Below are 113,989 nucleotides of genomic sequence, written 5' to 3'. Positions count from 1 at the left end.
CGCCGCTGATCAGTGACGTTCCAGGTGCCAGCGATGTGCTCGACATCCTGGTCGCACTTGGCAACCTTGACCAGTGGCTGCGTCAACAGCAGATCTTGCCCAGTGTTCTGCTAACGACGTTGGCGCCAGTACCTACAACGGAGCTAGCGGTAGGCAGCTCGCTGCAGAGTGCCCTCCAGCAGCATGGCGAACCTATCAGGAAAGCGCTGCTTCCCGAGGCGACTGAAAGCGATCAACGAGAGGCGGCGGCAAACTTGTTGATGTTCATTTTTGGCAACCAGCGGCCTCAGCCCGAGCTTAGCCTGCAGCATATGACAGCACTGCTGGACTGGCCCGGTGCGACAGCGGGGCAACTGCTGAATGCAGCGGTGACGATCCTCGATCAGGACAGCAAGACCAAGGCCGCCGACCGGTGGGAATCAAACCTGGTGTGGTCCAAAGCCGAGCGCCGCTGCGCTCTTGTCAGCCTGCTGCGTGTAAGCCCCGGTGTGTTGAGAGCACTCTGCGACCATCCGGAATGGTTCGACTTGGAAAAAACCCCGGACGAGGTCATTAACCTCGACCTGTGCTATCAGCTCAGTCGTTTCCGGGTTTGGATCGAGGTGAGCAGGGCCAATGGCGCCGATGAACGTGACGTCATCGACTATCTGACCAAACACCGTTTCTCCACCGATTCGGAAAAAATTGCCCAAGCGGCCAAGGCATTAGGCACCTTGATAGGATGGGACGAGCGTGAAGTGGAAGCGGCCTGTCCGAGCACTATGAAGCTGGGGGTGGTAGAAGACGCAAGGTCGACCTTTGACGATTTCCTGGAAAGACTTTCTGATATAGAACGGGCCTACTTCGATGAACAAGGACTCGGGGTACGATTTGAGGAATTTGTTGTGCGCCACACGGGGTACACCACCTACTCTGATAAATTTCAAGGTTTTGTGGACAAATTGGTCGAATTCCTCAAGCAAAACCCGGGGCCGTTGTTACTTACGCAGGACCAGTACAACAAAGCGTATAAACCTGATAAATGGATGACGCGGTGGGAAGCTAAAAAAACAACCTCCACATTTGGCTATTTCCCGATTGCCATGGAAGCACTCGCCGACCGCCCTGGAACGGTCAATCGTCTGGTCGGCACGCCCTGTGTGCCCAGCACCATCAGCGACATCGACCATATCCTGCGGCTGAAACGGCTCTGCGAGAAAACCGACCTGGCCTGCAACTCGCTGCTGAGCCTCAGCGAGCTCAGCGAGACTTCGCCATACCGGGCGTTCGAGGGTGCCAGCCAGCTGCTGATGGCCAGCGCCGATGACGCGCTGCGCGAGGTAGTAGAAAAACAGATGCGTGAACGCTGGCGCGACGCACTGGCCGGCTACCTGCTCTCGCACTGGGCACCGCCTGAGCCTGATGCGAAGCCAAGCGTGGCCTCCTTCGATGACCTGTCGAGTTATTGTCTGACCGATATCCGGGTCGCCAGCGAGGTCACCACTACGCCGCTCAACCAGGCCATCGGCACCTTGCAGCACTACCTTTCACGGCTGTTTGCGCGGCTCGAACCCGGTTACGGCGATACCAGCCCAGCCGGCGGGGCGCAGGCCGAATGGCAGAATGGGCTGGGGCAGTACCGTACCTGGAAACGCCTGATCGACCGCTCCAACCACCCTGCCAACCTCATCTATTACGCCAACCGGACCAACAAGAGCGTGGCGTTTCAGGAACTGGAGGTGGCTCTCAACCAAGGCAAGATGGACACCTCGCTCCTGCACACCGCCATCTGCACCTACCTGGCCAAGTTCGAACGGGTCAGCAACCTGCAAGTCATCAGCGGTTACATGGATGGGCATGACCCCAAGCAGGACACCTATCACTTCATCGCCAAGACCAATACCACACCGAATGAATATTACTGGCGCACACTGGATATCAGCTTGCGTGACAACCAGAACCGGCTAAGCCCGCTTGCCTGGAGCGAGTGGGAGAAAATTGATCTGGCACCGATGGGCGAAATCGCACAAAGCCAATCCGATGGGAAACTCCATGACACCGTCCGGCCGGTGGTCATCGCCGGGCGCCGTTATGTATTCTGGGTGGAGCGAGGCAGCACCGATTTGCCGGACCGCAAAAACCAAAACCAGACTTTGCATAACAAACGCAAGCTGTCAGTGAACTTTGTATTCCAACAGAGCGACAGTAGCTGGAGCACCAGCAATGAACTGTTCTGCTTGGATGGCTATAAAGATGGACGCTGGGACGAAAACCGCGCAAAAAACCGGGATTTCATGCCTGGTCTGATCGTGGTCGTGCAAGAGCCCAGTGATCAGGACCTGTGGTTGACTGCCGTCCTGTATGACAGCGCTCGAACCTTTACGAAAACCGATGAATTCACCCGGGACAAGGACTACTACCTCGAAGCGCGAGACCTTCTGCTGTTGGAAAACAAGGCAATCAATGATGAAGACGCTAACAAGCTCTTTACCTCACTGCAGTCCTCTTACAGTAATGCGCACGCGATCCAGCACCCTTACGACGGCAGCCCGACACACTTGGTACTCACTACGTCAAAGACAAATAGAAAGCAGTTTGGCATTACTGCAAAATATACTGCACCCCGAAAGCATGAGATCGAGATAACTTTACAAGGACCCATTGACCTTGAGAAAACCCCTCATATTTCAGAACCCTTCTCTACAGACTTTCCTGAAATAGACTATTCCGTAAATATCTTCGCAGACGGCGAATTACTCCGTGGTACTTTTGACCTCATACGTGGAGAGAATTGCTTCATACACAAAGACACTTATTCCATAATATTAAAAATAGACGCAAAAACCTATAAAAAAATAGAAGTAATACTCGACCACAGCCCCCAAAGCGCACACACAAAAGATATAACGACCGCAACGTTTGAAGTACAGAACATCACCGACAATGACGAACTCTGGACTATTTCGATTGCCTCGAATGCCAAGCAGGCACAGTACCTCGACCTTAGCCAGGTAGCGAAACTCGAACCGACCTGGCCAACGCATAAGATTCGCCTCAATACGCTGTTCGGTAAGAACCTTGTCTCACGCGCCAGCCAGGGGGTCGAGCAGGTGCTAGCGTGGGACACGCAGAAACTGCAAGAGCCGGGCTTGGAGTCCGACAAGCCGGTAGACATGGATTTCCACGGCGCCAACGCTCTGTATTTCCGTGAGCTGTTCCTGCATGTGCCCGCCCTGGTGGCCATGCGCCTGACCGAGCAACAACAGTTCGAAGAAGCAGAAGACTGGTACCTGCGTTACCTGTTCAACCCTTACCGGACCAAAGCCGATGCGCATGGCCGCCCCGCGCCTTGGGTTACCCGCCCCCTAGCCCAGGTCGGGACCTTGGGTTCGGCCCTGCGCAAGGGCGCCGACCCCATTAGCCGGGTGTTCACCCTATCGCGTTACTACCAACAGGCGATCTACCTGTCGCTGCTGGAAAACTGGCAGTTGCAGGGCGACCACTTTTACCGCCAGCTCACCCTCAGCTCACTGAACCAGGCCTGGCTGTGCTACCAGCAGGCGCAGCAGCTGCTTGGCCCGCTACCCTCAGGTAGCAGTATTCCGCGCTGGAACGTGGTGGCCTTGGCGTCGGTCGACGGCGACAACTTCCGCCGGCCAATCAATGGCCGGGTGCTCGACCTGCACCAAACGTTGCAAAGCCGCCTGTACAACTTGCGCCACGGCCTTACCCTGGATGGCAAAAAACTTCCAGCGCTGGAGTGGAGCAGCGAAAGTGTGGACGTTTTCGACAATGGGCAAGGCGGCGTGAGCAATCTGCCCATCCCCTACCACAGTGGCCAGGTCGATATCCCGCATTACCGCTTCCGCCAACTGCTGCCCCTCGCCAAAGTAGCGGCGCAACAATTGTCGGATTTTGGCCGACATTACATGAGTTTGATGGAGGAGGAGTTCAACACCAGCCTGTCGGTGCAATTGAAAGCGCAGGATATCGGGATGGCCGAGTTCGCCATTCGCTTGCAAAAAGAAGCGGTCGCCAACATTGAGGCGAAGAAAAAAGGCCTGCTGATCAGCCGCGATAAATTATCGGCGCAGGAAACGTATTTCAGCGACCTCATCGACGTCGGTCGGTCCCTGGAGGAAGAGGCCGCCACCGCGCTCACCTGGATCGCCCATGCGACCACATTTCTCAGTGTTCCCTTTAAAACCGTCGCTGGCGCTGTGGAAGCGGCGGTGCCTACCATTTACGGCATGGCGGTTGGCGGCATCGACCCGGCAGCCCCCATGGCCAGAACCGCCGAGGTCTTAACTGCCACAGCCGAAGCTTCAAAAATTATCGCCGACGAGCTGACCGTGCAGGCAGGCTACAACCGCCGCGCAGCGGAGTGGGTATTTGCCAAAAGCCAGGTCGAATGGGATCTGAAGATCCTCAACCAACAACTGGCCGAAACCAATATCGAACTCAATGCCAGTACCATTGCCCTTGACCAGTGCCGACAGGACCTCGTCAACCTGAAGGAAGCCTACGTGTCCATGACTACCGGGTTTACCATCATTCCCATCTATAACTGGCTGGTGGCACGCCAGGAGTCCATCTACGGGGCGGCCTACGATGCCGTACGCTCACTGTGCATGGGGGTAGAGGCCGCCTGGCGCTATGAAATCGGCGACTACCGGCGCGACAGCTTCATCGATACGAGTGCCTGGCGCGACCAATACAAGGGCATGCTGGTGGGCGAATCGCTGCTGGTGAACCTGCAACAGATGGAGAATGAATACCTGGCCAGAAACGAGCGGCGCTTGACGATCAAGAAGTCCTTTAGCCTTAAGAACCAGCTGGACAGTGTTGCGACCAAGCCCGAAGAAAAGTGGGCCGGCATCTTCAAAAAGAGCGCTACTCGCACCGCCCCGCTAACCTACACATTCGAATTCAAGGCAGAGGATTTCGACAAAGGTTACCCGGGTCAGTACCTTCGCCAACTGAAATACGTGTCCGTCACGCTCGTACTCAAGGCAGACAAGAAGGTGGAAGAGTTGTATGCAGTCCTCACGCAGACCGGTAGCGCTACGCTGCTTGAGGCCGACAAGCATGCGGCCCGCTCGCTTTACCCAGGCAAAGAAAGTGATGAAACAATAACGGCCGCGCGCGAGAACCCCAAGCTGGTCCTGCGCAACCCCCGCGAAAACCAGCAGATCGCGTTGTCGTCGACCATGGCCGAAGATGGACTTGGGTACGATGCAGGTACCTGGGTGTATGAGTTGATGTTCCACGATGGCCGTTATTTGCCGTTCGAAGGCACAGGCGCCATCTCACAATGGACGCTGGAGCTACTGGGCAATGAGGAGCTGCTCAAGGACCTTTCGATCATCGACGACATACGGTTCAATATGGTGTACACGGCCAAAGCGGGTGACGACCAGTTCGTCAAGGAGATAGGCAAAATTCGAAAAGAAGCAAGCGCATCCGCAGCGCAAGGCAAAAGCTGACGCGGTGATGGGATCGGGGCCCATGTGCGGCCCCGAGCCTGCGCATACAGATATTTCAGTCGCCAAGCTACCCCATCCCAGCGAGCGACGCAGTGCCCGCACTTCGCGCCGTGTCGCTTGCTGGCGATAGGCCGCCCCCGCTTAGCGATGTATCGAGAAGCTGATCAGAATGGGCCGCGACCACTCGGGAAACTTCGCGTCCACTGCCTTGAGTTCCAGCACACTGTTGAACCAACTTGGCGGAAGGTGCGCGTTGTCTTCGACGTCATAGCTGACGAACAGTGAAAACCCACCCCTGTCGTAAAGTGGGTTGCAGCCTCTGTTGGAATTCATGCCCGTGCGGCTGCACTCTCCGACCTGCTTCTGTGCGCGCAGATTGGCGATATAGGGCCGGCCGTTTTCATCCCTGGCTATCGTGCGCAACATCGTGTACGAGCCTGCATTCGCGGTGAGTTCAACCGGACCCTCCCGAGATGACAACGCCACTACCCCGGCCGAACTGGAGGTCGGCATCGTAACGACATTCAGTCTCGCCTCGCCCTGACTCGAGAGCATGATCATCCGATCACCCCCGAACGCTGGGCCAGCGTCCACCAGCCGGCTTGCCTGCTCGCGCCACAAACGTGCCATGTCCGCCGTCGCCCCATTGCCCACCGGCACGCCCTCCAGGCTCACACGGGGATTCGAATAGAAGGGAAGATTATTGCCGCACAGGTGGGTGCCCATGCCAGATGCGAGCTGATGCCCGTGCCTGTAGTCGTCTCCCCCATCGGGATAACAATGGTGGCCGCCGACGTTGTGCCCTAACTCGTGACGGAAGGCCAGGGGATAGTCGATCGAGTTGATGCTGCTCAGGCCGGGAGCGTAAGCCAGGCCGGCATAGGGGCCCTGCTTGCCATAGGCGACGTTGATGTCGTGCCGATAGGCACGCCGCCGCCCCCCTAGGTCCTGGTCGGTCTGGCGCAAACCTTCCGAGTCGACGCCACGGTCGGTATCGGTCACGACGATTCCCGCCAAATCGACGCGGGTGCTCCATATCTGTGAGTTGCGTAAGCCCACGTTGACCGTTTCCAGCTGCGCCAGTGCGAATGCGATGGGATCGCTGCCCAGGGAATCCAATGCCTTAACGGAAAAAGCCACGAGGGCGTCGATGACGAAGGCATCGGCGGCAGGCCGCTGAACGGCTGGCGGATCGCCGGGCGGGGCTCCCGCCACCTCATCGGCCTTCAGGTAATCGTAAGCGGGCTCTTCGAGAAAGCGTCGCGTACCTTGGACATCGACCAATAGCAACCCTCGCCTGCCTGGCCTGTCGATGACAGCAGTCACTGCGCCTGTGGGCGAGCGCACGGCGATCAGGCTGCCGGTGGCCGCGCCCTTATGATCCGTCAACGCACCGCTTTCCACGGTGTACCCGTCGTTTCGTCGAGTGCGCTGCAACGGCCCCATCTGCATATTGCCCAGCTCGCGCTGGTAGACGCGGCTATCGATAGCTGCCGGCAGCGCTTGAACAGAGGACAGCGGAGCGCTGCCGGAGGGCGGTCCTACCCGATCCAGGCTGGCGCAGCCTGAGGCCAGCACGGCGAGCAAACCTGTACAAAGGTAGGTCGAGTGGAATTTTTCCATGGTAATCATCCTGTGGTCAGTTGCGCGAACTGTCTGTAGGGTGGGCTTTTCGTTACGCGGGCATAACTGACGAAACTACCAGGCCGGGCATCCCTTCACTTTTCGCGAGACACCCCCATGAACCCCTGCATCCGTAACGCCACGTCGGACGACCTGCCCGGCATCCTCGCCATCTACAACGATGCCGTGCACAACACCCTGGCGATATGGAACGAGGTACCTGTGGACCTCGCCAACCGCCAGGCGTGGTTCGACGCCCGCCAGCAGCAGGGCTACCCGATCTTGGTAGCGGTCGACGACAACGGTGTGCTCGGCTATGCCTCGTTCGGCGACTGGCGCCCGTTCGAAGGCTTTCGCCTGACGGTCGAACATTCGGTGTACATCCGCCATGACCAACGCGGCAAAGGCCTGGCGCCACGCCTGATGGCCGAACTGATCGAGCGGGCTCGCGCCTGCGGCAAGCATGTGATGGTGGCGGCCATCGAGAGCGGCAATGCCGCTTCGATTCGCCTGCATGAGCGTCTGGGGTTTGCCGTGACGGGGCAAATGGCCCAGGTCGGTGTGAAGTTCGGCCGCTGGCTCGACCTGACGCTCATGCAATTGCAACTGGATGAGGATGCCAACCCCGCACACTGACGCGTCCTCAATCGCGCAGTACGTCGGCCAGCTTTTTCTCGTACCAGCCCTGGGCAGGGTCCGTGCGCAGCGTGTAGTTGCTGTTGACGTAATTGCCCAGCACCTGCAGTACGCACTTGCCGCCTTTGAAGTAGCACACGGCTGGGGCACTGGCGAGGCCATCGAACGTGTCGGGGTCGGCCATGGCCAGCTCCAGTGGCACCCTCAGGAAGGTGATCGCAGAGTTGGCATGCGCTGACCATTGCTTCATGTAGGCACTGACCGCCGGGCTGGCTCTGCCTGACACTTTATAGACTTCGACGACGACCACGCCTTGCTTGGAAATGGGCCCGGCGTAGTCCTGTTTATCTTCGGCAATCTCGATGCTCATGGCGAAGCCCTCTTCGTCTAGTAAGACAGATCAGGCTCGCACTATGGAAAACCGCCAACCATGCCGTCTACTGACAAAAATGTCGGCGTCAGCTTATTCATCGTTGCGTGAAGCGCCCCAACTGCTGGCGCAGCCGGGTGTTCTCGGTACGCAGTTGCCGCACCTCGTCGAGCAGTTCCAGCGCCAACGCCACCCCCTCCCATTCCAGCTGCAACTGCTGACGCAGCTTGACCGCCTGCCGGGTGCGCAGCGGCGCCTGATCGTCGAACAACCAGTCTTGCGGCGTTCGCCCCCAAGGTTCGACGATGCCGTGCTCGACGATCGCGATCACGTAGTCGGCCGACACGTCGGCCTCGCGACACAGGGTGTGCAGGTCCAGTTGCACGATCAGGCTGCTGCTCATGGTCACTTGCTCCAGTTGGCCCTCGGGTCGAAGGCGGCCTGTTCGGAAAGTTTGCTCCACAGCTCGCGCGCTTTCGCGTCGGATTGGCTGGGCATGACCACCTTGAGCTGCGCGTAAAGGTCGCCGCGTTCGCCCTGCTTGTTGGTCAAACCCATGCCCTTGACCCGTAGGCGCTGGCCGCTCTGGCTGTCGGGGCGGACGGTCAGGTTGATGCGCCCGGTCAGGGTCGGCACCGCGACCTTGGCACCCAGCGCGGCTTCCCAGGGCGCCAGGGGCACGGTGATGATCAGGTCGTGGCCTTCGACGTCGAACAGCGGGTGCGGTGCCAGGCGCAGGGTCAGGAACAGGTCGCCGTTGGCACCGCCGCCCAAGCCTGGAGCGCCCTGGCCCTTGAGGCGGATACGCTCGCCGTCGGTCACGCCGGCGGGAATCTTCACGTTCAGGGTCTTGGTGGTGAAGCCGGTGCGCTGGCCGGCCGCGTTGCTTTGCGGCACCTGGAAGCTGATCTGCTTGGCGTCCTTGCTCAGGGTTTCTTCCAGGAAGATCGCCAGCTCCAGCTCCACGTCCTGCCCCCGGCGCCCGGCGCTGCGCTGCTGCTGTTGGCCACGGCCGAACGGGCTGCCGCCACGGGCGCCGAACATCGAGCTGAAGAAATCGGAGAAGTCGCCGTTGTCGAAGCCGCCGCCGCCACCGCGATTCTCCCAGCCAGGGGGCGCCTGGAACGGCCGGCCATGCTGGCCACCGTATTTGCGGATCTCGTCGAATTCGGCCCGTTTCTGCGCGTCGCCCAGCACTTCATAGGCCTCGTTGGCCTCTTTGAATTTGTCTTCGGCGCCGGGCTCCTTGCTGACATCGGGGTGGTACTTGCGCGCCAGCTTGCGGTAGGCGGCCTTGATGGCCTTGTCATCCGCGTTCGGCTCGACGCCCAATATCTTGTAGTAGTCTTTGAAGTCCATCCAAGGGTCACCAGTGTGAAGTTACATGTTGCAACTGAAGATAAGGCCCAAGGATAGCCGTTCAAGGCCCGCTTGGGCGCTTCTTGCAATGGATGGCCGGTCTTGATTTAGCTGCCGACTCGCATACACTGCGCGGCCGTTTTGCCTCCGGAAGCTTTTCTTCATGTCTGACCTCTCCCCGGCCCGCGCCTGCGGCATCGACTTCGGCACCTCCAATTCCACGGTCGGCTGGCACCGTCCGGGCGTCGATTCGCTGATCGCGCTGGAAGACGGCAAGATCACCCTGCCCTCGGTGGTGTTCTTCAACCTCGAAGAGCGCCGCCCGGTGTATGGCCGCCTGGCCCTGCACGAATACCTCGAAGGCTACGAAGGCCGGCTGATGCGCTCGCTCAAGAGCCTGCTCGGCTCCAAGCTGATCAAGCACGACACCAGCGTGCTGGGCACGGCGCTGCCGTTCAAGGACCTGCTGGGCATGTTCATCGGCGAGCTCAAGCAGCGCGCCGAGGCCGAGGCCGGGCGCAGCTTCGAGCAGGTGGTGCTGGGCCGGCCGGTGTTCTTCGTCGACGAAGACCCGGCCGCCGACCAGGAGGCCGAGGACACGCTGGCCGACGTGGCGCGCAAGATCGGCTTCAAGGACGTGTCGTTCCAGTACGAGCCGATCGCCGCCGCCTTCGACTACGAGGCCAACATCGCGGGTGAGGAGCTGGTGCTGATCGTCGACATCGGCGGCGGTACGTCCGACTTCAGCCTGATCCGCCTGTCGCCCGAGCGCCATCTGCTCGACGACCGCCACAGCGACATCCTCGCCACGGGCGGCGTGCACATCGGCGGCACCGACTTCGACAAGCAGTTGAGCCTGCAAGGCGTGATGCCGCTGTTCGGTTATGGCAGCCGCATGAAGAGCCAGGCACTGATGCCGACCAGCTACCACCTCAACCTCGCCACCTGGCACACCATCAACGCGCTGTACTCGAAGAAGTCGCAACTGGCCCTGGGCAGCATGCGCTACGACATCGAAGACACGCTGGGCATCGACCGGCTGTTCAACCTGATCGAGCAGCGCGCCGGGCACTGGCTGGCGATGGAAGTGGAAGCCAGCAAGATCGACCTGACCGAGCAGACTTCGCGGCGCATCGACTTGAGCCGCGTCGAGCCGGAGCTGAGCGCCGAACTGACCCGCGCGCTGTTCGAAAGCGCCATCGACGGGTTGCTCGAACGAGTGCGCGGCAGCGTACGCGAACTGCTGGCCAAGGCCGGGGTGAGCGAGCGGCAGGTGGACACGGTGTTTTTCACCGGTGGCTCCAGCGGCATCCCGGCGCTGCGCAACAGCGTGGCGGCCATGCTGCCCAACGCGCGGCATGTGGAAGGGAACATCTTCGGCAGCATCGGCAGCGGCCTGGCGATCGAGGCGCGCAAGCGCTATGGCACGGTTTGACCGCAGGGTGTGAGAGCGATCGACCAGGGGTCGGGCTCATCACATGCAGGCGTGCAGCGCGATGGGCGTGCAACGCGGCAGGCGACCTGGAAACCAAGCAATCATTGTCGTAACGCATTGTGGCCATTGGGCCGGCGTCGCCGGCCATCGCGGCTGATCGGAACGCCGAACCGGCCGCTCCTACAGGGAAACGTGTGTTGCTCAGGTACGCACAGACGTGTGGGAGCGGCTTCAGCCGCGATGGGCCGCGCAGCGGCCCCAATAGGCCGCCTTTTCATCGACGGGCATGACGCTTGCTGTGGCGCGGCGAACGGCCATACCCAGGCTTATCGCGGTTGCAGGCGATAGCCGCGTTCTTGCAGACAGGCGCCCAGGGCCTGCTGATAGACCTGCCAGACCGACTGGGCGGGGGCATAGGGCGCATTGGCGGGGTCGAAGCCGGATTGGCCGACGGCCCATCGATAACACTGGGCGCCGTCCTGCTGTTGCTGCTGTGGGCCTTGCCCGTACAGCGGCTCAACGTCGATGGCCGGAGCGGCACCCGCTGACGGCTGCGACGGAAGGCTTGGCATGGGCTGGGGCGCCTGGCCTGGCATAGGCCGCGGCGCCGGCGCGGTCTGCGGCTGCATCGCCGCCGGGTCGACCACCTGGTATTGGCCGATGTCCGGCAGGTACTGGTAATAGGTGCCGGCCACAATGAACAGCGGCTGCCCGTTCAGCCACACTTCCTGGGCATAGTCCGGCAGCGCGTCGACCTGCAAGCCGTAGGGCGGGGTGATGACCCTATAGGCATCGCCGTACGGCCGGTACCAGTACCCTCCCGAATAGAAGTAGTCCTGCCCGTGGTAGGGAATTTTCCAGTGTCGTTCGGCGAAACCGTCGATGCGCTGCCCGGGCCGCAACTGCGGGCCGCCGCCCCAGCCGTCGCCCTGCCCATGGGGCCGCCCCGGCCAATCGCCGCCGGGGCGCTGGCCGGGGCCGCCGGCTTGCCAGGGGTGGTAGTCGCCTTCGCGACGAGGAATGTCGCGGTAGAAACCGGGACGCGCCGGCTGGGTCTGCCAGACTTCGTCCCGGGAGTTGAGCGGCGAATGGCCCGGCGCGTTCTGCGCAGCGGCGCCTCCGTTCGGCCCGGCTGCCGGTGAAGGTGCTTCGGTCGATACGGGCGGGGTCGATCCAGGCGCGGCCACTACAGGCGCGGTTAGCCCCATGCAAACAACACCCACACACGCCCATCGAGCGAAACCTGACTTCATCGCACCACCCTCGACCGACATTGGCCTCAATGCCGTCGAGTCTACCCGCACCCTGCCCCCGGGCGGTGAATCGCGCGCATTAAAAAAGGGAGGCCGCTGGGGCCTCCCTCTCGAATGGTCGTCCGTGCTCGACGTGGGTAACGTCGGCTCACCTCACCTGGTCTTCTGGACTGGGTGTAGCCCGGGGGCCTGGCGGATCCGGTGGGATGGCCTGGCCGCGAGCGCCTGTCTGAGGCGCCTCGCCGTGGACTGTTGTCCGGGCAGTGATTCTGTTGATAACGATAGAGCAAGCGGCCCGACACAAGATTGCGAATATTGCTGATTCAAATACTGCTTGCGCAATTTTTTACTCTGATTCGATAATTCGCCGCAATCTGCACAGACAAGGCCCTAAACATGAGCAAACTCGACCGCTATGACCTGAACATCCTCGAAGAACTGCAGCGCGACGCGCGCATTTCCAACCAGGAACTGGCCGAACGCATCGGCCTGTCGCCCTCGCCTTGCTCGCGACGGGTCAAGCAGCTCGAAGACGACGGCTACATTTCCCGCCAAGTGGCCCTGCTCGATCGCAAGAAACTGGGTTTGAGCCTCACCGCCTACGTGCTGATCGGCATGGACCGGCATACCCCCGAGCGCTTCGAAAGCTTCGAAGCGGTGATCCGCAGCCTGCCGCAGGTGCTCGAATGCAGCCTGGTGACGGGCATGGACGCCGACTACCAGCTCAAGGTCGTGGTGCCCGACATGGACCACTACCAGAAACTGCTGCTCGGCAGCCTGACCCGTATCGAAGGCGTCACCAGCGTGCGTTCGAGCTTCGTGCTCAACCAGGTGCTGGCCAGCACCGAAATGCCGCTGACCCACCTGCGCTGAGCGCGCAGCGAGCGGTGAGGTATGCTCGCCGTCCGCACCCACCTTGAAGGAGCGCAGCGATGGACCCGGCGGTGTTCGAAGAATGGATGATGATCGGCCTGATCAGCGCGCTGGTCGGCTTCATGGGTTTCATCGTCTGGGACCTGGCGAAAAAGTCCAAGGCCGGGCGCCTGGGCACGCTGATCCTGTTTTTCGTGCTGGGCCTGGGCGTGATGGCGTTCGTCGTCAAGACGGTTGCGGTGGCGTTGATCGAAGGCGTGTGACGCAGCCGCAGACCGGCCTCTAGCGTGGCACCGGCACCTCGCGCCATGCGCCCGGTTCGAGCCCCTCCAGAGTCCAGTCGCCGATTTTCACGCGCACCAGACGCAGCGTCGGCAAGCCGACCGCCGCCGTCATGCGACGTACCTGGCGATTGCGCCCCTCACGGATGACCAACTCCAACCAACAGGTCGGCACGCTCTTGCGAAAGCGCACGGGCGGTGTGCGCGGCCACAGCGCCGGCTCGTCGAGCGCACGCGCCTCGGCCGGCAAGGTCGGGCCGTCGTTGAGCGCGACGCCTTCGCGCAACTGCTGCAACTGCGCTTCGCTGACCTCCCCCTCGACCTGCACCCAATAGGTTTTCGCCAGCTTGTGCTTGGGGTCGGCGATGCGCGCCTGCAAGCGCCCGTCGTTGGTCAGCAGCAACAGGCCTTCGCTGTCGCGGTCCAGCCGCCCGGCCGGGTAGATGCCGGGGATGTCGACGAAATCCTTGAGCGTGGCGCGCCCTTCGCCGTCGCTGAACTGGGTCAGCACGTCGAAGGGTTTGTTCAGCAGGACCAGCCGCGGCTCGGCCGGTGGCGCCTTGGGCGGGCGCCGTGTCGCGGCGGGCCGCGCCGAGGGACGGCGCGGGGTGGAACGGGATGGCGGGGGCATGCGACCTCAGCGGAACGGCGGCTCGTCGAAGCTGCGCAGTTTACGCGAGTGCAGCGCGTTCAGCTCGGTGCGCAGCAGGTCTAGGGCGGCGATGCCGATCTTCAGGTGCTGGCTCACGGCGCGGTTGTAGAAGGCATTGGCCGAGCCCGGCAGCTTGATCTCGCTGTGCAAGGGTTTGTCGGACACGCACAGCAAGGTGCCGTAAGGCACCCGCAGGCGGTAGCCCTGGGCGGCGATGGTGCCGCTTTCCATGTCCACCGCTACGGCCCGCGACAGGTTGATCAACGGCCGCTCCTGGGCCCAACGCAGCTCCCAGTTGCGGTCGTCGTAGGTCAGCACGGTGCCGGTGCGCAGGCGCTTCTTGAGCTCGTCGCCGCGCTCGCCGGTGACGTGCGCCGCGGCCTCCTGCAAGGCCAGCTGCACCTCGGCCAGGGCCGGGATGGGGATGTTCGGCGGCACCACGCGGTCGAGAATGCCGTCGCGGCGCATGTAGGCATGGGCCAGCACGTAGTCGCCGATGGTCTGCGACTGGCGCAGGCCGCCGCAGTGGCCGATCATCAGCCAGCAGTGCGGACGCAGCACGGCCAGGTGGTCGGTGATGTTCTTGGCGTTGGACGGGCCGACGCCGATGTTGACCAGGGTGATGCCGTCGCCGTCGGCGGCGATCAGGTGGTAGGCCGGCATCTGGTAGCGGTGCCAGACCACGCTGGCGACCAGGGCCTGGGTCTGCACTTCGTCCATGGCCTTGTCGACGATCACGTTGCCGGGCAGCACCAGGCGCACGAAGCGCGGGTCATCGCGCAGCTTTTCCAGGCCGTGGGCGATGAACTGGTCGACATAACGGTGGTAGTTGGTCAGCAGGATCCACGGCTGCACGTGGCGCCAGTCGCTGCCGGTGTAGTGCACCAGGCGGCGCAGGGAAAAGTCCACGCGGGTGGCGTCGAACAACGCCAGCGGCAGGGCCTGGGCGTTGCCCCAGTCCCACTGGCCGTCGGCGATGTCGTCGGTGGCGGCGGACAGGTCGGTGCTGGGGAACACCCGCGCCAAAGCGGCGGCGGTGATGCCGCTACCGGCCAGCTCGTCGCCCTGGTCGACCACGTAGGGGTAGGGAATGCTCTGCTCGCTCATGCCCACTTCGACGGTGACGGTGTAGTCGTCCATCAGCGGCCGCAACTGGTCGAGCAGGTAGCCACGGAAGGCCTCGGGCTGGGTCACGGTGACGCTGTAGACGCCATCGACCTGGACCTTGGCGTAGGCCCGCGTGGTGGCCGCCACCTCGCCCTGGCTGGCGTAGGTCAGACGGATGGCCGGATAACGGTACAGCGCCCGCTCGGCGGCGGTCGGTTCGGTACGGTCCTTGAGGTAGCGCTTGAGGGCCTGGCTGAGGGCCCCGGTGGCCTGTTGGTGCAAGGCCGCCAGACGGTCGACGGCCTGTTCGGGGGTATCTACGACTTCAAACGCGTGGCTCACACTGTGCTTCCTGTCTGGGACATGCAGGCAGCCATCTTGCCTCGGTTGCGCGGGAAATACATCCCCGGGCGCGCGCCATCGATGCGCTTGCCGGGTGTAGCGTCCGCCCTGCTCGCGCGACGCCGTCGGCAGCCTGGAGGACGCGCCGTAGACGCGTGCGCAGCCGACCTGGCAACGGCCGAGAGCCCCTTCGCCAAGCGACTCGCCCTCCGTGTCGAGCACCTGCCGACCGTACAGGTCAGAACGATTGCTTCATCCGACCAGCGCGCGCGACGCGCTCGTCATACAATCCCGCGCCGGCCGCTTCGCGCCAGGCGGTTTGGTGTTAAGCTCGCCGACCATGAATATCTACAGCTCCCGCCCTGTTGTCCTCTGTCTCTCCGGCCACGACCCCAGTGGCGGCGCCGGCTTGCAGGCAGACATCGAAGCCCTGCTGGCGCAAGGTTGCCATGCGGCCCCGGCCGTGACCGCGCTGACCGTGCAGGACACCGTCAACGTCACCGACTTCCGCGTGCTCGACCGCGAGTGGGTGCTGGCCCAGGCCAACGCCGTGCTGGCCGATTCCGAAGTGGCTGCGGTCAAGCTCGGCATGCTCGGTTCCATCGAGATGGTCGACACGGTCGCCGAACTGCTGGCGGCCCATCCGCACCTGCCCATGGTCTGCGACCCGGTGCTGCGCGCTGGCGGCGGCGGGCGGCTGGGCAAGGATGAAGTCGGCTATGCCCTGCGCGAGCGCCTGCTGCCGCTGGCCCTGATCGCCACGCCGAACCTGCCCGAGGCGCGCATCCTCGCCGAACTGCCTGAGGGCAGCGCCGACGATTGCGCCAAGGTGCTGCTGCCGTTCTGCCGCAACCTGCTGATCACCGGCGGGCACGGCGACGAAGCGCAGATCCACAACCGCCTGTACCGCCGCGACGGCGCGCCGCTGACCTGGATCTGCGAGCGCCTGCCGGGCAGCTACCACGGCTCGGGCTGCACCCTGGCCAGCGCCCTCGCCGGCCGCCTGGCCCAGGGCGAGCGACTGCACAGCGCGGTGCCCAGCGCCCTCGACTACACCTGGCGCACCCTGCGCGACGCCGAACGGCTCGGTCGCGGCCAGTTCGTGCCGCGCCGTCTGCCCCTGGATTTCTGTTCCTGAACAGCACGAGGTCTGCCATGGCCCTACGCGGTCTCTACGCCATCACCGATAGCCAACTGCTGGCCGGGCGCCTGCTGCCGTATGTCGAGGCGGCGCTCGACGGTGGCGTGTGCCTGTTGCAGTACCGCGACAAGAGCGACGACGCCGGCCGCCGTATTAAGGAAGCCGAGTCCTTGCTGCGCCTGTGCGAGCGCTACGGCACGCAGTTGATCATCAACGACGACGCCGAACTGGCCGCGCGTCTGGGCGTCGGCGTGCACCTGGGGCAGACCGACGGCCCGCTGAATCCCGCGCGGGCGCTGCTCGGGCCCAAAGCGGTGGTCGGCGCCACCTGCCATGCCAGCCTGGCGCTGGCCGCCCAGGCCGCCGCCGAAGGCGCCAGCTACGTGGCCTTCGGCCGCTTCTTCAATTCCGTCACCAAGCCCGGCGCGCCGGCGGCCAGCCTCGACCTGCTGGCCCAGGCCCGCGCCGCGGTCAAGCTGCCCATCGCCGCGATCGGTGGCATCACCCTCGACAACGCCGCCCCGCTGGTCGCCCATGGCGCCGACCTGCTGGCGGTGATCCACGGCCTGTTCGGTGCCGACAGCGCGCAGGATGTCACCCGCCGCGCCCGCGCCTTCAACGCCCTGTTCGTTTCCTGATTCAAGAGAGTTCATCCATGTCCCGTTCCGAAGACCTGTTCGCCCAAGCCCAGAAACACATCCCCGGTGGCGTCAACTCGCCGGTGCGCGCCTTCCGCAGCGTGGGCGGCACGCCGCTGTTCTTCAAGCATGCCGAAGGCGCCTATGTGATCGACGAGGACGACAAACGCTACGTCGACTACGTCGGCTCCTGGGGCCCGATGATCCTCGGCCACGGCCACCCGGACGTGCTGGAATCGGTGCGCAAGCAGTTGCAGCACGGGTTGTCGTACGGCGCGCCGACGGCGATGGAAACCGAGATGGCCGACCTGGTCTGCTCGATCGTGCCGTCGATGGAGATGGTGCGCATGGTCAGCTCCGGCACCGAGGCCACCATGAGCGCCATCCGCCTGGCCCGTGGCTACACCGGGCGCGATGCGATCATCAAGTTCGAAGGCTGCTACCACGGCCACTCCGACAGCCTGCTGGTGAAGGCCGGTTCCGGCCTGCTGACCTCGGGCGTGCCGAGCTCGGCGGGCGTGCCGGCCGATTTCGCCAAGCACACCCTGACCCTGCCCTTCAACGATTTGGCCGAAGTCGAGAAGACCCTGGCCGAAGTGGGCCAGACCGTGGCCTGCATCATCGTCGAACCGGTGGCCGGCAACATGAACTGCGTACCGCCCGCACCGGGCTTCCTCGAAGGCTTGCGCGCGCAGTGCGACAAGCACGGCGTGGTGCTGATCTTCGACGAAGTGATGACCGGTTTCCGCGTCTCGCTCGGCGGTGCCCAGGGCCACTACGGCGTCACCCCGGACCTTTCGACCTTCGGCAAGATCGTCGGCGGCGGCATGCCGGTCGGCTGCTTTGGCGGCAAGCGCGCGATCATGGAGTGCATCGCCCCGCTGGGCCCGGTCTACCAAGCCGGTACCCTGTCGGGCAACCCGCTGGCCATGGCGGCGGGCCTGACCACCTTGCGCCTGATCAGCCGCGAAGGCTTCCACGCCGAACTCACCGCTTACACCAGCCGTATGCTCGACGGCCTGCAGGAACGCGCCGACGCGGCGGGCATTCCGTTCGTGACGACCCAGGCGGGCGGCATGTTCGGCCTGTACTTCAGCGGCGCCGACGACATCGTCACCTTCGACGACGTCATGGCCAGCGACGCGCAGCGCTTCAAACAGTTCTTCCACCTGATGCTCGAAGGCGGCGTGTACCTGGCGCCGAGCGCATTCGAGGCCGGTTTCACCTCCATCGCCCATGGCGATGCCGAGCTGCAGATCACCCTGGACGCCGCCGAACGCGCGTTCGCCAAGCTCAAATAAGTAGACGCCAACACGGTGGGGACGCAACTTCGCGTCCCCGCTATAGAATTTCGCGTAAATCTTTGTAAGGTTTGCCTCGCTTATCCCATAATGTGCCACCAGAGACATTGGCCGCAGCTTTGCAGAGGTAAGTCTATCCCCATGAACCGCACCGGCCGCGCCCTGACCCTGGGGTGCCTGTTGCTCACCACGCCCCTGCTGTCGCTGGCAGAGGAAGGCAACTCGTTGCTGATCCCAGCCACGGGCCGCTGCACGCTCAACACTCAGCCCCAAGACCTCAAGCAGGCGCTACACACCTGTGAGCGTCTGGCCGAAGCCGGCGAGGCCGAAGCGCAGTACGAACTGGGCGAGTACTTCTACACCCAGTCCCCGCAACAACTGCAGAAGGCCCTCGACTGGTTCCAGAAAGCCTCGCTGCAAGGCCATGCCCAGGCCCAGTACCGGCTTGGCGGCATGTTCTTCCACGGTGAAGGGGTCAAGGCCAACCACGTGCAGGCCTACATTCTGCTGAAGATGGCGGCGGTCAACGGGGCCGAGGATGCACTGGACATGGCCGACGAGGTCACCGAGCAGATGCCGCGCGAAGAGCTGGAGCATGCCACCCAGGTGCTGGGGCAGATCTTCCGCAAGTACCTACTGGAGTTGCAGACCGCCGAAGGGCGCTCGCCGTTCGCGCCCCTGCCTTGAACCGGCCTCAGCGCTCCGGCGTTGGCATCGGGAACGGCATGACGTTGCCCGAGCCCTTGGCTTCGCTGATCTTCGCCGTCCCCAAACGCTCCACCTCGTCGATGCGCACGATCGACTGCATGGGAACGAAACTGCGGATCACCCCCTCGAACTGAGCCTTGAGCTTTTCTTCGCCCGGATCGACTACAAGTTGGCTGCGCTCGCCGAAGACGATTTCCTCGATCTCCAAGAAACCCCACAGATCGCTCTGGAAGATCTGCTTGGCATACAGTTCGAAGACCTGGCCCTGGTTGAGGAAGATCACTTTGTAGATGGCAGGTTCGGGCTTGCTCATGGTCGATAGGAAAGTACAGGCGGAAAAAGGGCCGGCATCATAGCAGAGCCATGCCCCCGCGGATCGGCCGCCGAGCAGGATTGCCAATGCCAGCAAGGCTTTACCGCCGTCGCCCGAATCGCCAGCCGGGACGATGACCGCCTTTCGCCGACCCTTGATCGTTTCAGTGCTTTCGTCGCTGTCATTCAAGGGTTATTCTTCAGCCACATTCATTGCCGTCGAGCGGCCAAAAACCACCTTGAACGCACCCACGCCTCCCCATCGTTTCCTCCTCGAGCCTTTCGAGGCCCATCGGTTCGCCAACTTGAGCGGCCAGTTCGACGAGCACCTGCGGCTGATCGAACAACGCCTGGGCATCGAAATCCGCAACCGCGGCAATCAGTTCGAACTGATTGGCGAAGCCAAAGCCACCTCCAACGCCGAACAGCTGCTGCGCCGTCTCTATCGCGAGACCAAGGCCACTGAACTGTCCCCTGAAATCGTCCACTTGTACCTGCAGGAGTCTTCGGTGGAACACATCGACAACCCGGCCGTGAACGAGGTCAGCGTTTCCCTGCGCACGCGCAAAGGCCCTATCCGTCCACGCGGGGTCAACCAACAGCGCTACGTGCAGAAGGTCCTGGCCAACGACATCAACTTCGGTGTCGGCCCGGCCGGTACCGGCAAGACTTACTTGGCCGTGGCCTGCGCGGTCGACGCGCTGGAGCGCGAACAGGTGCGGCGCATCCTGCTGGTGCGCCCGGCGGTCGAAGCGGGCGAAAAGCTCGGTTTCCTGCCCGGCGACCTGGCGCAGAAGATCGACCCGTACTTGCGCCCGCTGTACGACGCCCTGTACGAGATGCTCGGCTTCGAGCACGTGGCCAAGCTGATCGAGCGCCAGGTGATCGAGATCGCCCCACTGGCGTACATGCGCGGTCGCACCCTGAACAACAGCTTCATCATCCTCGACGAAAGCCAGAACACCACGCTCGAGCAGATGAAGATGTTCCTCACCCGCATCGGCTTCGGCTCCACGGCGGTGATCACCGGCGACATCACCCAGGTCGACCTGCCGCGCGGCACCAAGTCGGGCCTGGCGCACGTGATCAACGTGCTCAAGGACGTCGAAGGCATCAGCTTCACCCACTTCGAGCCCAAGGACGTGGTGCGCCACCCGCTGGTGCAACGCATCGTCGAAGCCTACGACCGCTTCGAAGCCCTGCAAGCCGCCGAGGCGCCCGGCAAAGATGCTTGAACTCGATCTGCAACGGGCCTCCAGCGCGGCGGCCCCGGACGACGCCGACTTCCGCCGGTGGTGCGAACTGGCGCTGCGCCAGCGCAGCGCCGACTCCGAGCTGACCGTCCGTCTGGTCGACGAAGCCGAAGGCCGCGAGTTGAACCACACCTGGCGGCACAAGGACTACGCCACCAACGTGCTGTCCTTCCCTGCCGACGTGCCCGATGAGCTGCTCGACATTCCGCTGCTCGGCGACTTGGTGATCTGCATCCCGGTGGTCGAGCGCGAAGCCCGCGAGCAAGGCAAGGCGCTCGACGCACACTGGGCGCACCTAGTGATCCACGGCTGCCTGCACCTGCTCGGCTACGACCACATCGACGATGAGGAAGCCGAGGAGATGGAAGCCCTGGAACGCACGCTACTGGCGGAGCTGGGCCACCCCGACCCCTACGCCGACGATGACCATTCACACACCGACCACTGCAAGGAACACGAGTAACCGCCATGAGCGAAGACCGATCGAGCAACGGGCAGAAGTCCTGGCTGGGTAAACTGACCCAGGCTTTTGCCCATGAGCCGAAAAACCGCCAGGAGCTCCTCGAGCTGCTGCGCGAAGCCCATCAGAACAAGCTGCTCGACAGCGAAGCGCTGGCCATCGTCGAAGGCGCCATCCAGGTCGCCGACCTGCAGGTGCGCGACATCATGGTGCCGCGCTCGCAGATGATCAGCATCAAGGCCAGCCAGACGCCCCGCGAGTTCCTGCCGGCGGTGATCGACGCCGCGCATTCGCGCTATCCGGTGATCGGCGAGAGCCACGACGATGTGCTCGGGATTCTCCTGGCCAAGGACCTGCTGCCGTTGATCCTCAAGGAAAACGGCGACAGCTTCGACATCAAGCAGCTGCTGCGCCAGGCCACCTTCGTGCCTGAATCCAAGCGCCTCAACGTGCTGCTGCGCGAGTTCCGCGCCAACCACAACCACATGGCCATCGTGGTCGACGAATACGGCGGCGTGGCGGGCCTGGTGACCATCGAAGACGTGCTCGAGCAGATCGTCGGCGACATCGAGGACGAGCACGACGTCGAGGAAGACAGCTACATCAAGCCGCTGCCCAACGGCGACTTTCTGGTCAAGGCGCTGACGCCCATCGACAACTTCAACGAGTTCTTCGACGGCGCGTTTTCCACCGAAGACTTCAACACCGTCGGCGGCCTGGTCATGACGGCCTTCGGCCACCTGCCCAAGCGCAACGAGACCACGGAAATCGGCACCTGGCGCTTCCGTATCCTCAATGCCGACAGCCGACGCATCCATCTGCTGCGCCTGACCCCGATCAACCGTTAAGGACTCCCATGCGCTGGATCACCCGTCCCGGCTGGCCCGGTAATCTGCTGGCCGTGGCGGCCGGCGCCTCGACCCTGCTGGCCCTGGCGCCCTTCGACTTCTGGCCGCTCGCCCTGTTGTCTATTGCGCTGTTCTACGCCGGCCTGCGCGAGCTGAGCCCGCGCCAGGCCATAGGCCGTGGCTGGTGCTTCGGCTTCGGCCTGTACGGCGCCGGCACCAGCTGGATCTACGTCAGCATGACCACCTACGGCGGCGCCTCGCCGCTGCTGGCGGTATTGCTGCTGGTGGCGTTCTTCGCGGGCGTCGCCTGGTTCTTCGCCCTGCCCGCCTGGGTCTGGGCGCGCTGGCTGCGCCGCCGCGACGCGCCACTGGCCGACGCCTTGGGCTTCGCCGCGCTGTGGCTGCTGCAAGAGGCGTTCCGCGGCTGGTTCCTCACCGGGTTCCCTTGGCTCTATGCCGGTTACAGCCAACTGGCCGGGCCCTTGGCGGGCTTGGCGCCGCTGGGCGGTGTGTGGCTGGTGTCGTTCGTCCTGGCCTTGAGCGCGGCGCTGCTGTGCAACCTGTATCGCCTGCGCGCGCAACCCAAGGCGCTGGCACTGGGCGCGGTGCTCTTGGTCACGCCTTGGATCGTGGGCCTCGCCCTCAAGGGCCATGCCTGGACCCGTCCTGCCGGCGAGCCGCTGAGCGTGGCGGCGATCCAGGGCAACGTCGAGCAAGAGCTGAAATGGGACCCGGCGCACATCAATGCGCAATTGGCCCTGTACCGCGACCTGAGCCTGAACGCCAAGCCCGTGGACCTGCTGGTCTGGCCGGAAACGGCCGTGCCCATCCTCAAGGATCAGGCCCAGGGCTACATCGACATGATGGGGGGCTTCGCCAGCGGGCGGCATTCGGCGCTGATCACCGGCGTGCCGGTGCGCGAGGAAGTCGACGGGCAGCGCCGCTTCTACAACGGCGTGACCGCCACCGGCGAAGGCAGCGGCACCTACCTCAAGCAGAAACTGGTGCCCTTTGGCGAGTACGTGCCGCTGCAAGACCTGCTGCGCGGCGCCATCGAGTTCTTCAACCTGCCGATGTCCGACTTCGCTCGCGGGCCGGCGGACCAGCAGTTGTTACAGGCCAAGGGCTACCGGATCGCGCCGTACATTTGCTACGAGGTGGTGTACCCGGAATTCGCCGCAGGCCTGGCGGCGCGCAGCGACCTGCTGCTGACCATCAGCAACGACACCTGGTTCGGCACCTCCATCGGCCCGCTGCAACACCTGCAGATGGCGCAGATGCGCGCGCTGGAAGCCGGCCGCTGGATGATCCGCGCCACCAACAACGGCGTGACGGCGCTGATCGACCCGCAGGGCCGCATCACCGCGCAGGTGCCGCAGTTCGAGCAGGCGATTCTCTACGGGGAAGTGGTGCCGATGCAGCAACTGACGCCTTACCTGCAATGGCGTTCGTGGCCGCTCGGCACAGTGTGTGTGCTGCTGCTTGGATGGGCCCTGCTGGCACGACGCAAAACGCGGGCGCTGTAAGCCTCGCACTGCGGCCTTGTAGGCGCGGTCGATCGGCCGTACTTACAAGGTGCCTCAATAGAGCAACCGATACGCCAGCAACCCCAACGCCTCGTTCAACAACTGCGCGTTCTGCCCGATGGCTCGGCTCTCCGGCAACAGGCCGAAGAAGGGTCGGCCCTCGGCGCTGCCGAGCGCGCCCATCGGCGCCGGGATCACCGTGAAGCCTGCACGCTCGAAACTCCAGCGTGCGCGGGGCATATGCCAGGCCTGGGTCACCAGCACGATCCGGCGCTTACCCAGGGGCTGCAGCACCTCGGCGCTGTACACGGCGTTTTCCCAGGTGGTGCGGCTGCGTCCTTCCTGCCAGGTCACGGCGATACCGAAGTCCGCTTGCAGACGTTCGGCCATCAACTGCGCCTCGCTAGGCGGCTCGCCGAAGTGCAGGCCGCCGCTGGTCAGGAGCGGCAGACCGCAGGCTTTGGCCAGGTTCGCCGCGAAGCGCATGCGCTCCAGCGCCAGCAAGCTCGGCTGGTCGCTCGCCCCCCAGGCCAGGTCGCCACGCTCGCGCCCGGCGCCCAGCACCACGATGGCATCGGCCTGCTGCGCCAACTGCGGCCAGGCCTGCACCGCCAGCGGCGCTTCGCGCTCCAGCAGGCGCGCGCTCTGCTGCACCACCAGCGGCAGGCTCATCAGCCACAGACCGGCCAGGCCCATGCCGAAGCACAGGGTCGACAGCCGCGGGAAGCGCCCGCGCAGGCACCAGCCCAGCAGCAGCAAGAGAATCAGCACACCGGGCGGCAACAGCCATTGTTTGATGAAAAAGCGAAGGGGCATGGCGCATACCTCGTGACAAGGCATGCAGACTAGGAGGATCGGCGCCGGCCCTCAAGGGCAACGGACGCCGATCAAGTCGAGAGCGTGTAATGAGGCCCGGAAGCGGGCTGGAAAAGCCGTGGAAGGCCGTGCCTACCTGAAGGTCGGCGCGCGCGGCCTGGCGGCGACGTCAGGGCGTTTCCTGTCTTTGAGCCAGACGATCCTGGCCGTGCCGGCGGGCGCTTGCGGATCGCTGCCGGCCTGCCCCAAACGGCCCTGCGCGTGGACCTTCAACCAGGCCTTGATCACCTCGAACTCGGCCTGGCTCAAGCCGCGCAACTCAAGCTCGGCGGGTGCCTGGTCGCGCAGCTTGGCTGCGGTTCTGGCCGTTTCCAGCGCCAGTCCCAGGCGGTCGATCAAACGTTCGTAGACCTCAGGTTTGGTCTTGCTTAGCTGCGAATCTCCCATCTACTCACCTCTTCGAAGATAACGGCATCTCCCCCAGCCCTGAGCTTAGCGCCACTCACCAAAGCAGCAGGCCGCCGCGACCAACGGCCCACGGCATAGATTGGTTAGCCACCGGCGGCGGCGCTCATGTATGCTACGGCGCTCACTCTATCGACGCCGGAGTACCGGACGCAGCGAGCTCGCGCTGCCTGGAACAGGGTCTTTCCTCTCTCAGCAAAAAGTAGCCATGCACGAACAATACACGCCCCGTGATATCGAAGCCGCCGCCCAGTCTTTCTGGGACGCGCAACAGTCGTTCGCCGTCAACGAACAGCCAGGCAAAGACACCTATTACTGCCTATCGATGTTCCCGTACCCGAGCGGCAAGCTGCACATGGGGCACGTGCGCAACTACACCATCGGCGACGTGATCGCCCGCTACCAGCGCATGCTCGGCAAGAACGTGCTGCAGCCCATGGGCTGGGACGCCTTCGGCATGCCGGCGGAAAACGCCGCGATGAAGAACAACGTCGCACCGGCCAAGTGGACGTACGAAAACATCGATTACATGAAGACCCAGCTCAAGAGCCTGGGCCTGGCCATCGACTGGTCGCGCGAAGTCACCACCTGCAAGCCGGACTACTACCGCTGGGAACAATGGCTGTTCACCCGCCTGTTCGAGAAAGGCGTGATCTACCGCAAGAACGGCACCGTCAACTGGGACCCTGCCGACCAGACCGTACTGGCCAACGAGCAGGTCATCGATGGCCGCGGCTGGCGTTCGGGCGCGCTGATCGAGAAGCGCGAAATCCCCATGTACTACTTCCGCATCACCGACTACGCCGACGAGCTGCTGGAAAGCCTCGACGAGCTGCCGGGCTGGCCCGAGCAGGTCAAGACCATGCAGCGCAACTGGATCGGTAAATCGCGCGGCATGGAAGTGCAGTTCCCGTACGACCAGGCCAGCATTGGCCACAGCGGCACGCTGAAAGTCTTCACCACCCGTCCAGACACCCTGATGGGCGCCACTTATGTGGCCGTCGCCGCCGAGCACCCGCTGGCCACCCAGGCGGCGCAGAACGACCCCGAGCTGCAAGCGTTCATCGATGCCTGCAAGGCCGGCAGCGTGGCCGAGGCCGACATGGCCACCCAGGAAAAGAAAGGCATGCCGACCGCGCTGCGCGTCGAGCACCCCCTGACCGGTGAGAAGCTGCCGGTGTGGGTCGCCAACTACGTGCTGATGCACTACGGCGACGGCGCGGTGATGGCCGTGCCGGCCCATGACGAGCGCGACTTCGAATTCGCCCGCAAGTACCAGTTGCCGATCAAGGCCGTGGTGCGCACCAGCGCCGGCGACGACGTCGGCAGCGAGTGGCAGGACGCCTACGGCGAGCACGGCCAACTGATCAACTCCGGCGCGTTCGACGGCCTGGACTTCGCCGGCGCCTTCGACGCCATGGAAGCCGCGCTGATCGGCAAGAACCTCGGCAAGTCGCGCACCCAGTTCCGCCTGCGCGACTGGGGCATCAGCCGCCAGCGCTACTGGGGCTGCCCGATCCCGATCATCCACTGCGCCACCTGCGGCGATGTGCCGGTGCCCGAAGACCAGCTGCCCGTGACCCTGCCGGAAAACGTCGTGCCCGACGGCGCCGGCTCGCCCCTGGCGCGCATGCCCGAGTTCTACGAATGCGTCTGCCCCAAGTGCGGCAGCGCGGCCAAGCGCGAAACCGACACCATGGACACCTTCGTCGAGTCGTCCTGGTACTTCGCCCGCTATGCCTCGCCCAACTACGAAGGCGGCATGGTCGATCCGAAAGCGGCCAACCACTGGCTGCCGGTGGACCAGTACATCGGCGGCATCGAACACGCCATCCTGCACCTGCTGTACGCGCGCTTCTTCCACAAGCTGATGCGCGACGAAGGCCTGGTCACCTCCAACGAGCCGTTCAAGAACCTGCTGACCCAGGGCATGGTGGTCGCCGAGACCTACTACCGCGTGGCCAGCAACGGCGGCAAGGACTGGTTCAACCCGGCCGATGTCGAACTCGAACGCGATGCCAAGGCCAAGATCGTCGGCGCACGCCTGAAAAGCGACGGCCAGCCGGTGGAAATCGGCGGCACCGAGAAGATGTCCAAGTCCAAGAACAACGGCGTCGACCCGCAGTCGATGATCGACGCCTACGGCGCCGACACCTGCCGCCTGTTCATGATGTTCGCCTCGCCGCCCGATGCCAGCCTGGAATGGTCCGATTCCGGTGTCGAAGGTGCCAGCCGCTTCCTGCGCCGCGTCTGGCGCCTGGCCCAGGCCCACGTCGCCCAGGGTCTGCCTGGCGCGCTCGACATCGCCGCCCTGGACGATGCGCAGAAGACCATTCGCCGCGCCATCCACTCGGCGATCCGCCAGGCCGGCACCGACGTGGGCCAGTTCCACAAGTTCAACACCGCCATCGCCCAGGTGATGACCCTGATGAACGTGCTGGAGAAAGCCCCGCAAGCCAGCGAACAGGACCGCGCCTTGCTGCACGAAGGCCTGGAGGCGGTCACCCTGCTGCTGGCGCCGATCACCCCGCACATCTCCCACGTGCTGTGGAACCACCTCGGCCATGACGGCGCGGTGATCGATGCCGCCTGGCCCGTCGTGGACGAATCCGCGCTGGTGCAGGACAGCATCGTGCTGGTGGTGCAGGTCAACGGCAAGCTGCGTGGCCAGGTGGAAATGCCTGCCGCCGCCAGCCGCGAGGAAGTCGAAGCCGCGGCCCGCAGCAATGAAAACGTCCTGCGCTTCATCGATGGCCTGACGATTCGCAAGGTCATCGTGGTACCGGGCAAGCTGGTCAACATCGTCGCCAACTGATGGCAACGCCTGCGCGCCGAGGGCGGGCAGGCGGAATCGGCCCACAAGGGAGCTACAACATGATCAAACGCAATCTGCTGGTGATGGGCCTGGCCGTCATGCTCAGCGCCTGCGGTTTCCAGTTGCGCGGCACTGGCACCAACGACCTGAGCATCAAGGAACTGGACGTCACGGCGCGCAACGCTTATGGCGAGACGGTCAAGCAACTGCGCAACACCCTGGAAAACAGCGGCGTGAAGCTTTACAGCGGCGCGCCTTACCACTTGGTACTGCTCAACGAGCAGGAAGACCAGCGTGCGGCCAGCTACACCGGCGGCTCGCGCACGGCCGAATACGAGCTGACCACCACAGTGGACTACGCGGTGAAAGGCTTGAACGACGCCACGCTGCTGCAAGACAAGATCGAAGTGAACAAGGTCTACGTACGCGACGGCAACAACGTCATCGGTTCCAGTCAGGAAGCCACCAAGGTGCGCAAGGAAATGCGCAACGAACTGGTGCAACGCCTGGTGGTACGTTTGCAGCAACTGACGTCTTCGCGCCTCGATGAGCTGCAGCGCAAAGCCGACCTGCGCGCCAAGGCCGAAGCCGAAGCCCTGGATGCCGCGCGTCGTGCGCAAGACGCCACGCCCCAGCAATCGCCGATGCAAATCCCGGCCAACTGAGCCTGAACGGGGCACGCCTGTGCCCCGCCCTACCCCATGAAGCTCGCTCCCGCCCAGCTCAACAAACACCTGCAAGGCGACCTGGCACCGGTCTATATCGTCAGTGGCGATGACCCGCTGCTGTGCCAGGAAGCCGCCGATGCCATCCGCGCCGCCGCGCGCCGGCAGGGCTTCGACGAACGCCAGGTATTCAGCGCCGATGCCAACTTCGACTGGGGCACTCTGCTCCAGGCCGGGGCCAGCCTGTCGCTGTTCGCCCAGCGGCGCCTGCTGGAACTGCGCCTGCCATCGGGCAAGCCCGGCGACAAGGGCGCTGCCGCGCTGATCGAATACTGTGCCCGACCTGCCGAAGATACCGTGCTGCTGATCAGCCTGCCCAAGCTCGATGCCAGCGCCCAGCGTGGCAAGTGGGGCAAAGCCCTGCTCGAAGGGCCGCACTGCCAGTTCGTGCAGATCTGGCCGGTCGATGCCCACCAACTGCCTAACTGGATCAACCAACGTCTGGCCCAAGCTGGGCTGTCTGCACAGCGCGAGGCGGTCGAGCTGATCGCCGCACGGGTCGAAGGCAACCTGCTGGCCGCGGCCCAGGAAATCGAGAAGCTCAAGCTGCTGGCCGAGGGCAATCAGATTACCCTGGAGACCGTTCAGGCTGCCGTGGCAGACAGCGCCCGCTTCGACGTGTTCGGCCTGGTCGATGCCATCCTCAACGGCGACGCTGGGCATGCTTTGCGTGTCCTCGAAGGCTTGCGCGGTGAGGGCGTCGAGCCACCGGTGATTCTCTGGGCGCTGGCCCGTGAACTGCGCTCGCTGGCCGGGCTGGCGCAGCTGTTCAGCCAGGGCGTGCCGCTGGACAAGGCCTTCAGTCAGGCCAAGCCGCCGATCTGGGACAAACGCCGGCCTCTGGTCAGCAAAGCCTTGCAACGCCTCAGTGCGCAACGTTGGGCGCAGCTGTTGCAGGATGCCCAACGCATCGACGCGCAGATCAAGGGCCAGGCCGAAGGCTGCCCTTGGGTAAGCTTGAGCCGCCTGACCCTGTTGATGGCCGGACAGCGTCTGGCATTGCCGGCGCAGTGAACCGCGTGCCGATTGACACATTCAATTGGCCCCCGCTCCGCCCTGGTCCTAAAGTGCGCGCTTTCCCAACCGCTTCAGGACATCGCCATGAGCAAAAGGCCTCAGAAACACGGCCCGAACAAAGCCAAATCCATCGTCGCCCAGCCGCTGTTCCGCTGCCGCCAGGAGCGGCCCGGCAAAGGCAAAGGCAGCTACCAACGCGAAGCCTTCCAATCGAAAGATTGGGAGGCTTCTTCCTTTCTGGCGGCATGAAAGCAATCGCGGCACAGGCATGATATGGTCGTCGTCTGTCCTGTAATCCCTGGATCTGTGCATGCTCCCCAGTCTTTTCCCTCGCTGGCATTCCCGCCAATTGATCGCAGCATCCAGCCTCGTCCTGCTGGTCGCCTGTGCGGAAAAACCCACCGCCGCCGACGCCGTGCCCCTGGCACCCGCGCAACCTGCGCCCGTCGTCGGGCTAGCCACGGCCGACGTGGATGCCGGCAGCGAACTCCAACCCGTACAGACCTTCGCGCAATGGCAGGCGGGCTTCCGTGAACAAGCCTTGCAGGCCGGCATCAGCGCCAGCCTGTTCGACCGCGCCTTCTCCGGCGTCACGCCCGACATGGACGTGATCAAGGCCGACCGCAGCCAACCCGAATTCAGCCGCCCGGTCTGGGAATACCTCGACGGCGCGCTGTCGCCGCTGCGGGTACGCAATGGCAAGCGCCTGCTGCAACAGCACGCCGACCTGCTGGCCCAGCTCGAACAGCGCTACGGCGTCGATCGGCAGATACTGGTGTCGGTATGGGGCATGGAAAGCAACTTCGGCCAGTTCCAGGGCAGCAAATCGGTGATCCGTTCGCTGGCCACCCTGGCCTACGAAGGCCGGCGTCCGCAGTTCGCCCAGGACCAGCTGATCGCCGCCTTGCAGATTCTGCAGAACGGCGACATCCAGCCCGAGGCCATGCGCGGCTCCTGGGCCGGCGCCATGGGCCAGACCCAGTTCATTCCCACCACCTACAACACCCACGCCGTCGACTTCGACGGCGACGGGCGCCGCGACATCTGGAACAGCACGCCCGATGCCCTGGCCTCCACCGCCCACTACCTGCAAAGCTCGGGTTGGAAGCGCAGCCAGCCCTGGGGCTTCGAGGTTCAGGTGCCCGCAGGTTTCGACTTCTGGCAGGCCGACGGCAGCCAGCGCAAGCCGGTCAGCGAATGGTTACAGATGGGCGTCACCCTGCCCGCCGGCACCCAGCTACCGGCCGGCAGCAACGAGCTGTCCGCGGCGCTGCTGTTGCCCGCGGGCGCCCGTGGCCCGGCGTTCCTGGTGCTGGACAACTTCCGCGCCATCCTCAAGTACAACAACTCCTCGTCCTACGCCTTGGCGGTGAGCCTGCTGGGCGACCGCTTCTCCGGCTGGGGCTTCATCGCCGGCAGTTGGCCGAAAGACGATACGCCCTTGAGCCGCAGCGAGCGCATGGAGTTGCAGAACCTGCTCAATGCCAGCGGCCACCCGGCCGGCAACGCCGACGGCATCATCGGTGCCAACACCCGCAAGGCCATTCGCACCGCGCAACAGGCGCTGGGCTGGCCGGCGGATGGGTATCCGACGCACAAGCTGCTCGATAGCCTGCGCAGCCGCTGAGCCTGGCGACGCGCCGGGCAAACCTTCCGGCGCGCCAGTCAGACGCTTCGAGCGATGCCAGCCGGCCAAGCGCCGGCTTGCTCGGGCAATGCATGCGCCATCCCGAGCGCCCCGTTTCGCCTGACGCTCCAAGCACACGACCCTGCCGACGCCACAAGACGCCGGCTGTGTGCGCATCTCAAACGTCTGGCGCTACCACGAGCGACGGGCGCTGAGCAGTACCTCTGCCCGGTCACCGTACTGGCAACGGGTGGCACTGCCGCAACGGGACACGAACTGCTTGTCCAACAGATTGTTGCCCGACAACACGAAGCGCCAGTCCTCCACGTCGTAATGCACCGCCGCGTCGAGCACCGCGAACGAATCCACTCGCAGGGTATTGGCGGCGTTGGCGTAGGTCGAGCCGACGTATTGCGCGCCGGCACCGAAGCCCAGACCGCTGAACGGGCCTTCGTGCAGGGTGTAGTCCAGCCACAGCGAGCCCAGGTGACGCGGCGTCGCGGTCGGCGCATTGCCCACCGCGACATCGGTTGGCCCGCCCTTGGTGACTTCGACGTTCTGCAAGGTATAGGCACCGAGCAACTTGAGGTTGCGGGTCAGTTCGGCCGTGGCTTCGAACTCCAGGCCGCGGCTGCGAATCTGGCCCTGCTGCACGCTGGTGAACACGCTCGGGTCGGGTGAATCGGTCAAGGTGTTGTCCTGCCGCAGATCGAAAGCGGCAGCCGAGAACGTGGCGTCCATGCCAGGCGGCTGGTATTTCAGGCCTGCTTCCCACTGCTTGGACTTGAGCGGCGAATACGGCGTGCCGCCAGCGCCGCTGCCCAGCACCGGCTGGAACGAGGTGGAGTAGCTCAGGTACGGCGCCAACCCCGATTCGAACTCATACATCAGGCCGACACGACCGCTGAAAGCATCGTCATGGCTGTCCTGCCGGGTGTCCGCTAGGTTGTCTTCGCTCGTGGTGGAAACCCAATCCTGCCGACCGCTGACCACCAGGACCCAGTTGTCCAGTTTCATCTGGTCTTGCAGGTACAGGCCCGTCTGGGTCTGCACCTGATGGGTGCGGGTGTCGTTGAAGTCCGGCTTGGCGATGCTGCCGCGCAGCGCCGTGGGGTCGTACAGGTTCAGCGCATACCCGTAGTCGTAGCCTTCGCTGTCGTAGAAGTTCTGCGTGGTGAGGTTCAGGCCCATCAACAGCGTGTGGTCGACTTCGCCGGTGCTCAGGTGGCCCTGGACCTGGTTGTCGAAGTCGAAGTTGTTGAAGCTCGACGCCAGGTTCATGGCCGCGCGTTGGATGGTCTGCTGATCGCTGCTCAGGGCGTAGCCGAACAGCGCCTGGTTATCCAGATCGACATGGGAATAGCGGAAGTTCTGACGGAACGACCAGTCTTCGTCGAAGGCATGTTCGAGCAGGTACGCCAGGGAATATTGGGTCTTGTCGTAGTTCTCGTAGCTCGGATTGCTGGTCGCCAGGCGGGTGGGGATACGCTGGCCCAGATGGGTTCGGTGCACCGTGCCGTAGTACGGCAGGAAATTGTTCGAATCCATGGTGTCGTCGCGCAGGTAGCCGGCCATCACCGAGAGCGAGGTCGCCTCTCCCAGGCGAAAGGTCAGGGAGGGGGCCAGCAGCGTGCGGGTGCCATGCACCGAATCGACTTCGTTGCGGCTGGTGGTTTCCTGGGCGATCACCCGGTACAGAATGTTGTCGTTGCCCTCCACCGGGCCGGACACATCGACCCCCAGCTGATAGCGGTCATGGCTGCCGACCTGGGCGTCCACCTGCCCGCGCGCGTAGTCGGTGGGCCTCTTGGACACCATGTTGACCACCCCGCCCGGCTCGCCCTGGCCATAGAGCACCGCTGCTGGCCCTTTGAGCACCTCGATGCGCTCGAGCTGGTAGGGATCGACGCGGAACTGGTCCAGTGCGCGACCGGGCACCGCAGGCAGGCGCGTGCCGTCGAGGTAGAAGAAATCGGCGCTGAAACCGCGCAGGGTGAAGGCGTCGTTACGGGTGTCGTTGCTGTACGAAGTGTTGACCCCAGCCGTGTAGCGCAGCGCCTGGTTGAGGTCGGTGACGTTGCGGTCGTCGAGCTGTTCGCGACCGATCACGGAGATCGACTGCGGCGTTTCCTGGATCGGCGTGTCGGTCTTGGTCGCCGCACCCGCCTGGCGTGCAACGAAGCCGGGTACAGGGCCGTCGGCCCGTTCAAGTATCTGCTCGGCCGTCACGCTGGACGCCGGTAGCGCGATGCTCGTGCCAGTGCCCGCTGCCGAACTGAATGCCTCGACGGCGAATACGGGCAGGACCTGCATGCCCATGCCCAGCACCGCCAAGGTGCGCAACTGAAAACCCGCTCTCATTTCATCTCCTGATGTCCCACTGCGCTCGAACGGCGCTTCTAGGGTGCTGCCACCTATGTCCGCCGCAGGGCACGCCTGTGGCGGCGAGATTTAAATACTAATTATTATCACTTGCAACAATTTGTTACGAGGAGATGAGATCGAGCGGTTTCACAGCGCTGGGTCGGCCGCGTCGTGGACCTGACAACCAGCGCGTTTGTGCGGGCTGGGACACGCCCTGCCTTCCTTGGCAGGGCGAGCGCGCGGCCGATGCCCGCACTGACGGGTCTGTTTCGTACTGTCCACGGCAGAGCGTCAAACCGCGAACAGGGCCTGTTCCACGTGCAACGTGCGCGCCGTACTGTCGAGCCTGACCTGCGCCCCGAGCGGCAGACACACATTGGGATCGCAATGCCCGCTGCGCCACCCCGCCAATACCGGAATCCGCAAGGGCTCGAATATGTCGCGCAACAGCGGCGTCAGCGCCGACACGGTGATGCCGGCAAAATCGCCCACCAGCACGCCCTTCACACCTTGCAACAGGCCGGCCAGGCGCAGCTGGGTCAGCAGCCGGTCGACCCGGTAAAGCGGCTCATTGACGTCCTCGATGAACAGAATGCTGCCCGTCGGGCGCACCTCTGCCAGCGTGCCCAGGGTGGCGCCGAGCATCGAAAGGTTGCCGCCCAGCAAAACGCCGCTTGCCGCACCCGGAACGATCTCGGTCAACGGCCATTCGCTGGGATGGACGACCGCCGCGCCGCTCGCGAGCTGCCCAGTCAATTGCTCGAACAGCGAAGCTTCGGTGGGCTCGGCCTTGGCGCCCAGCAGGTCGGCGTTGAGCATTGCGCCATGGAAGGTGACCAGCCCGGTATGGCGCTGCAGCGCAGTGTGCAGCGCGGTGATGTCGCTGTAGCCGATCAATGGTTTGGGGTGGCGGCGGATCAGCTCGAAGTCCAGGCCGTCGAGCAGGCGCATGCTGCCGTAACCGCCGCGCATGCACAGGATGGCGTCGATGCTCGGGTCGGCAAAGGCGTCGTGCAGGTCTTGCAGGCGCTGTGCGTCACTGCCGGCGAGATACCCTTCGGCCGACGTCACGCTGGGGTACAAACGGCATCGGTAGCCGCGCTCGGCGAACCAGCGCTGGGCTTTGTCCGCGTCGAGTCGCGCAGGGCCGGCCGGGGCCACCACGGCGAAGCAGGCACCCGCGCGTAGCGCTCGGGGCAATGGGGTAACGGGTTGCAGACCGCGCATCTTCACTCCTCAAAGGCCATGGCCCTGAACGAAAAATGCCGATGGTACCTTGCGGTACACATCGGCACTGTCGGCACCTGTCGCGATCAGAGCTTGATCTTTGCTTCGTGCGCTTGCTGGTCGGCATGGTAGGACGAACGCACCAGCGGCCCGGAGGCCACGTTCTTGAAGCCCATCTTGTAGCCTTCCTCGGCGAACCAGGCGAAGGTGTCGGGGTGCACGAAACGCTGCACCGGCAAGTGGTTGCGCGACGGTTGCAGGTACTGGCCGAGGGTGAGCATGTCGATGTCATGCTCGCGCATGCGGTGCATGACCTCGATGACTTCCTCGTCGGTTTCGCCCAGGCCCAGCATCAGGCCGGACTTGGTCGGCACATGGGGCACCAGTTGCTTGAATTTCTGCAGCAGGTCGAGCGACCAATCGTAGTCCGACCCTGGACGTGCGGCCTTGTACAGGCGCGGCACGGTTTCCAGGTTGTGGTTGAACACATCCGGCGGCTCGTTGGCGGTGATTTCCAGCGCCACGTCCATGCGCCCGCGGTAGTCCGGCACCAGGGTTTCGAGCTGCACGCCCGGCGACAGCGCGCGGATCTCGCGGATGCAGTCGGCGAAGTGCTGGGCGCCGCCGTCGCGCAGGTCGTCGCGGTCGACCGACGTGATCACCACGTACTTCAGGCGCAGGTCGGCGATGGCCACGGCGAGGTTCTTCGGCTCGTCGACGTCCAGCGGGCGCGGACGACCGTGGCCGACGTCGCAGAACGGGCAGCGACGGGTGCAGATGTCGCCCATGATCATGAAGGTCGCGGTGCCGCCCGAGAAGCACTCGCCCAGGTTCGGGCAGGAGGCCTCTTCGCAGACGCTGTGCAGCTTGTGCTTGCGCAGCAGTTGCTTGATGCGGTCGACCTCGGGCGAGACCGGGATGCGCACGCGGATCCAGTCGGGCTTCTTCGGCAGCTCTTCGGTGGGGATGATCTTCACCGGAATGCGCGCGACCTTCTCGGCGCCGCGCAGCTTGACGCCGGCTTCGACTTTCTTCGGCGCCTGGCGGCGCGGTGCGTCGCTGGCGATGAGGTTCGGCACGGCTTCTTGCACAGTAGTCATATTCAGTCGATTCCGCCCGTGAGGGTCGTCTGCTCTGCGTAGTCGAGGTGCCTGACCAGCTGTTCGCGCAGCCTCGTCCTGACCTCGTCGAGTTCGATCGGGCCTGTGTGGTCGCGCAGCTGGGTCATGGCCAGCCCGGCGTACCCACAGGGGTTGATGCGGCGAAACGGCGCCAGGTCCATGTCGACGTTCAGCGCCAGACCATGGAAGGCGCAGCCGTTACGGATGCGCAGGCCCAGCGAGGCGATCTTCGCGCCATCGACGTAGACGCCCGGCGCATCGGGCTTGGCGGCGGCCTGCACCTGGTAGCTGGCCAGCAACGCCACCAGGCTGGCTTCGATACGGCTGACCAGCTCGCGCACGCCGATGCCCAGGCGGCGTACGTCCAAGAGCAGGTAGGCCACCAGCTGGCCCGGCCCATGGTAGGTCACCTGGCCGCCGCGCTCGGTCTGCACCACCGGAATGTCGCCGGTGAACATCAGGTGTTCGGGCTTGCCGGCCTGGCCTTGGGTGAACACTGGCAGGTGCTCGACCAGCCAGACTTCGTCCGGCGTGGCGTCGGTGCGCTGCCCGGTGAAACGCCGCATGGCCTCGAGCACCGGTTCGTACGGTTGCAGGCCGAGCACGCGAAACCCCAGGCAGGCGGGCATCACAGCACCATTTTCACGATGCCGGTGGCACGCAGGGCGCTGTTGATGTCGTGCAACTGGTCTTCGCTGGTCGCCACGATGTGCAGCTGCACGGTGGTGTACTTGCCTTCCTTGCTCTGGCGCTCGGCCAGGGTCGAGAGGTCGACTTCAGCGTGCTTCTTGAGGATTTCGATGACCGTGTCGCGGAAATTGACCACGGTGTCGCCGATGACCTTGATCGGGTAGTCGGCGCAGGGAAATTCGATTTTGTGCGACTTGACGTCTGCTTCGCTCATGGCGGTAACGGCCTCGTTAGCCGTGGCAACAACGAAGCCCCCACCGTGGGCGGGGGCTTGCCGGGGTCACGTGTCAGTTGAACAAGCCATAGAAGAATAGACGAATGCTATCCCACATACGGCGGATGAAGCCACCTTCCTCGACGGCTTCCAGGGCGATCAGGTCGGCGCTGTGCACCACTTTGTCGTCCAGCTTGACCTCGACCTTGCCGATCACATCGCCCTGGGCGATGGGGGCGGTCAGTTGCGGATTGAGGGTCATCGACGCTTGCAGGCGCTTGAGCTGGCCCTTGGGCATGGTCATGGTCAGGTCGTTGGCCAGGCCCGCCTTGACTTGCGAGGTGGCGCCCTTCCACACCGGCGCCTGCGCCAGTTCCGTGCCCTTCTGGTAGAAGGTCTGGGTTTCGAAGAAGCGGAAGCCGTAGGTCAGCAGTTTCTGCGTCTCGGCCGCACGGGCCTGCTCGCTGTTGGTGCCGAAGACCACGGCGATCAGGCGCTGGCCGTCACGCACGGCGGAAGACACCATGCAGTAGCCGGCCTCCTCGGTGTGGCCGGTTTTCAGACCGTCGACGGTCTTGTCGCGCCACAGCAGCAGGTTGCGGTTGGGCTGCTTGATGTTGTTCCAGAAGAACTCTTTCTGCGAGTAGATGGCGTAGTGGGCCGGATCTTCGTTGATGATCGCGCGCGCCAGCAGGGCCATGTCGTAGGCCGAGGAGTAATGCTCGGGGTTCGGCAGGCCGGTGGGGTTCATGAAGTGGCTGTTGCTCATGCCCAAGTCCGCAGCGGTCTTGTTCATCATGTCGGCGAAAGCGTCTTCGCTGCCGGCGATGTGCTCGGACAGCGCCACCGAAGCGTCGTTGCCCGACTGGATGATGATGCCGTGCAGCAGGTCGCTGACGGTGACCTGGCTGCCGACCTTGATGAACATGCGCGAGCCGCCGGTGCGCCAGGCGTTTTCGCTGACGGTGACCGGGTCGTTCTCGCCGATCTGCCCGCGGCGGATGTCGAGGGTGGCGATGTAGGCGGTCATCAGCTTGGTCAGGCTGGCAGGCGGCAGGCGCTCGTCACCGTTGTTCTCGACCAGCACATTGCCGCTTGCGGCATCCATCAGCACGTAGGATTTGGCTGCCAGTTGCGGGGCCGCTGGCACCATCTGCTCCGCCGCGAAGGCGGCAGGCATGATCAGCAGCAGCACGGGCAGGCATAGACGTTGGGCTAGTTTGGTGATGTTCATCCGTCTCTCGTAAATCGTTTGAAGGTCTGATGTTCGTGGCCGCAAGCGGCACAGGTGCCGCCTATGCGGGCCACGCCCCCACATCAATGTTCAGCGCCCTGGGAGGGGCTGGCGGGCAAAAGCGGCCATTGTACATGGCCATGCCCGCCGGTTCATGACAAAACCGACCGATCGGCTCAGTCCGCCGTGACCAGCTTGGCCTGGCCGAGGTTGGCCAGACGCACGCTGTCCTGCATCTGCTGCACTTCGCCCTGGCTGCCGATCGGCCCCAGGCGCACACGGTGCAGGGTCTGCTGGTTGCGCACGATGGAACTGATGAACACCGGCGCGCTGACCATGGTGCTCAGCTTGGAGCGCAGCAGCTCGGCCGCGTCCGGGTTGGCGAAGGCGCCGACCTGCAGGAACATCGCGCCGTTGCCGGCAGGCGCGGGGTTGCTCGCCACCTGTACGGGCACCACGGCGGCCGCGTGCTGCTGCGGCGGTGGCGTCCATTGCTCGACGCCGCCGGTGCTGGCCGGCAGGGGCTGGGTCTGCGCCACCTGTGGCTCTTTGAGCACCAGTGGTGCCGGACGTCCGCGCTGGGCCCACCACTGCTGCGGATCGATGCCTTCGACGCGCACCCGCGCGGTGCCGATCTCGGCGTAGCCGAGCTTCTTGGCGGCGGCATAGGACAGGTCGATGATGCGGTCGGAGTAGAACGGCCCACGGTCGTTGACCCGCAGGATCACGCTGCGCTGGTTGTCGAGGTTGGTCACCCGCACGTACGCCGGCAGCGGCAAGGTCTTGTGCGCCGCGCTCATGCCGTACAGGTCGTAGACCTCGCCGTTGGCGGTGTTCTGGCCATGGAACTTGGTGCCGTACCACGACGCCGTACCTTCGGCGCGGTAGTTGCTGAACTGCTGGATCGGGTAATAGGTCTTGCCCAACACCGTATAGGGGTTGGCCTTGTAGGCGCCGGTGTGCAGGGTCGGCGTGGCGTCGGGGATCTTGTTGACGTCCACGTCCCACCAGGGCGCGCCGTCCTTGTGCGCACGGTTGATGTCCAGGCCCGGCTGGGCGCGTACGATCGCGCCGCCTTTGGGCGCTTTCGCGGCGGTGGTGGTGGGACGGCTGGAAGAGCAGCTCGCCAGGACCAGCGCGGCGGTCAGGCAGCCCAGGACTTTCAAGGTGTTCGCTGTGAAGAATTCGCGCATTTAGTTGACGCCTCGTGCCTTGACCAGCTGCTCGGACAACTGATGCACCGCCATGGCATACATCACGCTGCGGTTGTAGCGGGTGATCGCGTAGAAATTTTTCAGGCCCATCCAGTATTCGGGGCCGTTTTCGCCTTCCAGACGGAACGCCGTGACCGGCAGATCGTCGGGCAGCGCATCTTGACTCGACCAGCCGAGGGCACGCAACTGAGCGACCGTGCTGGCCGGCTCGATGCCCTGGGTCAGGCCCTGGTCGGCTTGCGCGCCGCTGACCTGCGCCCGGCTGACCACCGCCTCGCCCTCGACCCAGCCGTGGCGCTGGAAGTAGCTGGCGACGCTGCCGATGGCATCGTCGGCGTTGTTCCAGATGTTGATGTGGCCGTCGCCGTCGAAGTCCACGGCATAGGCGCGGAAGCTGCTGGGCATGAACTGCGGCAGGCCCATGGCGCCGGCGTAGGAGCCTTTGAGGCTGAGCGGATCGACCTGCTGGTCGCGGGCCAGCAGCAGGTACTCGCGCAGCTCTTTGCGGAAGAAGTCGGCGCGTGGCGGGTAGTCGAAGCCCAGGGTCGACAGCGCGTCGATCACCCGGTAGTTGCCGGTGTTGCGGCCGAAGAAGGTTTCCACGCCGATGATCGCCACGATCACCTGCGCCGGCACGCCGAAGGTCTGCTCGGCACGGGCCAGGGCGGCCTCGTGCTGGCGCCAGAAGTCCACGCCGCGGGCGATGCGCGCGTCGGTGAGGAACATCGGGCGGTAGTCCTTCCACGGCTTGACGCGCTCGGCCGGCCGCGAAATGGCGTCGAGGATCGACTGCTTGCGCTCGACTTCGGCGAACACCGCCTGCAACTGCTCGGGGGCGAAGCCGTGGTCGCGGGTCATCTCGGCGACGAACGCCTGCACTTGCGGCGAGCCGTCGTAATCCCCGGCGGTGGCCTGCGCGGCCGCGCCAAGCAGGCCCAGGGCGCCGATCCACGGCATTTGACGAGCCACCCAGCCACGCACGACTTGCATGTAATTGTTCACCTTATTCAAACCTGCGCGATCCACTTGCGATGCGTGTGGATCGACATCAAAACGCCAAACGCTGACAGCAGCGTCACCAATGAAGTTCCGCCGTAGCTGATGAAGGGCAACGGCACGCCCACCACGGGCAGAAGGCCGCTCACCATACCGATATTGACGAACACGTACACGAAGAACGTCATGGTCAGGCTGCCGGCCAGCAGCTTGCCGTACAGGGTCTGCGCCTGGGCGGTGATGACCAGGCCGCGGCCGATCAGCAGCAGGTAGATGATCAGCAGCATGCAGATGCCCACCAGCCCGAACTCTTCGCCCAGTACGGCGATGATGAAGTCGGTGTGGCTTTCGGGCAGGAAGTCCAGGTGCGACTGGGTGCCCAGCAGCCAGCCCTTGCCGAACACCCCGCCCGAGCCGATGGCGGCCTTGGACTGGATGATGTTCCAGCCGGTGCCCAACGGGTCGCTTTCCGGGTCGAGGAAAGTCAGCACGCGCTGCTTCTGGTAGTCGTGCATGACGAAGAACCACATCGCCACCGCCACCGGTACTGCGGCGGCCAGCACGCTGACGATCCAGCGCCAGCGCAGCCCGCCCATGAACAGCACGAAGGCGCCGGACGCGAGGATCAGCAACGCTGTGCCGAGGTCGGGCTGGCGCACGATGAGGATGAACGGTACGCCGATCAGCACCAGGCTGATCAACACGTGCTTGAGCTGCGGCGGCAAGGTGCGCTTGGCCAGGTACCAGGCGATGGTCGCCGGCATGATGATCTTCATGAATTCCGAGGGCTGGAAGCGAATGACCCCGGGGATGTTGATCCAGCGCGTGGCGCCCATGGCGTTGTGGCCCATGACGTCGACCACCACCAGCAGCATCACCCCCATCAGGTAGGCCAGCGGCACCCAGCGCGCCATGAAACGCGGTTCGAGCTGGGCGATGACGAACATCGACACCAGGCCCAGGCCGAAGGAAGAGGCCTGCTTGAGCAGCAGGTCCCAGTTCTTGCCGCTGGCCGAATACAGCACGAACAGGCTGCCGGCGGCCAGGGTCAGGAGAATCAGCAGCAGCGGCCCATCGATATGGATGCGCTGCAGGAAGCTCGCGCGACGACGCATCACGTCTTCGCTGGAGAGCATGCGGTCGAAATTGTTCATCACGGGGCCGGTTCCTCGGCGACGGTGGCAGGCACGGCGGCGGACTTGAGCCGGCCATGTTCATCGAGCAGCCAGGCGTCCATGATCTGGCGCACCACGGGCGCGGCCACACCGGACCCCGACTCGCCGTTCTCGACCATCACCGAAATCACGATCTCGGGCTTTTCGGCCGGGGCGAAGGCGACGAACAGGGCATGGTCGCGATGGCGCTCCTGGAGCTTGTTGCGGTCGTATTTCTCGCCTTGGCGAATCGCCACCACCTGCGCGGTGCCGCTCTTGCCAGCGATGCGGTACTGCGCGCCGAGCGCAGCCTTGCGCGCGGTGCCGCGCGCGCCCTGCATCACCTGCTCCATACCGTGGGTGACCTTGTTCCAGTCGGACGGGTCGCGCAGCACGATATTGGGCATCGGTTCTTCGTCCACCGGCGGCTCGCCTTCGATGGTCTTGGCCAGGCGCGGGCGGTTCCACACGCCCTTGTTGGCGATCAGCGCGGTGGCCTGGGCCAGTTGCAGGGGGGTGGCCTGCATGTAGCCCTGGCCGATGCCGAGGATCAGCGTTTCGCCGGGGAACCAGGCCTGGCGGCGGGTGGCGCGCTTCCATTCGCGCGACGGCATGAGCCCGGCCGATTCCTCGAACATGTCCAGCGACACGCGCTGGCCGATGCCGAACTTGTTCATGTAGGTCGACAGGCGATCGATGCCCATCTTGTGCGCCAGGTCGTAGAAGTAGGTGTCGTTGGAACGCATGATCGCCGTGTCGAGATCGACCCAGCCGTCACCGCTGCGATTCCAGTTGCGGTACTTGTGGTCGTAGTTGGGCAGTTGGTAGTAGCCGGGGTCGAACACCCGGCTGCCGGCGTTGATCACGCCGCTGTCGAGGCCGGCGATGGCCACGGCGGGCTTGATCGTCGAGCCTGGCGGGTACAGCCCGCGCAGCACGCGGTTGAACAGCGGCCGGTCGATCGAGTCGCGCAGCTCGGCGTAGGCCTTGAAGCTGATGCCGGTGACGAACAGGTTGGGATCGAAGCTCGGCTGGCTGACCATCGCCAGCACCTCGCCGGTACGCGGATCGAGCGCCACCACGGCGCCGCGCCGTCCGCCCAGCGCCGCTTCGGCGGCCTCCTGCAGCTTGATGTCCAGGCTCAGCACGATGTCCTTGCCGGGCTTGGGGTCGGTGCGCTTGAGCACGCGCAGCACGCGGCCGCGGGCGTTGGTCTCGACCTCTTCGTAGCCGACCTGGCCATGCAGGGCGCTCTCGTAGAAGCGCTCGATGCCGGTCTTGCCGATGTGGTGGGTGCCGCTGTAGTTGATCGGGTCGAGGGTCTTGAGCTCTTTCTCGTTGATCCGCCCCACATAGCCCACCGAATGGGCGAAATGCGCGCCCTGGGGGTAGTGCCGCACCAGTTGCGCCACCACTTCCACGCCGGGCAGGCGGAACTGGTTGACCGCCACGCGGGCGATCTGCTCTTCGGTCAGTTCGAACAGGATCGGCACCGGTTCGAACGGCCGACGCCCCTGGCGCATGCGCTTTTCGAACAGCACGCGGTCGTCTTCGCTCAGTTGCAGCACTTCGACGATGGCGTCGAGCACCTGGGGCCAGTCGCTGCCGGCGCGCTCGCGGGTCATGCTCAGGCTGAAGCTGGGCCGGTTGTCGGCGATGATCACGCCGTTGCGGTCGTAGATCAGCCCACGGGTGGGCGGAATCGGCTGCACGTGCACCCGATTGTTCTCCGACAGCGTGGAGTGGTAGTCGTACTGCACGACCTGCAGGAAGTACAGGCGCGCGACCAGCACGCAGATGAGCAACGTGACCGCCACGGCGCCGACCACGACGCGCTTGCGCACCAGACGGGCGTCTTTCTCGTGGTCCTTGAGGCGGATCGGCTGCGACATCGGTCAGGCTTACAGGCTATTTGTGGTAGGGATGCCCGGACAGCACGGTCCAGGCGCGGTAGATCTGTTCGCCGATCAGTATCCTTACCAACGGGTGCGGCAGTGTCAGCGGCGACAGCGACCAGCGCTGTTCGGCCCGCGCGCACACCTGCGGGGCCAGCCCCTCGGGGCCGCCGACCATCAGGTTGACGGTGCGCGCATCGAGGCGCCAGCGGTCGAGCTCGCCCGCCAACTGCTCGGTGCTCCAGGGCTTGCCGTGCACTTCGAGGGTGACGATGCGCTCGCCCGGCTGCACCTTGCTCAGCATGGCGTCGCCCTCCTGACGGATCAGGCGGGTCACGTCGGCGTTCTTGCCGCGGGTGTTCAGCGGGATTTCCACAAGCTCCAGCGCCATCTCCGTAGGCAGGCGCTTGGCGTATTCGTGCCAGCCTTCCTCGACCCACTTGGGCATGCGCGAACCGACCGCGATCAGGCGCAGACGCATGGCGCCGACCTATTCCCGGTCCTTGAGCTTTTCGAAGTAGTCGTGGGTGCTGTTCTCGGGGCTGTGGTGCTTGCCGTCGGCGGCGCGGCTCTGCTCGGCGCCGACCCACAGACGCTCCAGGTCGTAGAACTGGCGGGCAGCGGCGGTCATCATGTGCACGATGACGTCGTTGAGGTCGAGCAGCACCCAGTCGCTGTCGCCCTTGCCTTCTTCGCCCAGAGGCTGCGCGCCCTTGGCCTTGACCGCTTCCCGGACCTTTTCCAGCATCGCGTTGATCTGCCGGTTGGAGGTACCGGTGGCGATGATCATGTAGTCGGTGAGGCTGTGCTTGTCGCGGACGTCGATCACCTGGATGTCTTGGGCCTTGACGTCTTCGAGCGCCGATTTGGTCAGCTCGACCAGTGCTTCGCCATGGATTTTCTGCTTGGTCATATCAAACTCGTTCAACGTGTTGAGTGAGGTGCCCGAGGCACCTTCAGGTAGACGCACGATACAGGTCGTGCGCCTCTATGTAGGCCAGTACTGCGTCCGGCACCAGGAACCGCACCGACTTGCCGCTGGCCAGCAGCTGTCGGATCTGCGTAGCGGACACCGCGAGCGGGGTCTGCCAGACGAACGAAATGTGCCCCGCCGGGCCGGGCATGGCGGTAGGATCGCTCGCGGAGCGCGCAGCCAGCAGGTTGCGCAGCTCGAAAGGGGGTTCGACGTCGGCATCCGGGCGTTGCAGCACCAGGATGTGACAGTGTTGCAGCAGCTCTTCCCAACGGTGCCAGCCCGGCAGGCCGCAGAAGGCGTCCCAACCCAGCAGCAGGAACAACTGGTCGTCGGCGGCGAGTTCGGCGCGCAACGATTCGAGCGTGTCGATGGTGTACGACGGTTTGTCGCGCGCCAGCTCGCGGGCGTCGACGCTCAGTTGCGTCGTGCCGGCCACCGCATGGCGCACCATGGCCAAGCGGTCTTGCGGCGTCACCTGCGGTGTGTCGCGGTGCGGCGGGCGGGCGTTGGGCAGCAGGCGCAGTTCGTCCAGCCGCATCAGCTCGGCCACTTCCAGCGCGCTGCGCAGGTGGCCGATGTGCACGGGGTCGAAGGTTCCGCCCAGGATGCCGATGCGCCGGGCTGGCAGGGGTGCGGTCAATTCAGCTCGGCTCCTGGCCGCGCAGTTGGCCGTCGCCGATCACCACGTATTTTTCGCAGGTCAGGCCTTCCAGGCCGACCGGGCCGCGGGCGTGCAGCTTGTCGGTGGAGATGCCGATTTCCGCGCCCAGGCCGTACTCGAAACCGTCTGCGAAACAGGTCGGCGCGTTGATCATGACCGAAGCCGAATCGACTTCGGTGAGGAAACGTCGGGCCTGGCCCTGGTGCTCGGTGACGATGGCGTCGGTGTGGTGCGAACCGTAATGGTTGATGTGCTCGACGGCCTGTTCGAAGCCGTCGACGACGCGGATCGACAGGATCGGCGCCAGGTATTCGGTGTGCCAGTCCGCTTCGCTGGCCGGCTGGGCGTCGACGATGGCGCGGGTCCGCTCGCAGCCGCGCAGCTCCACGCCCTTCTCGATCAAGGCCTCGGCCATGCCGGGCAGGAAAGCCTGGGCCACGCGCTGGTCGACCAGCAGGGTTTCCATGGCGCCGCAGATGCCGTAGCGATAGGTCTTGGCGTTGAAGGCGATGCGCTGGGCCTTGGCCAGCTCGGCGTGCTCGGCCACGTACACGTGGCAGATGCCGTCGAGGTGCTTGATGACCGGCACGCGGGCCTCGCGGCTGACGCGTTCGATCAGGCTGCGCCCGCCACGGGGCACGATGACGTCGACGTAGTCGGGCATGCTGATCAACGCCCCGACCGCCGCACGGTCGGTGGTCTCGACCACCTGCACCACCGCGGCCGGCAGACCGGCGTCGGCCAGGCCGCGCTGGATGCAGCGGGCGATGGCGCGGTTGGAATGGATGGCTTCGGAGCCGCCACGCAGGATGGTCGCGTTACCCGATTTAAGGCACAGGCTGGCGGCATCGATGGTCACGTTCGGACGCGACTCGTAGATGATTCCCACAACGCCCAAAGGCACACGCATCTTGCCGACCTGAATGCCCGAAGGCCGGTAGCTCATGTCGCGGATCGCCCCGACCGGATCGGGCAGCGCGGCGACCTGGCGCAGGCCGGTGATCATGCCGTCGATGCGCGCCGGGGTTAGCGCCAGACGGTCGAGCAGCGCTGGCTCCAGGCCATTGGCGCGGCCAGCGGCCAGGTCTTGCTCATTGGCGGCGGTCAGCTCATCGCGGGCAGCGTCCAGCGCCGCGGCGGCAGCCTGCAGGGCGCGGTTCTTCTGCGCGGTGCTGGCACGGCCGATGACCCGCGAGGCTTCGCGGGCGGCGCGACCCAGGCGGGTCATGTAGTCAAGAACGGACTCAGTCATGGGTTCGGTGTCTTGGCGAAGGGGAAAGCGGCTGATTATAGCGGGCGCGCCGGTATACGCCCAGCGGTGGGAGGCGGATGGTAGTAAATGTCACAGCCGCAGGGTCAGAAAGATGTAACGGTAGGTATCGGAATTGTCCGATTTTGGCTTGGTAAGTGTCTCGGTGTGTCACCGCAGCCCGTGTTTACGGGCGCATGGCCGGTGCGCGGTCAATGGCCATGGATTAGGTACAGGCACAAGGCCAGCGCTGCGGTCCGTCATTCGTTGCTATGATCCCGGTCTTTTCGCCTGGAAGCCGCCCCCCATGACGACGCCGGATCCCCACCCGCCCTCGGCCTTGCCCGACAGCTTCTTCGACCGCGACGCCCAGACCCTGGCCAAGGACCTGCTCGGCAAAGTCATCCGCCATCGCCAAGGCGACCTGTGGCTGGCCGCGCGGATCATCGAGACCGAGGCCTATTACCTCAGCGACAAGGGCAGCCACGCCTCCCTGGGCTTCACCGAAAAGCGCAAGGCGCTGTTTCTCGACGGCGGGCACATCTACATGTACTACGCGCGCGGCGGCGACTCGCTGAACTTCAGCGCCCACGGGCCGGGCAACGCCGTGCTGATCAAGTCGGCCTACCCCTGGACCGACGCCCTGAGCGACGCCAACAGCCTGGCGCGCATGCAGTTGAACAACCCCGACGCCAGCGGCAACCCGCGCCCCGACGGGCGCCTGTGCGCCGGCCAGACCCTGCTCTGCCGCGCCCTGGGCCTGAAGGTGCCGCACTGGGACGCCCAGCGCTTCGACCCACAGCGCTTCTACGTGGAAGATTGCGGCATCGCGGTGCCGGAGATTATCCAGACCGCGCGCCTGGGCATTCCCCACGGCCGCGATGAGCACCTGCCCTACCGCTTCGTCGATGCCGCCTATGCCCGCTTCTGCACGCGGAACCCGCTTCGCCGTGGCCAAGTCGAAGGGCAGGACTTCTCCATCCTCAAGGCTTTCCCCTCCTGAACGAAGGACACTGATATCATGGGCCAATGGCTCGACAGCCTCACCACCTGGCTCAGTGCCAACCCACAATGGCTGGGCATGGCCATCTTCCTCATCGCCTGCATCGAGTGCCTGGCCATCGCCGGCATCATCGTGCCCGGCACCGTGCTGCTGTTCGCGGTGGCGGTGCTGGCCGGCAGCGGCGCCTTCACGCTGGGGGAAACGCTGTTGCTGGGGTTCGCCGGGGGCTTGCTCGGCGATGCGCTGTCCTACGCCATCGGCAAGTACTTCCACCAGAACATCCGCGGTTTGCCGCTGATACGCCACCACCCCGAATGGATCGGCAGCGCCGAGACCTATTTCAAGCGCTATGGCATCGCCAGCCTGCTGGTGGGCCGCTTCATCGGCCCGCTGCGGCCGATGCTGCCGATGGTCGCGGGCATGTTCGACATGCCGCTGCTGCGCTTCGTCGCCGTCAGCCTGGTGGCCGCCGCCGGTTGGTCGGTGGCCTATCTGCTGCCCGGCTGGGCGACCGGCGCGGCCATCCGCCTGCCGCTGCCGGAAGACTTCTGGCCGCAGGCCGGCATCGTCGTGGGCACTCTGGCGCTGCTGATCGTGGTCAGCCTGAACAGCAGCATCCGCGACCACCGCCACGGCAGCCGCCTGATCAGCGGATCGTGCCTGCTGGCGTTGATCGCCGTGTTCGTCGGCTGGCCGTGGCTGCACGACTTCGACCAGGGCGTGATGACCCTGGTCCAGGAACACCGCCGCCAGGCGCTGGACGGCGCCGTGGTGCTGATCACCCGGCTGGGCGATTTCCGCACGCAGTTCTTCCTCGGCGGGCTGCTGACCGGGTTGCTGCTGCTGGTGCGGCAATGGCGCCATGCGCTGTTCGCCGGCTGCGCGCTGATCGGCACCGCCGTCGGCAACGGCAGCTTGAAATGGCTGTTCGCCCGCGCGCGCCCCGAAGTGCTCACCGAGCCGCTGACCAGCTACAGCATGCCCAGCGGGCACAGCTCGGCCTCGTTCGCCTTTTTCCTGGTGCTGGCGGTCCTGGCCGGGCGCGGCCAGCCGACGCGCATGCGCCTGACCTGGGTCTTGCTGGGCTGCCTGCCCGCCATGACGATCGCCCTGTCGCGGGTCTACCTCGGCGCGCACTGGCCGACCGACATCCTCGCCGGCACCCTGCTGGCCTGCTGTGTGTGCGCCCTGACCCTGACCCTGGTGCAGAACCGCGAGCCCCTGCCGGCCATGCCGGTGCGGGTGTGGTGGCTGGTGCTGCCGGCCTGCGCGGCGCTGATGGCGTTCTTCGCCTTCCACGCCCTGCCCGCCGCGCTACTGCGCTACCAGTACTGAAAGGGGCGCCGCAAGGCGCCCGTCGGCCTCAGCCGATCACCTCGCCTTGCAACTGCTCGAGCAATGCCTGGATGGCGTCCAGACGCTGCTCGGGGGAGTCGGTGGCCAGCAACCTGAGTTTGTCCTCTTCCGGAAACGGCAACAGGTACCCCAACTGGTTGGCCAGCGACTGCCGGCCGTCGACCGCCTGGGGCATGTCCAGAGACTTGACCATCGGGTGCTCGCCCAAAGCCAGCAGCAGCGCCAGCAGATCATCGTCCTGTTCGAGCAAGGCGCTGTCGGCCTGCTCGGCCAGCCACTCGACTTCGCCGACCAGCAGCTGGTCCTTGCGCACCTGGGTTTCACCCAGTCGGAAGCGTCGGGCTCCCTCGATGCGAATGCCCAGCAGGCCGTTCTCCTGCTGTACGAAGTCGCGGATCAGCGCCTCGCAGCCGACCGTCGCCACGCCGGTGGGGGCGTGGCCGACCTGCTCGCCGTCGAGGATGCACACCACGCCGAAGCCTTCGCCCTGCTTCATGCAGCGGCCGATCATGTCCAGGTAGCGTGCTTCAAAAATCTGCAAGTCGAGCAGACAGCCGGGAAACAGCACGGTATTGAGCGGAAACAGCGGTAACGTCATGTCGCGTCCTCAGGTCACCAGGCTGACCGCCAGCGGCAGGAGCACCGCGGTGGCCACGCCCATCAGGCTCATCGCCAGCGCCGCGAAGGCGCCGCATTCATCGCTTTCCTGCAACGCCACCGAGGTGCCCACCGCGTGCGCCGTGATGCCCAGCGACATGCCGCGGGCCTCGGGGTGGGTCACGCCGAAGCGGTCGAGCAGCGCCGGGCCGACGATAGCGCCCAGCACCCCGGTGATCAGCACGAACACCGCCGCCAGCGCCGCCACTCCGCCGATCTGTTCGGCCACGAGCATGGCGATGGGCGAGGTCACCGACTTGGGCGCCATGGTCATCAGGATCATGTGCTCGGCGCCGAAGGCGTAACCCAACGCCACGCACGTCAGGGTGGCGAACACGCCGCCGACTACCAGCGTAGTAAAGGTCGGCCAGAACAACTGGCGGATGCGCCGCAGGTTCAGGTACAGCGGCACCGCCAGGGCCACGGTGGCCGGCCCCAGCAGGATGTTGAGGATCTCGGTGCTCTTGCGGTACTCGCTGTACTGGATGCCGCACGACAGCAGCACACCGATCAACAGCAGCATCGACACCAGCACCGGTTGCAGGAAGATCCAGCGGGTTCTTTCGTAGGCCGCGACCGCCAGTTGGTAGGCGCCCAAGGTGATGCCGATGCCGAACAGCGGGTGGTGCACCACGGCCGTCCAGGCGCCCTGCACGTCGGGGGTCATGGCTGCTCCTTGCGCGCGCTCTGACGGTGGATGAGCCTCTGCATCAACACGCCGGCCAGCACCAGGCTCAGCACGCAGGAGATCACCAGCGCGCCGACGATGGCCCAGAAGTCGGCGGCGATGTCCTTGGCGTAGACCATCACCCCTACCGCCGGCGGCACCAGCAGCAGCGGCAGGTAGCGCAGCAGGCTCGACGACGCTTCGCTCAGCGGCTGGCCGACTTCGCCCCTGGCCATCAGCCAGACCAGCAGCAGCAACAGGCCGACGATCGGCCCCGGCAACATGGGCAGCAGCAGGTGGTTGAGCGCCGTGCCCAGCAACTGGAACAGCACCAACCAGGTCAATCCGCGCAACAGCATAGGCACCTCCTTCGAGCGAGGCGGCCATTATAAGCACGCGAGCCGACGGCATCGGCCGACCGTGGCCGTAAACTTCTTCCCTTGACCGGCCCGACACTGCCGTGCAGGCCTTCGAGGCCCGCCAGCGGCAACGTCGACGACCTCTGGCAGGCACGCGATGCCGCGCCGCTGCGCTGTTCGTCCGAAGGCGATGCGCGGCACGTGCGATGGCTGTCGGCGCGCAGGCAATCTGCGGCATACTCGCCGATTTTCCAGCCGGACTCCGTCATGCGCCCACTGCTGCCCCTTGCGTTGACCCTGCTGCTCGCGGCCTGCGGCGAGGGCGAGTCGCTTTCGCCGCCCGACGCGCGCCTGCCCGATGGCGGCCGTTACCGGGGCGAGGTGGTCAATGGCTTGCTGCAAGGCCAGGGACGCATCGACTACCCCAACGGCAGCTACTACCAGGGCGGTTTCCACGACGGCCAATGGCACGGCGACGGCGAATGGCACGGCAGCCACGGCGAGGTCTACCGTGGCCAGTTCGTCCAGGGCCTGTTCGACGGTCTGGGCGAACTGACGACGCCCGACAGCCACTACAGCGGCACCTTCAAACAGGGCCGACGCGACGGCGACGGCACGCTCAAGCAGCACGACCAGCTGTACCGCGGCCAGTTCGCGGACGACCAGTACCAGGGCGCCGGCGAACTGCAAATGGCCGACGGCAGCCGCTACCAGGGCCTGTTCAGCCAAGGCAAGCCCAACGGCGCCGGGGTGCGCAGCGACGCCAGCGGCAACCGCTTCAGCGGCACCTTCGTCGACGGCCAGCTGCAAGGCAGCGGCACCTTCGACAGCGTCGAGGGCGAGCAGTACATCGGCGAATTCAAGGACAACCGCCTGGAAGGCCGCGGCCGCTACGAGAACGCCGAAGGCGACGTATGGATCGGCCCGTTCAAGGACGGCGCGCTGGCCGGCGAGGGCGAACTGCTCGGCGCCGACGGCAGCCACTACAAAGGGCAGTTCCGCGACTGGCGCTTCTCCGGCCAGGGCCATCTGCAACTGTCCGAGGGCAGCCAGTACCAGGGCGCCTTCGACAACGACACCTACCACGGCGAGGGTCGCCTGACCTACGCCGACGGGCGTGTGGAAGCCGGTGTCTGGGTCAACGGTGTGCGCGTGCGCGACGAGCGCGGCCACCTGCTGCCCGACCCGCTGGACCTGGCGCTGCTCAACCAGGGTGCCCTGCTCGACCAGGCCTTGGCGCGGCTGCCACAGGCGCACGGCGTGAAGCCCGGCGTGGCGTCGGGCCCTGCGGCCGGGCATGCGCACACCGGCGCCGCGTCGCCGGCCAAGCCTGCCACTGGGCTGTACAGCCTGGTGGTGGCCGGCGACGGTCAGCAGAGCGTGTTCCTGCGCGAAGCCGACTACGTCAGCAACCTGCTCAAGGTGCGCTTCGGCGCCACCGGCCAGATCACCCTGGTCAACCACCGCGACAGCATGGCGACCCGGCCCATGGCCACCCGCGAAAGCCTGCGCCGCGCAGTGCAGGCGCTGGCCGAGCGCACGTCCAACGACGACCTGGTGTTCATCTACCTCACCACCCATGGCAGCGCCGACCACCAACTGGTGCTCGACCAGCCGCGCCTGCAACTGGCCGACCTGGCCGCCGACGAGCTGGCCAGCGTGCTGGCGCCGCTCAAGCAGCGCGACAAAGTGATCGTGGTCTCGGCCTGTTATTCGGGCGGTTACATCGCACCGCTCAAGGACGAACGCACGCTGATCATGACCGCCGCACGGGCCGACCGGGTATCGTTCGGCTGTTCCGAAGAGGCGGATTTCACCTATTTCGGCGATGCCTTGTTCGCCCAGGCGCTGAACCAGACCGACGACCTGAAACAGGCGTTTGAACTGGCTCGCGCCAGCGTTGCCGAACGAGAACGCCGGGAAGGCTTCGAAGCCTCTGAACCGCAGATCTGGGCGCCTTCGGGGGTAATCGCACACTGGCAGCGCCTGCGCCGCCAGCAAGCCGAGCAGGCATTGAATCTGTAGGCGCGGCCACAGGCCGTTTCTACATCGAACAGGGAGATACCGTATGTACCTGACGCCCCAGCGTGTCTTGATCGCCGGCGCCACCGGCCTGACCGGCGAGCACCTGCTCGACCGCCTGCTCAGCGAACCCACCATCAGCCGCGTCCTGGCACCGACGCGACGTCCCCTGGTCGAGCACGCGCACTTGGAAAACCCCGTGGGCGAGCTTGCCGACCTGCTGCCGGCGCTCACCGGCAACGTCGACATCGCCTTCTGCTGCCTGGGCAGCACGATCAAGCAAGCCGGCTCGGAAGCGGCCTTCCGCGCCGTCGATCTGGAACTGGTCACCGCCTTCGGCAAGCGCGCCCGCGAGCTGGGCGCGCGGCATCTGCTGGTGATCAGCGCGATCGGCGCCGACACCGGCTCTTCGGTGTTCTACAACCGCGTCAAAGGCGAGATGGAAGAGGCCCTCAAGCAACAGGGCTGGCCGCAACTGACCATCGCCCGCCCTTCTCTATTGCTGGGCGAACGCCTGAACCAGCGCTTGGCCGAGCGCCTGGCGGCGCCTCTGGCGCGCCTGATTCCCGGCAAATACAAAGGTATCGAGGCCTGCACCCTGGCCCGCGCGCTATGGCGCTTGGCGCTGGAAGAGCAGGACGGCGTGCGGGTAGTGGAGTCGGACGATCTGCGTCGCCTGGGCAAGTAAAAGGGCTACAGGCCGCCAGTGGCGTTGAACTGTGCGCCCAGTGCAGTCGCCACCGACAGCGGCAGTAACAGGGTGTCGAGCACCGCGCTGAAGGGCAGGTCCAGTCCCGGCCAGGCAGGCGCCGGGGTGCCGAAGCGGTCCTCGGCGCAGCAGCCGCCTTTCAGGGCATAAAGGTCGAGCCGCGTGCCAGCATAGACCACGGGTGCGTCCGCCCGCTTGGCGTCGAGCGTGCCGACCGTGGCGCAGCCGCTCAGCAGCACGGCACCGGCCAGCAGCAGTGCCTTCACAGATCGCTGCCGACGTGGTGCTCGCCCCAGCGCGGCAGCATGTCTTGCGGGATGTCCAACAGGTTAAGGATCCGCGCCACGACGAAGTCGATCAGGTCGTCGATGGTCTGCGGCTGGTGGTAGAAGCCCGGCGCCGCCGGCAGGATCACCGCGCCCATGTTCGACAGCTTGAGCATGTTTTCCAGATGGATCGTCGAGAACGGCGCCTCGCGCGGCACCAGGATCAGTTGCCGGCGTTCCTTAAGGGTGACGTCGGCGGCACGCTCGATGAGGTTGTTGCATGCCCCGGTGGCGATCGCCGACAGGGTGCCGGTGGAACAGGGCACCACCACCATCGCCGCCGGCGCGCCGGAGCCTGAGGCCACGGGCGACATCCAGTCTTCCTTGCCGTATACGCGAATCTGCCCAGCAGAGGCGCCGGTGTATTCGGTGAGGAACGCCTGCGCCGCCTGTGGCTTGGCCGGCAGTTCGACGTCGGTCTCGGTGGCCATCACCAGTTGCGCGGCCTTGGAGATCAGAAAATGCACCTCGCGGTCTTCGCGCACCAGGCAATCGAGCAGGCGCAGGCCGTATTGCGCGCCCGAGGCTCCGGTCATGGCCAGGGTGACGCGTTGCGGCCCGCTCATCGCAGGGCCTCGGCGAGTTTCAGGTGCAGGCCGCCGAAGCCGCCGTTGCTCATGATCACCACGTGGGTGCCGGGGCGGGCCTGGCCCTTGACCTGCTCGATGATCGCTTCGAGGCTGTCGGCCACCACCGAAGGCACGCGACATTCGGCGGCGGTGGCGGCCAGGTCCCAGCCGAGGTTGGCCGGGGCGTACCAGATCACCTGGTCGGCATCGACGACGCTTTCCGGCAGGCCGTCGCGGTGCGCGCCGAGCTTCATGGAGTTGGAACGCGGCTCGATGATGGCAATGACCGGCGCCTCGCCAACCCGTTTGCGCAGGCCGTCGAGGGTGGTGGCGATGGCCGTGGGGTGGTGGGCGAAGTCGTCATAGATGGTGACGCCCTGTACCTCGGCGATGGTTTCCATGCGCCGTTTGACGTTCTTGAAGGCGCTCAAGCCTTCGATGCCCAAGGCCGGCGCCACGCCCACGTGGCGTGCGGCAGCCAAGGTGGCCAGCGCATTGTCGACGTTATGCCGGCCGGTCAGTGGCCATTGCACGGTGCCTTGTACCTGGCCGTCGAACAGCACTTCGAAGCGCGAACCGTCGGCGCTGAGCAGGCGCGCCTGCCACTGGCCGCCTTCGCCGGTGGTCTGCACCGGCGTCCAGCAACCCATGTCGATCACCCGCGCCAGCGCTTGCTCGCGGGTCGGATGGATGACCAGGCCTTCGCTGGGGATGGTGCGCACCAGGTGGTGGAACTGCCGCTCGATGGCTTGCAGATCGGGAAAGATGTCGGCGTGGTCGAATTCCAGGTTGTTGAGGATCGCGGTGCGCGGGTGGTAGTGCACGAACTTGGAGCGCTTGTCGAAGAAGGCGCTGTCGTACTCGTCGGCCTCGACCACGAAGAAGGGTGTATCGCCCAGGCGCGCCGACACCGAGAAGTTCTGCGGCACGCCGCCGATCAGGAAGCCCGGGCTCATGCCGGCATGTTCCAGGACCCAGGCCAGCATGCTGCTGGTGGTGGTCTTGCCGTGGGTGCCGGCCACTGCCAGCACCCAGCGCCCTTGCAGCACGTGGTCGGCCAGCCACTGCGGCCCCGACACGTAGGGCAGGCCCTTGTTCAGCACGTACTCCACCGCCGGGTTGCCGCGCGACATGGCGTTGCCGATCACCACCAGGTCTGGCGCCGGTTGCAGCTGCGCCGGGTCGTAGCCCTGGGTCAGCTCGATGCCTTGGGCTTGGAGCTGGGTGCTCATCGGCGGATAGACGTTGGCATCGGAGCCGGTGACCCGGTGCCCGAGCGCCTTGGCCAGTACCGCCAGGGAGCCCATGAAAGTGCCGCAAATACCGAGAATATGAATGTGCATGATCGACCTCGCAAAACGTCGAGGCAGGGTAGCCCAGCCCTAGGCAAAGCGCACCCGCTGTTTCGCTCAGTCGGCGCGGCGGATGCCGTGCTTACGCAGCTTGCGGTACAGGGTGTTGCGGCTGATGCCCAAGTGCTCGGCGACCTGGGTCAGATGCCAGCGCCGGGCTTGCAGCAGGTCGAGCAGCGCGTTGCGTTCGGCGAGGTCCAGTTCGTCGCCCAGAGCAGGCGGCGGTCGCTCGCTCGGCGCAGCCGGCGCTGAGGCGATGCTGCCTGTGCCACCGCGCACTGCGGCCGGCAGATCGGCCAGGGTGATGCGCCCCTGCTCGCTCAAGGCGACCACGGCGCGCAGCACGTTCTTCATCTGCCGCACGTTGCCCGGCCAGGCGAAGTCGAGCAGCGCCTGGCGCGCGGCCGGCTCCAGGACGGTGACCTGCCCCGCGGCTTCAGTGGCCAGCAACGTGTCCAGCAGCGCACCTCGGTCGCTGCGCTCGCGCACGGCCGGCAGGGCGATTTCCAGACCGTTGAGGCGGTAATACAGGTCTTCCCGAAAACTGCCCTGCTCGACCCGCTCCAGCAAATGGCGGTGGGTGGCGCTGATGATGCGGATATCGACGCGCCGCGGCTCGCCGCCGATGGGCACCACCTGGCGGTCTTCCAGCACGCGCAGCAGCCGGGTTTGCAGTGCCAGCGGCATGTCGCCGATCTCGTCCAGCAGCAAGGTGCCGCCGTCGGCCTGCAACAGCTTGCCGCGCATGCCTTCCTTGCGCGCGCCGGTGAAGCTGCCGCCGCGATAGCCGAACAGCTCGCTCTCGATCAGGCTTTCCGGGATCGACGCACAGTTGATCGCCACGAACGGCCGGCCCTGGCGGTCGCTGGCCTGGTGCACGGCCTGGGCGAAGGCTTCCTTGCCGCAGCCGGTTTCGCCGCACAGCAGCAGCGGCACGTCGCGCTGGAACACGCGCACGGCGCGGCGGAAGTCGTCCTGCAAGGCCGGGTCGACCCAGCAGCCCTGCACAGCGGGCTTGCGCGCAGGCGGCGCACTGGCCGGCACCGTCCACACCGGCCGTGGTGGCTGGCCGCGCAGGCTGGCGAACATGGCCCGGCCCTGGTGGGTGGTCAGCGGCCACACCGCGCTGCCCTGGGGCGCGGCGCGGGCCAGCAGGTCGTCCAGGCGGCAGGCGAAGAAACGCTCCACCGACTGCCCCAGCAACCCGCTGCGCGGCGCACCGATCAGGTTCAGCGCACCCTGGTTGACCGCCTGGATGCGGCCGTCGCCGTCGATCGCCAGCAACCCTTCGCTGAACAGGCCCACCGATTCGGCCTGCACATGAAAACGCAGCAGCCACAGGTGCTCGAACTGGCGCAGGAAATAGCAGCGCTCGATGACCTTGGCCGACAGGTTGACCAGCGCCATGGTGTGGAACTGGCTCTGCCGCGACACGTCGGTGCGCGCCGAAGAAACGTCGAGCACAGCCAGCAAGTCGCCCTGGGGGTCGAACACCGGGCTCGACGAGCAGGTCAGCCCCGTGTGCCGCCCGCGGAAGTGTTCGTCCTGGTGGATGGTCAGCGGCTGGCGCTCGACCAGGCAGGTGCCGATGCCGTTGGTGCCTTCGCGCGCCTCGCTCCAGTCGGCGCCCAGCCACAGCCCGGCGCGCTCGAAGATGCGCTGTTCGGTGGGCGCGGTCAGGCAATTCAGGATGATGCCCTGGGCGTCGGTGAGCAGCACCGCGTGCCCGGCGCCGCTGAGTTGCTGGTGCAAGCTGTGCATTTCCGTACCGGCGATTTCCAGCACCTGGCCCAGGCGCTGGCGGCCCTGCTGCACGTGGGCATGTTCGAGCACGGCGGGCGCCTGGGCCAGGGCCGGGTCGAGGTGGTAGTCCTCCAGGCAGCGCAACCAGGAGCGGGCGATCGACGGGTCGCTGCCTGCACCGATGGGTTGACCGTTGGCGACGGTGAGCACTTGGCGGGCATGACGGCTGAACGAGCGGCTGTTCATCGCGTGTTTCTGCACAGAAGGATTTCCCCGAGCATCGCCCAGCGACCGGGGCTTTGCAATGGGGCGTGCGGCGCAGTCACGTGCAACGCGCCAAAACCGGTACAAAACGTCACGGCGAACGTGCCACCTGCGTTACGTCGTCTTGGCGTCGGCCCTATTCAATTTTCCGCAAACCCGCGCATCGCCTGGGCTGGCAGGCACTGGCCCGACCTTTGCTCTACGCTTTGCCACTCCTCAACAAACATAAATCGATCAGGAGACACACCATGCGTTACGCACATCCCGGTACCGACGGCGCCAAGGTCTCGTTCAAGGCGCGCTACGGCAATTACATCGGCGGTGAGTTCGTCCCGCCGGTCGAAGGCCAGCACTTCACCAACACTTCGCCGGTCAACGGCCAGCCCATCGCCGAATTCCCCCGCTCCACCGCCAAGGACATCGACAAGGCGCTGGACGCCGCCCATGCCGCCGCCGACGCCTGGGGCCGCACCTCGGTGCAGGAGCGCTCCAACGTCCTGCTGCGCATCGCCGACCGCATCGAGCAGAACCTGGAACTGCTGGCCATCACCGAAACCTGGGACAACGGCAAGCCGATCCGCGAAACCCTGAACGCCGACATTCCCCTGGCCGTCGACCACTTCCGCTACTTCGCCGGCTGCCTGCGCGCCCAGGAAGGCGGCGCCGCCGAGATCGACGAGAAGACCGTCGCCTACCACATCCACGAGCCGCTGGGCGTGGTCGGGCAGATCATCCCGTGGAACTTCCCGTTGCTGATGGCCGCCTGGAAACTCGCCCCGGCCCTGGCCGCCGGCAACTGCGTGGTGCTCAAGCCCGCCGAGCAGACGCCGCTGGGCATCAGCGTGCTGATGGAATTGATCGGCGACCTGTTGCCCAAGGGCGTGCTCAACGTGGTGCAAGGCTACGGCCGTGAAGCCGGCGAGGCCCTGGCCACCAGCAAGCGCATCGCCAAGATCGCCTTCACCGGCTCCACCCCGGTGGGCTCGCACATCATGAAGTGCGCGGCCGAGAACATCATTCCGTCCACCGTGGAGCTGGGGGGCAAGTCGCCCAACGTCTACTTCGAAGACATCATGCAGGCCGAACCGAGCTTCATCGACAAGGCCGCCGAAGGCCTGGTGCTGGCCTTCTTCAACCAGGGCGAGGTGTGCACCTGCCCGTCGCGCGCGCTGGTGCAGGAGTCAATCTACCCGCAATTCATGGACGTGGTGATGAAGAAAGTGCTGCAGATCAAGCGCGGCGATCCGCTCGACACCGAGACCATGGTCGGCGCCCAGGCGTCCGAGCAGCAGTTCGAGAAGATCCAGCAGTACCTGCAGATCGCCCAGGAGGAAGGTGCCGAACTGCTCACCGGCGGCAAGGTGGAACGGCTCGAAGGCGCGCTGTCGACCGGCTATTACATCCAGCCGACCCTGCTCAAGGGCAACAACAAGATGCGCGTGTTCCAGGAGGAGATCTTCGGCCCGGTGGTCAGCGTCACCACCTTCAAGGACGAAGCCGAAGCCCTGGCGATCGCCAACGACACCGAGTTCGGCCTCGGCGCCGGGGTCTGGACCCGCGACATCAACCGCGCCTACCGCATGGGCCGTGGCATCAAGGCCGGCCGCGTGTGGACCAACTGCTACCACCTGTACCCGGCGCATGCCGCGTTCGGCGGCTACAAGAAGTCGGGCGTGGGCCGCGAGACCCACAAGATGATGCTCGACCACTACCAGCAGACCAAGAACCTGCTGGTGAGCTACGACATCAATCCGTTGGGGTTCTTCTGATCGGCTGAACGTTTCGCGGGCGAATCGAACACCGCTTCGCCCGCGAAAGCTCCACTACCGATCCCCCGACAACCCTCTTCCAAGCCAGACCGCAATCCACCGCAACCGCTCTGGCTCGCTTCCTGCAACGCACATCACCACACGGCCGACCGTTTCAGCGGCCAACCAAAAAAACAACAGGTGAACACTATGCCAAGCGATCACTCCGGCTCTGCGCCGGCCAATCCTTCGGTCGACTTCGAGAACGTCGGCTCCGACTATTTCCAGCAACGCGAACTGAAAAAAGGCGCCGCCGGCTGGGTCCTGCTGGTGGGCCTGGGGGTGGCGTACGTCATCTCCGGCGACTACGCCGGCTGGAACTTCGGCCTGGCCCAGGGCGGCTGGGGCGGCATGTTCCTGGCCACCCTGCTGATGGCGACGATGTACCTGTGCATGTGCTTCTCGCTGGCCGAGCTGTCCTCGATGATCCCTACCGCCGGCGGCGGCTACGGGTTTGCCCGCAGCGCCTTCGGCCCCTGGGGCGGCTTCCTCACCGGCACGGCGATCCTCATCGAATACTCCATCGCCCCCGCCGCCATCGCGGTGTTCATCGGCGCCTATTGCGAGTCGCTGTTCGGCATCGGCGGCTGGATGATCTACCTGGCCTTCTACATCGTCTTCATCGGCATCCACATCCTGGGGGTGGGCGAGGCCTTGAAGCTGATGTTCGCCATCACCGCCGTGGCCGCGATCGCCCTGCTGGTGTTCCTGGTGAGCATGGTGCCCCATTTTGATGCAGCCAACCTGTTCGACATCGCCCCGACCGACGCCGTCGGTGCCAGCAGCTTCCTGCCCCTGGGCTACGTCGGCGTGTGGGCGGCGATTCCCTATGCGATCTGGTTCTTCCTGGCGGTCGAGGGCGTGCCGCTGGCCGCTGAAGAAACCAAGAACCCCAAACGCGACCTGCCCCGCGGGCTGATCGGCGCGATGTTGGTGCTGCTGGCCTTCGCCCTGCTAATCCTCATCATCGGCCCAGGCGCGGCCGGCTCCGAAGCGCTCAAGGCCTCGGGCAACCCGCTGGTCGAAGCCCTGGCCAAGGCCTACGGCGGCTCGACCTGGATGGGCGCCTTCGTCAACCTGGTGGGCCTGGCCGGTCTGATCGCTAGCTTCTTCTCGATCATCTACGCCTATTCGCGGCAGATCTTCGCCTTGTCGCGCGCCGGCTACCTACCGCGCAAGCTGTCGCAGACCAACAAGAGCAAGGCCCCGGTGCTGGCCCTGGTGATTCCTGGCCTGGTGGGCTTCGCCCTGTCGCTGACCGACCAGGGCGACCTGCTGATCCTGGTGGCGGTGTTCGGCGCTACGCTGTCGTACGTACTGATGATGGCCGCGCACATCACCCTGCGCATCCGCCGGCCGAAGATGGCCCGCCCGTACCGCACGCCCGGTGGCATCTTCACTTCGGGCGTGGCCCTGGTACTGGCCTGCATCGCCGTAGTGGCGGGGTTCTTGGTCGATCCGCGGGTGGTGATCGGCGCCGCCGTGATCTATGGCGTATTGATCGCCTACTTCGCCTTCTACAGCCGCCACCACCTGGTGGCGGGCACCCCGGAAGAAGAATTCGCCGCGATCCAGGACGCCGAAGAGGCCCTGCACTGATCGCCGAGCCGCGCCGCAGCTAACCCTGCGGCGCTCTGGAGAACCCCTATGGCACGTTACGTACACAGCATCGGCCACCTGCTCTACCGCTTCGACAGCCTCAAAGAGGTGATGGCCAAGGCCAGCCCGGCGCGCTCGGGCGACGTCCTGGCCGGGGTGGCGGCGGGCAACGACGGCGAGCGCGTCGCGGCGCAGATGGCCCTGGCAGACATCCCGCTGCGCGAATTCCTCAACGAAGCGTTGATTCCCTACGAAGATGACGAAGTCACCCGGCTGATCGTCGACAGCCATGACGCCGAGGCCTTCGCCCCGGTCGGCCACCTGACCGTGGGCGGCCTGCGCGACTGGCTGCTCAGCGAGGCGGCCGACGAGCACAGCCTGCGCGCCTTGGCACCGGGGCTGACGCCGGAAATGGCGGCGGCGGTGTCAAAGATCATGCGCGTGCAGGATCTGGTTCTGGTGGCGCAGAAGATCCGCGTGGTCACCGCATTCCGCGGCACCATGGGCCTGCGCGGGCGCCTGTCGACGCGCCTGCAACCCAACCACCCCACCGACGAGCCGGCCGGCATCGCCGCGAGCATTCTCGACGGCCTGCTGTACGGCAACGGCGACGCCATGATCGGCATCAACCCGGCCACCGACAGCACCGCCTCGATCTGCGCCTTGCTGGAGATGCTGGATGCGGTGATCGAGCGCTACCAGATTCCGACCCAGGCCTGCGTGCTCACCCACGTCACCACCTCCATCGAGGCGATCAACCGCGGCGTGCCGCTGGACCTGGTGTTCCAGTCCATCGCCGGCACCGAGGCGGCCAACGCCAGCTTCGGGGTCAACCTCAATGTGTTGCAGGAGGGTTACGAGGCGGGGCTGTCGCTCAAGCGCGGCACGGCCGGGCAGAACCTCATGTACTTCGAGACCGGCCAGGGCAGCGCGTTGTCGGCCAACGCCCACCATGGCGTCGACCAGCAGACCTGCGAGACCCGCGCCTACGCCGTGGCCCGGCATTTCAAGCCGTTCCTGGTCAACACCGTGGTCGGCTTCATCGGCCCGGAATACCTGTACAACGGCAAGCAGATCATCCGCGCCGGCCTGGAGGACCACTTCTGCGGCAAGCTGCTCGGCGTGCCGATGGGCTGCGACATCTGCTACACCAACCACGCCGAAGCCGACCAGGACGACATGGACACCCTGCTGACCCTGCTGGGCGTGGCCGGGATCAACTTCATCATGGGCATTCCGGGCTCGGACGACATCATGCTCAACTACCAGACCACCTCGTTCCACGACGCGCTCTACGCGCGGCAAACCCTGGGGCTGCGGCCCGGGCCGGAATTCGAGGCCTGGCTCGAACGCACCGGGATCTTCACCCAGGCCGATGGCCGGGTGCGCTTCGGCGACAACCTGCCGCCGGCATTCCGCCAGGCGCTGGCGCAACTGGCCTGAGAGGTGACCATGGACCGTTCCACGCTCGAACCCGCCGCAGACGCGGCCGGCGACCCGACCTCTGCTCCCGCCTTGGACAACCCCTGGCTTGCCCTGCGCACCCTGACGCCTGCGCGCATCGCCCTGGGCCGCACCGGCACCAGCCTGCCCACCGCCGCCCAGCTCGACTTCCAGTTCGCCCACGCCCAGGCACGCGACGCGGTGCACCTGCCGTTCGACCACGACGCCCTGAGCCAGCAACTGCACGGCGCTGGCCACGAAACCCTGCTGCTGCACAGCGCAGCGAGCGACCGCCACGAATACCTGCAACGCCCCGACCTCGGCCGACGTCTGTCCGAGGATTCGGCTGTCCGGTTGCGCGAACATGCCGAACGACACCCGGGCGGCGTCGACCTGGCCATCGTCATCGCCGATGGCTTGTCGGCCCTGGCCGTGCACCGCCACAGCGCCGCCCTGCTCAAGCGTTTCGACGAACAGGCCGCGGTCGACGGCTGGCGCCGCGCGCCGGTGGTGCTGGTCGAGCAGGGCCGGGTGGCGGTGGCCGACGAAGTGGGGCAACTGCTCGGCGCGCGCATGACGGTGATGCTGATCGGCGAGCGACCGGGGCTCAGCTCGCCCGACAGCCTGGGGGTGTACTTCACCTACGCGCCCCGCGTCGGCCTGACCGATGCGGCGCGCAACTGCATCTCCAACGTGCGCCTGGAAGGCCTGAGCTACGGCATGGCCGCCCACCGTCTGCTGTACCTGATGCGCGAGGCGTGTCGGCGGCAGCTGTCGGGGGTCACGCTCAAGGACGAAGCCGAAGTGCAGAGCATCGGCGACGAGGCGGCCGATAAGAAAACCGGGAATTTCCTGCTTGGCAGCGATTGAGGCAGGGTAAAAGTACCCGGTAATCCCCCGCTACAAACTCCACGGGCACTTTCCGAAGTTGCCCGTATAATGCCGTGCCTATCACGTAAGAAATTTTACCCACCCTCTCAGGCAAGGACGCTCGCCACCAGCGCGCAGTCCGTCGTCGCTCGCCCGTCGCCGCGGGACCCGAACACAGGTGCTGTACATGGAATTCAATCCGCTGGACCTCATTCTGCATCTCGACTACTACCTCGACGTGCTGGTCTCCAACTACGGTCCGTGGATCTACGCCATCCTGTTCGCGGTGATCTTCTGCGAAACGGGCCTGGTGGTGATGCCGTTCCTGCCGGGCGACTCGCTGCTGTTCATCGCCGGCGCCGTGGCTGCCGGCGGCGGCATGGACCCGGTGCTGCTCGCAGGCCTCCTGATCATGGCGGCGATCCTGGGCGACAGCACCAACTACGTCATCGGCCGCACGGCAGGCGAGCGGTTGTTCCGCAATCCCACGTCGAAGATCTTCCGCCGCGACTACCTGCAAAAAACCCATGAGTTCTACGCCCGCCATGGCGGCAAGACCGTCACCCTGGCGCGTTTCCTGCCGATCCTGCGCACCTTCGCGCCTTTCGTGGCCGGCATCGCGCACATGCAGTACGTGCGCTTCCTGGCGTTCAGCGTGGCCGGTTCGGTGCTGTGGGTCGGCAGCCTGGTGACTCTGGGCTACTTCTTCGGCAACGTGCCGTTCATCAAGCAGCACCTGTCGCTGATGGTGGTCGGCATCATCCTGCTATCGCTGATCCCGATGATCCTGGGTCTGCTGCGCAGCCGTTTCGGACGCGCCGCCAAGGCCCACTGAGGCGCGCCCATGTGGTCGTTCAGCGCCTGGCGCCGACGCCGCACCCTGGCCCGCTACCCGGTGGACGCGGCCCTGTGGCAGCAGGTGCGCGAACGCCTGCCGATGCTCGACGGCATCGGTGCCGATGAAGACCGCTGGCTGCGCGAAGCCAGCGTATTGTTCCTGCACGACAAGCACCTGACCCTGCTGCCGGGCGTCGATCTCGACGATGCCCAACGCCTGTTCCTCGCCGCCCAGGCGCAATTGCCGCTGCTGCACCTGGGCGAGCACGACTGGTACCAGGGTTTCCACGAGCTGATCCTCTACCCCGACGACTTCCAGAGCCCGCAGCGCCACCGCGACGGCAGTGGCGTGGAACACGTGTGGAACGGCGAGCACAGCGGCGAAGCCTGGCAGCAGGGGCCGGTGATCATGGCCTGGCCGGGGGTGCTCGCCGGCGGTGGCTGGGACGCCTACAACCTGGTCGTCCACGAGCTGGCGCACAAGCTCGACATGCTCAACGGCGACGCCAACGGCCTGCCGCCGCTGCACCGCGGCATGGTCGTCGGCGACTGGGCCAACGCCATGCAGACGGCCTTCGACGACCTCAACCGCCAACTCGACGCCGACCCCGACGCCGAGACCGCCATCGACCCCTACGCCGCCGAAAACCCCGCCGAGTTCTTCGCCGTCACCAGCGAATACTTCTTCAGCGCGCCCGACCTGCTCATGCAGGCCTACCCCGAGGTCTACCGACAACTGGCGTTGTTCTATCGGCAATCGCCGCTGGAGCGTCTGCAACGCCTGCAGGCCGAAGACCCCGCCTATGGGCCCGAGCCCGCTTGAAGCCACGCCGCCCCGGCCGGACATGGCATGCCCTTGTGGAATGTGCCTATAATCGCCGCCACTTTTTCGGTCCTAACAGGGGGGCTTTGCCCAATGAGCTACAGCAAGATTCCGGCCGGTAAAGACCTGCCGAACGACATCTACGTCGCCATCGAGATCCCGGCCAACCACGCGCCGATCAAATACGAAATCGACAAGGACAGCGACACCCTGTTCGTCGACCGTTTCATGGCCACCCCGATGTTCTACCCGGCCAACTACGGCTTCATCCCCAACACCCTGGCCGACGACGGCGACCCCCTCGACGTGCTGGTCGTGACCCCTTACCCGGTCGCCCCAGGCTCGGTGATCCGCGCCCGTCCGGTCGGCATCCTGAACATGACCGACGACGGCGGCGGCGACGCCAAAGTCATCGCCGTCCCGCACGACAAGCTGTCGCAGCTGTACGTCGACGTGAAGGAATACACCGACCTGCCGGCGCTGCTGATCCAGCAGATCGAGCACTTCTTCGCCAACTACAAGGATCTGGAGAAGGGCAAGTGGGTCAAGATCGAAGGCTGGGACGGCGCCGACGCCGCCCGCGCCGCGATCACCAAGTCGGTCGAAGCCTACAAGGGCTGATAGCGCCGCATCGGAAAACCCTGTTTCGGCAGGGTTTTTTTATGCCCGCAGAATGGACCTTCCCGCTGGGCGTTTAGAATTCGTCCTACAGCGTCCTACACCGCCGTCTTACAGACTCCCTACGCGGTTCCCGATCCGCTCAACGTCCTGTTGATGTTTCGCATACGGCCGCGCCGCTAGACTGTTCCAATGAACAATTCCGGTGATCGTTTGAAGGCACTTCTGCAGGAGTGCAAATTGACCCCGTCCGACTTTGCCGCCCAGCGCAACGTCTCGCCGCAACACATCAACAACTGGTTCAAACGCGGCGTGCCCATGGCGCGCATGGACGAGATCGCCGACCTGTTCTGCGTACACCGTCGCTGGCTCAGATGCGGCGAAGGCCCCAAGCACCCCGACCCCATCCTGCGCCCGCGCGCTACCGTGCCTGGCCAAGTCCGGCAGGCCTCGTTGCTGCTGGCCGCCGACGGCGCGCAAACGCGCTTTTCCCTGCACCGCCTCGACGCCGGCCTGCTCAAGCCGGTGACCGCGCACCAGGTGCTGCTGCCGCAGCAGGCCCTGGACGCCCTCGGCATCGCGCCGCGCGACGTAGTGTGCATGGCCATGCCCGCGCACAACATGACTCCCGTGATCCCACGCAACGCTTTGCTGGCCGTCGACCGCAGTTGCACCCGGGTGGTGGAAGGCGAAACCTACGCCCTGCTGCACAACGGCCGCCTGCGCATCCATCAACTGAGCCTGGGCGACCGCGACGTGCTCAGCCTGCACAGCCACGACCGCCTCAACTACCCCACCGAGCGCTTCTCCCCTGCCCAGCGCCGCGCCCAGGACCTGTATGTGTTCGGTTGGGTGTTCTGGTACTCGCACCTGCGCCAGCAGCGACCACGGTGAAACGACTGGGGTAGTTTGTGCTGGGCAAGTGGGGTGTGGGCTTGTATCCTTGGCGACACTTTTTGCCCCTGGCCGCACACGACGCGGTGCAGCGGGTGGAACAGAGCCCGTGCGGCGACTGTTCTTTCCTTTCATCGCCCGTCGAGGTCATACCGTTCAAGGCGGTTGCGGCTTGTCAAAAACGAGCCAAGACTGCCCTCGAGAAGCCGGCCACAAGCCGGCTTTTTAATGTCTGTCGTCCCGTCCCGAGCATGTTCCATATCTCCACGACCCGAAACCTCGACGCGGTCCAGCCCTAGAAAGTTCTGGTGCAGCTTCATCCTCACAAGACGTATGCATCCTGCAAGGTCATGCCCTCGGTTCAGCCAGTGCTACGCCGCCCACTCGGAAATTTGGTACAACGCTTTTCAGAAGACTATCGAGCCAAGTGACGGCTGGCGTCTGATGCTCCATGCCAACGGAAACGGCGCCGATGCGAAGTATCCGTTTTCCATCTCAAGGAAGATGAAGATGCTAAAAATATTGGGTAAGGCCTCCTCGATCAACGTACGCAAGGTGCTCTGGACATGCGCCGAGTTGCAGATTCCCTTCGAGCGACAGGACTGGGGCTCTGGCCTCAGGGACACCAATACCCCTGAGTTCACTGCGCTGAACCCCAACGCGATGGTGCCGGTGATCGATGACGAGGGATTCGTGGTGTGGGAGTCCAACACGATCATCCGATACTTGGCGAACCGAGCCATGGCCGATCATCTTTATCCGACGCAAGCGCAACCCAGAGCACGGGTGGACCAGTGGATGGATTGGCAGGCCAGCGACCTCAACAAATCCTGGGGTTATGCGTTCATGTCGCTCGTCAGACAAAGTGCTGCCCATCAGGACCCTGAAGCGCTCGCTCAAGGATGTCGTGAGTGGAGCAGGCATATGGCGACTCTGGACAGACAGCTCGGCAAAACGGGAGCGTATGTCAGTGGCTGCGCGTTTTCGCTGGCGGACATTCCGATTGGCCTTTCGGTGAACCGCTGGTTCGAAACGCCGCTAATCCACCCGGATTTTCCTGCGGTCAGCGCCTATTACGAACGCCTGAGCGAGCGCGCCGGCTTCCGCCTGCATGGCCGGAACGGTACGCCGTGAAAGGCATCAGTCTCGGCATCCAACTAAGCCATGGCCCAATCCGGAACAAGGCCTGCGCCTATCGCCTTGAATTTCCGAGTCTTGAGAAACTGCAAAGCGTTAGACACATTCCGTGTAACCCCCCCGCGATTTCAAATAGGCGGTAGTTTGATCCGATCATAGAAGCGAAATGATCCATTGCCGGGCTGTGGCCTTGCAGTGGGCCCATGGGCCTCGCACCCCACATGACGATTCGTTCACGCACAAAAACGAACACCCCCCATCGCCCACCTGTCACTACTCCATCGACCGCTTACGTTCGCATCAGGAGTTCCCATGGCAAAGATCAACATGGCCCAGCAATTGGCCTCCACCCTCGAACAGGCCGGCATCAAACGCATCTGGGGCCTCACCGGCGACAGCCTCAACGGCCTCACCGACGCCCTGCGCAGCATGGACAGCATCGAGTGGATGCACGTGCGCCACGAGGAAGTCGCGGCCTTCGCCGCCGGGGCCGAGGCGGCGGTGACGGGCGAGCTGACGGTGTGCGCCGGCAGCTGCGGGCCGGGCAACCTGCATTTGATCAATGGCCTGTTCGATTGCCACCGCAACCGGGTGCCGGTGCTGGCCATCGCCGCACAGATCCCCTCTACGGAGATCGGCCTGAACTACTTCCAGGAAACCCACCCGCAGGAACTGTTCAAGGAATGCAGCCATTTCATCGAGCTGGTCAGCAACCCGGCGCAGATGCCGCAGGTGCTGCACCGCGCCATGCGCTCGGCGATCCTCAACCGCGGCGTGGCGGTGGTGGTGATTCCCGGTGACGTGTCGCTGCTGGAGGTCGAAGAAAAGCCGGCGGCCTGGCCTGCATTGCAGCAACCGCGCATCCTGCCCGCCGAAACCGACCTGCAGCGCCTGACCGATCTGCTGCAAGACAGCCACAAGGTGACCCTGCTGTGCGGCAGCGGCTGCGCGGGTGCCCACGATCAAGTGGTGGCCCTGGCCGACGCGCTCGGCGCGCCGGTGGTGCATGCGCTGCGCGGCAAAGAGCACGTGGAGTGGGACAACCCCTTCGACGTCGGCATGACGGGCTTGATCGGCTTCAGCTCCGGTTACCACGCGATGATGGACTGCGAGACTCTGGTGATGCTGGGCACCGACTTCCCCTACCGACAGTTCTTCCCGAGCGACGCCAAGATCGTGCAGGTCGACCGTGATCCGCAAGCGCTGGGCCGCCGCGCCACGCTGTCGCTGGGCATCGCTGCCGATGTCGGCGAAACCCTCGACGCCCTGCTGCCACGCCTGACGCGCAAGACCGACCGGCGCTTCCTCGACGACGCGCTGAAAGCCTACGGCAAGGCCCGCCAGGGCCTGGACGATCTGGCGGTGCCGTCCAAGGGCGACCGGCCGATCCATCCGCAATACGTCACGCGCCTGCTCAGCGAGCTGGCCAGCGAAGATGCGATCTTCACCGCCGACGTCGGTTCGCCCACCGTCTGGGCGGCGCGCTACCTGAAGATGAACGGGCAGCGTCGTCTGGTCGGTTCGTTCAACCACGGCTCGATGGCCAATGCCATGCCACAGGCCATGGGCGCGCAGGCGGCCTTCCCGGACCGTCAGGTCATCTCCATGAGCGGCGACGGCGGTTTCAGCATGTTGATGGGCGACTTCATCTCGCTTTCGCAGCTGCGACTGCCGGTGAAAGTGGTGGTGTTCAACAATGCCTCGTTGGGCTTCGTGGCCATGGAAATGAAGGCGGCGGGCTACCTCGACACCGGCACCGAGTTGCGCAACCCCGATTTCGCCGCCATGTCCAACGCCATGGGCATCCTGGGCATTCGCGTGGAGCGCTCGGAAGACCTGGAGGACGCCCTGCGCCGTGCCCTGGCGCACGATGGCCCGGTGCTGGTGGACGTGGTCACCGCCACCCAGGAGCTGGTCATGCCCCCGACGATCAAGCTGGAGCAGGCCAAGGGCTTCAGCCTGTACATGCTCAAGGCGGTGATGAGCGGGCGCGGTGACGAGGTGCTGGACCTGGCCAAGACCAATCTGCTGCGCTGACCACCTAGCGTGCCCGGTGCACGACGGGCACGCATGATGCGTCTCCTGGCCCGCACGGTCGACTTCGCCGAGGACGGCCGTGCATGTTCGACGTGCTTGCTGGGCAGAACCCGGCGCCTGGGGCTCAAACCATGCCCCGAGTCGAATAAAAGCTGCTAGCCAGCGCCCTTTACACCAAGCCATCGAGCCCAAGTTGCGCGTAGAATCCCCGGGCTCGTTCGGCCGCAGGTTGAGGCCTGACGCCGGGCCAGTCGATCGGCCTTGCGACCATCGCAGGCGGGTGCTTTTTCGTCACGAAGACGAGCACGACCGATGCCGTACGATCCGATGAATTCATTCACATCCGGGTACTGAAACAGTAAGGTAGCAAATCGCCATAATCCCGCCCTGGACGGCACGTAGCACAGAGCATGGAGCCGCTTTCGCTCTCCTCTCTCTCGATACGCATGCACGCCGCACTACCCCGCGCACGGTCGCTGTGTGCGAGGCTCGCGACGCGCCTGGCGTGGCTACGGTGATCTCCAGGCAGGAACGTGACAGCCGAGGCTACGACGATTTCAGCGCCAACGCGGGTATGTGTCCGGGCTGGGCAATAGGGAAGAGAAAGGGAATGTTGAGCAAAAAGACAATGCAGCGCACGGTGCTCGCCACGGCCATCGCCATGGGGCTGAGCAGCTGCGCAACGGTCGACGACACCTTGGGCGAGCGCTCCGGCGGGTTCGCCTGTGGCGCCGGTGCGGTCATCGGTTCGCTCGCCGTCGGCGCTATCGTCGCGGCTGCGGGAGGTAACGGCAAGCAGATCGCCACAGGTGCCGTCGCCGGTGGCGCGGTGGGCTGTGCGAGCCTGTATGCATACAAGCAGCGCGTCGATCGTCTCAAGTCGGTGGCAGCGCAACAGGGCCTGACCGCCGAAGTGCGCGAAGTGCAAGTGGTCGATGCCACCGGCCGGAAGAAGTCCGTAGGCGTGGAGGCCCAGATCGAAGTCGCCGAGATGTTCCCGTCGAACTCGGCGACCCTGACCAGCGAGGGCTATCGCAAGCTGAGCGTGATGGCGCAGGAATTTGCGCGCGATCGCGCCGCCACCCAGCGCGGAACGCCTGCCAAGAAGCTCCTGGTGGTCGGCCATACCGACGCTTCGGGCGGTGCCGAGATCAACCAGAGGCTGTCCGAGCAACGCGCCCAAACCGTCGCCGACATGATGGCCGCGATTGGCGTGCCCAAGCAGGACATCTTCTTCCAGGGTGCGGGCTCCGCACGGCCTGTGGCAGACAACGCCACCGATGCCGGCCGGGCGAAGAACCGTCGGGTCGAGATCGTCGAAGTCGACAACGAGCAGGTCCTGGCGCAACGCGTGCGTGACGAACGCTCCAGCGCCAAGTACCTGACCCACGGCACCGCCGTCGCGTCCAACGGCACGGCCAAGCCCAAGGCCAAAAAAGCCACCGCAAAGCCTGACACCGCAGCCAAGACCCCGCGCGTCGCCACCACGGCGAAACGGCCAGCGGGCACGCCCGCCAAGGCGCCCGTGCCGGCGGTCAGCGAAAAGGCCCCCGCCACTTCCACTGCCGCAGCGCCAGAGACCGTGGTGCAACTGGCAGGCAAAGGCGGTATCGATTTTGGCGGTACGCCCGTCACCACGACCAGCTCGATGCTGGCGTCGAGCATTCAGCCCAAGCGCTCGACCTTTTCCCTGATCACCCCGGCATATGCCGACGCGCCTGCCACCTCGTGCGTGGGTGACCTGCCGCGGATCCAGGGCGAAGTGAAGAACCTGGCCACCGGCACCGCGCTGAAGGACTACTCGACCATCGACTTCCTGCCGGGCCTCAACGGCGGCGTGTGGGCAAGCAAAGTCAACGGCCACGTGGCCGCCGTAGGCCCGGTTGCGGTGCTGCGCGGCACCGGTGCGGCTGCCGGTGCCCCGCTCATGCAGTTCACCTCGAACGTCGGTACAGCCAACAAGCAGGATTCCGCCGCCTACAAGTCGGTGGCCAACACCTACGAAGGCGAGACCCAGGTGCTCTACCGCGTGTTCGCGCTCGACCAGAAGAGCGCCCCGGTGTCCTGCATGGACATCGTGTTCGACAAACGCGCAGGCAACGCGGTGGCCGGCGAAATCTACTACCCGAAACAGGGTGACGCCTATGTGGCGCAGTTCCGACCGCAGAAGCGCGGCTAAGGAGAAGTATCCATGCTCGAAACCATCCAGACGTTTTTCGCCAACTACTGGCATGTGGTCCTGCCCATCGTCCTGCTGACGTTCCTGGCCATCCCGATCATCATCCACTGGTACGAGGTGCGCTACGCCCTGATGAAGGCGCGCATCAACGTCCCCTGGGTCGGCTACCTGTCGCACTGGGTGAAGAATCCGGGCTCCAAGGAGCAGCCGACGCCGAAGAACCCTGACGCCGTCGGCTTCTACGAGTCGGAAAACCAACTGAACCTGAAATACGAAACCTACTACCGCGACCACCAGCCGTCCGAAGCGCATTTCAAGCGCTGCCAGGACTATCTCGGCAAGATCGGCGAGGACAACCGCAAGGAAAAAGGCTTCGCCATGTGGGCGATCATCATCGTCCTGATGCTGATCGAAGCCACGGCGTTCGGCTACGCGCTCGCCCCCTTCGCGCTGACGCTCGCCACCCCCGACACCGCCGTGGCGGGTGCATTCGGCATCGGCCTGGTGATCTCGATCATCGGTGTGTTCCTGTCCGAGTTCGCCGGCCGTCAGCTCTACCTCAACAACATCGTCAGCAAGATCATGGGCTACGAGGAGCTGCGCCACGCAGGCGCCGATGGCGACATGATCTCGCGCGACATCGTGACCATCGACAATACCTACATCGACGATGAGCGCCCCGAGTACCAGCGCATGCTCAACCGGGTGAAGGTGCCGCAGGACGGCGCCATGCCGGCCAAGCGCTACGGCATCGTGATCGGCTATGCCCTGTTCATCGTCATTCTGGCCGTCGCGGCGTTCTGGGTGCGGACCGAGACCCTCAACGCACAGGAAGCCGAACTGATCGCCAACCCGCCGGCCGTCTCGCAAGGCGCCGACGATTTCCCGGCCAGCAGCGAGGACGACTTCCCGCTGCCGAGCGAGATGCAGTCCATCGCCAACGACACTGCCGGCAAATCCGCCCAGGACCAGATCGACGCATTGCACCGCGCCAGCCTGGTGACGTTCGCGGTATTGAGCGCGCTGTTCATTTTCATCCAGTTCACCTCGACCTTCCTGGCCTACACCTACGGTTTCGCCGGCACCTACTCGCGCAAGGCCTGGGAGTTGGTGCACAAGTTCTCCAGCGCCAGCGAGTTCACGCGTTACCACCAGGCCAAGGCCCGCAGCGTCGCCAACGACGCCCAATCGGCCCTCGGCAAGCTGCAGGCGCTGCAGCTGGCGCGGTTCCGCGTCAAAGGCGGCGATCGCGAGGCCCTGCGCACGGACAACGTGCGCCGCACCTTCAACCGCTTCATCGAAGAGCAGGATGCGGGCAAGGCCTGGGCCGACCAGAAAGCCATCGCCGAACAGCTCGGTAAGGACAGCCGGGCGGTATTGGAAAACTACATCAAGAAGTCGACAGCCGACCTGAACGCTGCGATCGCCAACAACGACGCTGTGCGGATCGATGAAATCATTCGCGTCGCATTGCCACGCCTGAACCAGATCGACGACCCGGCCCTGTTCCAACTTCGCGATACGTTCCGCAGCGTGGCGAAAACCTTCCTGGCACCGGCCGTGGCGGCGGTGGCACCGGCACCTACCGTGGCCGTGCAAGTGAACGTGCCCGTCGAAACCCAGCCAGTGGTGGCCGTCGTGCAGGCGCCGCCCGCGCCGCCTGTGGCACCTGTAGCACCTGTGGCAGCCGCGCCCACAGCGCCAGCAGCCGGCGCTTTCGACCCGCACCAGTTCGGTGACCTGACCGAGTTCCATGAGGACGACCTGGCCTTCGTGGCAACTGCCAAAGGCACCGACCTCGACACCATCAAGCGCGCTCGCCGCCTGCAACTGATGGTCAAGCAAAGCGTCTAGCCCGACCGAGCGGCTGCGTCCTCGCGCAGCCGCCTACCCCATTTCCGGAGGCACCATGAACTTCAAGAGCCTGGCGCTGGCGCTGCTGCTCGCGCCTACTGCGCTGCTGGCAGCCGAACGCAACGACGTGCCCAGCTGCTACGCCCAAGCCCGCATCGACGAGTTCCGCACGGCGCCGTCCGGCCGCATGCTGACCGTGGTCGTGGACCAGACCACGCCCCTGACCCAAGACCTGCAACGCACGGCCTGGGGCCACATCAAGCGCTTCATGCAGCCAGGCGACAAGATCCGTCTGTACGCCTTCAGCGCGTACCTCGAGGGCCACTACACCCGCCTGCGCTACGCCGGCGAGCTGGAACGGCCGATCGACGAAAAGGTGCTGGGCAGCGTGCCGATGATGGCTGCGCGCAAATTCCAGTCCTGCCTGAAGAACCAACCCGCGCAGCTGTTCAAGGGCTTCGGCAAGGCCTTCGCCGCCACCATGGGCAAGTCGAGTTCGGACATTCCGCGCAGTGAAATCCTGTTCAGCCTCAAGGCCGTGGGCGAGGACATGGCCAAGGCCGAAGGCGTCGACGAGCATGTCGTACTGGTGATGTCCGACATGCTGGAGTACAGCGATTTCGCCAGCTTCTACCAATCCAACGGCATCCGTCAGATCGATCCGAAGGTCGAAATCGCCAAGGTCGAGAAACAACACCTGCTGGGCGATTTCAGCGGCGCGCGCGTCTACGTGCACGGCGCAGCCTTCATCCCGACCACCGCCAAGAACGGCTACCGCAGCGGCAAGATGATCCAGAACCTGGAACAGTTCTGGAGCACCTACTTCAAGGAGTCGAACGCTACGCTCGCAGGCTTTGGCAATCCTGAGCTGACGTCGGCCGTCGAGTAGACGAGCGACGGGGCAGGCGCTGCGCGACGCCCTGTTCGACCTTGCGAACGGGGCTTGCCGGCATCCTTTGACAGGCATCAGATGGCGCGGTGGTCTTTGTCGGCCCCGACGCCAGTGGCCTATTGAAACAACCGCGTCTCGATGCAATAGGTCAACAACGCCTGGTCCGTCTCCACCTCCAGCTTGCGCATGGCCGACACCTTCTGCGCGCTGACGGTCTTGTTGCTGCGCGACAGGTGCCGGGCGATGTCGCTGACGCTGAGCCCGCCGACGAACAACCGCAGCACCTCCACCTCGCGCGGCGACAGTTGCGCGAAACGCGCCTCGACCTGCTCGCGGTGGCGGACCACCGAGGTCGCCTCGGGCGCCGGGCTCTGGTAGCGGCGTTGCGCACCGATGGCGCTCAGGGCCTTTTCGATTTCGTCGTGCAGGTGGTTCTTCTGGATCACACCGGCCACACCCAGCTCATGCAGACGCGACAGGATGAGGCTGTTGGAGATCATCGTCAGCACCAGCACCTGAGTCGCGGGGAAGTGGCGCAGGACGTATTCGATCAGCTTCAGGCCGTCGCCATAGGTCGCATCGCCCGGCATGTTGAAGTCGGTGATCAACACCTCGGGCCGGTGCGCGTGCAATTGCTCGATCAGCTCGGACGAGCTGACCGCCTGACCGACCACGCAGTAGCGCCGATCGCGCTGGACGATCTCACGCACGCCCAGCAGCACGATGGGATGGTCGTCGGCGAGGACGACGTTCAGTTGGCGCATGTTCAAGGCTTGGTTCATGGGCGGGGGCTCGATGGGGAAGGGTCCAACAGGCGTCGGGCGACAGCGAGCAGGCGTGTGCACAGCGCGTCGATGTCCTTGGCCAGGGCGTCGGTCAGGGGGGCGTCATGCAAGGTGTTTTCCAGGTGCTGGCAGGTGCGCAAGAGCGGCTGGGCGTTGACGGTCGCGAGCGAGCCGCTCAGCCGGTGCAGGCGCTGCTGCAACGCCAGCGAATCGGCGTGTTGCACGCCTTGTTCGAGCTGGGCGATATCGGCCAGCAGGGTTTCGCCCATCAATTGGCGCATCTGCGGGGACAGCTCGATCCAGCCCTGGGTGTCCAGGCCCGACTCGTCGACCGCCACGGGCGCAGGCGGCGCGATCGGCGCCAGGGGATTCCTGCGCTTGCAATGCGACAGCAAGGCCTGGCGCAACATGCCCAGGCTCAAGGGCTTGACCACCCAGGCGTTCATGCCCACCGCCAGGCAACGTTGCCCTTCTTCACGCAGGGCGTTGGCGGTCACGCCGATGATCGGCACGCTAGCACCCTGGGCGCGCAAGGCGCGCGCCAGCTCGTAACCGCTCAGGCGCGGCATGTTGATGTCGGTGATCACCAGATCGAAGGGCTGCGCGTGCCAGATCTGCAAGGCATGCTGCCCGTCCCGCGCAACGGTGGGCCGAGCGCCGAGCGCTTCGAGCTGCTCGCGCATCACCGCCTGGCTGACCGGGTTGTCTTCGGCCACCAGCACGCGCACGTTCAGGCAGGGCTCGTCGGCTCCCGACCACGCCAGCGGCGCAGCCTCCGCAGGGCTGGGCGTATCGACCACGGGTACGCTGACCAGCAGGGAGAAACTGCTGCCCAAGCCGGGTTCGCTGACGGCACGCATGCTGCCGCCCATCAGCTCGCTCAAACGCGAACATATCGACAGCCCCAGCCCCGCGCCACACCCGCCCTGCCCGGCCGCCACCTGGTAGAACGGTTTGAACAGCTCGCCCAGTGCCGCCTCCGGCACCCCTACGCCGGTGTCGGTGACCTGCCATTGCAGGGCCACGTTGTGGTCGGTACGGCCCTGCACCATGAGGCGCAAGCGCACGCGCCCCGAGTCGGTGAACTTGATCGCGTTGTTCAACAGGTTGTGCAGGATCTGCCGGATGCGCACGGCATCGCCTTCGATCCGCCCCGGCACGCTCGGGTCGACCTCGGCCTCGATCTCCAGGCCTTTGTTGCGCGCGGTGGCGGTGAAGGCCAAGACCGCTTCCTCGACCAGTTGCGCGGGGTCGAAGGCGGCCACCTCCAGCGCCATTTGCCCGGACTCGATCTTGGACACGTCGAGTACGTTGCTGATGAGCTGGAACAACACCGTCGACGAGCTCTGAATGACGTCCAGGTACTGACGCTGGCGCTCGCTCATCTCGGTCAGGGCCAGCAGTTCCAGATTGCCAAGCACGCCATACAGCGGCGTGCGGATCTCGTGGCTCATGGTGGCGAGGAACACGGTCTTGGCTTCGTTGGCGGCGGTCGCCTGGCGGTGGGCCTGGTTGAGCAGCAGTTGCTCGGCCACCTGCTGGGTGATGTCGTTGCAGCCGCAGAGAAAAACGTCCTGCCCTTCGTAGCGGGTGGCGACCACCACCACTTGCAGATAGCGGCCTGGAAGCAGCAGCGTCATCTCGCCCGGCGCCTGATCGCCATGGTGTTCGATCAGCAGGCGGGTGACGGTTTCAGTCCCGCCGAGCTCGACCGCACGCTCGTTTTCCAGCAGCAACTGGAAATCGCTGCGGCGTACCACGAACAACCCCACGGGCGCGTTGTGCAACATACTGCGGTTGAAGGCTTCGCTTTCGAACAGACGGTCCTGCGCCCGTTGCGCCGGGGCGACGATGCGCGTGCGGTACCAGCGGTTGATCCACAACGCGACCAGCACGGCGACGATGACCGTCAGGCCCAGGCCCAGCAGTGGCCATTTCGCGTAGCGCAGGAATTCCTGGTAGGTGATCGCGTACAGACCGGTCCAGCGCTCGTCGCCGGCCGAGACCATCTTGAAGCGCAGGCTGTGCTTGTCGAAGCTCAGCCCCACGGGCGCGAGTTCCACATCGCTGGCCTCGCCCATCACCGTTTCGCCCTCCGGCGAAATCAGGGTGAACTGGTTGTGCACCGAAAGCTGCAGCACCCGATCGAACTCGTCCACGCGCGAGGTATCCACCACGGCAGCCAGCGTCAAGTCGCCGCGCGCGGCAGCGCCGGGCAGGACACGCCTGGGGTCCAGGCGCGTCACCGCCACGATGGTGTGGTTGCCTTCGTACAGGCGCGCCGGGGCGCGGACCCAGTGCACGCGGGGGTCGACCAGGCCAGGTCGTTGGGCGGTCAGTTGCTGGAGCTGGCTGACGACACGCTCGAACTGCGGTGCGGGCAATTGCAGGTGCTGGCGACGATGGCCGACCGCAGGAACGGCCAGACTGGCCTGGCCCTCGGGCGCCAGCACGAACAACTGGGGCGAGACGTTGGACGAACCGGCCCAGAAGTCGCCGAAGTAATTGGCCAATCGTGCGCCCCAGGCCAATGCGCTGTGCAGATCGTCCGGTCTGAGGGTTTTCTGGTAGGCCAGGGAGAACGGCACGGCCAGCTCCGAGGCGCGCGCCTTGAGCAAGGTGCGCTGGCCCGCCTGCTGCGACTCGGCGATCAGGACCGGCGAGGCCGCAGACGCTTGGGCCGCTTCCATGCCCGACACGGCACGCAGAAAGGTCTCGTGCTCGCTGACGATTTCGAGCATGCGGGCGAAGTGGAACGCCGCACGCTGCTGCTCGGACTCGAGCAAACGCGAGGTGGCCCAGTAGCAGGTGCTCGACAGCAACAGCAACAGGCCACTGAGCAGCAACAAGGCTTTGTTGAGGCGTTGGGAGCTTTTCGCCAATTTATCCAGGCGTAGGCTGGCGTGTTTCATGAATGCGGTTGCCCTGATCGTGGAATGGCGAAGCGGATGCGTGAAATCCTCGCATCGAGCGCCCTACCTGGGCAGCATCTTCTAAGCTGAAACGTTTTAGCGGAAAGATCTACAATAACACCGATCGCGGACGCTCCACGCTGATCAGCGTGACGATTTCATCCGCGGTGATGGCCGGCGAGACGATGAATCCTTGTACGTGGTCGCACTGCATGCGCCGCAGCACGTCCAGTTCGGCGCAGGTTTCCACCCCTTCGGCCACCGTCACCATGTTCAACTCGCGCCCCAACTCCACGATGCTCAGCACCGCCGAGGCCTGCTGGGTATCGTCGGCGCAGCCGTGTATCAGCGAGCGGTCGATCTTCAGCTCCGTGAAGGGCGTGGAGACCAGGTTGAAGTAGGAGCTGTAGCCCTTGCCGAAATCGTCCTGGGCCAAACCGAAGCCCATCATGCGCAAGCGGCATGCACCCGCGTAGTAGTTGCTCGAATGCTGCGTGGTGGAAGTCTCGGTCAGCTCGAAGGTGATGTGCCTGGGCTCGGCTTGGCTCAGGCGCACCTGGGCGAGCAAGCGCTCGATCAGGCCGTCGTGGTCCAGCAGGTGGGTGGGCAGGTTGATCGACACCGGCAGCGGGTGGCCGATCCTGGCCCACTGCGCCTGTGCCGTGAGGGTCTGCGCGAGCATGCGGGTGAGCAGTTGCACTTCCAGCTCGGCGCGCTCGATGTCGCCGAGAAAGTCACGCGGCATCAGCAGCCCCTCGGTTGGGTGCACCCAACGCACCAGGGCCTCGGCACCGACGATGCCGCCATCGTGCAGGGCCTTTTTCGGTTGGAACCAGGCTTGAATCTCGCCGTTGCCCAACGCCCTGGCGAGTGTGCTGGCAGCCCGGCAACCGGTAGGCCGCGTGCGGAACGCCCGGGCCTGCTCGGCGCGCTCGTCGAGGCTTTCGCGCAGCTCGACGAGGTTGCGCTCGCCGAGGGGCTTGGGCAGCAGCCCCACCACGTTCAAACCCAGGTTCTTGGCCACCTGCCCGGCGCCGGTCAGCATGCGCCGGGAAGCCGCGCTCATCAGCGCCAGCGCGGGCGGGCAAGGTACGCGCGCCAGGGCCTGGATCAGCTGTATGCCGTCCATGTGCGGCATCATCAGGTCCGTGAGCAGCAGGTCGACGGGCGCGGCCGCCAGGCGTTGCAGGGCCGAAGCGCCATCCCAGGCGACGTCGACGACGAAGCCACCCATGCTCTCGAACAAGGCCGCCAGCAAGCGGGATTGGAAGGGATGGTCCTCAACGATGAGAACCCGATAGACCGTCACGTCGCGCTCCGTTGGTAGGGCTGCAGGCACTGGTACAGCGCGTGCAGGGTGAAGGGTTTGACCAGGAACTGATCCATGCCGGCGCCCAGGCAGCGCTCGGCTTCGTCGAGCATGGCATTGGCGGTGGCGCCGACGATGGGCGCCCGGCACCCGAGTTGGCGCAGGCGCTCGGTCAGTTCGTAGCCGTTCATGCGCGGCATGTTGACGTCGGTGAGGACCACGTCGAACGGCGCCTCCTGCCAGCGCGCCAGCGCCTCGACGCCGTCGCGGGCGAGCACCACATGGCAGCCGAGCTCTTCGAGCTGGTCGCGCAGGATCAACTGGTTGATCACGTTGTCTTCGGCGACCAGCAGGCGCAAGTCCAGGCGCGTCTCGCGCGGCGCGGCGGACGCGCCGGCGCTGAGCACAGGGGGCGTGCCTTGCGCCTGGGCCACCGCCTGGTTCAGCGCACGCAAGCTGTTGAGCCCGACGTGCCAGCGCCGCTCCGACACCTTGACGAGGCCATGGCTGTCCGCGCAGACCAGCACGCACTTGCCCGGCCATCGCGGCCACAGGGTCTGCGCGGACGGGCCGATGCCCAGTTCCACCAGCACGGCGTCGCTGGGCACCTGCGCCATGTCGGGCACGCCCACCTGCGCGCGGGCGCCCCAGCGGCGCAGCCAAGCGGCGGCGTGTTCGGCCACCTGGGCGGCAGCGCAATGGACGTAGACCCACTCGTCGTGCAACGGCTCGACCCAGGCGTGCTGCGTGTGTTCGGCGACGGCTTCCAGCGGCAGGCTGAAGGCGAAGCTGCTGCCCAGCCCCGGCTCGCTGAAGACCCGTAGCGAGCCATCCATCAGGTCCACCAGGCGCTTGCAGATCGACAGGCCCAACCCCGTGCCGGCCACCACGTTGGTGCGCCCGCCGCTCTGGAAGAACGGCTCGAACAGATGCGCCTGATCGGCGGCGGGAATGCCTTCGCCGGTGTCCAGCACCTGCCAGCGCAGCACCTGCCGTTGGTCGTGGGCGACCACCTCCAGGCGCACCACGATGCGCCCGCTGGCGGTGAACTTGACGGCATTGCTCAGCAGGTTTCCCAACACTTGGCGCGTGCGCGTGGCATCGCCCATCACCTGCACCGGCACCTCGGTTCCCAGGAAACCGAACAATTGCAGGCCTTTGGTGTGCGCCGCGCCGGCATAGCTGTGGATGACGTCCTCGGTCAGCTCCAGGGGCGAGAACGCGCTCAGTTCCAGGGCCAGTTGCCCGGCCTCGATCTTCGACACCTCGAGCACGTCGCAAATCAACTGCAACAGCGTGGCCGAGGAGCCTTCGATGGCATCGAGGTAGCCGCGCTGGCGGTCATCGAGCGGTGTGCGGCCCAGCAATTCGAGGGTGCCGAGCACGCCGTACAGCGGCGTGCGGATCTCATGGCTCATGGTCGCAAGAAACAGGGTCTTGGCTTCGTTGGCGGCATCGGCCAGCGTGCGCGCCTGCTGCAAGGCCAACTCAGTGGACTTGCGCTCGGTGATGTCGCTGAAGGCGCAGATGAGCACCTCTTCACCGTGGTAACGGGTGGCGGCGTAACTGAGGTACAGGTGGCGGCCATCGGCCATTTGCTGTTCCTCGGTGGTGCCCTTGCTGGTGCCCAGCACGAAGGCACGGTCCACCCAGGCATGGCACAGGCGCGTGCGTTCGTCGCCCTGCCCCAGCCACTGCGCGGACAGCGGATTCTCCAGGACCACGGCGCCGTCGCTGCGGCGCAGCACGCACAGGGCCACGGGCGCGACGCGGATCACGGCGCTGCAGAACGCTTCGCTGTCGACCAGCGCTTCGATGCGCGCGGCAGCCGGCGCGATGAGCCGCTGCTCGATGCGCCGCACCCACCAGGCCATCAACAGCGTCGTCAGCAGACAACCGAACACGGCGATGGCGAACGGCATGGCCAGCGCCGGCAGCAAGGAGCGCAGTTGCAGGCTGTAGACGATCTGCCAACCCGAATAGTCCAGCTGCTTGCGGATGGTCAGGCGCTCGGGCAGCCAGTGCCCCCCTTCCCAGCCGAAGCTGTGGGTCTCGTGCAGGTCGTTCGACAACAAGGCGGACGGGTGGCGCTGCAAGGCGTTGCTGACGATGAGCTGGCCGTTGCCGTCGAGCAGCTTGAAGTCGCCGGCCTGTTTGTGTTGCAGGGCCTTGATCAAGTCGGGCCCTTCCACCTCCAGGCCCAGCCAGCCGGACGTCAGGTCGCGCTCGTCCATGCGGATGAAGACGTACAACGGCGAATCCAGCCGGCCCGGATCGGTCAGCCACAGTTCCTCTTGGGCAGGGTCGTCGTCGGCCTGGCGGACCCGCTGCAGCACCCCTTGCGCGATCGCCCCCGTAGCGGACACCGCTACGCCCGCCGAAACCGAGGTGAACAGACGCTGCACCTGCCCGTCGCGGGCGTGGGGAATGTAGAGCAGGTTGACCTGGCTGGCGCTCAGGTAGTCGAGCAGCCGCCGTGTCAGCCACAGGCTCCAGATTTCCCGGCCATTGCCCAGCCGCAGGTGTACCTCTTCCTCCGGCACATTATTGGTCTTGGCCTGGACCGGGTCCGGTTGGCGCACGGTCGATAGGCCCAGGCTCTTGAGCAGGGTCTGGCGGCTGACGAAAAAGCTCTGCGCGTCGAACACCGCTTCGTTCATGTAGCGCCGATGCAGCGAAATCTCCTGGTTGAGGGTCAGGCGCAGGTAGCTGTAGGCACCGATGCACACGCCGGCCACCAAGGTGAAGGCGAACAGCCGCAACAACGTGCGCGCGGTCAGCGGCGTCGAGAGGTTGCGATGGGCGGCGGGCAGCAGGCGGGCGACGTTCATCGACGCAGCCTAGGGAGGCCGAGGCGGCGGCTGAATAAGACGGATCTTAAAAGTGCCTGCCCGCGAGCGCGGCCAGTGGCGCTCAACGTAACCTCGAGGTAGCCGCTTGGGTATTGCCGCCATCGTCGAGCCATTGATACGCCACCTGGTCGCCACGCGCCAAGCGCGGCGCCTGCACCGCGAACCGGTGCTGGGAAAAAGGCGCCAGGGTCTCGCCCGGCAGCGGCGTGAGCGCCGTGCCGTGGCGCACGCTGACGCCGGCCAGGGTGATGCAGTACGGCGTCGGGTTGTCCACCTGCACACGGTCGCCGGCCCAGGTGAAGCGCAAGCGTTCGGGCGCTCGCTCGGCATCGGCTTCGAGCGCTTTGGGGCGGTAGATGACCTTCATTTGCGTGCGCAGGGTCACCGTCAGGCGCGCTTGGCCCTCGGCCAGCTCGGCTTTGTCCTGCGGCGGAATCTCGTAGAGGTTCAGCCAGAACAGGGACTCGTGGTCGTCGGGCAGGGCTTGGCCGGTGGCCAACACCCGCACGCTGCGTTGCTGCCCGGCTTCCAGACGGAACACTGCGGGCAAGGGCATGAAGGGCGCCTCGGCGGTATCGGGCTCGGCGTCCAGCGCGCCGTCGTCGATCCAGGTCTGCACGATCACCGGGTAGGCGTTCTGGTTGACCAGCGCCAGGGACGCTTCGCGCTGCCCTTCGGTGAGGACAAGCCGGGTGCGTTCGGCCGTGACGCCTGCCCAGGCGTCGGCGCTCGCCAGCATCAGCAGCGCCGCGAGCGCACCACCCAGGCGCTTATTGAACACGGATGACCACCTGCGCGGTCGCTTCGATGCGGCCCGGCGTGACGGCAGGCTGGGTGCCGACCTTGAGCTTTTCCAGGCGCGCGCGGAAGGTTTCGGTGTAGTACGCGATGCCGCTCACGTTGGCCGTCTGATTGGCGCTGGCGCCGATGGCCGGGTACCAGCCGCGGGCCTGGGCGGCGCTGCCGTTGGCCGAGTCCTCGTTGGCCAACAGGGTCATCGGGCTGCCGTCGCGCAGCAGACGGATGCCGACCCCTTCGGCCATGCCGGGCTGCCCATAGCGGTCGGAAACCAGGTAGGACAGCCCGCCTTGTGCGTTCAGCAACCCCAATGCCGAAGAAGCGGCCAAGGCGCCGGTGGACACCTTGATCCCCAGTCCCGTGCCGTTGACCGCCGTGCCATTGGTGACACCGCTCTGGCATTTGAACGACACCTGGAACGGCAGCTCGCGGCTGCCACCGGCGTTCGCCTCGTTCAACGACATGCTCGGAAACACCACGTACGGCGTGACGGTGGTCACCGCGCAGGTGGGGAACCGCTTGAGCGTGACCTTGTTGAACAGCGCCAGCGAACCGGGCCAGTTGGCGTACCAGCCCGCCCAGTTGCCGTAGTGGGTCTGGCCCACGGTGGGGTAGCTCAGGCCCGGGCCCTTGATGGCGATGTAACCGGCCGGCTCGGGATAGCCGTAGATCTGCGAGGGCGTGGCTGTGCTGTAGTAGTTGTAAGTGGGGTCGACCGGCGCGCTGAACAGCTCGGCGCGCACGGCGCTGAGGTTCTTCGCCTTGACCAGTTGATAACCGCGCGAGTCGATGTCCAGACCGGTCAGCAACCGCTCGCGCCATACGTCGGTGAAGTATTGCCCGGTTTCCATGTGGGTCAGCCGCAGGAGCACGTTCGGCCAGGCCGTGCGGTAAGCCGCTTGCAGGCCAACGCTGGTGCCGACGCTATCGCCGCCCTGGAACCAGCCGCTATAGAGGTCGTCGCCGTTGAGCGAATACATCTCGTACACCGGATCGTTGGCCGCGCAGCGAAACAGCACTTGTTCGGGGTCATAGCCGCCGGCCGTACCGTATTGAGTGAAGGGGGTGACCGCACTGGCAATCAAAGATGGATAGGGCAAGAAACTGGGATCGCTGACATTGACCACGCTGGGCAGACCCATCGATCCGTTGCAGGCACCCGTGCAGGCGCCAGGCCAGGCCGTCGCCGTGCCCTCACCCGGACGGATGGCGGCCAGATCTGTGGTGGTTGCCGAACCGACCGTGGTGACGCGGTAGCAGGTGGCCCACGCCTCGTGGCCGAACGGCAGGAGGATCAGCGGCAACAGCCGCAGCGTGCGTCTCATGGTTCATTCCCCAAAGGTGTGCAGATGGCGCGCAGGCGCCGCAGCGCCTGTTGCGCAGAGGAGGCCTGTGCGGTGAGGTCGTAGGCCAGGCGGCAACCGTCTTCGCGGCGCTCGCCCCAGCGCACGTCCAGTTGGCCCTGGTCGCCTTGGGCGCGGGCATACACCTGGCTGCCCTGCCCGACCATGCCGACGTTCACACCCTGGTCGTCGAACACCTCGGCGCCCAGGGGCAAGGGCGAGCCGTCGCCCAACCGCGCCTGGATCAGCAACGGGTGGCCGGTGAGGGTCTTGAAGCGTACGCGCACGGCGGCGCCGGCATAGGGCGCGACCTTGCGCTCGGTCTCCAGCAGCTCGGCGTCCTCGTCGATCCCCTTCGGGTCCAGCCCGATGGGGTTGTAGCGGTACGCGGAAAGCGATGGGACGACGGCGTAGCCGTTGCGGTCCACGCGGGCACCCTGCCCGCCGCGGATCGCCGCGCCACTGGCCCCTTTGGCTTCGACCAGGGCGAAGGTATCGCCGACGTAAGGCCCCAGGGTGATTCCGCCGCCATGCACCACCGCCGCGCCGCGCAGGCCGCCGTTGAGCTGGCGGTAGCTGTCGCTTTGCGAGTAGCCCGCGTTGAGGGTGGCCAGGGCGGTTTGCCGCTGCAGGTTGCCGTTCCAGTTGCTGCCCTGTGCGTCGCTGTCGCGGCTGGCGGCAATGGCGTAGCTGGTGCTGCGGTCTTGCCCGAGGGTGCCGTTCAGGCCCGTTTGATAACTGCTGCCGCGGCTGTCGCCAGAGCGGCTGGCGACCATCGAGGTGAGGTTCGGCGCCTGGCTGGACGCGCCGAGTGGCATCGACAGCGTGAGGGTCAGCGCATTGTTGCGGGTGCTGCCGTGCTGCTCGCTCAGGTCGGGCGGCAGTGCCGGGTCGAAATGGCGCTCGGCGTCGCGGTACCAGGTGGTCTGCTGGCGCGAGTAGGCCAGGCTGTAGCTCAGTTGCCGCCAGGTGCTGGAATAGCCGAACTGCAACTGCGTGTCGCGGCTTTTGCCATCGTAGTAGTCGCTGGACGAACCGGACAAGTACAGGTTGCCGTAGTCGCCCAGGCTCTGGTTGACCAGCAAGGTCAGCTGGTTGCGCTGCTTGAAGCTGTTGGAGTCCCAATCCTGGCCCTGCTCGTCGGCGCGGCGCGCGCCGAGCGCGTCGGTCAGGTCGCGGTAGCCTTCGGTGGAATAGCGATAGCCGGCCAGGGTCAGGGTGGTCTGGGTGGGTTGGAAGGTGCGGCTGTAGTTCAGGCCCACGCGCCAGCCCTGCTTGCGCTGGTCGTTCTCGACCGTGGCGCTGGAGAAGGTGCTGTTCAGACCGAAGGCGCCCTGACTAGTGGCCCACACGCCACCGCCCAGCACCGCCAGATAGTCTTGCGCGACGCGGGCGCCGAGGTTGGTCGAAAGCGCATTGCTCAAGCCGCGCTGGTAGGTCAGCTCGGCGAAGGCGCCCTGGTTGCGCTCGTTCTGCCGTACCTGGCCGAAGGTGGCCGAATAGCGCGACAGGCCGGGGCGGATCGATTCGGGCACGGCGGCGAAGGGTACGGTGAAGCGCGATACGCTGCCGTCGGCCTCGATCACCTGCACGTCCAGATCGCCGTCGTAGGCCGTGCCGTAGAGGTCGTCGATCAGAAAAGGACCGGGCGCCACCGTGGTTTCGTGGATTTTCTGGCCGTTCTGGCTGATCACCACACGCGCGTTGCCCCTGGCCGTACCGCGCACCTGTGGCGCGTACTGACGCTGCGAATCGGGCAGCATGCGGTCGTCGCTCGCCAGGCGCAGCCCGCGGTAGGCGGCGCTGCCGAACAGGTTGCCTTCGGTGAAGCTGTCGCCCAGCGTCAGCTCGCTGCGCAGGCCTGGGACGGCGCGCTGGGCATAGGTGCGCACAGGGTTCCAGGTCTGGGTGGCCGTGCCGTCGTAGCGCGAATAGGTGTAGTTGGACTGGTGGCGCAACCGCCAAAGACCCAGGTTGAAGCCACCGTTGAGCCCCAGGTAGCCGTAGTCGGACTGGCCGCTGCCTGCGGTCTGGTAACGCGAGCGGTAGAGGTTGGCGTCGTAGTTGACGAACGCCATGCTGCTGCCGGCATCCCACTCCTGTGGGTCGACATAGCCCTGCGGCTTGAGGTCGAGCAAGGCTTGGGGAATCGACAGGTCCAGGCGCAGGCGGGCGCTGTCGAAGGTGTAGGTCGCACCCGGCAGCCGCGCGGCCAGGTCGACACAACCGTCGGGCTCGGCGCCGGCCTTGGCTTTCGCGCCTAAGGTGTGGCTGAGCAAACGCTCGCTCAGGCAGGGCTGCACGGTGCCGCGCTGCTCGCGGAACTCGACCTCGCCGCGGTGCGCGGAGCGTCCGTTGACGTACAGGTCGATGTGGTAGCGCCCCGGATCGACTCGATCGGCGCGGTTGAAGCGCGTCAGTTGCCCACCGGCCAGGCTCGACCCCATCAACAGATCGTCGTCGAACTGGTACGCAGGCTGCGCACCGGCCAGCGCCGTGTGCAACAGCGCGACACCGCCCAGCAGCAGAGGCCGTGGCCAGGAGGGGCGGCACTCAACGCGGCAGATCATGGCGGATATCGATACGCGCGCCGAAGTCGTTGATCAGCTGCGCGTGCAGGTGCGGCGTGCCGGCCGGCAGTGCCACCAGGGGTGAAGGTGCCCAACGTACGCTGCTCATCGGCGGCACCATCTTGGCGTCGAGCACCAGCGTACGCTCGCCCAGGTGCACTGCCGCGCTGCCGAAGGAGGCATGGAAGCCGCTGTCGTTCCTGACTTCGACGTACCAGCGCCCGCCTTCCTGGCGCAACTGGAAGTGCAGCTGCTCGGGCAGCGCATCGACGCTGCCGGCGATGCCGGTCGGGCGATAGAACAGCTTGAGCCGGTTGCGCAGCATCAGCAGCATCTGGTTGCGGTCGGCGTTGGCCATGTTGCGCGGCGGAATCTGCAACACGTTCAGATGGAACAGCGACTCGCGGTCCTGCGCCAGACCGCTCCCGGTGTAGACCAGACGCAAGCTCTGCCCGCTGCCGGGCGCCATGCGCGACACGGGCGGGTTGACCATGAACGGCGCATCGGCGGTGTCGGGGCTGGACGCCGGGTCGTCGATGTCGACCCAGGCTTGCACGACGTTCGGGAAGGTGTCTTCGTTGGTCAGTTGCAGGGTCTTCTCGCGGGCGTCGCCGGGGTAGATCACCCGGGTGCCCGTGACCACGACGCTGGCGTGGGCCGCAGGCAGGCCGGCCACGCTCAACAGCAAGGCCAGCGTGGCCGCCGCAGCGCGCAGTGGATGCAGGGAGAGCGTGTTCATCGGTCGTCGCCAGGTGGGGCCGCCGCGCCGGGCGGCGCAGCGGTCGGGTTCGAAGGGAGCCGGCACCGTGCGCGGTGCCGGGCGGTCACTCGTAGCGCAGGGTGTAAGTGACCGAGCCCAGTACCGGGCCGGGCGTGACGGTGGCGGCTTCGGCCACGTACTGCACCGCGTAGTCGTGGCTGGCGCTGCTCTGGCCGCTGGCCAGGACGATGTCGCCGGCTTCCACGGCGGCGTTGCCCGCCAGGTCCAGCTTGGTGCCGCCGGGGGCCGCGAGCATTTGCAGCGCCACACCGCTGGCGCCGCCACTGGCGGTGTTGGTCAGGTTGCCGGCGCTGGTGGGGTTGGTGGCCTGGAAGACGGCGGTGAAGTGCTCGCTGGTGCTGGTCGGGGCCACGCAACCGGTCAAGCGCAGCGTGAAGCTGGTTTCGCCCGCGGTCTTGCCGACCGTGCCGTTCAAGGCGCTGACCGGAACGCTTTGCAGCACCACGGTCGGGTCGGTGTTGCCGTCCACGACCGCCGAGCAGGTCTGGTCGGTGACTTCACCGCTGAAGTTGATGGTGTTGGCGGCCCAAGCGTGGCCAGAGGCGGCGATGAAGGCCGCGAAGGCGAATGCGGTGGCGCGAAGGGTCATGTCAGGCTCCTGGTGTGCTCTGGGTGAGTAGATGCACACAGGATGCGATTTACCGGCGGCGGGGTATTTAAGACAGATCTCAAAGGGCCACTAGCGGGTGGAAACAGGCCCCTGCCCCTGCGGCGACGAGCGATCGTTCACCGTCGCCGCAGGGGCCGTCGCCGCGAACGGCGCGCTTCACCAGTTGTAGGTCAAGGTCGCCAGCAACGTGCGTTCCTCGCCCCAATAGCAACGTCCGGCGTTGTTGCAACCGGTCGTGTATTCCTTGTCCAGCAGGTTGCGCGCATTGAGTTCGGCCGACCATTGCGCGTCGATCGCATACCCTACTGCGGCATCGACCAAGGTGACGTCGCCGCTGTCGAGCGTGCCGTACAACGCCGGGCTGGTGTAGGCGAAGGTGCTGTCGAAGTGGCGGACGCCGGCGCCGATGCGCAGGCCCTTGAGCCCCTCGTCGAGGAAGCGGTAGTTGGCCCACAGCGACAGTTGGTTGCGCGGCACGCCGGTCATCTGCCGATCTTCGAGCAGCGAGCCGGGCGCGTCCTTGGTGATGCGCGAATCGGTGTAGGTGTAGGCCGACGTCAGGCTGAGGCTGTCGGTCAGGTCGCTGTTGATTTCCAGTTCCACGCCCTTGGCGCGGCTACGGCCGACGTTGCGGTAGTCGCCGACTGCGCTGTCGTACAGCGAGTCGTCTTTCTTGCGCAAATCGTACACCGAGGCGCTGATGGCGGTGTTCCAACCCACCGGCTCGTACTTCACGCCCACTTCGTACTGCTCGCTGGTGGTGGGATCGAGCGGGCCGCTGGTGCTGGAGAGCTGCTGGGTCGGGTTGTAGGCCGTGGAATAGCTCAGGTACGGCGACACGCCGTTGTCGAACTGGTACATCAGGCCGGCCTGCCAGGTGAATTGGCCATCCCAGTAATCCAGGTCGGCAGGCGCGTTGAGGGTGCCGGCCTTGTTGCGGTACGAACTGTTGACCCGGTCGTAGCGCCCGCCCACCAGCAGCACCCAGTTGTCCACCCGGCTTTGCAACTGCGTGTAGGCGCCGTACAGGGTCTGTTCGAGCAGCGCGTTCTGAATCGCCGTCGGGGTTTGCGGCGGGCCGGTGTAGACCGGGTCGAAGACATTCACCCGGCCACCGGAGCCTGCGTTCCAGTTCTGGCTGAACGAGGTACGGTCCAGGCTCATGCCCAGCAGCACGGTATTGTCCACCGCGCCCAGCTGGACCTTGCCTTCGAGCTGGTTGTCCAGGGAATAGGCGATGGATTTGTTGTCGCGGTCGTACGCCGTGTTGCTCACCAACGTGCCGAAGCCGCCGTTGTCCAGGTTGCCGGGCCAGATCTCCTGGCGGTCGATGCGCGACTGCATGTAGCGCGAATTCTGGCGGAACTGCCAGGCGTCGTTGAAAGCGTGGGCGAACTCGTAACCCAGGGTCCAGGTTTCGCGCTCGAAATCGTCCCAGTCGGGGTTGCCCAGCAACGCATCCTTGTCGATCTTGCCGTTGGGGTTGTGCAGCAAGGTGCCCGCGGCAGGATAGCCCAGCTCCATGAGCGTGCGGTCGCGCTGGTAGGTGCCCAGCACGGTCAAGGTGTTGGCCTCGTCGAGGTTGAGCGTCAGCGACGGCGCGAGATACAGACGGTCGTCCGGTTGATGGTCCACTTGGGTGCCCGACTTGCGGCCGAGCATGACCATCCGCCCCAGCACGTTGCCGCTGTCGTCGAGCGGGCCGGATACATCCACACCGAGCTGGCGGCGCTCATGACTGCCGTAGCTCAGTTGCACCTGGCCACGGGCGTCCTGGGTCGGCTTCTTGCTGACCAGATTGACCACGCCACCGGGGGCGTTTTCGCCATACAGGATGGACGTCGGGCCCCTGAACACTTCCACGCGCTCCAGGCCGTAGGGTTCGCTGGTGGTGTCGTAGCGATTGCCCTGCACGCGCAGGCCGTCGCGCAGCAGGCCGTAGCCGTAGTCGGTCGCATTGAAGCCACGGATGAAGAACAGATCGCCCGCCTGGCCGTCACCAGCAGCGAACGGCGGCGCGAAGATGCCGGGCACGTAGCCCAGCACTTCGGTCAGGGTCTGGGATTTCTGGTCGTCCATGCGTTGGCGCGTCACCACCGACACCGAGCGCGGGGTGTCGGCCAGTGAGGTGCTGGTCTTGCTCGCGGTGGCCGACTGGACAGCGCGATAGCCGACGTCCCCTTGCCCGTTGGCACTCGACACCTGGGCGCCGGTGACGGACGTCGGCTGCAGTTCGAGGGCGCTGCCGCTTGCCACCGGCACCGGTTGCAGCACGTAGCCGGACGCGCCTTGCGCCACTGCTTGCAGCCCCGAGCCCTGCAGCAGCGCTTGCAGCCCCTGGTCGACGCTGTAGCGCCCGCGCAGCCCATCGCTGACCTTGCCCCGCGCCAGCGCATCGCTGCCCACCAGGTAGATGCCGGCCTGACGGCTGAACTGGTTGAGTGCGCCGCTCAAAGACCCTGCCGCGATGTCGAAGCCCCGTTCGCTGCCCGCCTGCGCGGCCTGCGCCGTGCCCGACGCGAGCGCCAAGGGCGCCAGGGCAAAAAGTGTCGAGGGCGCGAACAGCGCCAAACAAAGAGTGAAAGAGCGGTGCGGCTGCATGGTGATCCCCAGAAGACAATGAGTGCTAAGGGATGAACCGGACGACACCCGGAAAAGGGAACCACCCTGGGAAATTATGTGTGGCTCACGCAGGCTCGACGCTGACCCACCAGTCGGTCAGGCGCCGAACCCGCACGGGGAGGGCCGCCTCCAGCAGGCGCAAGGCCTGCTCGGTATCGTCCAAGGGGAAGGTGCCCATCACCGTCAGGTCGGCGATGACGGGCGCGTAGCCCAGGTAGCCATGCCGGTAGCGGCCGAGCGTGTCGACCAGCTCGGACAAGGGCATGGCGTCGGCCGCCAGCATGCCCCAAGTCCAAGACTCGCCCGCAGCTTGCGCGGCCGTCGGCGCGGCGAGCCCGGTCGCCGTGAAATCGATGGCCTGGCCGGCGAGCACTGGCTGGCGCAGGCGATCGCGCGCCGTGGAGACGCTCGCTTGGCCTTGGTAGACGTTCAACCGCGTATGGCCTTGCCGCTGTTGGACACCCAGGCGCGCCATGCCGGAGGCCACCTGCACCACGCCGCACTCGGTGCTGATGCGCAGCGGTCGTCCGTCGCCAGCGGAGGCTTGCAACAGCACCTCGCCAAAACGCAGGTCGAGCTCGCGGGCGTAGCCGTCGAAGCGCGTGTCCACCGCCGTGCGCGGCCCGAGCCAGAGCTGGCTGCCGTCGTCGAGACGTACCTGGCGCCGGGTGCCGACGCCCGTGGCGATATCCGCCGTCCAACCGGCCTGGCCGGCGACCCGCCAGCCCGTCATCCCCAACAGCGAGCCGACGCCCAGCAACGCCAGCGCTTTGGCGCCTTGGCGCCGCGTGAGGCCTGGCATACGCGCCTGCCTGAGCACCTGCCCAGTCGACGCCGCTTGCTCGCGCAGTGGCGCGAAGCGTTCGCCCACGCCTGCCACGTAGTGCCAGGCCGCCTGGTGCTCGCTGTGCTGGGCGAGCCAGCGCTGCCACTGCTCGTGCAGCGCGGCGGGGCAATCGGCCTCCTGCAACGCGACGTACCACTGCGCCGCCTGTTGCAGGGTGGCGTGACGGATGCGGCCGACCGGCGCCATGCTCATTCCACCAGCACGCCGTCGAGTTCCGCACCCAGCACCGCGCAGTGCACGAACGCCTGGGCCATGTACTTTTTCACCATGCGCTCGCTCACCCCCACGCGCTCGGCGATCTGCCGGTAGGGCATGCCGTCGAGCTGCGCCAGCAGAAAGCTTTCGCGCACCTTGGCCGGCAGGCTGTCCAGCATGGCATCCACCTCAATCAGGGTTTCCAGCACCATGGCGCTGTGCTCGGGCGAAGGCTGCAGCGCATTGGGTTGGCTGGCCAACGCAGCCAGATAGGCGCTTTCCACGTCCCGGCGGCGCCAGCGGTCGATGCACAAGCCGCTGGCGATGGCGGCCAGGAACGAGCGCTCGCCGGCTTCGTCGGTCGGCAGGCGCGGCCGGCCGAGCACGCGCATGAAGGTGTCGTGCAGCAGATCCGGCGCATCCAGGCGGCTGCCCAGCCGCCGGCCGAGAAACCTCAGCAGCCACGGCGCGTGCTGCGTGTACAGGCGGTGTACGGGATGATCGAGGGCATGGGGGGAGGACATGGTAGATCCGACGCAGCGAAGCAGCTAATGAGAAGTGTTCGCGATATTAGTCGGGCGCGGCGTTTATCACAATGCGAGGTCGTCGGGCACGCTTCGCAAGGGCGGCTAGCTGTTGGCCGTGCACCGACGTTTCACGATCCCCGCTTTCGCGGGGTACCCATCCACCGTCATCATGGACCCCCGCTCGCACGCAGGACGCCCCTACGATGAACCCGCTTTCGCCTCAAGCCATCGACTCGCTGGAACAGCAGTTGGGTTTTCCGCTGCCCCCCTTCTATCGCCAGCTGCTGAGCCGTTTCGGCCCTGGTCGGCGAGACGACCTCGAGCTGTACCACCCCCAAGACATCGCGGCGCTGTATGCCCACCACTTCGAAGCACCCGATCAGTTGTTCCGGATGTACTTCCCGTTCGGCTGCAACCACCACACGCAGGAGATCTGGTTGATAAGGATGGACGACTTGAAGGTGGCCTCCCTTTGGCACGAAGCCCATCCCGACGACTATGCGGATGAGTCGTGGGTGGGTGGCGAACGGTGGTTGAGACAGGTAGAACCTGTTTTGAGTCCGCCTATTCAAGCGCTTGTTGAGCCGTAGTGCTCCCTTCGGTAGGCAAAACTTGGCAGTGAGAGAGCGTCCAATGAATGACGCTGCGGACAATGTCTAATCCTATGTGCCATTACATCCGGCAACACCAATTTCTGGTCGTCGCCTCGGGGCGTTGCGTGTCTCTGCTAGACTCACCGCCCTATGTAAGGGCCGGTCTTTGCTCTACCTGGCCCGATGGCTAGCGCTCCGGAGTGGATATGTATCTTCGCAAATTGGAACTGACGAACTTCCGAGCCTTCGCGTCTTTGGTGTGGGAAATCGACGCTGGAGAAGAGCCGGGCTGGCACGTGCTGATCGGTCCGAATGGCTCTGGTAAGTCAGGATTTCTGCGGGCTGGTGCCATTGCCTTTACAGGTGCCATCGAGTTCGCTGCTGCTCGACGTCCGGCGCAAGAATTCATCCGCAGGGCGCCTGGCGTCGTCAAAGCAGTGATCAATGTAGAAGTGGCGCCCACTGCTGACTGGGATACATCGGGCAAGCAGGGGCCCCAGTCTTTGCGCATTGTCAAAGGAGGCCTCTCTCTCCAAAGCGACGGTTTGATCAAGCCCACAACCAGTAGCACGCCGAAATTCTTGGGCGATGGCCGTGGTTGGTTCTCCGCAGCCTTCGGGCCTATGCGTCGTTTCAGCGGCGGTAACCCAGAAAACGTCAGGTTGTTTACAGCATTCCCGCGTCTCGCTCGGCACCTGAGCATCTTTAATGAAGACGTTGCATTGACCGAAGCGTTGGAATGGCTTCAGAGGCTACGCTTCAAGCAGTTGGAGGGCATTTCTTCCAATACGCATGACGGCTTACTTGGAAAGGTCCGCACCTTCATTAATCAACCCGGCTTTCTTCCACACGGCGCTGAGCTCACCGAGGTGAATTCGGAAACCGTGAAGTTTGTCGATGGCAATAATGTAGACGTGCCTATCCTAGAACTGAGCGACGGTTACCGTGCTGTGTTATCGATGACCTTCGAGTTGTTGCGCCTGCTCGTATCGAGGTACAGCGAGGCTATCTTTTCGAAAGATGCCTGCACCGTGCTAGCTCCTGGCGTAGTGTTCATCGATGAGATAGATGCCCACCTGCATCCCTCATGGCAGCGCGAAATAGGCCCATGGTTGACTCGACTGTTTCCCGCTATTCAATTCATTGTGACTACCCATTCCCCCTACGTTTGCCAGACGGCGGCGAGAGGTTCTGTATGGCGACTACCCGAACCGGGTGCTGGGGAACAGCTTCACCGCATCACAGGTGACCAGCTCAATCGCGTGCTTTACGGGGATGTACTGCACGTCTTGAACAGTGAGGCATTCGGTGGCTTACCCGGTCGCTCCGACGAAGCCGTGGATAAACTCGATCGACTGGCTAAGTTGAACAGGGTCATGGACAGGGGCACATTATCCGCCCCGGAAGTCTCCGAACGCCTGAAGCTGGAAAGCACACTAGCCTCGGTGACGGAAGACGAAAGCCTATGATCACCCTCGCCTCGCAAGATCTCGAAGCCAAACAGGTGCAGCGTTTGCAGGCCCTTCAGGACAACGTAGACAAACTCGATGGTTACGAGGCATAAGTGGCTTATGCCAAAAGCAGCTGGAAGGATAAGCCACGAGGTTTGTTCAGCGAGCTGAAAGAGGTCCTGACGCGGATGTGCAGTGGAAACGCCAGGTGCGTGTATTGTGAAGATTCGTTGGCTTATGAAATCGAGCATATGCGACCTAAGGATCTTTTCCCGGAAGTCTGCTACGCCTGGAGTAACTATGTGCTTGCCTGTGGTCCCTGCAATGGCCCCAAGAACAATAAATTTGCCGTGCTGGTAGAACCGCTGAAACGCGTGGACATTACGCGTAAGCCCAATGCAGCGGTGGTTCCACCTGAAAGAGGCCGCCCTGCCCTCCTCGACCCACGCGTCGATGACCCACTCGATTTTTTATGGTTGGATTTTCGAACCTTCCGCTACGTACCCAATACCGATGACGACATGTCCGAGGTTTGGTTACGTGCCGATTATACGATCGACGTACTTGGCCTAAACAAGCGCGATGCACTGGTCCGAGGCCGTAGAAGCGCCTTCTCCGGGTTCAACGCGCGGCTGTCCGCGTGGATAAACCAACAGCACCAATTGACCGCCGTAGAGCGCCAGGTATTTATCGAAGACTTTCGGAATGAGCGATACAGGGGGGTATGGGAAAGGATGAAGCGCTATAACAATGAGTTGCCTTTGCTTGCCAAGTCCGCGGAACTGATAAAGGCGGCGCCAGAAGCGTTGCAGTGGTAAACGTCAAGCACTGACTCAACCGTGCCTACCGTGCCCGAACAACCGGACACGGCAGCATACCTACTCTGCGCAAACGCCCATCAGCGCGTCAATCGCCAAGCTGTCACTCTTTCTGATTCAGATAGTCCGTCAGAAACGCCTGCGCATTCCCCGCGTCCGACAACCCGTCCGAATACGCGAGCCTGATCACCTGCGACTCGCCCGGCAGGTACAGCTCGCTGGGGCTCCAGCTATCCGGGCCCTGGATGAGCAAGGCTGCGAACGGCTTGCCGTCGACGGTGGTGAAGTAAGAGGTACGCTTATCGGTCTTCTCCACCTTCATCTTCTGGATGCGCATGTTCCAGTCATTGTCCACGCCCTCAACCTGCACCAGCGCTTCGTTGGCGCTACGCTCGCCGATGCGCAGGGTCCAGACCTTCACGCCGTGCTCGCCGATGTAGGCCACGACCTTGTCGGCCACCGGTGGGCGATCTTCGGCGTGGGCCAGGCTGCTCAGCAGGGCCAGGGAGGCGATCAGGGCGGCGGCCCACTTGCGGTACGTCAACATGGTGTTCGGTCCTCGAAAGTCAGATGGGCTGCATTAAACGAGGCATGCGCCGAGGTGCCAAGCGCCTTGGCCGTGGTTCACAACAAAGCGCTTGGAAATCACAACCCGATGGCTGAAGTTGTGAACTGTTCGGCAATGGCCAAGCCCCTTCACGGCCGCCGTCCGTATGAAGGAAGGACGGCGGCCCACGCATCACGCTCAGCGCGTCAGTTCCCGGCGAACGATTTCGGCCCCCGCGCTCAACGCGCGCAACTTGCCGTTGGCCACATGGCGCGGCAACGGCGCCATGCCGCAGTTGGTGCACGGGTACAGCTTGTCGGCATCGACGAACTGCAAGGCCTTGCGCAGCGTATCGGCCACTTGCTCGGGGGTTTCGACGGTGTGGTTGGCGACGTCGATGGCGCCCACCATGACCTTCTTGCCGCGGATCAGCTCGATCAGTTCCATCGGCACATGGGAGTTGTGGCACTCCAGCGAAACGATGTCGATGCTCGATTGCTGCAGCTTGGGGAAGGCCTCTTCATACTGCCGCCATTCCGAACCCAGGGTTTTCTTCCAGTCGGTATTGGCCTTGATGCCGTAGCCATAGCAGATATGCACGGCGGTTTCGCATTTGAGGCCTTCGATGGCGCGCTCCAGGGTGGCGACGCCCCAGTCGTTGACGTCGTCGAAGAACACGTTGAACGCCGGTTCGTCGAACTGAATGATGTCGACCCCCGCCGCTTCCAACTCGCGGGCTTCCTGGTTGAGGATCTTGGCGAACTCCCAGGCGAGCTTTTCGCGGCTTTTGTAATGGTTGTCGTACAGCGTGTCGATCATGGTCATGGGGCCGGGCAGCGCCCACTTGATCGGCTGGTCGGTCTGCGCCCGCAGGAACTTGGCGTCCTCGACGAACACCGGCTTCTGCCGGCTCACCGCACCTACCACGGTGGGCACGCTGGCGTCGTAGCGATCACGGATGCGCACGGTTTCGCGACGCTCGAAGTCGACGCCGTCCAGGTGCTCGATGAAGGTGGTGACGAAGTGCTGGCGGGTCTGCTCGCCGTCGCTGACGATGTCGATACCCGCTTGCCGTTGCTCGTGCAGGGCCAGGCGCAGCGCGTCCTGCTTGCCCTCGAGCAGTTCGGCGCCTTGCAGTTTCCAGGGCGACCAGAGGGTTTCGGGCTCGGCCAGCCAGGCGGGTTTGGGCAGACTGCCGGCGGTGGACGTGGGAAGCAGCTTGTTCATCGGGCGATAACCTTGTGTTCGGGGCGTGTCAAAGCGCGTAACCGGCGGACCACTGTTCGAGCAGGGCGCCGTAGGGCTTGATGAAATGTTCTTCGGCGAAGCGGCCTTGCTCGAGGGCCAGGCGGCTGCGCTCTTCGCGGTCGTAGACGATGCGCGTCAACGAGTAGTCTTCGTGCTGCAGGCTGGGCTGGTAGCGTTTGCCGGCCGCCGAATTGGCGTTGTAGATCTCGGGCCGGTAGATCTTCTGGAAGGTGTCCATGGTGCTGATGGTGCTGATCAGCTCCAGGGCGGTGTAGTCGGCCAACAAGTCGCCGGCGAAATAGAACGCCAGGGGCGCGACGCTGTTGGCGGGCATGAAGTAGCGCACCTGCAAGCCCATCTTGGCGAAGTAGTCGTCGGTCAACGAGTGCGCGCTCTGCACGTACTCGTAACCCAATACCGGGTGGTGGTTTTCGCTGCGCTGGTAGGTCTTGCTGCTGGACACGCTCAGGCAGATGACCGGCGGCTTGCCGAAATGGGCCTTGTAGTCCGCCGAATTGACGAAGCACTTGAACAGCTTGCCATGCAGCTCGCCGAACTGCGCCGGGGCCTCGGTCGCGCCGGCACGCTGCGACAGGCGCACGCTGAAATCGTAGTCGCGCACGTAGGACGAGAAGTTGTTGCCGACGATGCCGTCGATGCGCTCGCCGGTCTGCCGGTCGAGCACGGTGGTCTTGAGCATTTCGATCAGCGGCAGCGCGGTGCCCTGGCCCTCGATGCCCGGTTCCGCCACCTGCATCGCCACCGATACGATGTCCAGCTCCACCGCGTAACGGTCGGCATTGGGGTTGTCCCAATGGGCGAGGGCGTTGAAGCGGTTGTCGATCATCTGCAAGGTGTTGCGCAGGTTGGCCTGGCGACGTTCGCCGCGGGCCAGGTTGGCGAAGTTGGTGGTGATCCGCGTGTTGTCCGCGGGCCGGTAGTGCTCATCGAAGCGAATGCGCTTGATGGTGAAGGCGAAGTCGTTGGCCATGTCGGTCCGGCACCCTGATGCGTTGAGAACGTTCAGTGCCTACCCGATCGCCTGGCGGTTGCCGCGTGGGTAGAAACACCGTTCCTGATGGGGGCCAGTGTAGGGAGGACTGCCTTCGGCGACTAATGAGCGTTTTTCAAAGGATCTTTAGCAGGATTCAAGTTCATGCTCCTATCTCCCGCGCCTCTTACCCATTGCGGCAACTTGTGTTCAGCGCTGCCCGCGCCGTTGCAGGCGAAAGCCCTTGGGCGTACAGCCGGTTTCGCGCTTGAAGAAACGTGAAAAATACGCAGGTTCGCTGAAGCCCAGGCTGTCGGCGACCTCGCTGACGGTCATGGCGGTGTAGACCAGGTTGCGCTTGCCTTCGAGGGTCAGGCGCTGGTTGAGCAGTTGCAGCGCCGACCGGCCGGCCAACTGTCGGCACAGGGCATTGAGATGGGCAGTGCTGACGCCAATGGCCTGGGCGTAGAAGTCGATGGGCCGATGCGTCCTGAAGTGCCGCTCGATCAGTCTGCTGAACTGCGCAAGGTGCTGCTGCCCACGGCTCTGCGCGCTCGCCACCTGCTGCGGCCGTTCGCCGGCGCGGCGCGCGACCCACACCAGCAGTGCGCCGAGCAAAGCGTGCAGCATCAGCTCGCGCTCGGCACGTGGCACGGCGTATTCGTCCAGCAGCCGAGCGAAGAGGTCGTCCAGATGGGCGCGATCGGACCCGGCCGCATACGCGCCTGGGCGGTCGAACGGCTGGCCCTGCACGCCGGCGCCCATGGCATCGAGGGCCGGCTTGGCGAGGCTGAGGATGCAGCCCTGGATGTCTTCGGAAAAGCGGAAACCGTGGATGCTCATCACCGGCACCACCTGCAGGGTGCCGGGGCCGAGCTGGCGTGCCTGCCCTTCGATCGACACCTGCGCCCGGCCCGCCTGGACATACAGGAACTGGACCAGGTCCGCATGGCGGTGGGTCTTGATCTGCCAGTCGTGCAAGCGGCTCCTGGCGGGGATCGACTCACAGTGCAGCAAGTCCGGGGTCGGCCAGGCGGTTTCGCCATACAACTTGAAGACCGGTACCGACAGCGCGGCCTGAGCCATGGCGCAACCCTCGAAAAGTCCATGAATGCACACGGAAATTGCCTTCTTTCCTGCGCGCCACCCGCCAAAAATACAGGCGCTCGATAAAAAAACCCTGGGCCGCAGTGCCCGTGAGGATAACAACAATGCATACCAAGATCGCCATCATCGGCGCCGGCCCCTCGGGCCTGCTGCTCGGCCAACTGCTGCAACGGGCCGGCATCGACAACGTCATCATCGAACGCCAAAGCGCCGAACATGTGCTCGGCCGCATCCGCGCAGGCGTGCTGGAACAGGGCACGGTCGACCTGCTGCGCGAAGCAGGTGTGGGCGCGCGCATGGACCGCGAAGGCCTGTCTCACGACGGTTTCGACCTGGCCTTCGACGGCCGCCTGGCGCACATCGACCTGCCGCCGCTCACGGGCGGCAAGCGCGTGATGATCTACGGCCAGACCGAAGTCACCCGCGACCTCATGCAGGCGCGCGCCGCCACTGCGGCGCCCACCTTCTACGCCGCGAGCGAGGTGGCCGTGCATGGCCTCAAGAGCGGCAAGCCCTATGTCACCTTCATCCACGCCGGCCAGCCAGTGCGCCTGGACTGCGAGCTGATCGCCGGCTGCGACGGTTACCACGGAGTGTCGCGTCGCTCCATTCCCGAAGGCGTGTTGAAGACCTTCGAACGGGTCTATCCCTTCGGCTGGCTGGGCGTGCTGGCCGACACCCCGCCGGTCAACCCTGAGCTGGTGTATGCCAGCCACGAGCGGGGCTTCGCCCTGTGCAGCCTGCGCTCGCCCACGCGCACGCGCTATTACATTCAGGTGGGCCACGAAGAGCGGGTCGAGGATTGGTCCGACGAGCGTTTCTGGGCCGAGCTCAAGCGGCGCTTGCCGGCGCCCATCGCCGCCCGGCTGGTGACCGGCCCGTCCATCGAGAAGAGCATCGCCCCGCTGCGCAGCTTTGTGGTCGAACCCATGCAGTACGGCGAGCTGTTCCTGGTCGGCGACGCGGCGCATATCGTGCCGCCGACCGGCGCCAAGGGCCTGAACCTGGCGGCCAGCGACGTCAGCACCTTGTTCAACATCCTGCGCAGGGTCTACGGCGAGGGCCGCCGCGACCTGCTGCAACGTTATTCGGAGGTCTGCCTGAAGCGGGTCTGGAAGGCCGAGCGGTTTTCCTGGTGGATGACCCGCCTGCTGCACCGTTTCCCCGACACCGACGCCTTCGGCCAGCGCATGCAGCAGGCCGAGCTGGACTATTTCGTCGGCTCGCCGGCGGGGCGCCAGAGCATTGCCGAGAACTACGTGGGGCTGCCCTACGAGCCGATCGAATGAGGCGCATCTGGCCCCTTGCCCAACCAACGTCGTAGACGCCCACGGTTGCCAAGGGGCCTACCCTTGCCTGTATGCTGGCCGGGTCTTCAGGGCGGGGTGCAAGTCCCCACCGGCGGTAAATCGAAAGATGAGCCCGCGAGCGCTCCGACCCGGTCGGAGGTCAGCAGATCTGGTGCGACTCCAGAGCCGACGGTCATAGTCCGGATGAAAGAAGGCGTAGCCAGGTGCCCCGGTGGGCGCCTGCACGCGCATTGTGTTCGCCCCGAGACGTTCATCGATCTGTTACGAGGAGCGTTTCCATGTCCACCCCGCAATTCCCCAACGTCGCGGCCGCCATCGCCGCCTTCCAGGCCGGCCTGCCCGTGCTGCTGCTCGACGACGATGACCGTGAGGACGAAGCGGACATCATCGCCGCCGCCGAAAACCTCTCGCTGTCGAGCATGGCCATGATGATCCGCGACTGCAGCGGCATCGTCTGCCTGTGCCTGGACGAAGCCACGGTCGATGCCCTGGAGCTGGCGCCCATGGTGGCCAACAACCAGGCCCGCCACGGCACCGGCTTCACCGTCACCATCGAAGCCGTCGAAGGCGTCAGCACCGGCGTGTCGGCCCAGGACCGCATCACCACCATCCAGGCAGCGCTGGACTCCACCCCCGGCGACCGGCGCATCGTCAGCCCCGGCCATGTCTTCCCGCTGCGCGCGCGCAACGGTGGCGTGCTGACCCGCCGCGGCCACACCGAAGGCTCGGTGGACCTGGCACGGCTGGCCGGCCTGCGTCCGGCGGCGGTGCTCTGCGAGTTGATGAACCCGGACGGCAGCATGGCCCGCGGCGAACAGGTGCGCACCTACGCCCGCCAGTACCAGCTGCCGGTGCTGACCATCGAAGAGCTGGCCCAGTACCGCCAGGCCATGAGCGCGCGCGAAGCTTTGGCCGTGTGAGCGCGAACCGGCTCGGTGGCGTTTCGGCCGGGCCGGCAGGCCGCCAGCCTCCAACGCTGGCGGCCTGAACGAACACCTGGCTCGGTGGCTTGCCGAGCCAGCGCCGAGGGGGGCCGACCTGGCACCGTCCTCGGCGCAGCTTCTGCAATCGGCGCCTCGATGCATGTGCCGGGCGTTCGAAAGCTGAGCAGGTGTTGCAGGGAAACCAAATACTCCTAGCCATATGGCCGATCACCCTCCACTGCTCGACTGCGTCAGGCATGACACGTAGCCATTTGCTAGCCCTGCCCCGCTCTGCTAGTGTCCCGCCGTTATAGACATCGCCACCGAGACCGTCGCCATGGCCCCCCGCAAGAAAGCCTCCATCGATTTCGAACACTCCCTCGCCGAGCTGCAAACCCTGGTCGAACGCCTGGAAAACGAAGAGCTTTCGCTGGAAGACTCGCTGGCGGCCTTCGAGAAAGGCATCGGCCTGACCCGCGACTGCCAGGACGCCCTGGCCCAGGCCGAGCAGAAAGTGCAGATTCTGCTCGAGCGCGACGGCGAGCTGAAGGCGCGCCCCTTCGACCCGGAGCCCGAAGCATGATCGCGGCCTACCAGGCCACCTGCCAGGCACGGGTCGATGCCGCCCTACAACCGCTGTTCGACGCCCCGTCCCCGGAACTGCAACGCCTTTACGCGGCCATGCGCTACAGCGTCATGAACGGCGGCAAACGGGTCCGCCCGCTGCTGGCCTACGCCGCGTGCGAAGCCCTGGGCGCGCCGGCCGAAGCAGCCAACGGCGCGGCCTGCGCGGTCGAGCTGATTCATGCTTACTCGCTGGTGCACGACGACCTGCCGGCCATGGACGACGACGACCTGCGCCGCGGCCAACCGACTACCCACAAGGCGTTCGACGAAGCCTGCGCCATTCTCGCCGGCGACGGCCTGCAGAGCCTGGCCTTCACTGCCCTGCTCGACCCGCACCTGAGCACGCAGAGCGAAGCGCTGCGCCTGAGCATGGTGCAGACCCTGGCCAGCGCCGCCGGCCCGGCGGGCATGGTCGGCGGCCAGGCCATCGACCTCGGTTCGGTAGGGCTGACCCTCGACCCGCACGCCCTGGCCTTCATGCACCGGCACAAAACCGGCGCGCTGATCGAAGCCAGCGTGCGCCTCGGCGCCCTGGCCAGCGGCCGCGCACAGCCCGCCCAGCTCGAGGCGCTGCAAACCTATGCCCGCGCGGTGGGCCTGGCCTTCCAGGTGCAGGACGACATCCTCGACGTGGAAAGCGATACGGCCACCCTCGGTAAACGCCAGGGCGCCGACATCGCCCGCGACAAACCGACCTACCCCGCCCTGCTCGGCCTGGACGCCGCCAAAGCCTTCGCCATCGAACTGCGCGACCAGGCGCTGGTCGCAGTGCAAGGGCTGGGCGAATCCGCCGAGCCGCTGCGGGCCCTTGCGCGCTACATCGTCGAGCGCCGTCACTGACGCACGCCACCGCGCGCGAACACCCGATCGCACCCCATCATCGCTGGCCAGCTACAGGCCGGCGCTGGCTCGCCTTAGCGGACTGGCGTCGCCCAGTCCATGGGCAGCTTTTCCTCCGATGGGGTAAACTGCCACGACTTCGAACCTATAACGACTCGCCTGATGCCCACGACGTTTCAAGAGATCCCCCGCGAACGCCCGGTCACGCCGCTGCTCGACCGCGCCGATACGCCCGACGGCCTGCGCCGCCTGGCCGAAGCCGACCTGGAGACCCTGGCCGACGAGTTGCGCCAGGAATTGCTCTACAGCGTGGGCCAGACCGGCGGGCACTTCGGTGCAGGCCTGGGCGTCATCGAGCTGACCATCGCCCTGCATTACGTCTTCGATACCCCCGACGACCGCCTGGTGTGGGACGTCGGCCATCAGGCGTATCCGCACAAGATCCTCACCGGTCGTCGCCAGCAGATGCTCAGCCTGCGTCAGAAAGACGGCCTGGCCGCCTTCCCGCGTCGTGCCGAAAGCGTCTACGACACCTTCGGCGTGGGCCACTCCAGCACCTCCATCAGTGCCGCGCTGGGCATGGCCATCGCTGCCCGCCAGCAGGGTGAAGAACGCAAGTCGATCGCCGTGATCGGCGACGGCGCGCTGACCGCCGGCATGGCCTTCGAGGCGCTGAACCACGCGCCGGAAGTCGACGCCGACATGCTGGTGATCCTCAACGACAACGACATGTCGATTTCGCGCAACGTCGGCGGCCTGTCCAACTACCTGGCCAAGATCCTCTCCAGCCGCACCTACGCCAGCATGCGCGAGGGCAGCAAGAAGGTGCTGTCGCGCCTGCCGGGCGCCTGGGAAATCGCCCGCCGCACCGAGGAATACGCCAAGGGCATGCTGGTGCCCGGCACGCTGTTCGAGGAGTTGGGCTGGAACTACATCGGCCCCATCGACGGCCACGACCTGCCCACGCTGATCGCCACCCTGCGCAACATGCGCGACCTCAAGGGCCCGCAGTTCTTGCACGTGGTGACCAAGAAGGGCAAGGGCTTCGCGCCTGCCGAGGTGGACCCGATCGTCTACCACGCCATCACCAAGCTGGAACCGGTGGACCAACCGGTCGCGCCCAAGGCCGTCAGCGGCCCGAAATACTCCAGCGTGTTCGGCCAATGGCTGTGCGACATGGCCGACGCCGACCCGCGCCTGGTCGGCATCACCCCGGCCATGAAGGAAGGCTCGGACCTGGTGGCCTTCAGCGAACGCTACCCGGAGCGCTACTTCGACGTGGCCATCGCCGAGCAGCACGCGGTGACCTTCGCCGCCGGCATGGCCTGCGAAGGCAGCAAGCCGGTGGTGGCGATCTATTCCACGTTCCTGCAACGCGCCTACGACCAGTTGATCCACGACGTCGCGGTGCAGAACCTCGACGTGCTGTTCGCCATCGACCGTGCGGGCCTGGTGGGCGAGGACGGCCCGACCCATGCCGGCAGCTTCGATCTGTCCTACCTGCGCTGCATCCCCGGCATGCTGGTGATGACGCCGAGCGACGAGAACGAACTGCGCGCGATGCTCACCACCGGCCACCACTTCGATGGCCCGGCTGCCGTGCGTTACCCCCGCGGCACCGGCCCGAACGCGCCGATCTCCACTGAGCTGCTGCCCATCGAGATCGGCAAGGGTGTGGTCCGTCGCCAGGGCAGCAAGGTGGCGCTTCTGGCCTTCGGCGTGCAGTTGGCCGAGGCTCTGCAAGTGGCCGAGACGCTGGACGCCACGGTGGTCGACATGCGTTTCGTCAAACCATTGGACGAGGCGCTGGTGCTGGAACTGGCCGCCAGCCACGAACTGCTGGTGACGATCGAAGAGAATGCCATCATGGGCGGCGCAGGTTCCGCAGTCGGTGAGCTACTGGCTCGTGAGGCGGTGCTCAAGTCATTGCTGCAATTGGGCTTGCCGGACACCTACGTCGAACATGCCAAACCTGCGCAGATGCTCGCCGAATGCGGCCTGGACGCGGCCGGTATAGAAGCCTCGATCCGCGCTCGGCTGGCGAAGCTAGGTTTGTAGGACCGCCCGGTGTGGGAGCGGCCGGTTCGGCGCTCCGATCAGCCGCGATGGGCCGCAACGCGGCCCTGATCTAGGCTTCGCGTTCACCCTATGGGGTCCGGATTGAGGCCATTGGGCCGGCAGCACCGGCCATCGCGGCTATTCAGAGCGTCGAACCGGCCGTCTCTACAGTGAGAACAGGCCAATTCGTGACCGCAGCGCTTCGGGCCGAGCTATCGCAGCTGATCGGAGCGCCGGGCCGGCCATCCCTGCATGTTCAGCGCTGCTTGAGCGCCGGCGCTGTAGCCTCCAACACGGCGCACAGCCGTGCCGTCGCCTCGATCATCTGTCCGCTGGGTCGCTCGAGGCCTTTGTCCGGCACCACCCGCACGCGCCCAGCGGCCACGGCATCGAGCTGTGGCCAGGCCTGCCAGGCGGCGAGCTGGCGCGGCTCGCCGACCAGAATCACCTGTGGGTTACGCTGGATCACCGACTCGACGCTGACCAACGGGGCCGGCTGCGGCAGGTCGGCGAAGACGTTACGCGACCCGCATACGCTCAGGGCATCGCTGACGATCTGCTGGCCGCCCAGGGTGTACAACGGCGAATCCCACACTTGGTAAAACACCTGCAGCGGCGTTGGCCGTGCGTACTGCGCGCGCAGCGCCTGAAGCCGCTGGCGCAGCGCGGCGGCATGGCGCCGCCCGGCTTCGGCGCGGCCGATGCGCGCGGCGAGGGCTTCGATCCTTTCGATCAACTGGTCGAGGGTATGCGGGTCGCCGCTGAAAGTGGCGATGCCCAGACTGTCCAACTGCTTGCGCTGGGCGGCCGGTACGGCGCCGGGCCAGAGCAGCAGGAGGTCGGGCTGTAGGCTGAGCAGGCGCTCCAGGTCGAGCTGCCCGTAGCGTCCGACCGTAGGCAAGTGGCGCACCGCCTCGGGCCGTTCCTTACCGTCGAGCACGCCGACCAGCAGGTCTTGGGCATTTAGTTCGAGCATGACGTCGGTCATCGACGGCGCCAGACTGACCACGCGCAGCGGCACGTCGGCGAACGCCAATCCCGAGCAAAGCAGCAGGCCCAGCCACAGTGCCCGCACTCAGCTCGGCGCCTTGCCTGCGGGGGACGGCGAACGGTCGCACGCTTTTCGAACGGGACGCCTCCGAACGACAGAGGCGCGGTGAGAGCCTGGCAGGCTCACGCCTGTGGCACTTCGCCCTGGTGCTCGTCGCCCATCATGTGCCCCAGCTTGCCCGCCTTGGTGGCCAGGTAATGCGAGTTGTGCGGATTGTGCCCGGTGTGCAGCGGCACGCGCTCGCTGACGCGGATGTTCATGCCGGTGAGGGCTTTGACCTTGCGTGGATTGTTGGTCATCAGGCGCAGCGAGGTCACGCCCAGGTGCTCGAGCATCGGCAGGCACATGGCGTAGTCGCGCTGGTCGGCGGCGAAGCCCAGGCGCTCGTTGGCCTCCACGGTGTCGGCGCCGCCATCTTGCAATTCATAGGCGCGGATCTTGTTCAGCAAGCCGATGCCACGGCCTTCCTGGCGCAGGTACAGCAGCACGCCACGGCCTTCACGGGCGATGGCCTGCAGCGCGGCTTCGAGCTGCGAACCGCAGTCGCAGCGCTGGCTGAACAAGGCATCTCCCGTCAGGCACTCGGAGTGCAAGCGCCCCAACACCGGCTGGCCATCGGCAATGTCACCCAGGCTCAGCACCACGTGTTCGCGGCCGGTGGCTTCGTCGAGAAAGCCATGCATGGTGAAGGTTGCAAAGGGCGTCGGGAGTTTAGAGGCGGCAACAAAGACGACGGGCACGTTGTGCTCCTGATTGGTAACTTGAGGTTTCACTTTGCGCGATTGTATCAGCAGACCCCGCACCTGTGCGCAGGCCGGACCCAGCGGCATTCACTGCGGCCGGCCGTTGGGGGTGAAGGGGTAGGGCTGCCGCCAGCGCTCGAAGATCGGTTTCAGCTCGCCGCTGCGTACCAGCTGCTCCATGCGTCGATCGAACAGGTCGCGCAGGGTTCGGCCGGCGTCGCTGTCGGCGAACGCCAGGTACAGGGGCAGCTCGGCGATGTAGGTGCGCCGGAAACGTTGCGGCTGGTTGGACTGGCCGATCACGTAGTCGATTTCGGTGAGGGCGTCGATATAGAAATCCACCCGGTCGTGTTCGAGCATCGGCAGAATGCCTTCGCGGCGCTGCACTTCACGGCCGTCGCCGACGTTGGGCAGGTAACGGGCATAGTCGTAGCCGCGCACCCAGGCCAGGCGATAGTGGCCGATGGTGGCAGCCGTGGGCACCGGCCCTTTCGCCAGGCCAAGCGCGTAGATGTGGTCGACGTCGAAATGCCAGCGCGGGTAGAGATTGTCGGGGCTCTCGTTCTGGTAGGAGCCGACCCAGGCATCGGCCTCGCCCCGCCTGACCAGGCCGATGGCCCGGCTGTAGGGCGCGCTCTGCGCCACCACCCGTACCCCGGCCGGCTCGAACACCTGGCGCAGCACGTCCCAGGCCAGGCCCGTGCCGTCCGCCTCGGTATAGTCCTGCCACTGCTCGCTGACCAGGCGCACCTGCGCAGGAGCCGGCGCGGCGACGGCTGCGCCGCTCAAGAACAGCCATAGGGCCAGCAGGGCAGTTTTCATGACCATTGCCTCGATTCCTTACGCACTAAGCGGCGCGCCGAACGATGCGGTACCACCGGCTGCGCTTCGACGGCGGCGCGCACCGGATAGGGACTTGCCTGCACAGCCTAGGCAAGCCTCCAGCCCAGCGCCTGCATCGGTGCGCAGGCGAACACGCTGACGAGGATATCGCCGAGCATAGGGCTGCGCCTACGCATGGGCCTGTCGAGCCAACCGATGGGCCGGACTGCGCGACAGACCGGAGACGCTACGTACTGCGTCGGCACCTGTTGCGGGTAATCGGTCATGGGGTCTGCGGGAAATGCTGGTAGCCGCGTTGCGTCGGCGTCACGTCGTGGCCCTGGGCATCGCGCACGGTGACGCCCTGCCCGGCCCGTACGCGGCCGATCACATGAACCGGCTCGCCGATCTGGATCAACGCGGCGAGGTGCGCAGGCGGCAGGGTGAAGGCCAGGACATAGTCGTCGCCACCGCTGAGCGCCGCTTGCAACGCGCCGTCCTGGCCGAGCAACGCGACCAGCGCGGCGGACACCGGCACCTTGGCGAGTTCGATGTCCAGTGCCACCGCCGACGCCTTGGCGATATGCCCGCAGTCGGCCAGCAGCCCGTCGGAGATATCCAACGCGGCGCTGGCACGCCCGCGCAGGCGCAAGCCCAGGTCGAACTGCGGGGCCGGCGACCAGTAGCGCGCCAACAGCGGCGCTGCGATGGGTTCGCCGGCCTGGCGCGTGCCGAGCACCAGAGGCAGCGCACCGGCGGCATCGCCCAATGTGCCGCCGACGCACAGCAGGTCGCCCGGCTGCGCGCCACTGCGGCGCAGGGCCTGGCCTGCCGGTACACGGCCGAACACGGTCAGAGTCAGGCTCAACGGGCCACGCGTGGTATCGCCACCGATCAGGCTCAGGCCGCACTGCTCGGCCATGCGTTGCAGGCCCTCGGCATAGCCTTTGAGCCATGCCGCGCCGACGTCGGGCAGGGTCAGCGCCAGGGTAAAGGCCACGGGCTGCGCGCCCATGGCCGCCAGGTCGCTGGCCGCGACGGCCAGCGAGCGCTGACCGAGAAGAAAGGGGTCGCACGCCACGGGAAAGTGCACACCGGCGACCAGGGTGTCGGTGGACACCGCCAGCTGTTCGCCCGGCGGCAGGTCGAGCAGCGCGCAGTCGTCGCCGATGCCCAGGGCCACGCCCTCGCCGCCTTGCGCACAAGGCGCGGCGGCGAAGTAATGGTTGATCAGCTCGAACTCACCCATGGCACGCCGGCGCCGGGATCAGCGCTTGTTGGCCTTGACTTCGGCTTCGCGCAGGCTGGGTGCCAGCTTGTCGAGCACACCGTTGACGAACTTGTGGCCGTCGGTGGCGCCGAAGACCTTGGCCAGCTCCACGCCTTCGTTGATCACTACGCGGTAGGGCACGTCGACGCGTTTGATGAACTCCCAGGTGGACAGGCGCAGCACGGCCAGTTCGACCGGGTCGAGCTCTTCCAGGGACAGGTCCAGGCAAGGCGCCAGGGCCTGGTCGATCTCGTCGCGGATCGCCGGAACGCCGTGCAGGATCTCGCGGAAGTAGGCGCCGTCGATGTCGGTGAACTCGTTGTCGACGCGGAACTGCGCTTCGATTTCGTTCAGCGAGTGCTTGGCCATGTGCCACTGGTACAGCGCCTGAGTCGCGAGCTTGCGGGCTTCGCGGCGCTTGCTGCTCTTGGAGGGCTTGCCGGCATCGGCAGGCTGCGGATCGCGCGGGTTGAAACGATCGCTTTCGTCGCTAATCACTTGGCCTCCAGCTGCGCCAGCAGACTCACCATTTCCAGGGCCGAGAGGGCCGCTTCGGCGCCTTTGTTGCCGGCCTTGGTGCCGGAACGCTCGATGGCTTGCTCGATCGAATCGACGGTCAGCACGCCGAAGGCGACCGGTACGCCGAACTCCATCGACACCTGGGCCAGGCCCTTGGTGCATTCGCCAGCGACGTATTCGAAGTGCGGGGTGCCGCCACGGATCACGGCGCCCAGGGCGATGATGGCGTCGTACTCGCCCTGCTGGGCGACCTTCTGCGCCACCAGCGGGATTTCGAAGGCGCCAGGTGCGCGGATGATGGTGATGTCGCTGTCGCTCACACCGTGGCGAACCAGGGCGTCGACGGCGCCGCCGACCAGGCTTTCGACGACGAAGCTGTTGAAGCGGCCAACCACCAAGGCATAGCGACCTTTGGGGGCGATGAAAGTACCTTCGATGGTCTTCAGGTTCATTCCGGGAATCTCATATTCAGTAGCCGAGGCCGCACAGGGGCGGCCTCAGCAGGGTTCGGACTCGAGCGTCAGGCCTTTGCGGCACCTGGGATTACTCGGAGGGCACGTATTCTACAACTTCCAGATCGAATCCGGATATCGCATTGAACTTCAACGGCGAACTCATCAGGCGCATCTTGCGCACGCCCAGGTCGCGCAGGATCTGCGAACCGGCGCCGACGGTGCTGTAGGTGGTCGGCGCCTTGAGCTGCGCCTCGCCCGCCGCTTCGCGGATGTGCGCCAGCAACAGGTCGCCGTCGAGCGGATGGCCGAGCAGGAGCACCACGCCGCTGCCGGCCTCGGCCACCGCGCCCATCGCCGCGCGCAGGCTCCAGCGCCCGGGGCTCTTGACCAGCAGCAGGTCGCGCAGCGGGTCCATGTTGTGCACGCGCACCAGGGTCGGTTCCTCGGCGCGGATCTCGCCCAGGGTCAGGGCCATGTGCACGTCGCCCTCGACCGCGTCGCGGTAGGTGACCAGGTTGAAGGCGCCCAGCTCGGTGTCCATCACCTGCTCGGCGACGCGCTGCACGGTGCGCTCGTGGATCATGCGGTAGTGGATCAGGTCGGCGATGGTGCCGATCTTGATGTTGTGCTCGGCGGCGAACAGCTCGAGCTCGGCACGACGGGACATGGTGCCGTCGTCGTTCATCACTTCACAGATCACCCCGCTCGGCTCGAAGCCGGCCATGCGCGCCAGGTCGCAGGCGGCTTCGGTATGCCCGGCGCGGGCCAGGGTGCCGCCGGGTTGCGCCATCAGCGGGAAGATGTGGCCGGGGCTGACGATGTCGTCGGCCTTGGCGTCGCGTGCGGCCGCAGCCTGCACGGTGCGCGCGCGGTCGGCGGCGGAGATGCCGGTGGTGACGCCCTCGGCGGCCTCGATCGACACGGTGAACTTGGTGCCGAAGCCCGAGCCGTTGCGCGGCGCCATCAGCGGCAGCTTGAGGGTTTCGCAGCGCTCGCGAGTCATCGGCATGCAGATCAGGCCGCGGGCGTGCTTGGCCATGAAGTTGATGTGCTCGGCCTGGCAGCACTCGGCCGCCATGATGATGTCGCCTTCGTTCTCGCGGTCTTCGTCGTCCATGAGGATGACCATTTTGCCCTGGCGGATGTCTTCGACCAGTTCTTCGATGCTGTTGAGCGCCACGCGGCACCCCCTTCTCAATTCATTCAGGATTTCAAGAAGCCGTTGGCGGCCAGGAAGCTTTCGGTGATGCCACTGCCCTTGTTCGGATCGGCCGCCTTGTCGCCCAGCAGCAGGCGCTCCAGGTAACGGGCCAGCAGGTCGACCTCGAGGTTGATCCGACGCCCTGCGCGGTAGTCGGCCATGATGGTTTCGGACAGGGTGTGCGGGACGATGGTCAGCTCGAACTCGGCGCCATCGACCTCGTTGACCGTCAGGCTGGTGCCGTCGACGGTGATCGAGCCCTTGTGGGCGATGTACTTGGCCAGATCCTTGGGCGCGCGTACGCGGAACTGGATGGCGCGGGCGTTATCGCTGCGCGAGACGATCTCGCCGACGCCGTCGACGTGGCCGCTGACCAGGTGGCCACCCAGGCGGGTGGTGGGCGTCAGGGCCTTTTCGAGGTTGACGCGGCTGCCGGTCTTGAGGTCGACGAACGCGGTGCAGTCGAGGGTTTCGCGGCTGACGTCGGCCCAGAAGCCGTCGCCCGGCAGTTCCACGGCGGTCAGGCATACGCCGTTGACCGCGATGCTGTCGCCGAGCTTGACGTCGCCCAGGTCGAGCTTGCCGGTCTGGACGTAGACCCGCACGTCACCGCCTTTCGGGGTCAGGCTGCGGATGGTGCCGATCGATTCGATGATGCCGGTGAACATGGTGTCTTCCTCGGGAACGGGGCTGCACGGGGCAAGCCGAGCATTATACGTCGCTGGCGCGCTGCGGCACGGCGGTGACGCACCAGTCGTCGCCCACCGCGCGCATACCGGTGATTTTCAGCCGTGGGGCCTCGGCCATGGTGTTCAGCGGCCAGTCCAGCAAGGGCCGCGCGCTGGAGCCGAGGAAGGTGGCGGCGACGAACAGGCGGTATTCGTCGATCAAACCAAGCTGGGCGAAGGCGCCGACCAAGCGCGGGCCGGCTTCGAGCAGCACTTCGTTGACGCCGCGCGCGGCCAGCGCCGGCAGCACGTCGGCCAGTTCGACCCGACCGTCCTGGCCCGGCAGGCGCAGCAGTTCATGGCCGGCGGCGGCGTAGCGCGGGTCGTCTTCGGCGGCGGTCACGACCAGGGCCGGACCGGCCTGGAAGAACGGCGCGTTCAATGGCAGGCGCAAGCGCCCGTCGATCAGCACGCGCAGGGGCGGCCGCGATTCGGCCAGGGCCGTGAGTTCGGCGGCCAGGCCCAACTCGGCGCCGCGCACGGTCATCCGTGCGCCGTCGGCCAGCACGCTCTGCGCACTGCTGAGCACCACGCTGGAACGTGCGCGCAGGCGCTGCACTTCAGCGCGCGCTGCGGGGCCGGTGATCCACTGGCTTTCGCCGCTGGCCATGGCGGTGCGCCCGTCCAGGCTCATGGCCAGCTTGGCGCGCACGTAGGGCAGGCCGTGTTCCATGCGCTTGAGAAAGCCTGGGTTGAGCGCCCGCGCTTCGCTTTCCAGCACGCCGCTGGCGACGTCGATGCCGGCCGCCGCCAGGCGCGCCAGGCCACGGCCGGCGACCTGCGGATTGGGGTCTTGCATGGCGGCGACCACACGGGCCACTCCCGCCTGCACCAGTGCCTCGGCGCAGGGCGGCGTGCGCCCGTGGTGGCTGCAGGGTTCGAGGGTGACGTAGGCGCAGGCGCCACGGGCCTTGTCGCCGGCCTGGCGCAGCGCATGCACTTCGGCATGCGGCTCGCCGGCGCGCACGTGCCAACCTTCGCCGACCACCTGGCCGTCGCGCACGATCACGCAGCCCACGCGGGGGTTGGGGTGGGTGCTGTACAGGCCCTGGCGGGCGAGTTGCACGGCACGCGCCATGTACTGGGCGTCGAGGGCGGGGGTCGGGCTGGGCATGCTCACTCTTTGGCGGGCTCGCGGGCCAGGCGGTCGAGTTCTTCGCGGAACTCGTCCAGGTCCTGGAAGCGTCGGTAGACGGAGGCGAAGCGGATGTAGGCGACTTCGTCGAGCTTGCGCAGCTCGGCCATCACCAATTCGCCGACCACCAACGACTTCACTTCGCGCTCGCCGGTAGCGCGCAGCCTGTGCTTGATGTGCGCCAGCGCCGCCTCCAGCCGCTCGATGCTGACCGGGCGTTTTTCCAGGGCGCGCTGCACGCCGGCGCGCAGCTTGTCTTCGTCGAAGGGCTGGCGGGTGCCGTCCTGCTTGATCAGCCGGGGCAGGACCAGTTCGGCGGTTTCGAAGGTGGTGAAACGCTCGCCGCAGGCCAGGCATTCACGGCGACGGCGCACTTGCTCACCTTCGGCGACCAGACGCGAATCGATGACCTTGGTGTCGTTGGCACCGCAAAAGGGACAGTGCATGGTGGCAGGCAACAGAAAAAAGGGGCCCTCATGGTAGCGCATCCCACTGGCAAGACAAGCCAAAGGGGTTACCATCAGGCCAATTGCCCCCTGAAGGATTTCCCCATGCACCCTCGTGCGCTCATCGTGTTGTGCTGCGCCGCCTTGCTCGCTGCGTGCGGCAGCGACAAACCCAAGCCCGTCCAGACGTCTGTCAGCGCGCCGGCGAAAGTCACGCCAAAGCTGCCCGAAGCGCTCGGCCCGCTGCCCAGCTACCAGCGCGAGCTCACTGGCTCGCTGATGGACATCCCACGCGGCGCCGAAGTCGAGCTGGCGCTGTTGGTGATCGACGAGAAAGGCCGCCCGCAGCGCCTGTTGGCCAACAGCACCCTGACCGGCACCGGCCAGCCGCTGCCGTACCAGCTGCGCTTCAATCCCGAAGCCTTCCCCGCCAACGCCAGGGTCGAGCTGCGTGGCCGCGCCAGCCAGTCGGGCCAACTCATCCTGCACATGGCGTCCTTGCCCATCACCCAGGCGCAAACCCAGGCCACCGGCCCGCTGCGCTTCGAGAAGGCGCCGTAATTTGCCGGTGCAGGCACTGCAAGACGCCTTGAGCGCATTGATCGGCGAGGCCCGCTTGCGGGCAACGCCCTTGCCGGGCACCGACCTGCGCCTGTGGCTGCTCGACGAACGCAACATGGACCGCGCCTTCAGCCCGGACGAAACCCGACGCATCCTTGAAGAGCCACCCTACTGGAGCTTCTGCTGGGCCAGCGGCCTGGCCCTGGCCCGCCACCTGGCGGCCGAGCCGCACTGGGTACGTGGCAAGCGCGTGCTGGACTTCGGCGCCGGTTCCGGTGTCGCCGGCATCGCCGCGGCGCGTGCCGGCGCCCGTGAGGTGGTGGCTTGCGACCT

Annotated in this window: 102 protein-coding genes and 1 riboswitch (2 of these 103 cut by a window edge); of the genes, 45 read left to right on the top strand and 57 right to left on the bottom strand. The window is 65.5% G+C overall.

Going from position 1 to position 113,989, the window contains the following annotated elements:
* Window positions 1–5,465, top strand: partial view of a neuraminidase-like domain-containing protein gene (locus B4M43_RS20690; RefSeq protein ID WP_296269322.1) — the 3' portion only. It extends 1,504 nt beyond the left edge of the window; 5,465 of the gene's 6,969 nt are visible here — the last part of the coding sequence; the start codon falls outside the window, past its left edge; its stop codon occupies window positions 5,463–5,465.
* Between the two features lie 141 nt (window positions 5,466–5,606).
* On the opposite strand, the gene B4M43_RS20685 is transcribed toward B4M43_RS20690, so the two are convergent.
* Window positions 5,607–7,088 (bottom strand): hypothetical protein, encoded by a 1,482-nt coding sequence (locus B4M43_RS20685; RefSeq protein ID WP_296269321.1) that lies wholly within the window; start codon window positions 7,086–7,088, stop codon window positions 5,607–5,609.
* A gap of 117 nt (window positions 7,089–7,205) precedes the next feature.
* Between B4M43_RS20685 and B4M43_RS20680 the strand changes: the two genes are divergently transcribed.
* On the top strand, window positions 7,206–7,724 hold the full coding sequence (locus B4M43_RS20680) for a GNAT family N-acetyltransferase (protein ID WP_296269320.1): 519 nt from the start codon (window positions 7,206–7,208) through the stop codon (window positions 7,722–7,724).
* Between the two features lie 7 nt (window positions 7,725–7,731).
* Here B4M43_RS20680 and B4M43_RS20675 read toward each other — a convergent pair whose 3' ends face one another.
* From B4M43_RS20675 to cbpA, 3 genes are all read right to left on the bottom strand, one after another.
* A complete protein-coding gene (locus B4M43_RS20675) occupies window positions 7,732–8,094 on the bottom strand; it encodes a hypothetical protein (protein WP_296269319.1) in 363 nt (120 codons plus the stop codon).
* Window positions 8,095–8,191: 97 nt separating this feature from the next.
* On the bottom strand, window positions 8,192–8,497 hold the full coding sequence (locus B4M43_RS20670; RefSeq protein WP_296269318.1) for a chaperone modulator CbpM: 306 nt from the start codon (window positions 8,495–8,497) through the stop codon (window positions 8,192–8,194).
* A gap of 2 nt (window positions 8,498–8,499) precedes the next feature.
* Window positions 8,500–9,453: a curved DNA-binding protein gene (gene cbpA, locus B4M43_RS20665; protein ID WP_296269317.1), complete on the bottom strand. Its 954-nt coding sequence runs from the start codon at window positions 9,451–9,453 to the stop codon at window positions 8,500–8,502.
* Between the two features lie 163 nt (window positions 9,454–9,616).
* On the opposite strand from cbpA, the gene B4M43_RS20660 reads away from it, so the two are divergent.
* Window positions 9,617–10,888: an Hsp70 family protein gene (locus B4M43_RS20660; protein ID WP_296269316.1), complete on the top strand. Its 1,272-nt coding sequence runs from the start codon at window positions 9,617–9,619 to the stop codon at window positions 10,886–10,888.
* A gap of 326 nt (window positions 10,889–11,214) precedes the next feature.
* Here the strand turns inward: B4M43_RS20660 and B4M43_RS20655 are convergent, their stop codons facing one another.
* Window positions 11,215–12,141, bottom strand: a complete 927-nt coding sequence (locus B4M43_RS20655) for a DUF6515 family protein (RefSeq protein WP_414707891.1) — start codon at window positions 12,139–12,141, stop codon at window positions 11,215–11,217.
* Window positions 12,142–12,537: 396 nt separating this feature from the next.
* Between B4M43_RS20655 and B4M43_RS20650 the strand changes: the two genes are divergently transcribed.
* Together B4M43_RS20650 and B4M43_RS20645 are read left to right on the top strand one after the other, a co-directional pair.
* Window positions 12,538–13,014, top strand: a complete 477-nt coding sequence (locus tag B4M43_RS20650; protein ID WP_296269314.1) for an Lrp/AsnC family transcriptional regulator — start codon at window positions 12,538–12,540, stop codon at window positions 13,012–13,014.
* A gap of 59 nt (window positions 13,015–13,073) precedes the next feature.
* On the top strand, window positions 13,074–13,277 hold the full coding sequence (locus B4M43_RS20645; protein ID WP_296269313.1) for a DUF2788 domain-containing protein: 204 nt from the start codon (window positions 13,074–13,076) through the stop codon (window positions 13,275–13,277).
* Between the two features lie 19 nt (window positions 13,278–13,296).
* Here B4M43_RS20645 and B4M43_RS20640 read toward each other — a convergent pair whose 3' ends face one another.
* On the bottom strand, window positions 13,297–13,926 hold the full coding sequence (locus tag B4M43_RS20640) for a pseudouridine synthase (RefSeq protein WP_296269312.1): 630 nt from the start codon (window positions 13,924–13,926) through the stop codon (window positions 13,297–13,299).
* A gap of 6 nt (window positions 13,927–13,932) precedes the next feature.
* Window positions 13,933–15,396, bottom strand: coding sequence for an AMP nucleosidase (amn, locus tag B4M43_RS20635; RefSeq protein ID WP_296269311.1), 1,464 nt, complete (start codon window positions 15,394–15,396; stop codon window positions 13,933–13,935).
* A 340-nt stretch (window positions 15,397–15,736) separates the two neighbouring features.
* On the opposite strand from amn, the gene B4M43_RS20630 reads away from it, so the two are divergent.
* The 4 genes from B4M43_RS20630 to B4M43_RS20615 all read left to right on the top strand — a co-directional run bounded on the left by B4M43_RS20630 (window position 15,737) and on the right by B4M43_RS20615 (window position 19,163).
* Window positions 15,737–16,534, top strand: coding sequence for a hydroxymethylpyrimidine/phosphomethylpyrimidine kinase (locus B4M43_RS20630; RefSeq protein ID WP_296269310.1), 798 nt, complete (start codon window positions 15,737–15,739; stop codon window positions 16,532–16,534).
* Between the two features lie 17 nt (window positions 16,535–16,551).
* On the top strand, window positions 16,552–17,175 hold the full coding sequence (gene thiE, locus B4M43_RS20625; protein WP_296269309.1) for a thiamine phosphate synthase: 624 nt from the start codon (window positions 16,552–16,554) through the stop codon (window positions 17,173–17,175).
* A gap of 17 nt (window positions 17,176–17,192) precedes the next feature.
* Window positions 17,193–18,476 (top strand): glutamate-1-semialdehyde 2,1-aminomutase, encoded by a 1,284-nt coding sequence (gene hemL / locus B4M43_RS20620; RefSeq protein WP_296269308.1) that lies wholly within the window; start codon window positions 17,193–17,195, stop codon window positions 18,474–18,476.
* A gap of 141 nt (window positions 18,477–18,617) precedes the next feature.
* Window positions 18,618–19,163: a tetratricopeptide repeat protein gene (locus tag B4M43_RS20615; RefSeq protein WP_296269307.1), complete on the top strand. Its 546-nt coding sequence runs from the start codon at window positions 18,618–18,620 to the stop codon at window positions 19,161–19,163.
* A 7-nt stretch (window positions 19,164–19,170) separates the two neighbouring features.
* Here B4M43_RS20615 and B4M43_RS20610 read toward each other — a convergent pair whose 3' ends face one another.
* A complete protein-coding gene (locus B4M43_RS20610) occupies window positions 19,171–19,497 on the bottom strand; it encodes a DUF1820 family protein (RefSeq protein ID WP_296269391.1) in 327 nt (108 codons plus the stop codon).
* A 238-nt stretch (window positions 19,498–19,735) separates the two neighbouring features.
* Here B4M43_RS20610 and B4M43_RS20605 point away from each other — a divergent pair, with 238 nt between their 5' ends.
* From B4M43_RS20605 to lnt, 4 genes are read left to right on the top strand one after another with little or no spacing between them, the layout of a single operon-like run.
* Complete coding sequence (locus B4M43_RS20605; RefSeq protein ID WP_296269306.1) at window positions 19,736–20,731, top strand: PhoH family protein; 996 nt, start codon at window positions 19,736–19,738, stop codon at window positions 20,729–20,731.
* The gene (gene ybeY, locus B4M43_RS20600) at window positions 20,724–21,212 is read left to right on the top strand and encodes an rRNA maturation RNase YbeY (RefSeq protein WP_296269305.1); all 489 of its coding nucleotides are present in this window, start codon (window positions 20,724–20,726) and stop codon (window positions 21,210–21,212) included. The genes B4M43_RS20605 and ybeY overlap by 8 nt, the downstream gene beginning before the upstream one ends.
* Window positions 21,213–21,217: 5 nt before the next feature.
* Window positions 21,218–22,057: an HlyC/CorC family transporter gene (locus B4M43_RS20595; RefSeq protein ID WP_296269304.1), complete on the top strand. Its 840-nt coding sequence runs from the start codon at window positions 21,218–21,220 to the stop codon at window positions 22,055–22,057.
* 8 nt (window positions 22,058–22,065) lie between these two features.
* A complete protein-coding gene (lnt, locus tag B4M43_RS20590) occupies window positions 22,066–23,583 on the top strand; it encodes an apolipoprotein N-acyltransferase (protein ID WP_296269303.1) in 1,518 nt (505 codons plus the stop codon).
* A 54-nt stretch (window positions 23,584–23,637) separates the two neighbouring features.
* On the opposite strand, the gene B4M43_RS20585 is transcribed toward lnt, so the two are convergent.
* Window positions 23,638–24,399, bottom strand: coding sequence for a YdcF family protein (locus B4M43_RS20585; protein WP_296269302.1), 762 nt, complete (start codon window positions 24,397–24,399; stop codon window positions 23,638–23,640).
* A gap of 132 nt (window positions 24,400–24,531) precedes the next feature.
* Entirely contained in the window at window positions 24,532–24,846 is a 315-nt protein-coding gene (locus tag B4M43_RS20580) for a hypothetical protein (RefSeq protein WP_296269301.1), read from the bottom strand.
* Window positions 24,847–25,072: 226 nt separating this feature from the next.
* Between B4M43_RS20580 and leuS the strand changes: the two genes are divergently transcribed.
* The 5 genes from leuS to B4M43_RS20555 all read left to right on the top strand — a co-directional run bounded on the left by leuS (window position 25,073) and on the right by B4M43_RS20555 (window position 31,048).
* Entirely contained in the window at window positions 25,073–27,679 is a 2,607-nt protein-coding gene (gene leuS, locus B4M43_RS20575) for a leucine--tRNA ligase (protein WP_296269300.1), read from the top strand.
* Between the two features lie 59 nt (window positions 27,680–27,738).
* A complete protein-coding gene (gene lptE, locus B4M43_RS20570; protein ID WP_296269299.1) occupies window positions 27,739–28,344 on the top strand; it encodes an LPS assembly lipoprotein LptE in 606 nt (201 codons plus the stop codon).
* A gap of 36 nt (window positions 28,345–28,380) precedes the next feature.
* The gene (holA, locus tag B4M43_RS20565; RefSeq protein ID WP_296269298.1) at window positions 28,381–29,418 is read left to right on the top strand and encodes a DNA polymerase III subunit delta; all 1,038 of its coding nucleotides are present in this window, start codon (window positions 28,381–28,383) and stop codon (window positions 29,416–29,418) included.
* A gap of 87 nt (window positions 29,419–29,505) precedes the next feature.
* Entirely contained in the window at window positions 29,506–29,670 is a 165-nt protein-coding gene (arfA, locus tag B4M43_RS20560) for an alternative ribosome rescue factor ArfA (protein ID WP_296269297.1), read from the top strand.
* A gap of 61 nt (window positions 29,671–29,731) precedes the next feature.
* A complete protein-coding gene (locus tag B4M43_RS20555; RefSeq protein ID WP_296269296.1) occupies window positions 29,732–31,048 on the top strand; it encodes a lytic murein transglycosylase in 1,317 nt (438 codons plus the stop codon).
* Between the two features lie 192 nt (window positions 31,049–31,240).
* On the opposite strand, the gene B4M43_RS20550 is transcribed toward B4M43_RS20555, so the two are convergent.
* The 14 genes from B4M43_RS20550 to B4M43_RS20485 form a co-directional block, all read right to left on the bottom strand.
* Complete coding sequence (locus B4M43_RS20550; RefSeq protein ID WP_296269295.1) at window positions 31,241–33,409, bottom strand: TonB-dependent siderophore receptor; 2,169 nt, start codon at window positions 33,407–33,409, stop codon at window positions 31,241–31,243.
* A 294-nt stretch (window positions 33,410–33,703) separates the two neighbouring features.
* Window positions 33,704–34,639, bottom strand: coding sequence for a S66 peptidase family protein (locus B4M43_RS20545; protein ID WP_296269294.1), 936 nt, complete (start codon window positions 34,637–34,639; stop codon window positions 33,704–33,706).
* A gap of 86 nt (window positions 34,640–34,725) precedes the next feature.
* Entirely contained in the window at window positions 34,726–35,739 is a 1,014-nt protein-coding gene (lipA, locus tag B4M43_RS20540) for a lipoyl synthase (protein ID WP_296269293.1), read from the bottom strand.
* 2 nt (window positions 35,740–35,741) lie between these two features.
* Window positions 35,742–36,389, bottom strand: coding sequence for a lipoyl(octanoyl) transferase LipB (gene lipB / locus B4M43_RS20535; protein WP_296269292.1), 648 nt, complete (start codon window positions 36,387–36,389; stop codon window positions 35,742–35,744).
* On the bottom strand, window positions 36,389–36,664 hold the full coding sequence (locus B4M43_RS20530) for a DUF493 domain-containing protein (protein WP_028695514.1): 276 nt from the start codon (window positions 36,662–36,664) through the stop codon (window positions 36,389–36,391). Before B4M43_RS20530 ends, lipB begins: the two co-directional genes overlap by 1 nt.
* A 73-nt stretch (window positions 36,665–36,737) precedes the next feature.
* The gene (locus B4M43_RS20525; RefSeq protein ID WP_296269291.1) at window positions 36,738–37,898 is read right to left on the bottom strand and encodes a D-alanyl-D-alanine carboxypeptidase family protein; all 1,161 of its coding nucleotides are present in this window, start codon (window positions 37,896–37,898) and stop codon (window positions 36,738–36,740) included.
* Window positions 37,899–38,074: 176 nt separating this feature from the next.
* Window positions 38,075–39,091, bottom strand: a complete 1,017-nt coding sequence (locus B4M43_RS20520) for a septal ring lytic transglycosylase RlpA family protein (RefSeq protein ID WP_296269290.1) — start codon at window positions 39,089–39,091, stop codon at window positions 38,075–38,077.
* A complete protein-coding gene (gene mltB / locus B4M43_RS20515) occupies window positions 39,092–40,102 on the bottom strand; it encodes a lytic murein transglycosylase B (RefSeq protein WP_296269289.1) in 1,011 nt (336 codons plus the stop codon). It lies immediately after the preceding gene.
* 17 nt (window positions 40,103–40,119) lie between these two features.
* The gene (gene rodA / locus B4M43_RS20510; RefSeq protein WP_296269390.1) at window positions 40,120–41,223 is read right to left on the bottom strand and encodes a rod shape-determining protein RodA; all 1,104 of its coding nucleotides are present in this window, start codon (window positions 41,221–41,223) and stop codon (window positions 40,120–40,122) included.
* A 38-nt stretch (window positions 41,224–41,261) separates the two neighbouring features.
* Window positions 41,262–43,154: a penicillin-binding protein 2 gene (gene mrdA / locus B4M43_RS20505; RefSeq protein ID WP_296269288.1), complete on the bottom strand. Its 1,893-nt coding sequence runs from the start codon at window positions 43,152–43,154 to the stop codon at window positions 41,262–41,264.
* Between the two features lie 16 nt (window positions 43,155–43,170).
* The gene (gene rlmH / locus B4M43_RS20500) at window positions 43,171–43,638 is read right to left on the bottom strand and encodes a 23S rRNA (pseudouridine(1915)-N(3))-methyltransferase RlmH (RefSeq protein ID WP_296269287.1); all 468 of its coding nucleotides are present in this window, start codon (window positions 43,636–43,638) and stop codon (window positions 43,171–43,173) included.
* Between the two features lie 9 nt (window positions 43,639–43,647).
* On the bottom strand, window positions 43,648–44,070 hold the full coding sequence (rsfS, locus tag B4M43_RS20495; protein ID WP_296269286.1) for a ribosome silencing factor: 423 nt from the start codon (window positions 44,068–44,070) through the stop codon (window positions 43,648–43,650).
* 43 nt (window positions 44,071–44,113) lie between these two features.
* Window positions 44,114–44,761, bottom strand: a complete 648-nt coding sequence (gene nadD / locus B4M43_RS20490) for a nicotinate-nucleotide adenylyltransferase (protein ID WP_296269389.1) — start codon at window positions 44,759–44,761, stop codon at window positions 44,114–44,116.
* A gap of 13 nt (window positions 44,762–44,774) precedes the next feature.
* Window positions 44,775–46,046, bottom strand: a complete 1,272-nt coding sequence (locus B4M43_RS20485) for a glutamate-5-semialdehyde dehydrogenase (RefSeq protein ID WP_296269285.1) — start codon at window positions 46,044–46,046, stop codon at window positions 44,775–44,777.
* A 304-nt stretch (window positions 46,047–46,350) separates the two neighbouring features.
* On the opposite strand from B4M43_RS20485, the gene B4M43_RS20480 reads away from it, so the two are divergent.
* Window positions 46,351–47,046: a DNA-3-methyladenine glycosylase gene (locus tag B4M43_RS20480; protein ID WP_296269284.1), complete on the top strand. Its 696-nt coding sequence runs from the start codon at window positions 46,351–46,353 to the stop codon at window positions 47,044–47,046.
* An 18-nt stretch (window positions 47,047–47,064) separates the two neighbouring features.
* The gene (locus B4M43_RS20475; RefSeq protein ID WP_296269283.1) at window positions 47,065–48,381 is read left to right on the top strand and encodes a bifunctional DedA family/phosphatase PAP2 family protein; all 1,317 of its coding nucleotides are present in this window, start codon (window positions 47,065–47,067) and stop codon (window positions 48,379–48,381) included.
* Window positions 48,382–48,409: 28 nt separating this feature from the next.
* On the opposite strand, the gene B4M43_RS20470 is transcribed toward B4M43_RS20475, so the two are convergent.
* Genes B4M43_RS20470 through B4M43_RS20460 form a run of 3 tightly spaced genes read right to left on the bottom strand, consistent with a single transcriptional unit; the run spans window position 48,410 to window position 50,085 of the window.
* Window positions 48,410–49,000 carry an LON peptidase substrate-binding domain-containing protein gene (locus tag B4M43_RS20470; protein ID WP_296269282.1) on the bottom strand — a complete coding sequence of 197 codons (591 nt, stop codon included), beginning with the start codon at window positions 48,998–49,000 and terminating at the stop codon, window positions 48,410–48,412.
* Between the two features lie 9 nt (window positions 49,001–49,009).
* Complete coding sequence (locus B4M43_RS20465) at window positions 49,010–49,726, bottom strand: LrgB family protein (RefSeq protein ID WP_296269281.1); 717 nt, start codon at window positions 49,724–49,726, stop codon at window positions 49,010–49,012.
* The gene (locus tag B4M43_RS20460) at window positions 49,723–50,085 is read right to left on the bottom strand and encodes a CidA/LrgA family protein (protein WP_296269280.1); all 363 of its coding nucleotides are present in this window, start codon (window positions 50,083–50,085) and stop codon (window positions 49,723–49,725) included. The genes B4M43_RS20465 and B4M43_RS20460 overlap by 4 nt, the downstream gene beginning before the upstream one ends.
* A 267-nt stretch (window positions 50,086–50,352) precedes the next feature.
* On the opposite strand from B4M43_RS20460, the gene B4M43_RS20455 reads away from it, so the two are divergent.
* Window positions 50,353–52,110 carry a C13 family peptidase gene (locus B4M43_RS20455; protein WP_296269279.1) on the top strand — a complete coding sequence of 586 codons (1,758 nt, stop codon included), beginning with the start codon at window positions 50,353–50,355 and terminating at the stop codon, window positions 52,108–52,110.
* A gap of 43 nt (window positions 52,111–52,153) precedes the next feature.
* Window positions 52,154–52,795, top strand: coding sequence for an oxidoreductase (locus B4M43_RS20450; RefSeq protein ID WP_296269278.1), 642 nt, complete (start codon window positions 52,154–52,156; stop codon window positions 52,793–52,795).
* 5 nt (window positions 52,796–52,800) lie between these two features.
* Here the strand turns inward: B4M43_RS20450 and B4M43_RS20445 are convergent, their stop codons facing one another.
* From B4M43_RS20445 to B4M43_RS20430, 4 genes are all read right to left on the bottom strand, one after another.
* Window positions 52,801–53,082, bottom strand: a complete 282-nt coding sequence (locus B4M43_RS20445) for a YceK/YidQ family lipoprotein (protein WP_296269277.1) — start codon at window positions 53,080–53,082, stop codon at window positions 52,801–52,803.
* Window positions 53,079–53,708, bottom strand: coding sequence for a flavin prenyltransferase UbiX (ubiX, locus tag B4M43_RS20440; protein ID WP_296269276.1), 630 nt, complete (start codon window positions 53,706–53,708; stop codon window positions 53,079–53,081). The genes B4M43_RS20445 and ubiX overlap by 4 nt, the downstream gene beginning before the upstream one ends.
* Window positions 53,705–55,054 carry a UDP-N-acetylmuramate:L-alanyl-gamma-D-glutamyl-meso-diaminopimelate ligase gene (mpl, locus tag B4M43_RS20435; protein ID WP_296269275.1) on the bottom strand — a complete coding sequence of 450 codons (1,350 nt, stop codon included), beginning with the start codon at window positions 55,052–55,054 and terminating at the stop codon, window positions 53,705–53,707. Before mpl ends, ubiX begins: the two co-directional genes overlap by 4 nt.
* A gap of 66 nt (window positions 55,055–55,120) precedes the next feature.
* Window positions 55,121–57,052, bottom strand: coding sequence for a sigma-54-dependent Fis family transcriptional regulator (locus tag B4M43_RS20430; RefSeq protein WP_296269274.1), 1,932 nt, complete (start codon window positions 57,050–57,052; stop codon window positions 55,121–55,123).
* 266 nt (window positions 57,053–57,318) lie between these two features.
* Between B4M43_RS20430 and B4M43_RS20425 the strand changes: the two genes are divergently transcribed.
* The 13 genes from B4M43_RS20425 (at window position 57,319) to B4M43_RS20365 (ending at window position 74,058) form a co-directional block, all read left to right on the top strand.
* Window positions 57,319–58,839: an aldehyde dehydrogenase family protein gene (locus tag B4M43_RS20425; protein ID WP_296269273.1), complete on the top strand. Its 1,521-nt coding sequence runs from the start codon at window positions 57,319–57,321 to the stop codon at window positions 58,837–58,839.
* A gap of 189 nt (window positions 58,840–59,028) precedes the next feature.
* Entirely contained in the window at window positions 59,029–60,477 is a 1,449-nt protein-coding gene (gene eat / locus B4M43_RS20420) for an ethanolamine permease (protein WP_296269272.1), read from the top strand.
* A gap of 48 nt (window positions 60,478–60,525) precedes the next feature.
* Window positions 60,526–61,920 (top strand): ethanolamine ammonia-lyase subunit EutB, encoded by a 1,395-nt coding sequence (locus tag B4M43_RS20415; protein ID WP_296269271.1) that lies wholly within the window; start codon window positions 60,526–60,528, stop codon window positions 61,918–61,920.
* A gap of 9 nt (window positions 61,921–61,929) precedes the next feature.
* The gene (gene eutC, locus B4M43_RS20410) at window positions 61,930–62,790 is read left to right on the top strand and encodes an ethanolamine ammonia-lyase subunit EutC (protein WP_296269270.1); all 861 of its coding nucleotides are present in this window, start codon (window positions 61,930–61,932) and stop codon (window positions 62,788–62,790) included.
* A 187-nt stretch (window positions 62,791–62,977) separates the two neighbouring features.
* Window positions 62,978–63,625 (top strand): DedA family protein, encoded by a 648-nt coding sequence (locus B4M43_RS20405; protein WP_296269269.1) that lies wholly within the window; start codon window positions 62,978–62,980, stop codon window positions 63,623–63,625.
* Between the two features lie 9 nt (window positions 63,626–63,634).
* Window positions 63,635–64,450: a zinc-dependent peptidase gene (locus tag B4M43_RS20400; RefSeq protein WP_296269268.1), complete on the top strand. Its 816-nt coding sequence runs from the start codon at window positions 63,635–63,637 to the stop codon at window positions 64,448–64,450.
* 93 nt (window positions 64,451–64,543) lie between these two features.
* Window positions 64,544–65,071, top strand: a complete 528-nt coding sequence (ppa, locus tag B4M43_RS20395; protein ID WP_296269267.1) for an inorganic diphosphatase — start codon at window positions 64,544–64,546, stop codon at window positions 65,069–65,071.
* Window positions 65,072–65,260: 189 nt separating this feature from the next.
* Window positions 65,261–65,962 (top strand): LexA family transcriptional regulator, encoded by a 702-nt coding sequence (locus tag B4M43_RS20390; protein WP_296269266.1) that lies wholly within the window; start codon window positions 65,261–65,263, stop codon window positions 65,960–65,962.
* Window positions 65,963–66,472: 510 nt separating this feature from the next.
* Complete coding sequence (locus B4M43_RS20385; RefSeq protein ID WP_296269388.1) at window positions 66,473–67,096, top strand: glutathione S-transferase family protein; 624 nt, start codon at window positions 66,473–66,475, stop codon at window positions 67,094–67,096.
* Between the two features lie 315 nt (window positions 67,097–67,411).
* Window positions 67,412–69,136 (top strand): ubiquinone-dependent pyruvate dehydrogenase, encoded by a 1,725-nt coding sequence (gene poxB, locus B4M43_RS20380; RefSeq protein WP_296269265.1) that lies wholly within the window; start codon window positions 67,412–67,414, stop codon window positions 69,134–69,136.
* A 610-nt stretch (window positions 69,137–69,746) separates the two neighbouring features.
* Window positions 69,747–71,315 (top strand): OmpA family protein, encoded by a 1,569-nt coding sequence (locus B4M43_RS20375; protein WP_296269264.1) that lies wholly within the window; start codon window positions 69,747–69,749, stop codon window positions 71,313–71,315.
* 12 nt (window positions 71,316–71,327) lie between these two features.
* Window positions 71,328–73,169 (top strand): hypothetical protein, encoded by a 1,842-nt coding sequence (locus tag B4M43_RS20370; protein ID WP_296269263.1) that lies wholly within the window; start codon window positions 71,328–71,330, stop codon window positions 73,167–73,169.
* A 55-nt stretch (window positions 73,170–73,224) separates the two neighbouring features.
* Window positions 73,225–74,058, top strand: coding sequence for a hypothetical protein (locus B4M43_RS20365; protein ID WP_296269262.1), 834 nt, complete (start codon window positions 73,225–73,227; stop codon window positions 74,056–74,058).
* Window positions 74,059–74,177: 119 nt separating this feature from the next.
* Here B4M43_RS20365 and B4M43_RS20360 read toward each other — a convergent pair whose 3' ends face one another.
* The 12 genes from B4M43_RS20360 to B4M43_RS20305 form a co-directional block, all read right to left on the bottom strand.
* Window positions 74,178–74,825 (bottom strand): response regulator, encoded by a 648-nt coding sequence (locus tag B4M43_RS20360; protein ID WP_296269387.1) that lies wholly within the window; start codon window positions 74,823–74,825, stop codon window positions 74,178–74,180.
* A gap of 14 nt (window positions 74,826–74,839) precedes the next feature.
* A complete protein-coding gene (locus tag B4M43_RS20355) occupies window positions 74,840–77,758 on the bottom strand; it encodes a response regulator (RefSeq protein WP_296269261.1) in 2,919 nt (972 codons plus the stop codon).
* 109 nt (window positions 77,759–77,867) lie between these two features.
* Window positions 77,868–79,067, bottom strand: a complete 1,200-nt coding sequence (locus tag B4M43_RS20350; RefSeq protein WP_296269260.1) for an EAL domain-containing response regulator — start codon at window positions 79,065–79,067, stop codon at window positions 77,868–77,870.
* Window positions 79,064–81,898 (bottom strand): ATP-binding protein, encoded by a 2,835-nt coding sequence (locus B4M43_RS20345; protein WP_296269259.1) that lies wholly within the window; start codon window positions 81,896–81,898, stop codon window positions 79,064–79,066. Before B4M43_RS20345 ends, B4M43_RS20350 begins: the two co-directional genes overlap by 4 nt.
* A gap of 82 nt (window positions 81,899–81,980) precedes the next feature.
* Entirely contained in the window at window positions 81,981–82,658 is a 678-nt protein-coding gene (locus tag B4M43_RS20340; protein ID WP_296269386.1) for a fimbrial biogenesis chaperone, read from the bottom strand.
* A 31-nt stretch (window positions 82,659–82,689) separates the two neighbouring features.
* Window positions 82,690–84,042, bottom strand: a complete 1,353-nt coding sequence (locus tag B4M43_RS20335) for a fimbrial protein (protein WP_296269258.1) — start codon at window positions 84,040–84,042, stop codon at window positions 82,690–82,692.
* A complete protein-coding gene (locus B4M43_RS20330) occupies window positions 84,039–86,630 on the bottom strand; it encodes a fimbria/pilus outer membrane usher protein (RefSeq protein WP_296269257.1) in 2,592 nt (863 codons plus the stop codon). The genes B4M43_RS20335 and B4M43_RS20330 overlap by 4 nt, the downstream gene beginning before the upstream one ends.
* Window positions 86,614–87,369, bottom strand: a complete 756-nt coding sequence (locus B4M43_RS20325; RefSeq protein WP_296269256.1) for a fimbrial biogenesis chaperone — start codon at window positions 87,367–87,369, stop codon at window positions 86,614–86,616. Before B4M43_RS20325 ends, B4M43_RS20330 begins: the two co-directional genes overlap by 17 nt.
* Window positions 87,370–87,454: 85 nt before the next feature.
* Window positions 87,455–88,000: a fimbrial protein gene (locus tag B4M43_RS20320; RefSeq protein WP_296269255.1), complete on the bottom strand. Its 546-nt coding sequence runs from the start codon at window positions 87,998–88,000 to the stop codon at window positions 87,455–87,457.
* 177 nt (window positions 88,001–88,177) lie between these two features.
* Window positions 88,178–90,622, bottom strand: a complete 2,445-nt coding sequence (locus tag B4M43_RS20315) for a TonB-dependent siderophore receptor (protein ID WP_296269254.1) — start codon at window positions 90,620–90,622, stop codon at window positions 88,178–88,180.
* Window positions 90,623–90,707: 85 nt separating this feature from the next.
* Window positions 90,708–91,676 carry a FecR domain-containing protein gene (locus B4M43_RS20310; RefSeq protein ID WP_296269253.1) on the bottom strand — a complete coding sequence of 323 codons (969 nt, stop codon included), beginning with the start codon at window positions 91,674–91,676 and terminating at the stop codon, window positions 90,708–90,710.
* 2 nt (window positions 91,677–91,678) lie between these two features.
* On the bottom strand, window positions 91,679–92,209 hold the full coding sequence (locus B4M43_RS20305; RefSeq protein WP_296269252.1) for a sigma-70 family RNA polymerase sigma factor: 531 nt from the start codon (window positions 92,207–92,209) through the stop codon (window positions 91,679–91,681).
* 206 nt (window positions 92,210–92,415) lie between these two features.
* On the opposite strand from B4M43_RS20305, the gene B4M43_RS20300 reads away from it, so the two are divergent.
* The 3 genes from B4M43_RS20300 to B4M43_RS20290 all read left to right on the top strand — a co-directional run bounded on the left by B4M43_RS20300 (window position 92,416) and on the right by B4M43_RS20290 (window position 95,074).
* Window positions 92,416–92,802 (top strand): SMI1/KNR4 family protein, encoded by a 387-nt coding sequence (locus B4M43_RS20300; protein WP_296269251.1) that lies wholly within the window; start codon window positions 92,416–92,418, stop codon window positions 92,800–92,802.
* A gap of 209 nt (window positions 92,803–93,011) precedes the next feature.
* Complete coding sequence (locus B4M43_RS20295; RefSeq protein WP_296269250.1) at window positions 93,012–94,274, top strand: AAA family ATPase; 1,263 nt, start codon at window positions 93,012–93,014, stop codon at window positions 94,272–94,274.
* 95 nt (window positions 94,275–94,369) lie between these two features.
* On the top strand, window positions 94,370–95,074 hold the full coding sequence (locus B4M43_RS20290; protein WP_296269249.1) for a hypothetical protein: 705 nt from the start codon (window positions 94,370–94,372) through the stop codon (window positions 95,072–95,074).
* Window positions 95,075–95,177: 103 nt separating this feature from the next.
* Here B4M43_RS20290 and B4M43_RS20285 read toward each other — a convergent pair whose 3' ends face one another.
* From B4M43_RS20285 to B4M43_RS20270, 4 genes are all read right to left on the bottom strand, one after another.
* Window positions 95,178–95,621, bottom strand: a complete 444-nt coding sequence (locus B4M43_RS20285; RefSeq protein WP_296269248.1) for a hypothetical protein — start codon at window positions 95,619–95,621, stop codon at window positions 95,178–95,180.
* A 198-nt stretch (window positions 95,622–95,819) separates the two neighbouring features.
* On the bottom strand, window positions 95,820–96,848 hold the full coding sequence (locus B4M43_RS20280) for a methionine synthase (RefSeq protein WP_296269247.1): 1,029 nt from the start codon (window positions 96,846–96,848) through the stop codon (window positions 95,820–95,822).
* Between the two features lie 28 nt (window positions 96,849–96,876).
* The gene (locus B4M43_RS20275; RefSeq protein WP_296269246.1) at window positions 96,877–97,860 is read right to left on the bottom strand and encodes a DUF1852 domain-containing protein; all 984 of its coding nucleotides are present in this window, start codon (window positions 97,858–97,860) and stop codon (window positions 96,877–96,879) included.
* A gap of 210 nt (window positions 97,861–98,070) precedes the next feature.
* Window positions 98,071–98,946: a helix-turn-helix domain-containing protein gene (locus B4M43_RS20270; protein ID WP_296269245.1), complete on the bottom strand. Its 876-nt coding sequence runs from the start codon at window positions 98,944–98,946 to the stop codon at window positions 98,071–98,073.
* Between the two features lie 125 nt (window positions 98,947–99,071).
* On the opposite strand from B4M43_RS20270, the gene pobA reads away from it, so the two are divergent.
* The 5 genes from pobA (at window position 99,072) to dxs (ending at window position 104,725) form a co-directional block, all read left to right on the top strand.
* Window positions 99,072–100,256: a 4-hydroxybenzoate 3-monooxygenase gene (gene pobA / locus B4M43_RS20265; RefSeq protein ID WP_296269244.1), complete on the top strand. Its 1,185-nt coding sequence runs from the start codon at window positions 99,072–99,074 to the stop codon at window positions 100,254–100,256.
* Window positions 100,257–100,334: 78 nt separating this feature from the next.
* Window positions 100,335–100,476, top strand: a riboswitch (FMN riboswitch).
* 79 nt (window positions 100,477–100,555) lie between these two features.
* Window positions 100,556–101,197: a 3,4-dihydroxy-2-butanone-4-phosphate synthase gene (gene ribB, locus B4M43_RS20260; RefSeq protein WP_296269243.1), complete on the top strand. Its 642-nt coding sequence runs from the start codon at window positions 100,556–100,558 to the stop codon at window positions 101,195–101,197.
* A gap of 340 nt (window positions 101,198–101,537) precedes the next feature.
* Complete coding sequence (locus B4M43_RS20255) at window positions 101,538–101,783, top strand: exodeoxyribonuclease VII small subunit (RefSeq protein ID WP_296269242.1); 246 nt, start codon at window positions 101,538–101,540, stop codon at window positions 101,781–101,783.
* On the top strand, window positions 101,780–102,667 hold the full coding sequence (locus tag B4M43_RS20250) for a farnesyl diphosphate synthase (protein ID WP_296269241.1): 888 nt from the start codon (window positions 101,780–101,782) through the stop codon (window positions 102,665–102,667). Before B4M43_RS20255 ends, B4M43_RS20250 begins: the two co-directional genes overlap by 4 nt.
* Before the next feature lie 162 nt (window positions 102,668–102,829).
* Window positions 102,830–104,725: a 1-deoxy-D-xylulose-5-phosphate synthase gene (gene dxs, locus B4M43_RS20245; RefSeq protein ID WP_296269240.1), complete on the top strand. Its 1,896-nt coding sequence runs from the start codon at window positions 102,830–102,832 to the stop codon at window positions 104,723–104,725.
* A 256-nt stretch (window positions 104,726–104,981) separates the two neighbouring features.
* Here the strand turns inward: dxs and B4M43_RS20240 are convergent, their stop codons facing one another.
* The 10 genes from B4M43_RS20240 to nrdR form a co-directional block, all read right to left on the bottom strand.
* Window positions 104,982–105,800: a cobalamin-binding protein gene (locus B4M43_RS20240; RefSeq protein ID WP_296269239.1), complete on the bottom strand. Its 819-nt coding sequence runs from the start codon at window positions 105,798–105,800 to the stop codon at window positions 104,982–104,984.
* A 98-nt stretch (window positions 105,801–105,898) separates the two neighbouring features.
* Window positions 105,899–106,516, bottom strand: coding sequence for a GTP cyclohydrolase II (ribA, locus tag B4M43_RS20235; protein ID WP_296269238.1), 618 nt, complete (start codon window positions 106,514–106,516; stop codon window positions 105,899–105,901).
* 90 nt (window positions 106,517–106,606) lie between these two features.
* Window positions 106,607–107,347 (bottom strand): substrate-binding periplasmic protein, encoded by a 741-nt coding sequence (locus B4M43_RS20230; protein WP_296269237.1) that lies wholly within the window; start codon window positions 107,345–107,347, stop codon window positions 106,607–106,609.
* Window positions 107,348–107,624: 277 nt separating this feature from the next.
* Complete coding sequence (gene thiL / locus B4M43_RS20225) at window positions 107,625–108,590, bottom strand: thiamine-phosphate kinase (RefSeq protein ID WP_296269236.1); 966 nt, start codon at window positions 108,588–108,590, stop codon at window positions 107,625–107,627.
* Between the two features lie 18 nt (window positions 108,591–108,608).
* A complete protein-coding gene (gene nusB, locus B4M43_RS20220) occupies window positions 108,609–109,109 on the bottom strand; it encodes a transcription antitermination factor NusB (protein WP_296269235.1) in 501 nt (166 codons plus the stop codon).
* Window positions 109,106–109,582: a 6,7-dimethyl-8-ribityllumazine synthase gene (gene ribE / locus B4M43_RS20215; RefSeq protein ID WP_296269234.1), complete on the bottom strand. Its 477-nt coding sequence runs from the start codon at window positions 109,580–109,582 to the stop codon at window positions 109,106–109,108. Before ribE ends, nusB begins: the two co-directional genes overlap by 4 nt.
* Window positions 109,583–109,673: 91 nt before the next feature.
* Window positions 109,674–110,765, bottom strand: coding sequence for a bifunctional 3,4-dihydroxy-2-butanone-4-phosphate synthase/GTP cyclohydrolase II (gene ribBA / locus B4M43_RS20210; RefSeq protein WP_296269233.1), 1,092 nt, complete (start codon window positions 110,763–110,765; stop codon window positions 109,674–109,676).
* A 23-nt stretch (window positions 110,766–110,788) separates the two neighbouring features.
* Window positions 110,789–111,454 (bottom strand): riboflavin synthase, encoded by a 666-nt coding sequence (locus tag B4M43_RS20205; protein WP_296269232.1) that lies wholly within the window; start codon window positions 111,452–111,454, stop codon window positions 110,789–110,791.
* A gap of 43 nt (window positions 111,455–111,497) precedes the next feature.
* Entirely contained in the window at window positions 111,498–112,628 is a 1,131-nt protein-coding gene (gene ribD / locus B4M43_RS20200; RefSeq protein ID WP_296269231.1) for a bifunctional diaminohydroxyphosphoribosylaminopyrimidine deaminase/5-amino-6-(5-phosphoribosylamino)uracil reductase RibD, read from the bottom strand.
* A 2-nt stretch (window positions 112,629–112,630) separates the two neighbouring features.
* The gene (gene nrdR / locus B4M43_RS20195; RefSeq protein ID WP_296269230.1) at window positions 112,631–113,095 is read right to left on the bottom strand and encodes a transcriptional regulator NrdR; all 465 of its coding nucleotides are present in this window, start codon (window positions 113,093–113,095) and stop codon (window positions 112,631–112,633) included.
* Window positions 113,096–113,200: 105 nt separating this feature from the next.
* On the opposite strand from nrdR, the gene B4M43_RS20190 reads away from it, so the two are divergent.
* Both B4M43_RS20190 and B4M43_RS20185 read left to right on the top strand, forming a co-directional pair.
* Window positions 113,201–113,656 (top strand): YbaY family lipoprotein, encoded by a 456-nt coding sequence (locus B4M43_RS20190; protein WP_296269229.1) that lies wholly within the window; start codon window positions 113,201–113,203, stop codon window positions 113,654–113,656.
* A 1-nt stretch (window position 113,657) separates the two neighbouring features.
* Window positions 113,658–113,989 carry the 5' portion of a class I SAM-dependent methyltransferase gene (locus B4M43_RS20185; protein ID WP_296269228.1) on the top strand. Its footprint extends 328 nt past the window's final position, so only the first 332 of its 660 coding nucleotides appear in the window; the start codon lies at window positions 113,658–113,660; the stop codon falls past the right edge of the window.

It is taken from the genome of Pseudomonas sp. UBA6562, assembly GCF_002434265.1.
Lineage (GTDB): Bacteria > Pseudomonadota > Gammaproteobacteria > Pseudomonadales > Pseudomonadaceae > Aquipseudomonas.
This window is presented reverse-complemented; position numbering and strand designations above follow the sequence as displayed.

Excerpts from the sequence above, each read along its gene's own strand:
- nrdR (WP_296269230.1), bottom strand. The coding sequence starts at position 113,095 with ATGCACTGTCCCTTTTGCGGTGCCAACGACACCAAGGTCATCGATTCG.
- B4M43_RS20315 (WP_296269254.1), bottom strand. The coding sequence starts at position 90,622 with ATGCAGCCGCACCGCTCTTTCACTCTTTGTTTGGCGCTGTTCGCGCCC.
- rlmH (WP_296269287.1), bottom strand. The coding sequence starts at position 43,638 with ATGCGTCTGCGCCTGATCGCGGTCGGTTCGCGCATGCCCAAGTGGGTC.
- B4M43_RS20580 (WP_296269301.1), bottom strand. The coding sequence starts at position 24,846 with ATGGGAGATTCGCAGCTAAGCAAGACCAAACCTGAGGTCTACGAACGT.
- B4M43_RS20680 (WP_296269320.1), top strand. The coding sequence starts at position 7,206 with ATGAACCCCTGCATCCGTAACGCCACGTCGGACGACCTGCCCGGCATC.
- B4M43_RS20465 (WP_296269281.1), bottom strand. The coding sequence starts at position 49,726 with ATGACCCCCGACGTGCAGGGCGCCTGGACGGCCGTGGTGCACCACCCG.
- thiE (WP_296269309.1), top strand. The coding sequence starts at position 16,552 with ATGGCCCTACGCGGTCTCTACGCCATCACCGATAGCCAACTGCTGGCC.
- B4M43_RS20525 (WP_296269291.1), bottom strand. The coding sequence starts at position 37,898 with ATGAACATCACCAAACTAGCCCAACGTCTATGCCTGCCCGTGCTGCTG.
- B4M43_RS20280 (WP_296269247.1), bottom strand. The coding sequence starts at position 96,848 with ATGAACAAGCTGCTTCCCACGTCCACCGCCGGCAGTCTGCCCAAACCC.
- B4M43_RS20305 (WP_296269252.1), bottom strand. The coding sequence starts at position 92,209 with ATGTCCTCCCCCCATGCCCTCGATCATCCCGTACACCGCCTGTACACG.
- B4M43_RS20255 (WP_296269242.1), top strand. The coding sequence starts at position 101,538 with ATGGCCCCCCGCAAGAAAGCCTCCATCGATTTCGAACACTCCCTCGCC.
- cbpA (WP_296269317.1), bottom strand. The coding sequence starts at position 9,453 with ATGGACTTCAAAGACTACTACAAGATATTGGGCGTCGAGCCGAACGCG.
- B4M43_RS20285 (WP_296269248.1), bottom strand. The coding sequence starts at position 95,621 with ATGTTGACGTACCGCAAGTGGGCCGCCGCCCTGATCGCCTCCCTGGCC.
- B4M43_RS20655 (WP_414707891.1), bottom strand. The coding sequence starts at position 12,141 with ATGAAGTCAGGTTTCGCTCGATGGGCGTGTGTGGGTGTTGTTTGCATG.
- ribB (WP_296269243.1), top strand. The coding sequence starts at position 100,556 with ATGTCCACCCCGCAATTCCCCAACGTCGCGGCCGCCATCGCCGCCTTC.
- lipB (WP_296269292.1), bottom strand. The coding sequence starts at position 36,389 with ATGCCCGCCTGCCTGGGGTTTCGCGTGCTCGGCCTGCAACCGTACGAA.
- B4M43_RS20205 (WP_296269232.1), bottom strand. The coding sequence starts at position 111,454 with ATGTTCACCGGCATCATCGAATCGATCGGCACCATCCGCAGCCTGACC.
- B4M43_RS20345 (WP_296269259.1), bottom strand. The coding sequence starts at position 81,898 with ATGAACGTCGCCCGCCTGCTGCCCGCCGCCCATCGCAACCTCTCGACG.
- B4M43_RS20390 (WP_296269266.1), top strand. The coding sequence starts at position 65,261 with ATGAACAATTCCGGTGATCGTTTGAAGGCACTTCTGCAGGAGTGCAAA.
- rodA (WP_296269390.1), bottom strand. The coding sequence starts at position 41,223 with ATGCGTCGTCGCGCGAGCTTCCTGCAGCGCATCCATATCGATGGGCCG.
- B4M43_RS20375 (WP_296269264.1), top strand. The coding sequence starts at position 69,747 with ATGTTGAGCAAAAAGACAATGCAGCGCACGGTGCTCGCCACGGCCATC.
- B4M43_RS20615 (WP_296269307.1), top strand. The coding sequence starts at position 18,618 with ATGAACCGCACCGGCCGCGCCCTGACCCTGGGGTGCCTGTTGCTCACC.
- B4M43_RS20610 (WP_296269391.1), bottom strand. The coding sequence starts at position 19,497 with ATGAGCAAGCCCGAACCTGCCATCTACAAAGTGATCTTCCTCAACCAG.
- B4M43_RS20425 (WP_296269273.1), top strand. The coding sequence starts at position 57,319 with ATGCGTTACGCACATCCCGGTACCGACGGCGCCAAGGTCTCGTTCAAG.
- pobA (WP_296269244.1), top strand. The coding sequence starts at position 99,072 with ATGCATACCAAGATCGCCATCATCGGCGCCGGCCCCTCGGGCCTGCTG.
- lptE (WP_296269299.1), top strand. The coding sequence starts at position 27,739 with ATGATCAAACGCAATCTGCTGGTGATGGGCCTGGCCGTCATGCTCAGC.
- B4M43_RS20400 (WP_296269268.1), top strand. The coding sequence starts at position 63,635 with ATGTGGTCGTTCAGCGCCTGGCGCCGACGCCGCACCCTGGCCCGCTAC.
- B4M43_RS20475 (WP_296269283.1), top strand. The coding sequence starts at position 47,065 with ATGGGCCAATGGCTCGACAGCCTCACCACCTGGCTCAGTGCCAACCCA.
- B4M43_RS20550 (WP_296269295.1), bottom strand. The coding sequence starts at position 33,409 with ATGAGAGCGGGTTTTCAGTTGCGCACCTTGGCGGTGCTGGGCATGGGC.
- B4M43_RS20670 (WP_296269318.1), bottom strand. The coding sequence starts at position 8,497 with ATGAGCAGCAGCCTGATCGTGCAACTGGACCTGCACACCCTGTGTCGC.
- B4M43_RS20645 (WP_296269313.1), top strand. The coding sequence starts at position 13,074 with ATGGACCCGGCGGTGTTCGAAGAATGGATGATGATCGGCCTGATCAGC.
- B4M43_RS20190 (WP_296269229.1), top strand. The coding sequence starts at position 113,201 with ATGCACCCTCGTGCGCTCATCGTGTTGTGCTGCGCCGCCTTGCTCGCT.
- B4M43_RS20430 (WP_296269274.1), bottom strand. The coding sequence starts at position 57,052 with ATGAACAGCCGCTCGTTCAGCCGTCATGCCCGCCAAGTGCTCACCGTC.
- B4M43_RS20675 (WP_296269319.1), bottom strand. The coding sequence starts at position 8,094 with ATGAGCATCGAGATTGCCGAAGATAAACAGGACTACGCCGGGCCCATT.
- B4M43_RS20365 (WP_296269262.1), top strand. The coding sequence starts at position 73,225 with ATGAACTTCAAGAGCCTGGCGCTGGCGCTGCTGCTCGCGCCTACTGCG.
- B4M43_RS20275 (WP_296269246.1), bottom strand. The coding sequence starts at position 97,860 with ATGGCCAACGACTTCGCCTTCACCATCAAGCGCATTCGCTTCGATGAG.
- leuS (WP_296269300.1), top strand. The coding sequence starts at position 25,073 with ATGCACGAACAATACACGCCCCGTGATATCGAAGCCGCCGCCCAGTCT.
- thiL (WP_296269236.1), bottom strand. The coding sequence starts at position 108,590 with ATGGGTGAGTTCGAGCTGATCAACCATTACTTCGCCGCCGCGCCTTGT.
- B4M43_RS20530 (WP_028695514.1), bottom strand. The coding sequence starts at position 36,664 with ATGAGCGAAGCAGACGTCAAGTCGCACAAAATCGAATTTCCCTGCGCC.
- ribE (WP_296269234.1), bottom strand. The coding sequence starts at position 109,582 with ATGAACCTGAAGACCATCGAAGGTACTTTCATCGCCCCCAAAGGTCGC.
- ubiX (WP_296269276.1), bottom strand. The coding sequence starts at position 53,708 with ATGAGCGGGCCGCAACGCGTCACCCTGGCCATGACCGGAGCCTCGGGC.
- B4M43_RS20555 (WP_296269296.1), top strand. The coding sequence starts at position 29,732 with ATGCTCCCCAGTCTTTTCCCTCGCTGGCATTCCCGCCAATTGATCGCA.
- mltB (WP_296269289.1), bottom strand. The coding sequence starts at position 40,102 with ATGCAAGTCGTGCGTGGCTGGGTGGCTCGTCAAATGCCGTGGATCGGC.
- eutC (WP_296269270.1), top strand. The coding sequence starts at position 61,930 with ATGGACCGTTCCACGCTCGAACCCGCCGCAGACGCGGCCGGCGACCCG.
- B4M43_RS20685 (WP_296269321.1), bottom strand. The coding sequence starts at position 7,088 with ATGGAAAAATTCCACTCGACCTACCTTTGTACAGGTTTGCTCGCCGTG.
- B4M43_RS20470 (WP_296269282.1), bottom strand. The coding sequence starts at position 49,000 with ATGACGTTACCGCTGTTTCCGCTCAATACCGTGCTGTTTCCCGGCTGT.
- B4M43_RS20300 (WP_296269251.1), top strand. The coding sequence starts at position 92,416 with ATGAACCCGCTTTCGCCTCAAGCCATCGACTCGCTGGAACAGCAGTTG.
- B4M43_RS20355 (WP_296269261.1), bottom strand. The coding sequence starts at position 77,758 with ATGAAACACGCCAGCCTACGCCTGGATAAATTGGCGAAAAGCTCCCAA.
- B4M43_RS20370 (WP_296269263.1), top strand. The coding sequence starts at position 71,328 with ATGCTCGAAACCATCCAGACGTTTTTCGCCAACTACTGGCATGTGGTC.
- hemL (WP_296269308.1), top strand. The coding sequence starts at position 17,193 with ATGTCCCGTTCCGAAGACCTGTTCGCCCAAGCCCAGAAACACATCCCC.
- B4M43_RS20360 (WP_296269387.1), bottom strand. The coding sequence starts at position 74,825 with ATGCGCCAACTGAACGTCGTCCTCGCCGACGACCATCCCATCGTGCTG.
- mrdA (WP_296269288.1), bottom strand. The coding sequence starts at position 43,154 with ATGTCGCAGCCGATCCGCCTCAAGGACCACGAGAAAGACGCCCGTCTG.
- B4M43_RS20335 (WP_296269258.1), bottom strand. The coding sequence starts at position 84,042 with ATGAGACGCACGCTGCGGCTGTTGCCGCTGATCCTCCTGCCGTTCGGC.
- B4M43_RS20640 (WP_296269312.1), bottom strand. The coding sequence starts at position 13,926 with ATGCCCCCGCCATCCCGTTCCACCCCGCGCCGTCCCTCGGCGCGGCCC.
- B4M43_RS20485 (WP_296269285.1), bottom strand. The coding sequence starts at position 46,046 with ATGACTGAGTCCGTTCTTGACTACATGACCCGCCTGGGTCGCGCCGCC.
- rsfS (WP_296269286.1), bottom strand. The coding sequence starts at position 44,070 with ATGACCAAGCAGAAAATCCATGGCGAAGCACTGGTCGAGCTGACCAAA.
- eat (WP_296269272.1), top strand. The coding sequence starts at position 59,029 with ATGCCAAGCGATCACTCCGGCTCTGCGCCGGCCAATCCTTCGGTCGAC.
- lipA (WP_296269293.1), bottom strand. The coding sequence starts at position 35,739 with ATGACTACTGTGCAAGAAGCCGTGCCGAACCTCATCGCCAGCGACGCA.
- ribD (WP_296269231.1), bottom strand. The coding sequence starts at position 112,628 with ATGCCCAGCCCGACCCCCGCCCTCGACGCCCAGTACATGGCGCGTGCC.
- B4M43_RS20330 (WP_296269257.1), bottom strand. The coding sequence starts at position 86,630 with ATGATCTGCCGCGTTGAGTGCCGCCCCTCCTGGCCACGGCCTCTGCTG.
- B4M43_RS20480 (WP_296269284.1), top strand. The coding sequence starts at position 46,351 with ATGACGACGCCGGATCCCCACCCGCCCTCGGCCTTGCCCGACAGCTTC.
- holA (WP_296269298.1), top strand. The coding sequence starts at position 28,381 with ATGAAGCTCGCTCCCGCCCAGCTCAACAAACACCTGCAAGGCGACCTG.
- B4M43_RS20250 (WP_296269241.1), top strand. The coding sequence starts at position 101,780 with ATGATCGCGGCCTACCAGGCCACCTGCCAGGCACGGGTCGATGCCGCC.
- arfA (WP_296269297.1), top strand. The coding sequence starts at position 29,506 with ATGAGCAAAAGGCCTCAGAAACACGGCCCGAACAAAGCCAAATCCATC.
- B4M43_RS20405 (WP_296269269.1), top strand. The coding sequence starts at position 62,978 with ATGGAATTCAATCCGCTGGACCTCATTCTGCATCTCGACTACTACCTC.
- poxB (WP_296269265.1), top strand. The coding sequence starts at position 67,412 with ATGGCAAAGATCAACATGGCCCAGCAATTGGCCTCCACCCTCGAACAG.
- B4M43_RS20520 (WP_296269290.1), bottom strand. The coding sequence starts at position 39,091 with ATGCGCGAATTCTTCACAGCGAACACCTTGAAAGTCCTGGGCTGCCTG.
- B4M43_RS20385 (WP_296269388.1), top strand. The coding sequence starts at position 66,473 with ATGCTAAAAATATTGGGTAAGGCCTCCTCGATCAACGTACGCAAGGTG.
- B4M43_RS20295 (WP_296269250.1), top strand. The coding sequence starts at position 93,012 with ATGTATCTTCGCAAATTGGAACTGACGAACTTCCGAGCCTTCGCGTCT.
- B4M43_RS20660 (WP_296269316.1), top strand. The coding sequence starts at position 9,617 with ATGTCTGACCTCTCCCCGGCCCGCGCCTGCGGCATCGACTTCGGCACC.
- B4M43_RS20230 (WP_296269237.1), bottom strand. The coding sequence starts at position 107,347 with ATGGTCATGAAAACTGCCCTGCTGGCCCTATGGCTGTTCTTGAGCGGC.
- B4M43_RS20450 (WP_296269278.1), top strand. The coding sequence starts at position 52,154 with ATGTACCTGACGCCCCAGCGTGTCTTGATCGCCGGCGCCACCGGCCTG.
- B4M43_RS20585 (WP_296269302.1), bottom strand. The coding sequence starts at position 24,399 with ATGCCCCTTCGCTTTTTCATCAAACAATGGCTGTTGCCGCCCGGTGTG.
- B4M43_RS20455 (WP_296269279.1), top strand. The coding sequence starts at position 50,353 with ATGCGCCCACTGCTGCCCCTTGCGTTGACCCTGCTGCTCGCGGCCTGC.
- B4M43_RS20460 (WP_296269280.1), bottom strand. The coding sequence starts at position 50,085 with ATGCTGTTGCGCGGATTGACCTGGTTGGTGCTGTTCCAGTTGCTGGGC.
- ppa (WP_296269267.1), top strand. The coding sequence starts at position 64,544 with ATGAGCTACAGCAAGATTCCGGCCGGTAAAGACCTGCCGAACGACATC.
- B4M43_RS20310 (WP_296269253.1), bottom strand. The coding sequence starts at position 91,676 with ATGGCGCCGGTCGGCCGCATCCGTCACGCCACCCTGCAACAGGCGGCG.
- B4M43_RS20595 (WP_296269304.1), top strand. The coding sequence starts at position 21,218 with ATGAGCGAAGACCGATCGAGCAACGGGCAGAAGTCCTGGCTGGGTAAA.
- B4M43_RS20545 (WP_296269294.1), bottom strand. The coding sequence starts at position 34,639 with ATGCGCGGTCTGCAACCCGTTACCCCATTGCCCCGAGCGCTACGCGCG.
- B4M43_RS20340 (WP_296269386.1), bottom strand. The coding sequence starts at position 82,658 with ATGCTGGCGAGCGCCGACGCCTGGGCAGGCGTCACGGCCGAACGCACC.
- ybeY (WP_296269305.1), top strand. The coding sequence starts at position 20,724 with ATGCTTGAACTCGATCTGCAACGGGCCTCCAGCGCGGCGGCCCCGGAC.
- B4M43_RS20650 (WP_296269314.1), top strand. The coding sequence starts at position 12,538 with ATGAGCAAACTCGACCGCTATGACCTGAACATCCTCGAAGAACTGCAG.
- B4M43_RS20415 (WP_296269271.1), top strand. The coding sequence starts at position 60,526 with ATGGCACGTTACGTACACAGCATCGGCCACCTGCTCTACCGCTTCGAC.
- B4M43_RS20270 (WP_296269245.1), bottom strand. The coding sequence starts at position 98,946 with ATGGCTCAGGCCGCGCTGTCGGTACCGGTCTTCAAGTTGTATGGCGAA.
- B4M43_RS20630 (WP_296269310.1), top strand. The coding sequence starts at position 15,737 with ATGAATATCTACAGCTCCCGCCCTGTTGTCCTCTGTCTCTCCGGCCAC.
- mpl (WP_296269275.1), bottom strand. The coding sequence starts at position 55,054 with ATGCACATTCATATTCTCGGTATTTGCGGCACTTTCATGGGCTCCCTG.
- lnt (WP_296269303.1), top strand. The coding sequence starts at position 22,066 with ATGCGCTGGATCACCCGTCCCGGCTGGCCCGGTAATCTGCTGGCCGTG.
- B4M43_RS20320 (WP_296269255.1), bottom strand. The coding sequence starts at position 88,000 with ATGACCCTTCGCGCCACCGCATTCGCCTTCGCGGCCTTCATCGCCGCC.
- B4M43_RS20325 (WP_296269256.1), bottom strand. The coding sequence starts at position 87,369 with ATGAACACGCTCTCCCTGCATCCACTGCGCGCTGCGGCGGCCACGCTG.
- dxs (WP_296269240.1), top strand. The coding sequence starts at position 102,830 with ATGCCCACGACGTTTCAAGAGATCCCCCGCGAACGCCCGGTCACGCCG.